Below are 115343 nucleotides of genomic sequence, written 5' to 3' on the forward strand. Positions count from 1 at the left end.
CCAAAGCCCACCGATTTGACACCAACGGGTGAAGTCGCCTTGGGCTTCAGGTCCCCACAGTAACAGTAGGGAATGACCGAAGGTATCGGCGGGGGTGGAAACCGCCACAGTCAGGAAGTTACAGCCTTCCAAGTAGGAAGACGCTAAACCGTGGGTATACCAAGATGTCACAAAAGTTGTACCCGTCAGCCAAGCTCCAACCGCCAAGTAGGCGCAAGGGAGCAGGAGTAGACCTGACCAACCGATGAATACAAAGCGATCGCGCTTTAGCCAGTCATCGAGTGCGTCAAACCATCCTCTTTGGCTGGGAGCGCGTCCGACAGCTATTGTCATAACGTGTAGATCTCCAAGAATTTATAAGTACGAAAGAAAAGCCATCTTACTCGGTCAACCGACTCAGGCTGTGCCTAAGCAGATAATTGACCCGATTGTGAGTAAAGTTTACTTTTCTTTACGGTCTTGAACTTATCTTAAAAGAAATTTTCAAATTTTGCCACTGTTATTCGTCATTCGTCATTTGTCATTCGTCATTCGTCCTTCCCCAGCTCCCCCAGCTTCCCCAGCTCCCCCAGCTCCCCCAGCTCCCCCAGCTCCCTCTGCTCCCCCAGCTCCCCCAGCTCCCCCAGCTCCTCCACCCCTCCGCACCCCAGCTCCCTCATCTGTGCCAACTCCCGTCTAAGATAAGAGGGAGAGTATCGCGCTTGAGAGTAGCATGTTCACGATTGACTTGACTTTGAAAAACACGCCCTTCCCCTTATCCGTGCAACGGAAGTCAGCAGAAGCGGCGGAAGAAACTTACCAGGAAATTATGAAAGCAATGAGTTCGGGTAAACCTGAGTTCATGGAACTGACGTGTGAACACCAGTCCGATAAGAAAATTGGCGTTCTCACCAATGAGATCAGTGCGGTGATGATTTCTCAGAAATCTGGTGCTGTGGGGGCAGGGCGTACACCCGGTTTCTTTGCCTTAGCAGAAGAACAACAGTAATCACCAACGTCATGGTTCAAACCGCAATTACGGTACAGGATCTATGCTTCAGTTGGTCTAGTGGAGCATCGGTTTTAGACGCTTGCTCTCTAGAAGTTCCCAAGGGTGAGTTTTGGATGCTCTTGGGGACAAATGGCAGTGGTAAATCAACATTGTTGCGGTTGCTGGCTGGATTATTGTCACCTGATTCGGGTGAGATACAGATTTCGGGACTCATTGGATTTGTCTTCCAAAATCCTGACCATCAGCTGGTTATGCCGACAGTCGGTGCAGATGTGGCGTTTGGATTGGTGGAGGAGAAACTTTCGATCGCCCAAGTTCGCGCCCGCGTCACCGAAGCCTTAGCCGCTGTCAATTTGCTGGATTTACAACGACGCCCGATTTACGCTCTGAGTGGGGGACAAAAGCAGCGTATTGCTATTGCGGGTGCGATCGCGCGTCAGTCTGAGATCCTTTTATTGGATGAGCCAACAGCTTTGCTAGATCCCGATACTCAATTAGATCTGGTGGCTCAAGTCCAGCGCTTGGTCAAAAGTCGTGGGTTAACCGCCCTTTGGGTGACTCATCGGTTGGAAGAGTTGAATTACTGTGACGGCGCATTTTTGCTGGAAAATGGTCGGGTGGTAGCACAGGGAGAACCGGAGCGACTCAAGCAAAGGCTTCTGGGTGAGACAAAACTGTCATCATAAATTAATATAAAGAGGAGATTGAGAAAAATTAACAAAAAATATTAAATTAACCTTGAAAAATGCCCTCTCCCCCACCCCAGGTTACTTTACTGGTTGATGGTTATAACATCATCGGCACCGAGTCGAGTTTGACCAAGATGCGCGATCGCCATGGACTATTGGCAGCGCGGCAGGAATTAGTTGAGGTTTTAATTAACTATAGTGCCTTTCGCGGTTATAAAACTAAAGTCGTCTTTGACGCTCACTATCAACCGACTGGAACGCGCCACGAAGATATAACCCCCCATGTATCCATCTGCTATACAGATTTTGGTCAGACCGCCGATAGCTACATCGAAAAATTTTGTGCGGCTGTTCGCAGTAAACCGAAGCTGTTCAAGCAACGATTAATCGTCGCAACTTCAGATCGGGCGCAGCAGCTAACCGTTACTGGGTATGGGGCAGAATGGATGTCCTCGCAACAGTTAATTAGCGATGTTCATTGCACAAGTCGTCGAGTCCGCCACCGACAACGATCGCCCAAACAATCTCGCGGTCGTTTTTTAATGCATTCCCTTGACAAATCGGCACAACAACGGTTATCTGAATGGCGTCAAGGTATTCGCTGATACAGGGAAACGTCGCTCCCTCTTGAATTATTAACAAATCAATGTAGCTATTCAGAGGCTGTCTCGAAAAAAAAAGGTTGTTTGGGACGCCGATAGAATCCATTGGCACAAACAATGAGGCAATGAATATTACTCAGTATAATTGGGTAGAACCCCAGCCGCAAAAAAGACATCAGCTAATCTCAGATATTCTCAATTCCCTAGACGAGATCGTTTGGTCAGCGTCAGCCCACACGTATAAGCTACTGTATATTAATCAAGCTGCCGAGACTATTTTTGGCAGAACCCTTTGTGAACTGTATGATCAGCCAACTCTATGGGAGTTGATGATTCATCCCGATGATCGCCAGCGAGTGCAGCAGCAGTTTCAGAGTTTAGGAGAAAGCGGTAATCAAGCCGTAGAATACAGAATTGTCCGACCTGATGGGGAGGTGCGCTGGATACACAATCGCGTTTGTGCGATCGCGGATGAGACAGGTACTGTGATTCGGATTGATGGGATTGCTAGGGATATCACCAAACGCAAACAACTCGAAGCCCAACTCTGTCCCGAAAATGACCTACTCCAGGGCATCATGCAAACCAGTATAGCGGCGATTACCGTCGTTGATACTCAAGGTAACATCATCTTTGCCAACGCGCGATCGCAGCAAGTCCTCGGTTTGACTCAATCCGAATTAGTAGAACGTCGATACAACTGTCCTACTTGGCAGATTACTGATTTTCAAGGCGGACCCTTTCCAGAGGAACAACTACCATTCAAACAGGTGATGGTAACAGGTCAACCCGTTTTCGATGTCCAGCACGCGATTGAATGGGCGGATGGAACCCGTAAATACCTTTCGGTTAATGGCGCTCCCTTAAAAGATGCCGACGGAGTTATCACCCATATTGTTTTCTCGGTTACTGATATTAGTCACCACAAACACGTCGAAGAACAGTTATGCCACGATGCTTTACATGATAACTTAACCAGGTTACCGAATCGGACTCTATTTATGGAGCGGGTTAACCATGCAATTAAATTAGCCAAACGGAATCAGGATTATTTATTTGCGGTTCTGTTCCTGGATTTGGATCGCTTTAAAGTAGTGAATGATAGCTTGGGGCATGATGTCGGGGATCAACTCCTAACTGCCACCGCCCGTCAGCTAGAAAAGTGTGTACGAACCACTGACACCGTTGCCCATTTAAGTGGCGATGAATTTACGATTCTCCTAGAAGATATCAAAGATATAAAAGATGCTACTCGTGTAGCTGAGCGGATTCAGGCAACCTTAAAAGCCCCCTTTAACCTGAATAATCATGAAGTGTTTACGAGTGCTAGTATTGGCATTGCTCTCAGTTCCACAGGATATGAGCGCAGCGAAGATATCTTGCGGGATGCTGATATTGCCATGTATCGGGCGAAAGAACTCGGCAAAGCCCGTCATGAAATCTTTGATAAAATTATGCATGCTCGCGCCTTAGAATTGTTGAGATTGGAAAATGATTTGCGACGAGCATTGGAACGGCAGGAATTTGAAGTTTATTATCAACCGATCACGTCATTAGTAACAGGGATGCTAACCGGATTTGAAGCACTGGTGCGTTGGCGACATCCAGAACTTGGTTTAGTCTCTCCAGCAGAGTTTATCCCAGTTGCTGAAGATACTGGACTGATTATTCCTCTGGGAGAGTGGGTACTTCATGAAGCTTGTCGTCAACTGCGGATGTGGCACACCCAATTCCCTACACCAGAGCCATTGAAAATGAGTGTCAATTTATCGGGCAAACAGATTAAGGAGCCGGATCTAATTGAGCAAATTGATCATATTTTAGCAGAAACAGGTTTAGATGGCAGTTTTTTAAAGCTAGAAATTACTGAAAGTATCTTAATGGAAAATGCCGAAACAGTCACCAAGATGCTGCTACAATTGAGAGCCAGAAATATCCAGTTGTCAGTGGATGACTTTGGCACAGGATATTCATCCTTAAGTTACTTACATCGCTTTCCCGTGAACACTCTCAAGATTGATCGTTCTTTTGTTAGCAAGATGAATCCGAAAAATCGCAATACTGAGATTATCCGAACGATTATTACTCTCGCTCATAGTTTAAGAATGGATGTGATTGCTGAAGGGGTAGAAACTCTCGAACAATTGACTGAATTAAAACTATTAAACTGTGAACAAGGACAAGGGTATTTATTTTCCAAACCGTTAACTAAGTGTGCCGCCGGACTTTTATTAGGCGGAATTCCTCAGTGGTAAGTTGTGGAATAGATTTTACAATTAAAAACATTGACAGACCCCTGCTTTTGTCTTCGTGTAAGGGTGACCCACTTGCAAAAATCAACAACTATAGCAACCGCCATAGCGGTTAGGACACATCATTTATGTAGAGACGCGCCATGGCGCGTCTCTACAATGGTGCCGAAAGTCCTAATCGATGTGTCTACTGCTATACTTATTCAGCCAGCCCTATTCTCTTAATCTAAATAGCGGTTGAATCTCCTGTCCTGATTCCACAGTAATTGAGACAAAATTCGCCCAATATTCACCGCATCATCAACGCCGCGATGGTGTGTACCTTGCAACGACAGCTTGAGCAAAAACAGGGCTTTTAACATACCAACTTCCTTCTGTAACGAATGAGCCAGCGCAAACCATGTCTTCACATTGATATGTCGCGAGTCAAACGGATACTCAACGCCAAAGGATTGACATTGTTTTTGAAATTGATTTTTATCATACTCCCCATAACTTGCCCAAACTCGTTGATGGGATAAATACCGTTTTTGGAGACGTTCACAGGCTTGAGCAAAGGACATGCCTTGATCCACTTGTTCCTGAGTCAATGTAGTTAGCTCAGTACAGAATTCACTCACCGTTGAGCGTGCTGGTTTAACCAACATACTCTCTGTCTTAACAGCGGAATGGGAATGGCAATCCAGCAGACAAACGCCAATTTCGATAATTTCGCTTTCTTGTCCCGGTGGAGGTTTGCCTTGCCAACACGTCGCTTCGACATCAATAACCAGAATTTGGTCAATTTTTCTAGACATGGTTCTGCTGCTTCTCAGATTCTCTCACTAGGGCGGGTTGTGAAGTTAGAGGTTGTCTCCAAAGCGTTATCAGTCAAACCCGCCCCTACAACCTGGCTTACTTTGCTTTATTATGTATGGTTTAAGCAAATTTCATCATAAACGCCCTCAGACGCTAAGATGGGACTAATTTAACTTAACCGACATTTGAGATTTTAGAGAAATTGCTATCTGAGCCACTGATTTCTACCAAATTTCCGGGTGATATATTCAAACTCGCCAATGGGTTAACCGTCATTCACCAGCATTTACCCGCAACGCCTGTCGTTGTGGTTGATGTCTGGGTGAGGGCTGGGGCAATTGTCGAACCCGATGAATGGTGCGGGATGGCTCATTTTTTGGAACACATGATTTTCAAAGGGACACAGCGACTGGTTCCCGGTGCATTTGATCAGGTGATTGAACGTCATGGAGGGCTGACAAATGCGGCGACTAGCCACGATTATGCCCATTTCTTCATTACCACCGCCGCTCAATACCTTGACGAAACCTTACCCCCATTAGCGGACTTACTGTTATCGCCAGCGATTCCTGACATCGAATTTGATCGCGAACGAGATGTGGTTCTAGAAGAAATTCGCTCCTGTTACGACAATCCTGACTGGTTAGGTTTTCAGGCACTCTCAGAAATAATATACCAATATCACCCCTATAGGCGCTCGGTTTTGGGTAGCGAAGAACAATTAAGGGCGCACACGTCTGAGCAGATGCGCCGTTTCCACGGGAGTCACTACCAACCGGAGAATATGACAGTGGTGATTATTGGTGGGGTAGAACAAGAATCAGCGCTAAATTTAGTCAATCAGTCTTTTACCTCGTTTGCCACTCCTGGTGATTGTCCCCACTTAACCGCCGAAGCCGAACCCCCGATGACTGAGATTCGGCGTCAGGAACTGTATTTACCCCGAATTGAACAAGCCCGTCTATTTATGGCTTGGGTGGGACCCGGTGTGGATCAGTTAAAAGATGCTTATGGTTTAGATTTACTTTCGGTATTATTAGCCGATGGACGCTCATCCCGCTTAGTGAGACAATTGCGGGAAGAAGAACGACTGGTTCAAAATATTGGCAGTGGTTTTTCACTCCAGCGGGATTCGAGCTTGTTTACCATCAGCGCCTATCTTGATCCTGAGCATTTAGAACAAGTCGAAGCCTTGATTTGTCAGCATCTATTAGACCTACAGCAGACACCGATATCCTCTGAAGAAATCCGTCGCTGTCAGCGATTATTGTGTAATGACTATGTTTTCTCTACCGAAGCCGCTGGTCAAATTGCTGGATTGTATGGATATTACAACACGATCGCATCCGCAGAATTAGCCGTAACGTATCCCGCTCAAATTCAACGACTGACTCCCGTAGACTTGATGCACTTAGCGCAGCGTTATCTTTCTCCTTATCATTATGCCGTAACTGTTCTAAAACCCGTGAGTGAAGATTTGCTGATGGGAGAATTATTTTGAGAGACGCGCCATGGCGCGTCTCTACATGGTGCGTCTGTAGGGGCGGGTTTGACGACTATCGTTTCTTATCCTTACCCGGATGCAACTAAACCCACCCCGACCAAATTTTGAACTTTAAATTATCAATTATGCCTTCTAGTCTAACTGCCTCACCCCAACAGTCCATTATCCATCGCACGGTTTTAGATAATGGTATTGTCGTTATCGCTATCGAGAATTCAGCCGCTGATATTATTGCCTCTCGCCTATTTTTTCGCACGGGTAGCCAACGAGAACCACGAGATAAGGCAGGATTAACCCATCTCCTAGCGGCTGTTTTGACCAAAGGAACCCAAGACCTGACCTCAATTGAAATCGCCGAACGAGTCGAATCAGTCGGCGCTCAACTGAATACAGATGCCGCCACGGATTACTTTTTATTATCGCTGAAAACGGTATCCTCCGACTGGCTAGATATGTTAAAGCTAGCGGGGCAGATTTTGCGATCGCCTAGTTTCCCGGAAACTGAGGTAGAATTGGAACGCTATCTAACGATTCAGGATATTCGTTCCCAAAAAGAACAACCCTTTAGCGTTGCTTTTGAGCAGTTGCGACAGGCATTATATCAGGATCACCCCTATGCTGTCTCTGTATTGGGTACAGAAGCCACGGTTTCTGAATTGTTACCGACAGATTTAAAAGAGTATCATCAAACCTATTTCCGCCCGGATAACCTAGTTATTAGTGTCGCTGGGCGAATTTCACCGGAAGCCGCCGTACAGCAGATTGAACAAGTCTTTGGAGATTGGCAACCCCCCTCAACTCCCTTACCAACACTGACGTTACCCTTAATTACTCCTCAGCCGTGCCACGTTGTCACCCCTCAGGAAACCCAACAATCGGTGGTAATGCTGGGGTATTTAGCCTCATCAGTTACTGATCCAGATTATGGGGCGCTAAAACTGCTGAATACCTATCTAGGGAATGGGCTTTCGAGTCGCTTATTTGTGGAATTGCGGGAAAAACGAGGGTTAGCGTATGATGTTTCGGCGTTTTACCCCACGCGCCAGTGTGATTCCCTATTTGTGACGTATATGGGAACCGCCCCAGAAAATACAGTAATCGCGATGGAGGGATTGCGGACAGAAGTAGAACGCCTTTGCAGTTTAAGATTGAGTGAAGCGGAATTGCAAGCGGCTAAAAATAAACTTCTGGGTCAATATGCTTTAGGGAAACAAACTAATGCTCAACTTGCCCAGATTTATGGTTGGTATGAGACCCTAGGATTGGGAATTGAGTTTGATCTGAAGTTTCAGCAGCAGATTGCCCGAGTGACGCCAGAGATGGCACAAGCGGCGGCACAGCGTTTCTTTGGGGAACCTTATATTTCTTTAGTCGGTCCGACTGAAGCGATTAACCAGATTGTTTGAGATCTGATATTGAGATCCCCGACTTCGTAGGAGTTGTCGGGGATCGGTACTATTAATTCGATACATGTTTGAGGATAGTCAGAGGACCGACGTCTTTGAGACTCTGCATTTGCTGGGAATTGCGAACCAGCAGCGCCCCCGCAAAGCCAAGTGAATTGACGGAGATGGATTCAAACTCTTCTTGCGATCGCGGCACAAGCAGCATCCATTCTCGTGTGGCTAGCAGGTTGTAGGGGGCGGATTGTTTGATGCCCTCGTATGGCTTACCCACTGCTTCTAGAAGTCTGTGATAAGCGTCCAGAGTAGCTTTTGCGGCAACGTCTGGGGAGTCTATCCAACTGGGATCGAATCGGGTTAGGGCATGAACAAAGGGAAAACTGGGTATTGTACCTATTGAACCCTGGAAACTAGCCGATGCGATCGCGGGTTCGATGGGTAGCTTGGGTTTCTCTGGGGTGAGGGGTAAAGGAACAAGCTGTAAATGTTTGTGTCGCTGACTTGCACCCGCTATTTTGCCGCCGTTATAGAAGGCTAAGCCATCAATTTCCGCTAAACTTGTCCACATTGCCTGAAAATCAGATAAGGTGAGCCAATTATCTTGATCTTCATACTCTCGTGTGACGATCAGGAGGTGATAATCAACCACATTGAACTTATTTAACAGACACAGGTGAGTATCGGAAATATCAGCCACGAATAAATCTTCCTCGTAAGGGAGAAAGGGGTTAAAGTCAGCTTTTTTCTTCTGCTGCTGCTTCTTGGCTTTGGCTTTGCGATCCAGGTTAGAGACAATCCGCACCAGAAAGCGAATCCCATCCTGTTCGACAAACTCATACTCAGTTGCGATGGGTTGCAGTGCGCCGCATTGGAGGGCGTGTTCGGTTGTCTTTTGAACCGTTGACCATAATGTACCCGGTTTTAGGGTGAGTGTTTTCGGTTCAGTGGGTTTTTCTTCGGGCATAGTCAATTGTTATATCAGTCGTATGCGAATCCAATCTAGACGATCTGATGAATTTTGCCCAGAAATCGAGCGTTTCACCATCAAAAACCGTAATCAGTAATCAGCCATACTTTAGAGAGAGATCCCCGACTTGTTGAAGAAGTCGGGGATCTAAAAGTCGGAGATCTAGAAATCGGGGATCTGGTACATTAACTAATCGCCATAGGAGATTTGAGAATTGAGATTTCGGATTTGCTTACGAAAGGCTCGTAGGGCAGGACTTCTACCAATCGTGCTACTTTGGGTGAGAACGTCTGCTACGAGGTCTAAAATCGGTAGTCCTGGGAATGTGGGACTGGTAGAAACTGACTGATATTGTCCTGATTGTAAGGTATAAATCTTCAGTTCGCCGCGATCGCACAGCCAAAGTTCTGGCACTGCTAAGCTAATGTAACTCTCCATCTGAGTTTTCGAGGTGACATCCACTTCAATAGCCAGATCGGGCGGTGGATCAACTGATAAATCGATGCGCTCTTTACCCACCATGACTTGATGATTTTGGATGTAGAAGCATTCATCTGGTTCAATGCCGTAACCCATCTCTTGACGTTTGAAGGTGGTTGAACCAAAGCATTCACAGTCTATTTCTAATTCTTCTAATATAATTTTGACTAGATCACCAATAATCGATTTTTCTCGCTCATGTTTGGGTAGTGGCATCCGGATTTCTAATGTTTTCTGGCTGTAGGCAATTCGAGCGGTGCGTTTTTCACCCAACTCGTTCAAGATTTGTTCAAATTCTGACCAATCGACATCATGGATCAGCAATCGTTGACCGGGGGGTACGTCGAGTTGTCGGAGTTGAAGCGTGACCATGATGCAAAATCTAAACCTCTATCTTCTAGTTTAAGTAGTCGGGGTCGATTATTTGAACAGCCGTCAAGAAAATACCCAAGTATTTCTGCCGTACTGTTTAGGGAGCGATCGCGCTTATAATTCAGATCATGGGGAAGCAGTATCAGACCAATGAGCAACCATCCAGATTTTGACCAATACGACTATCACGTTCTTCAAGAGCTAAGACGCAACCGCGAAACCGGACGCATTACTTACTTGGCACAAGCCCTCAATTTCAACCAAAATCCTATCGTTTTATTTATAATTATGCAACCTACTACTAATAACTTAATGGGAAAAGTTAAAACGACCCTAGTTATCACTAATCGTATTGATCAAGCTAATGCCGAAGATGGTCTAATTCCTGCTGATCGAGTGCGCTCTATCACCTTAACTAAGGTTTTAGTCGATACGGGAGCCACAACCTTGTGTCTGCCTAAATCTATCATTAATCAGTTAGGATTAAAACTCCTTAAAGAAGTCGATGTCGCCACAGCTACGGGAATTGGCAAAGCGAGAATCTTTCAAGATGCCAAAATCTCTCTGTGTGGACGGGAGGGAACATTTGAATGTTTGGAACTTCCAGGAGGAAGTGATCCCTTACTAGGCGTTATCTCACTAGAAGCATTGGGAATTGAACTGGATTTGAAAAATCAAACCTTAAAACTCTTACCCATTAGCCCCACTGAAACGTATTTTACTATCCTTTAAGTCGGGCTGGCTGTACAACTCCAATATTTTCTGCTTTTTATCTCAACATAAAACCTAATTGCCACAAAATGCTTGCTAATGATTAATAATTGTTCTGCTCTATCATTCGAGCTTTTACTCATCACTGACAAAGCCGCTTGTCATCGGGCGGGTCGAACTGTAGAGCAAACTCTAACAAGTATCCTCAACGACATTAATTCTCGGTGTGTTGCTATACTTGTCCGTGATAAAAAAGCGACAATTTCAGAGATTGCTACTCTAATTAGTAACTTGAAGCCGTTAACTGACTCGACGGGTGTATTGTTGCTTGTACACAGTTATCCTCAATTAGCATTAGAATACAATCTGGCGGGAGTTCATCTATCATCAACGACAGCTATTGCACCTGTACGTCAACAACTTCCACCTGAGATGCTTATAGGAGTCTCGCGTCATGGAACCGACGCACTGGATCAGGATGATATTGGTTTGGCTAACTATGCTACGATTAGTCCAGTATACTCACCCTTGTCAAAACCAGAGGATCAGCGCAACACATTGGGCTTACAGGGGTTGAGAGATAGCGTTAAGCGCAGTTATCGCCCATTAGTCGCCCTCGGTGGAATTGAACCAGGGCGAGTGAGTGACGCGATCGCACAAGGGGCAAAAGCCGTTGCTGTCATTGGTGCGGTGATGGGGGCAGAAAATCCTGCTAGTGTGGTTCAATTATTACTCGATAAGGATACTCATCGGGCGGCAAAATAAAGAGTTAGAGGATTGAATTTTTACAGACATTCCGCCGCAACGTATCTACGGATTTGAACCACTAACGGCTAGTTCCGAATCTTATTCAGATGATATATCCTAACTAAGTAACTCACCCTAACGGCTATGAAACCTCTACTCACCTCGCTGATCGTCGCTCCACTATTTACTCTCTTGAGTTCAGCCATTGCTCTAGCTGAAGTCCGCACTCAAGTGATTGAATACCAACAGGGTGATACTATACTCCAAGGCTTTCTGGCTTACGATGACGAGATTCAGGGAAAGCGCCCTGGCGTGATGGTGGTTCACGCTTGGAAAGGATTGGGAGATTACGAGAAGCAACGGGCAAAACAGCTTGCTGAATTAGGGTATGTGGCATTTGCCGCTGATATTTATGGTAAGGGAATTCGACCCAAAACTAATGAAGAAGCCAGAGAACAAGCGACGATTTATCGATCCAATCGCCAATTAATGCGCGATCGCGCTCAGGCTGGATTACAAGTGTTGCAACAATATCCGTTGACGGATGGAAATCAAGTTGCCGCGATCGGCTATTGTTTTGGGGGCGGTACAGTATTAGAATTAGCCCGCAGTGGTGCGCCAGTGGCTGGGGTTGTTAGCTTCCATGGTAATTTAGATACACCCAATCCCGCAGATGCTCAAGCGATTAAAGGTAGAGTGCTGGTGTTGCATGGTGCAGCCGATCCTTTAGTTCCTGATGAGCAAGTTGACGCTTTTAAACGGGAAATGAATTATGCCAATGTAGACTGGCAAATGGTTATGTATGGTAATGCTGTTCACAGCTTTAGTGATCCGAATGCGGGGAATGATCCTTCAACGGGAGTGGCTTACAATGAGAAGGCAGATAAGCGCTCTTGGGCGGCAATGAATCGGTTTTTTGCTGAATTATTTCGCTAGATTTGTCTTATGTCTTATGTCATTTGAACCGCCGGATATGATATCGCTGATCAAGATAACCTGACTGGATGAGAACATCCGCGATCGGTGCGTTTGTAGTAAGCGCTTTAGCGCTTATGGTACACTTCATGCAACTACGAACTTAGTGTAAGGAGGATGCAGCGAATTAATCTGGTTGAAACTCGCTCGTTGCTGGTAACGTCAATGCTTCTGGAAAACATTGGCGTTGATCAAAGGATTGGTACTTTACACTATGCGTCGCATTTTTGGCATCCTACCTCTGGTATTTTTACTGCAAAGTCTTCCCGTTGTTGCCCAAGAGTCAACAACCCTTGACCCCGTTGAACAGGTAATCGTGGCTGGATGGATGACTCGCGATCGCGAGGGGGATTTTCAGGCACAACGAATCCTCAATCGGGCTGAATTAGCATCGATTTTAGTCAAAACCTTTGACTTAGAAAAACGAGTCTCCCAACCCGATGAACCTATTGCTGTTCTCGATGTGCCTACCTCTCACTGGGCATATCGCGATATTCAATTAGTCTTGCAAAATAATGTGATGACGGGTTACCGTCAGGGACGATTTTTTCCCAATCAACGGGTTACTCGCGCTGAAGCATTCTCTATTTTAGCTCAAGCCTATGGGGTGTTTCAGTTTCCAGAGGATACGGTGGCTGAACTGCTTTCCCGCTATCCCGATGCTGATAAAATACCAACTTGGGCAAGAAAGTCAATTGCCACGGCTCTGTATGAGGGGTTTGTTAATATCGATCCCCTGACTAATTCTATTGCTCCTCTCGCCCCGATGACTCGTGGAGATATGGCTTATGCGTTGAGTAAATATCTGGAACGACAAGAAACCACTGCGCCGATTCCTTGGACGATTGAGGAACCTGCGCCTATGTAACAAAACGTCGCGGAAACACCTTTTGACCCAATGATTTGAGTATAGGGCGATCCGAGCCGATTGAACAGAGTCCAGTTGTTCATTTTGGCAAACGGATCGCCCTCCATTCCTCTATGATGGGAAAGATCCGGTTTGGTTGCAGGAATACTCTGAACCATGAACCATGAACAATGTACAATCTTTGTTATTGCTCAGCTATTTTTGAACCTAATTTAGGAGAAAGAGTTATCCCATGGATTCTCAACCCTCTAATGATAATATACACACTCATTTAGTTTCAGCCGTGGTTGAGGCTACACTCAACCAAGATCAACCCCGTCTTAATAAACTCCTGAAAACCGCGCTATATGACATTCCTAGCGAACAACCGGAATCATTGCGAGCGCAAGTTGCCAGAAATTTCTTGATTCAAGTCGCTCAACGGTTAGAGGAATCCCTAGGAGCAAAGCATCATATTCTGGCTTGGTTTATGGTATATGTTGGGTTGGGAAACATACTACCAGAAGCAATTCAAGCGACGCAAATGGTTCTCAACGAAGGATTAAAACCGTTTGCCGATTTCTTTGTAGATCGTCAGGGGATTCATTTCTATAATCATGGCGATAAGGCGGACAATATTAATAAAATTCCGCCTCGCCTCTCTGAGTTTACCCAGATGACGGTGCGGATTTCTCAGGACGAAGTTCAGCAGGTTATGGGGAAATTCAGTCTATCGGAAGAGAAAGCCCGACAAGTGGTCTTAAATTTGAAAATATTGGAGCAAAAAATGAATGTACAGTTTCAACAATTATTGACGGTTTTAGATTCTAATCAAGCTTTGCTGAATCAGGTGATGACATTGGATTTAAGTAAACCAGATAATCCCAATAGTTTTGGCATGTAACAATGATGCAGAAGGCATAAGAGTGTAAGCGTTCGGATATCTGCTCAATAAATACTGAATCAGGGGTTTAATCATGGGATGGAAGAGGCTTGGATGCACTACCTTGGTAAGTATTTTTGTTGGTGTCTCAGTTCCGTTGCGATTAAATTCAACTGAATTATTCTCCAAAACACCTCTGTTGGCGTTCTCAACTAATGCCCGTAAAGCCGAGGCGGAGCGATGGTTAAACCAAGGGATTGAACAGTTGCGCCAGCAGGAATTGGATGCGGCGATACAGTCGAGCCAGCAAGCATTAACTCTCTATCAGGATAGTCGCGATCGCGTGGGTATAGCCGAGTCTTTAAATTATCTGGGATGGGGATTATATCAAAACGGTCAATATCAAGCCGCTGAGCAAATGTTACGCCAAGGAATTCAGAGTTTGGCATCGGTATCACCGCATCCTAAAAGCCAGGATATCCAATCCCAACGATTAGAAACACAGGCAGCAATTTATCAGCTATTGCAAAAAGTATTAATTGCTCAGGGTAAAATTAAGGAAGCACTTTTAGTGTCTGAGCAGAGTCGGGTGAGGTGGGTGAGCGAATTAGTAAACAGGGGTGATCCTAACGGGTCAACAATTACGGCGGCTATGGCAGAACCAACCATTGAGCAGATTCAACAGATTGCCCAAGAGCGAAACGCCACTCTGATCGAATACTCGATTATTGATAATCCCTTGGCTGAGGCGAATCAATCTGAAGAACTCTTTATATGGGTGATTGAACCAACCGGAAAAATCACCTTTCGCCAGAGCAATCTTACTCAACTTGGGCAGAAAGAAAAAACTACCCTAACAGACTATGTAAGCAATATCCGTCAATCCCTCGCCGCTTCCCAGTGGGGTGTTGGTTTATCTCGGCGTAAAATACCACCGTTTAGGCAATTGTATCAGGTTTTAATTGAACCGATCGCGGATAAATTGCCCACTGATCCTAACGCTCATGTTATCTTCATTCCCCAACAATCTCTGTTGATGATTCCCTTTTCCCCTCTACAAGATGAGTTGGGTAATTATTTGCTGGAAAAACACACAATTTTAACCGCTCCAGCGATAATGGTATTGGATATTACCCGGCGAACTCGGGGGAATATTCCCGACTCTGTGCAACAATGGTTAGTCGTGGGAAATCCTCACCCCATGCCTGGAGAGTTCTCGCCCTTACCTGCTGCTGAACAAGAAGCTCAGGCAATTGCATCTTTAGTGAATACCCAAGCGATTACGGGAGAGGTAGCCACTAAAGCAGAGATTGTGCCGCAGATGCCCGCGTCACGAGTGATTCATCTCGCCACTCATGGTATATTTGATGAACAGCAAGGATGGGAAAGTGCGATCGCGTTAGCACCAACGCAGACGGATAATGGCTGGCTAACGGCAAGAGAAATCCTGGATTTAAACCTAAATGCTGAGTTAGTGGTTCTCAGCGCTTGTAATACGGGGCGAGGGAGTATTAGTGGGGATGGCTTGGCTAGCTTATCTAGTGCTTTGATTGCATCGGGGGCGTCTAGTGTGATTGTCTCTTTATGGTCAATTCCTGACTCACCAACCGCCTTCTTAATGCAGGAATTTTATGCCAATTTACAGCAAAATTCCGACAAAGCCCAAGCTTTACGAAAAGCGATGTTAACCACGATGGAAAAACATCCCGATCTCCGGGATTGGGCAGCATTTACGTTAATTGGTGAAAGCATTCCGTAGTAGCCAATCGCCCACAGACTAGAAGTCTGGGGCTATACAAACTAAGTCCGCCAGGTAAGGACTCAATTTAGCCTGCGGAGGCAGGCTTTGTTTGTGTAGCAGCGATTTCAATCGCCTCCTCTTGCTCCCAGCCGCCGCCTAATTCCGGTTCTCTACAAAGATTGCGAAAAGCCATTTTTTCTCCAATCTTTTCTCCACGTTAGTATTAATGACGATAACTATGAGCAGGGATTTCAACAACTGATCCGAGGGATGCGGGGGGAGTCGGGAAAGCCGCCGCTTAAGGGTGAGACGACGCCTCCGCCTGTTCCGGCTTCAACTCTAGCCCAGGTGTCATCCGGTGTTGCATCGAGAATTCTGGCGTTTAAGCTGCTCAAATGCCTGCTTCCAGCTCAGTTTGATTCTGTCAGGGTTCGCGAAAGGAACTCTAGCGCAGCATTTGTCCAGATTCTTCGCTTCGCTCAGAATGACAAGATAGAACACTCAGCATGACAGAATAAGCTGCTCGGCATTTAAACCTTAATATTAGTCATAGCGAAATCCCTGTAGTGCGAGCATCTTGCTCGCTACCCATTCCCAATTTAAATGCATGACAGGATAGAACACTCAGCATGACAGGATAGAACGCCCAGAATGACAAGATAGAACACTCAGCATGACATGATAGAAGGTAAGTTGGTATCAGGTGGATAGGGTTGAATGGATGGTCGAGGCGAACTACTACAGCGTCTGAAAAGGCTGAATCAGGCTCAATTTGAAGAAGTGCTGTTCCGGTTGGGAATTGACCCGGCGATTATTCCCAGCCAGTTTGCTGAGCAATCGCTGCGAGCTATCCGAGTTATTCAACGGCTGGAGCAAGAGACAGAGGGATTTGAACGCCTCAATCAAACCCTGGCTGAATCGGCTATTTCCATCATTGGTGAGCAGTATATCGGCTACGAGATATAGCAACCGCCATAGCGGTTAGGACACATCATTTATGTAGAGACGCGCCATGGCGCGTCTCTACAATGGTGCCTTTGTCCTAATCAATGTGTCTACTGCTATAGAAGCTCAAGTTAAGGGAATTGTTCATGAGTATCTCCAGCAGCCCTTTGAAGGGCGAGAGGAGGAGCAGCGTCAGCTTGATGAGTTTGTGCAGAATAATTCCAAGGGGGTGCTGTTAGTAAGTAACCAGTGCGGCGGGTTGCTGAGGCGTTGGCGGCGATTGTGGGAGTGGAGGGATGAGAGATGGGGTTGTAGAGGTTTCTAGATATTTTCCCCCTCATCCCCTAACCCCTTCTCCCACCGTGGGGAGAAGGGGAATTGGAACAATTAATGATAAAAAATGTAGGTGACTACGCCTGCAATATAACACCTTTCTTGCTCCCCTCTATAGGCGCACGTCAGTTTAGGGCGCACGTCTGTGCGCCCCTACGGTTAACGCCTGACTAACTTCTTCGTCACCTTCCGCAACCGCACCGACTCGGGCGTGACTTCCACCAATTCTTCGGGTCCGATATATTCCAACGCCCGTTCCAAACTCATCTCGGCTGGCGCTTGCAATTGCACCAATTCATCCCCTGTGGCGGAACGATGGTTGGTTAACTGCTTAGTCTTACAAACATTCAAATCCAAATCTTGAGGACGGTTGTGTTCGCCAACAATCATCCCCTTGTAAACCCGCGTCCCCGGTGTAATAAAGAATACACCTCGGTCTTCGCCATTTTTCAAGGAATAGAATGTCGCTACCCCTTCCTCAAAAGCAATAATCACCCCATTGCGGCGGGTTTCCACATCACCGGAAATCGGACGATAATCCAAGAAACTGTGATTCATGATCCCGTCTCCACGAGTCAGGCGCATAAACTCACCCCGGAAGCCAATTAAACCCCGTGCGGGAATCACAAATTCCAATTGAGTGCGACCATTACCACTAACGTGCATATTCTGCATTTCGCCCTTGCGCTGACCCAAGCGTTCAATACAGCCACCTACGGCTTCTTCGGGAATGTCTAGCGCCAAGACTTCGTAAGGTTCGCAGGGTTGACCTTTGACTTCCCGATAAATCACTTGTGGCTGAGACACCTGAAACTCGTACCCTTCCCGGCGCATGGTTTCAATCAGGATACCTAGGTGTAATTCCCCCCGCCCAGAAACTAAAAATTTATCTGGAGAATCGGTTTCATCCACACGCAGAGCCACATTCGTCTCTAATTCTCGCATTAAGCGATCGCGCAATTGTCGGGAAGTCACGTAATCCCCTTCCTGACCCGCAAACGGCGAATCGTTCACCGAGAATGTCATCTGCAATGTCGGTTCATCTACCTTAATTAACGGTAAGGCTTGGGGTTCATTGGGACAGGTAATCGTCTCGCCGATATTGGCATTAGCAAACCCCGCCACCGCGACAATATTTCCGGCGAAGGCTTCCTCTAAATCAACCCGCTGGAGTCCTTCAAACCCCATGAGTTTGCTAATTTTAGTCTTGACAATTTCCCCGCTTTCTGTAACTAAAACCGCTTGCTGACCCGCTTTAATTACGCCATTATGGATTTTGCCAATTACAATTCGACCCAGATAATCCGAATAATCCAGCGTCGTGACTTGCAATTGCAGAGGCTTGCTCACATCACCCACAGGCGGCGGAACATGGCGCAGGATGGATTCAAACAAGGGTTGCACATCCACGCCTTCGTCCTTTAAATCGGCTTTAGCGTACCCTTGTAACCCAGACGCAAACAGATAGGGAAACTCACACTGATCATCATCCGCCCCCAATTCAATAAACAAATCCAGGACTTTATCCACAGCACCGTAGGGATCAGCTTGAGGACGGTCAATTTTATTCACCACCACAATCGGGCGCAGTCCTTTTTCCAAGGCTTTTTTCAGGACGAACCGGGTTTGGGGCATCGGTCCTTCATTGGCATCCACAATCAGGATACAACCATCCACCATACCCAATACCCGTTCCACTTCCCCACCAAAATCGGCGTGACCAGGAGTATCAACGATATTGATTAAGATTTCTTTATAGTGAACGGCTGTATTTTTAGACAGAATCGTAATTCCCCGCTCTCGCTCCAAATCATTGGAGTCCATAACGCAATCAGGAACCTCTTCCCCTTCACGGAAGATACCGGATTGTTTGAGCAGGGCGTCAACCAAGGTGGTTTTGCCGTGATCGACGTGGGCAATAATGGCAACGTTGCGAATCGGAAGAGTCATAAAGGCGTTAGGGAGTGATTTGAGAGAGATTGATTCTACTATAAGTTTCTTAATAATTGTAGCTTACTGAGAGGGGGAGCTAGGGGGCTAAGGTACAGGGTGGTAGGGGCGGGTTTTACGACTATCTTTTCGGTTGCACCCAGATGCGACTAAACCCGCCCCGATTCAGCCCAAGAGATTGTACTGTTCTGGGCGCACGTCTGTCATTGGTGTCAACTTAAGCTAAACCCCTCTCCCCCAGCCCCTCTCCCACGCCGGGGAGAGGGGAGCAAGAAGGAAGAGATGTTCTAGATGTGATGCTAGAAGCTTCTTTATACCCCTTCTCCATCAAACAAAAGCGAAGCATCTTTTGTCATCCCCCCTCCTCGTAGGCTCACAAGGGTAGGTTTTTTAAGATTGCGGTTCAGGTAAGACAAGGTAGACAGGTAGACCATCACTTCGACTTCGCTCAGCGACCGTAGACAAGGAAGAGTGAGAACGAAAAATAGGGCGTTTCGGCTTTTAGAAGTTAGCTTGACCGAACCAAATGCTGTACGGTTTTCCCCCCTTGTCTTCTTTCCATCCTTGTCCTCCTTGTCTTGTCCCCACCTAAGAGTAAAAAACCTACACCTGTCAGTAGGGGGGAACGAGGGGAGTCCGGAGAAGGGGTTAGGGGATGAGGGTGAAAAGCTTGCCAGTCGTGCTTTTGGCGCTTAAGTTGATACCAATGCACGTCGGTGCGCCCCTACGGTGTGGCTGATTGACAATCGTGCAATAGATGAGATATATCCGGCTTGATTTCAGAAGTCGAATGATTCTCTCTCCTTTATATAAATGCTTCGCAGCCACTCTAGGGTTGCGCCAGATAGTCCAAATTGAATCCGGTTCACTAATTCTCCCCATTGATACAGTTCTGACAGAGAAAGGGATTGCTGAAACTTCTGCTGATAAAATTTCGCCCAAAAGTCCGGTGCTTTGTACCGATTCTTGCGCCAGCGCCTGCGCCAACAGAGGGTATCTTTCAGCGTGGGCGAGTCTACGCCTACAATTGGCGGGATATCGGCGTAACTGATAAACGTGCTGACTCCCTTGCCAACTAAATGTCGGCAGGGGTCGCCCGTTATACCCGTAGGGTTAACGGGTGGGGAATGCCGACCAGTATAAAACTGAGCGACAGCGAATCCTTATAATTCTGGAGTTGCTTGCTGTTCGACATATTTCTTGATCTGTTCAATCGTCACCCCTCCGCAACTGGCAACAAAATATGAGCCAGTCCACAAAACTGGTTTTCGGTAGACTTGGCTGAAATGATCACCGAATTCTTTGCGAATTAAGCGGCTAGAGACTGTTTTGAGGTTGGCAATAAACTTACTCAGTTCTACTTGAGGATGATAGCGAACCAGCAAATGTACATGGTCGTCCTCTCCGTTGAATTCTAGTAGCGTTGTCTCCCACTTTGAGCAGGTTTTATCAAAGATGGTAGCTAGTCGCTCATGTATAGCTTTATTGATAACTTTCTTGCGGTACTTGGTCACAAGTACAATATGAGCGGTAAGCAAGTACACAGACCTGAAACCTTTATCGTAAACAATTGCCATATTTAGCAGTAAGCTGTAGAATGATACTCATGATTCTAACTTACTGCTACCGAATTAAGCCCAGTGCCGCTCAAGTTGCTACCATGCTCTATACATTAGAGTTACTTCGTCGTCACTGGAATTACTGTCTGGGGCAGAGGTTGGATTGGCTACGACGGACTCGCTGTCAGATTGACCGTTGTAGTATTGTTTCCGAGCCAATAGGTGAGATACCCGCGACTGTTAATTACTACACCCAGCAGTCTGACCTAAAGCAAACTAAGGTACTGTTTCCTGATTACAAAAATATTTGGGCAGAATCACAGCAAGTTAATTTGCAACGGTTAAATAAGGCTTGGGAGCGTTGGTTATTCCCTGACAAATCGGGTAAACGTGGCGGCAGACCAAAGTTTAAAAAGGTTGGTGAATTGCGCTCGTTTGTCTATCCGCGAGTCAACTGTCCTAAAGCCGGAGCGCATCTTAATCATGGTATGTTGAAGCTGTCAAAGATAGGGAAGATGCCAGTTATCATGCATCGTCCTATTCCAGGTGGCTTTACCCTAAAAACTTGCACAATTGTCCACAAAGCTGACGGTTGGTACTGTTCCATTTCCATTCAGGATGAGACGGTACCCGAACCTATGTTATTAGAGGAAGTGAAAACGGCTGTTGGCATTGATGTGGGACTTAAAGAGTTCCTCACCACATCAGAGGGTGAAGCCGTTCCTATTCAGCAAGCCTACCGTAAAACGCAGCCTCACTTAGCTCGTCAACAGCGCAAGTTGGCAAGAAAGGAGAAGGGGTCAAACCGTGCTAACAAACAGAAAAACAAGATAGCCAGAATTCATCAACGTATTGGTAGAATTAGAGAAAACTTTCACTACAACACCGCTCATAATCTTGTCAAAAAGTATGACTTGATTGCGGTGGAAGACTTAAATATCAAAGGACTTACTCGTACAAGATTGAGCAAATCAATTTTGGATGCAGCCTGGGGAAGGTTCATTACCATCTTGGACGCAGTGGCAGTTAAATGCGGTGTCCGAGTGATAAAAGTAAGTCCTCATGGAACATCTCAAAATTGCTCAAATTGTGGAGTTAAAGTCCCGAAAACTCTATCTATTCGTCTACATGAATGCCATAAGTGCGGATGCAGCATGGATAGAGATGAGAATGCAGCTCGGAATATATTAGACCGAGCCTTAAACGAGGTGGGACTCATCTTGTCTGCACACAGAGGCTTAGGGAAAGCCCAGCCAGTGAAGTGTGAAGCTCTATCAGGTAGAAAAAGCGTACAGCTATCTCTATTTTGATCGAGAAGCTCCCGTTATAGCGCAAGCTTAACGGGAGAGAACGTCACTCTACGTATTATCCTTTTCCTTTACCTTCCTGTTGGGCGACTTGCTGCTTCACCTGACTCACACTATCCGGATTGTTTTCTTAAGCGCCAGATTGCGTTCGTCAAATAGATGGGACAGATCCCCAGAATCACGATCCACCCCCAACACTAACTGGGTGAGGTCATTACTACCAATGGAGAAGCCATCAAAGCGTTCAGAGAACTCTTCCGCTAACTCCACATTAGAGGGAATTTCGCACATCACATAGACTTCTAATCCATTTTTCCCCCGCTTGAGTCCATTTTCTGCCAAGACGTGGAGAACCTTATCCGCCTCATCCAAGGTGCGACAGAAGGGAATCATGATAATCACATTATTAAAGCCAATTTCTTCCCGTACCCGTTTCAGGGCACGACATTCCAAGGCAAACCCTTCCCGGTAGCGATCGCTATAATACCGAGATGCGCCCAGGATTTCTTTCCCCGATCGCACCATCTTCTGCACCCCCACCGAAAGCGCCACCTTCAGATGGTCAAAGCCTTGCGCCTGTCGATAACTAATCGCGCGATCGGTAAATAATGAGGCATAACATTTACGACAGGCTTCTAGTAATTCTTCATAGCCAGTAACATTGAGAAACGTTTCCTGTTGACCGGCAAAACTTGCTTCCGGTAAATCCTCAGCCGTCGCGCTACTTCTCGCCGCGATATCTACATCTTGAGTATCATAGCGTTGACTAAGTTGGTCGTAAGCTTCGCGAATTTCCCTGGCAATATCTTCGGGAAATTCGGCGGAATGAAATAGCTTACGGATTGATTTCCCAACTTTGTTACCGTCAACCGAAAATAAAACTATAAAATAGGACTAATCTTCCCTTTTTCTCCCCTCTCCCAAGCTTGGGAGAGGGGCTGGGGGTGAGGGCTGACTTGTGTAATGGCAGTGCTACAAAGCGAAACCCAACCCAACCGTGAAAGACTGAGATTAACTAGCCGTTTGTTTTGATTCCTTGATCATGCGAACCGCTTCTTTAACCATCTGGGAAGCATATCCCCATTCATTGTCATACCAACTCATGACTTTAACTAGATCACCATCAACGACTTGCGTCATGGTTAAATCAACAATTGAAGCATGAGGATCTTGAACGATATCCGATGAAACAATCTGGTCTTCGGAAACCACTAAAACGCCTTGATAACGTTCGCTTCCGGCTTCTTCTTTGAAGATATTGTTAATTTCGTCAACGCTAGTTGACTTGTCAGTGACGAAAATAATATCAGAAATGGAACCAACAGGAATTGGTGCCCGTACTGCTACCCCATCAAACTTGTTTTGATATTGGGGAAGAACTTGGGTTGTCGCCACAGCCGCCCCGGTTGTGGTGGGAACTAAATTAGCCGCAGCTGTTCTACCGCGTCGAAATTTCTTGCTTGGTCTATCCACAATCGCTTGGGTAGATGTATAAGCATGAATAGTTGTCATCATGGCTTTTTACGCTCCATGCTCCCGACAAGCGCTAGCAAGTTGTCACCCTTAACTTTAGATATGTAAAAAGCTGGTTATCGTCTGTCTGTGGGAAGAAATGACCAAGCTATACCGCTCAGACTTTTACCAGATGACACTCTCCGGAAAATTCCACACGTAGCAGAAGGCTTCAGGGCAGAAGGCTTTAAGGAAAAAGTACCCTAGGGCTAAAGGGGATTCCTGTCATCGGATTTGGTATCATTCCCTATTTTGTGAGATGAAGGAAGTGATAATCTAGATAGTGGCTACAATCTCACTTTCTTACCCCAGCGATCTCTCACGCTTGGGTTTTCCTGATTGACATCCTCCCCAGCGTAAACGCAGGGAGATTCCTACCAGAGGGGTTTGGTGATCAAATCCCTGCTCTCGGCAGGCTTCGGCAGCGATACTGCTCTTGGTGGCGTTGATGTTCCCGTCGCCCTTCAGCATTGGCGATCGCACTCCGCATCGCTAAACTTTTGTAACGGTATCTTTCCGATTTACCGATAAATCAGGACAGTTACAGCAGATTTGGTGGTTGATGAGGTACAGTCTCTAAGCAAGATCCCGGACTTCTTCAAGAAGTCCGGGATCTGTCTGTGTACCTCACTGACTTGAAAAGCGCTGTATAAGCTAAAACACATTTAAATTGTGTAAGCTGTTGTGCATTTAAACTTCATATTATTCAGTTTATTTACAATTATTGACACAAATGTAAAGTTTTAATTACATCTATTGAGCATTATGAAAGGATAGTAACCAAATGTATATAAAAAAGATCTGGCAACAATCTCAATCTGAGATTTTTCCGAGAAACCTGTGACATTAATCACAGCTAAATGCTTAAGAAATCACAATTTTTTTACGGGATTATCACACTAAATAGTGCTAATAATCACTATATTTTATGGATTAAATTACAATAATTTCCTGAAAAATGGGAGATAATTTAGATGTAATTTGGTTGATTAGTCAAATTGAGTTGAGAGCAAACGGGGAACTAACAATGAGAGTATTTAGCAATTATACAGTCAGCGAAGGAGATATAGAACTTCTGTTAAAAGACACAGATAACAATGAGGACGTATCTTTCGAGGAATGGGATGCAGATGTCTTATCCCAAGACGGGGATGCGGATGCTTTTATCGACGAATGGGATGCAGATTATCCAGTAAGTGATAACAATAGGGAGATCTGGTTTAATGACTGGAAGGAGTTTGAAACAAACTTAGACGACATACTAATTCACTGCCGCGAATGGGAGCTATAAGCTATCCCTAATATTCAACAGCCTTCCATTTATTTTTGTCTCTGACTTAATGAATCAACTTGCCTAAGTTATTACGGGCATACTCCTGAATTCAATACCTAAGAAGTGACAGCTTTTTGCCGTTAATTTTTCTCATTTCCATTAATCTCAATACCCTAATCTCGAAAAGAAACCTACCTTCATTTTACTTACAGGTTAGGAGAGGGCGGGTTGGGCAAAAATCTTAGTTTTATGTGACACCTTTGATTAAGCGCTTCTTACCCGCCCCAAAAAGCTCCTAAATACTTGTCTTAGATGGAGGAGAGCCAGGTAGAGATAAGGACTCGCGTCTGAAAGCCGGGGAGTTACCTCACCATTTTTTAAATAAACGGATATTGCTAGGGAAATCTCCACTCAGACATGGCTAGAGTTGAGTCCCAACCTTATAGGTTTCTCCTTGTACGCTTACCAAATCTCCTTCAACTAATTTACGCCCACGTCGAGTTTCGATGATGCCATTAACGGTCACATCACCGTCTTGAATCATCAGTTTAGCTTCGCCACCTGTGGACGCTACACCTACCCACTTGAGGAACTGATCTAACTTAATGCTTTGGATGGGGTTGGTCATGCCAAAATAGATAAATCACTGATCTGGAGGGTTAGGTGGTTGGAGATTTATCGGTTTCCGCCTCAGATTCTGATTCAACCTGATCGGACTTGACAAAGTTTAGCGCGGCAGAATTTAGACAGTAACGCTGACCCGTTGGTTCTGGTCCATCATCAAATACATGACCTAAGTGAGCATCACAAGCTGCACAGAGCACCTCAGTGCGACGCATCCACAACGTATTATCGGCTTCATATTTGATGCTTTCTTCATCAATCGGTGTCCAAAAACTGGGCCAACCCGTGCCAGAATCATATTTGGTTTTGGATGTGAACAAGTCATTGCCACAACAGACACATTTGTAGATTCCCGGCTGCTTGTTGTCGTGATACTCCCCGGTGAAGGCGCGTTCGGTTCCCTTCTGTCGGGCTACTTTGTATTGTTCCGGGGTAAGCTGTTGTCTCCACTCCGCGTCACTCTTTTGTACTTTCTGAATCATGGTTTCAGCTTCCTTAACTATGCAAACATCAGGTTAGGCTATCTCTACACCCAACATGATAAGGTGATTCGTTGGCTTAGAGAAAAATTAGCGAGATTTGAGTTCATAACCCACAACTCAAATCTCTACTTTTACTTTCCTACCGTCACCATCGTCCTTAACCGCAAATGCGGCTAAAAGCGTTGATCAAACAGGGAGGCGGTTAGGAAGGCAAATTATTGCTCGCATAAGCATCCATCTTGTAAGCTGGTGTGCGATCGCTGTAATTTGTTTGAGTCCCTGTGATCGACTCGGCTAGCTGCTCAAAGGACTCAGAACGCCAGTTGCGATCGTGGATTGGCTTTCTCTGTTCGCCTCGGAAGTAAGCCTGAGTCCCTAATACAGCAACGGCGACCCAACCGACGACAAACAATGAAACTAAGATAACCATCGCTTTACCTCGTGGGACTCCGGCTTGGTGCGATCGAAAAGCGTGCGCGTAGCGCGTAAGCAACCCGGAGGGGGATAGAGGTCAAACCACGCTACTCGATGTAGTAAGGTTTGACAATCCAACTGTTGACACCAATCCGGTATTTCGCTGCAACAATTGAACTTTGGAGGTGGTGAACCTTCCTATCCGTTTCCAATTAGCGTCACTAACCGAAACTTGGGTTTTGGTGTCACCGGAAACGTAACCGTAGTAAGCGATATCTGCTTTAACCGCTTTGACATAATCGCCCTTCCTGAACCCGTGGCGGGTAACTGTGCCACCGTAACCGCGCCGCTTCCCTCCCTTGCCGGGAATCATTAGGTGTAGTTGGCGGCGACACACTGGAGGGCGACTAATCACCGCAAACTGGCACGGTGTAACTTCGATAGACCCTAAGAAGGTGCCACTTATGCCCTGGATCTGGCGATACCGCATAAACTGAGACGCGGCTGTGCAGATACCATCAACGGCATGGGCGGCAGGTGAGGACTCAGCCTTATTCTTGGATTTGGGTAAACCGAGGTACTGTCTCAGGTTGGATGTGTGCCATCCCTCCTGCGTGTGGACGGTATAGCCGTTAGCTTCTAACTGCTCAATCTGCCAGTATTGACCAACCATAGCGGGGCTAAACCCTTTGTCGCCTTTGGCTTTAATCGTCTCAACCACCACATCTGTGAATGGGTAGACCTTTGATAACTCTTGTACTACCCTCAACGCCAACTGTTTATTAGCCCGGATGCTGGGGGGTATCTTATGACCTTTGCGGTTATCGAATCGGTGCTGGCGGTGATTGCGTTGATCAAAGGAAACCTTACGGTTAATCCGTCGCCCTCGTCTCCCGCGCCGCATCATTACCCGTTGGGTCATCCGCTTGGTCACGTTTTTAAAGGGCAAATTTAGGTGGGCTAAAAACAGAGTAGCTTTGGCTGATTGAATCGCAATCCCCGTGAATAGCTTTCCCGGATCAATTCCAGCCACAATATCTTGGGTTTCCTCCCCCGATGGCGGGTTAACTAACTGGACTTGAAAGATGCCTAAGTCGTTATGGGTGACTTTAGCTTTACCAGCTTTTAGCCACCGCCGAACGCGGCTAGCTTTAGCTGGCATTAATGGTTTACCGTCTGGCGATAAAACTGGTACACGAATCATGGATATAAGCCTCTCGTGTAAGTTGTACGTCCCCTCGACCACCGTTAACAAAATGTCCTCTCTTAAAGCGCCTAAACAAGTAGGCTTGCAGTTGATCCGAACTGGGGAAGTATTCGGAAGTGCGTATCAGTTAACGGCGAGCGTGGTCTATTCAACGCTTGCGTTGCCAGTCCTGTCTCTGGCAATCCCTAATCTCAAGCGATAGCTAGATTAGGGTTGTTGAATGGGCTAATCATAATCGTTCTCCTTTGTTGAGCTATTTTGTAAATTTATGTTATCCACAACATAACGAATTATTACAAAAAGTATCTGTGACTTGACTCTGATCCAGGAGTGATGATAATCACTATCCCCAACCCATTTTTTGATCGCGGTGAATGAATTAACAACAGAAGTCTTAGTTGTCGGCGGTGGTACAGGTGGCACAAGTGCAGCCATCCAAGCGGCACGTCGAGGCGTCAAAACCATTCTAGTCAGCGAGTTTTCCTGGCTAGGAGGAATGCTAACGACAGCCGGTGTCTGTGCGCCCGATGGCAATGAATTAGGCGCGTGGCAAACCGGGTTATGGGGCGCGTTTTTGCGAGAACTCCAACAGCGACAGCCCGGAGGACTGGATAATGGGTGGGTGAGTTTGTTTACCTACCACCCTAGAATTGGCGCTCAAATCTTTACAGATTGGGTGCAAGCATTACCCAACCTCAAGTGGATTGCAGGACAAACGCCGTTAGCGGTATTAAAAGCAGGGGATTGTGTCACCGGGGTGCAATTTTCTGATGTTGTAATTCACGCCAAAGTCATCCTAGACGCCACGGAATTGGGAGATGTACTGGAATTAGCTGAGATTCCCTATCACTGGGGTTGGGAGTTGCGATCGCGCTTTGGTGAACCGAGTGCGCCTATTTCTGGCAATGACTTGACTCAACGCTATCCCGTTCAAGCACCAACCTGGGTGGTTATCCTCAAAGATTTTGACACCGATACCGCACCAGAAATTCCGCCCCCGCCTGAATACAAGCCAGAACAGTTTTTTGGGGCGTGGGAGGGTTATGGGGTGGAATCCTTTCTCAATTACGGACGCTTACCAGGGGGACTGTTTATGCTGAACTGGCCCCAATGTGGCAATGATTATGGTGAGGGGGTGGGGCGCTTAGTGGAATCGGATGCATCCCGACAGCAGTTTCTCCAAGAAGCCCGTTGGCATAGTCAAGGCTTTGCCTGTTTTATTCAATCTCAACTAGGACGGCGTTATGGTTTAGCCCATGATATGTTTCCAGAGGCGTCTGTTGGGGGTGGGGCTTACGCCCTACATCCTTATTATCGAGAAAGTCGGCGTCTGGTAGGGATGGTGACGTTGCGGGAACAAGAGATTTTACCGATAACGGGAGGTCAAGTTGCGCCTTTGCCTGTCAATGAGTCAGGCAATTTCACCGGAATTGCTGTGGGCAATTATGCCAATGACCATCATTATCCCGGTTTTACCTTTCCCTTAGCCCCAAAATCCATCCGTTGGGGAGGGCGTTGGACAGGAACACCGTTTACGATTCCTTATGGTTGCCTTGTACCTATGTCAATGGATGGTTTGTTGGTATGTGATAAAAATATTTCGGTCTCTCACATTGCCAATGGTTCGACGCGGTTGCAGCCTGTCGTGATGAATCTGGGTCAAGCCGCAGGAATGGCGGCGGCGTTGTGTGTGGAACTTGGCTGTCAACCGAGGGAGTTAGTTGTCCGGCGTATTCAAGAGGCATTGTTGGGCGATACTATTGCCCCGGCTGCTGTGATGCCCTTATTTGACAAATCTCTTGATGATCCCGATTGGCGGTATTGGCAACGTTATTACTTGGATCATCCAGAAGAGTATCCCAGTTCGGGCATGGTTGAGGAGCTGGGGGAGCTGGGGGAGCAGGGGGAGATGGTAGAGAATTTCCCCAATCACCAATCCCCAATCGCTAATCACCAATCACTAATCACCAATCGCCAATCATGTACCTTAATCTATTTCACTGGCATATTCCAACGTCGTGCTGACCAGGATTACATGATTACCCTGAGCGAACCTGAAAATCTTATGGGTCAAATTTGGATATTGATTACGATACAACCGGATGTTAATCAGCAACTCCAGCATTATCCTCATCAGCAACAGCTACAAGGGTGGGGATGTTGTAATCCAGGGGGAAACTGGTTGCTGGTGAACCGTTTGCACTGATCAGGAACTACTCTGCTCCTGTTGCGCTAAAAAGGGCGGGTTTAGTGAGGTTAGGGGTTGTCTCCAAAATGTTATTGGTAAAACCCGCCCCTACAACCTTTCTCTTGCTCCCAGACGTGCCATGGCATCTGTGTACCTCTGCACCCCAATTTCCCTCACCCAAATTGGGAACAAACGAAAGATAAACAGGCTAGTTTACCATTAATCTTCACACAATCCACATTAACTCTGACGGGAATTTTTCCTGAACCATGAGTAAAGAGTCCGTAACAGGGACTAGAAACCCTGACACGGACATCTGCTATGCGCTTTTACACTTCTGTTACGTTAGTGAGCCTGCTTACGCTCTCATTGGCTGTCAATGCTCATGATATTCGCGATCGCTCGGTCTCACGTTTTCAGTCTACTCCTGCCCACTCGCTATTGTCTTTAGTGAAAACTGGAGACGCCGGTCCTCAAGCTCCTGAGACCAATCGCGGTGGACAACGGCGTTTCTTCACCTCCCAAGACACCCTCGCGCCCCAGATTTGTCACCGGGGTAGTGGACGGCGCGAATTTACTTGGGCATAGGTAGTTAGTGCCATTTGATATAATATATACTTTCCTGGAAGAATTATCCCCCCTAGTTGTGACCCATCCAGGGGGTCTTCCAGTTAATGGTATCTCCTGGGTTGTTTATCTTCCGTCGTCTATAATCTAAGGAGAATTTAGACTTTAATATTAGGGTGCTTTAAATTGTTAAGCGCATGTTTTGCTGTTTAAGTTGGACTCGCTGGTTTAGGTGAAGCCGTGGGTTCGTCATTACCTTTTATTCTGTTGTACCCATGCGATGTGACCGCTCCCTAAAATGACTAATCATCTCGATCTGATCAAGAGCCTTAGCCCCAGCGCCATGGATCAGATTATGATATATCTGGCTTTCAGCGCAATGAGAACCAGTGGACACCGACATGGGGCATTTCTAGATGCGGCGGCAACGGCTGCTAAATGTGCGATTTACACGACCTTTTTGGAACAGAGTGAAAATATCCGGATGACCGGACATTTACACCATATTGAGCCAAAGCGGGTCAAGGTTATTGTTGAGGAAGTTCGACAAGCGTTAACCGAAGGAAAATTGCTGAAGATGTTGGGGTCTCAAGAACCTCGGTATTTGATTCAGTTTCCTTACGTGTGGATGGATCAGTATCCCTGGCAACCTGGGCGATCGCGGATTTCTGGCACTAGCCTGCACAAGGAAGAAAAACGAATTCTCGAAGAAAAACTGCCGGATCATCTCCCAGATGCCCAGGTGGTGAGTTCCTTACAGTTCATGGAATTGATTGAGTTCCTGCACAGTCGTTCCCAGGAAGATTTACCCCCAGAACGGCGGGCATCTCTTTCAGAAGCCATGGCGGAGCATATCAAAAGGCGTTTGCTGTACTCCGGAACCGTGACGCGCATTGATTGTCCTTGGGGTTTACCTTATTATGCTCTGACCAGTGCGTCGTATTCGCCCGTAGATGGCAAAGAACGTACCTACACGATGGTGGAGGATACAGCGCAGTACTTCCGGTTGATGAAAGAGTGGGCAGAACGTCAGGACGGTGTGATGCGGGTGTTGGAGGAATTGGATATTCCACCGGAAAATGTTGATCAAGCCATGGCAGAACTGGATGAGATTATTCGCGCTTGGGCGGATAAATATCATCGCGATGATGGTAAAGCGATGGTTTTACAAATGGTGTTTGGTCGGCAAATAGAATAGTTATTTGTCATTGGTTATTCGTCGTTGGTTATTTGTCCTTGGTTATTTCTCCGAGGACTTTTTTTGCCTTTTCAGTCAACTCAGGCGAACTCGAAACACTAGCCGAGTGCGATACTGTGCCAGATGACGATAAATAAGATAGCCGCGATCGCACCAATTAAGGTATTGATAAAATTCACGACTTCGTTGGTCATCCATTCGACCTGAGATTGCCAGGTGGCACCAATCACACTTTCTAGGTTAGTGGCAACAAAGGCAGCTAATACACAAAAATAAACACCTGTCAAGTCGATAAAACCAACGCCCCAACCCAGAACCGCGATCGCAGCCGAGGCGACAGCCCCCGCCAGAGTTCCTTCTAAGCTAACTGCACCTTCGGTTCCGGGGGATACAGGTTGTAAGGTGGTGATTAAAAACGTGCGCTTACCGTAAGTTTTACCCACCTCACTGGCGGTCGTATCAGAAAGCTTAGTGGCAAAACTAGCGACGAACCCCAGTAGGAGAAAACTGCGATAGGGTTCATCCAGGAAAAGAACGCCCACCGCGCAAAGCGTACCTGTTAGGGCGGAACCCCATACATTTTCGGGTCCTCTAGCGCCGGAACGCTTTTCCGCGATCCCCGCTGCTTCTTTTTGTGCCATACCGATACGGGTAACGGCTGAACCGACGAGGAAATAAACCATAACAATCAGATACCCTTGCCAGCCCAACGTCCCCCAAATCACAATTCCCAACGCCCAAGCGTGGAGAACTCCAGCGCGGGTGAGGAGTTGTTTGGGGCTCACCCAGGCGATCGCTAATAATACTGTATTTAAGAGGACGGCAATAAGCCAAGGGTTAAGAGAATTGAAGGTTGCAAGCATTTACTAAGTGTTGAGTTTTGAGTGTGTAGGGGCGGGTTTAGGGACTTGGCGCAAGCTATTAATGATAACGTTTGTTCAAAACCCGCCCTGACCGAGTTTTGATTGTGTAGGGGCGGGTTTAGGGACTTAGCGCAAGCTATTGATGATAACGTTTGTTCAAAACCCGCCCTGACCGAGTTTTGAGTGTGTAGGGGCGGGTTTTACTATCGTTTCTCACCTTACAACAGAGGTGACTAAACCTGCCCTGACCCTACCATGGCGTATCTTAAGGGTTAAGAGGACGTTGCCGGGTGTATCGTAGGCGACAGTTTCGGGTATGCGATCGATGGATAACTGTTTAGGGTGATTATTAGGATTAGGCAAAACTTCAAGTAGTAGCGATGAATCCCATTCTCTTCCATTTGGCATTTCCCGTTAGCGATATTGAGCAAACCAAAGACTATTATGGCAGAGGACTCGGCTGTGACATTGGGCGAGAAACCCGTCACGCGGTTATTTTAAACCTCTACGGACATCAACTGGTAGCCCATCTCACTGATGAACCCTTAACGCCACAACGGGGAATTTATCCGCGTCACTTTGGTTTGATTTTTACTGCTGAAGCTGACTGGCAAGCCTTATGCGATCGCGCCCAACAGCAGCAGCTTCAATTCTATCAGCAACCGAAGCGACGCTTTCCGGGTGATGTGACCGAACATCGCACCTTTTTCTTACAAGACCCCTTTTATAATTTAATGGAGTTTAAATTTTATGCTCATCCAGAGGCAATTTTCGGCAGTCACGAGTTAGCGGCGATTGGCGATCGGTAACGTTTTGAGGTGACACCTATCATTAAAATAGGGCTAAAGCCCTGACTACGAACTGTTTTGAGGTAACACCTATCATTAAAATAGGGCTAAAGCCCTGACTACGAACTACAAACCTAATTTGCCTGAATTTGATAAAAGGGTTCGGATAAAGCCGTAGCTACTGCTTGCATACTGTGAGGATTAATCACCATACAAGCATGGGCTAAAACGGGAACTTTAACATCTTGACCTACGGGCATTCGTGAACTATTACCCGGAATAATAATAAAATCCCATGGTGTCCAAATTGATGTGAAATTGAGGCGTTCTAACATCTGGACATCTCGGTTTAAATCCTCTAGTAAAGGATTTCCTGGGCGCATTTGCAGGCAGGCGCGACGGTTCAATAGGTAGGCTAACCAGGTGCCGTGATGGGGGGCGGAAATGGTAATGTAACGCTGCACTCGGTCAATTCCACCTAATCGCTGCACATAATAGCGGGTGACGAGTCCTCCCATACTTAAACCGACTAAATCAATGGGTTGCTTGAGAGGGAATGTTTGGTTGATAAAATTAGCTAATTGGGCTGCCATTTGGTCTAAACCCAATGTGGCGTTATTTGGTTTGAGGTCAAGGGAATAAACGGAAAAACCTTGTTTTTTGAGGTAGGGAGAGAGTTTGCGGAAAACTGATGAGGTGCGAAAAATACCGTGAACGAGAATAACTGGGTTTGTCATTGGTCATTGGTCATTAGTCATTAGTCATTAGTCATTTGATGTAGGGTGGGCAATGCCCACCTACGATAAGTAAGCTGTCATGCATTTAAATTGGATATTACACCAAATTCGGATTAGCTACCCCCGTTATAACCCAGTCCGCGCAGGCGGACTTTGTTTGTGTAGCTGCGATTTCAATCGCCTTGACTGAGATGTTGGGTTGACGTAGGAAACCCAACTGCTTCTGGGATAGCGATACACTAAACGATAGTGGAAAAAGCAGGAGGGAAAACGTGGACGTTAAAGCAGCCGTCGCCTACGAAGCTGGGAAACCGTTAACCATTGAAACCGTTCAGCTAGAAGGACCAAAAGCTGGGGAAGTACTGGTTGAAATTAAAGCAACAGGGATTTGTCATACCGACGCCTATACCCTCTCTGGCAAAGACCCAGAAGGACTCTTTCCCGCTATCTTAGGACATGAAGGTGCTGGTGTAGTCGTCGAGGTTGGAGACGGGGTAAAAAGCCTTAAACCGGGCGATCATGTGATTCCGCTCTACACACCCGAATGTCGGAACTGTGAGTATTGCTTAAGTTTCAAAACCAATCTCTGTCAGGCGATTCGGGCAACTCAGGGACGAGGTGTCATGCCCGATGGCACAAGTCGGTTCTCAAGTAATGGCAAAATGCTGCATCACTACATGGGAACCTCTACCTTTGCCAACTATACCGTGTTACCAGAAATTGCCGTGGCGAAAATTCGCGAAGATGCGCCCTTTGAGAAGGTTTGTTATATTGGCTGCGGCGTAACTACGGGAATTGGTGCGGTGATTAATACCGCCAAAGTTGAACCCGGTTCCAGAGTTGTGGTATTTGGACTCGGTGGGATTGGCTTAAATGTGATCCAAGGGGCGCGAATGGTAGGCGCGAGTCAAATTGTTGGCGTTGATATTAATCCAGATAAACGGGAATTGGCAGAAAAATTTGGCATGACAGATTTTGTTAATCCCCGTGAAGTCGAGGGAGATTTAGTTCCTTATTTGGTGGAGTTAACTAAAGGTGGAGCCGATTATAGTTTTGAGTGCATTGGTAATGTTAATGTGATGCGCCAAGCCTTGGAATGTTGTCATAAAGGATGGGGCGTGAGTGTGATTATTGGAGTAGCTGCCGCAGGACAAGAAATTAGTACTCGTCCCTTTCAATTGGTAACTGGACGGGTTTGGAAAGGAACAGCTTTTGGGGGCGCAAAGGGACGCACTGATGTTCCGAAAATTGTGGATTGGTATATGGAAGGTAAGATTAATATTGATGATTTAATTACCCATGTCATGCCCTTGGAAAAAATAAATGAGGGGTTTGATTTAATGCACCAAGGGGAATCCATCCGCAGCGTGGTTACATTTTAAGGCAGAGCGTAAAAACCTTGTAGGGGCTGCTGAATAAGTGGTGAGGTGAGGGGGAGATGGGGAAGCTGGGGGAGCTGGGGAAGCAAGGGTACATTGTCCCTGAGCAAAATGATGCCATACTTATGAACGATGCTACATTCGTCTGCATCAACTCACCACTTCCGTCGCCAGTTAAAAAAGCTTTCCAGTAGATTTTGTAACATCTTATTACTCTCTAACCGTTGACGTTGCCACTCCTGCGCCGTTTTATAAAGAATCTCTGACATTGTAGGCGAAGCTTGCGACATTTTAGCCAGTGAACCCACTTTAATTTTATGGCGAATTAGTAGCGCGATCGCACCAATTAATTCATCAGCATTTGCTCCCACGATTAATCCACCTAAAATTGTCCCATTCCGACGCAGCACCAGTTTGCAAAATCCCGTCGTTTCCCCTAGAATATGCGCCTTATCCAAGGTTTTGAAATACTGTCGCACCACCCAAACCTCTTTCCCATACCGATGTCTGGCTTGCGCTTCCGTTAACCCCACCCGTGCTAAGATTGGATCAGTAAAAATTGCCCAAGGAATCCCCTGATAATCCACAGTCCATCGCGGAAAAAATAAAGCATTTTTGATTGCAATACTGGCTTCATATTCGGCAATATGCTCAAATTGATAACCGCCAATCACATCACCACAAGCATAGATGCGAGGATTAGTAGTTTGCAGTTTTGGATTTAGTTTCAACCCCTTTCGGGAAAACTTGACCCCAACTCCTGCTAAATTTAACGATTCAATATTAGGAGTTTGACCCGTCGCCAACAAAATTTCATCGGTTTCAATTGCCCGATTTCCCACTTGCACCCATTTTTTTCCCTCAATCCACCTTACCTGAGTCACCGAACTTTGAGTCAAAACACGAATTCCTTCGGCTTCTAATTGCGCTTGCACCAGACGCGACGCCTCTGCGTCTTCTTGGGGAAAAATAAGAGCCTCACTCACCGCCAGTGTCACCTGGCAATCCAGCCGCGCTAATGTTTGAGCGAGTTCGATAGCATTGGGAGTGCTACCCACAACGAGCCAATTTTTCTGTAACTGAAATGGAATGGTTTCTTCTACGTTCTCCGGTTTTCCTAGAGGCGTCGGTTTCGTTACCTTATCGGTTTCTTGAGGAACGGTATCAGTAAAATCTGTCCTGATAACTTTGCTTCTATACTTGTCTACCTGTTTCCAGATATCTCTTGGGGTAAAGTAACGGGTTGTCTCTAACCCATCGATATCAGGAATTTCTGGACAAGAACCCGTTGCAATTAAATATGCCCTTGCCCGTAAGCGTCGATTATTGACAACAAAGCCCAAGTGAGGTAAAAGGCAAAATTCTCCGCCCCCAGAAATGACATGTACACCAAAGGATGCCAAAATTGCTGGAGAAGTGGCTTCAGAACAAGTAGAAACCAACATATCCGCCCATTCCATTGCTTCAGTAATGTGTACAGTAGCAAAATGGGGGAATGACTCCAAGACGAACCCTGGCATGTCTCTACCTTCTTCCCCGGCTTCCTCTGATTTTTTTATCAACTGTTTTTGTAATCCAGGATTATCAGCAATCGAGGGATTTATAGCAGAATTAACCCCAAAGTGAGGCGCTTTCCGTACTTGCTGAAGAACTCGCCCTACCTGCATCAATGCCTTATTGTACAGCACATCTTGACCCAACCCGTTGCTCTGGAGGTTCTCAGGTTCAATCAAGGCAACACGAGCCTTTAATTGAGTCGCAGCCAAGGCAGCATAAGCGCCAGCCCTGCTATTACCAATTACAATAAGGTCATAATCATTTGTCATTTGTCATTTGTCATATTATTTCCGCTTGTCTCTCCAATTCTATAAACTTTTCACGCCAATACTCCCAATTCCTCTGCGTTCCTCTGCGTTAACCTCTGCGTTCCTCTGCGTTAAAAAAAATAATTCTGATTCAGAATTTCTAACTTATAACATCTTTCAAAGCATCTAATAAACATTGATTATCTGCTTGAGTCCGAATAGCGACTCGAAAATAGCGATCGCCTAATTCCGGAAAACTCAAGCAATCCCGAATTAAAATACAATGGTGCTTGAGTAGGTGTTCCTGTAGTTGGGAACAGGAGTGTTCTGAGTGTACCAGCAAAAAGTTAGCCGCGCTGGGATAGGGATGTAACCCTGGTAACGATGATAATCCTTGAAACAGATGCGATCGCGCGGCGGGAAGCCAGTCCCAAGTCTGGCGTTGAAATGCCTGATCTTGCACCACAGCGATCGCAGCAGCGACAGCCAAGACGTTTACAGACCAGGGGTCACGCCATTTTTGCCAGCGTTGTAGCCGTTCAGGATGAGCGATCGCATAACCTAAACGGAGTCCAGGCAGACTGTAGAATTTAGTTAGCGATCGCAAAATGACCAGATTTGGATAATCCTGCACCCACCGAATCAAGCTTTGCTGCTGATCCGGTGGCAAAAAGTCCATAAAGGCTTCATCCACAACCACCAAAGCAAATTGTTCCAAGTAAGGCAACAGGCTGGCTTGGTCGAATAATTGACCCGTGGGATTATGCGGGTTATTCAGCAGCAAACCCTGACGTTTGCCAGGAACAAGCGGTAATGTAGGGGCGGGTTTAGGAATTTGCTTGTGGCTATTGATGATAACCTTTGGGCAAAACCCGCCCTGACTGAGTGTTGAGACAAGTCCCTCATCTTCCCCATCTTCCCCGAATAAAAGACACGCCCTGATTCTGCCATTAAACGCCCTCAGCGCTCGTTGGTAGTCGCTAAAGGCTGGAGTCAAAATAATCGTTTCCTCCAGTTCTGAGAGTTCCCTGGCTGCCCAGGTTAACAACTCAGCCGAGCCATTCCCCGGTAGAATCCAGTCAGGGTTAAGCGTGGGATGGAGTTGACTCAGAGCTACTCGTAACGGGTAGTAATCCGGTGCCGGGTAAGCCACCAAGTCATCTAGATGAGACTCAATCGCCGCGATCGCACATTTTGGCGGTCCCAAAGGATTGATACTCGCCGAAAAATCCAGAATCAGGGAAGGGGAACAACCTACCCGCGCCGCTGCCCAGGCTAGATTTCCTCCGTGAATAGGTCGTTTCAAGGATCACGTCTCCTCAAAATCAGCCGATTGCAGAGACGCGCCATGGCGCGTCTCTACATTCTCTCTTATCTTCACCAATCAGGCTTGACTCACACCCTTACTTGGGAGGGGCAACTTGTTCCTTGAACAGCTTGCCCGCAGAAAACGCCGGAACCTTCGTCGCCGGAATTTCCATCTTATCGCCAGTTTTGGGGTTGCGTCCCTCACGGGCTTTGCGTTCCCGCGATTCAAAGGAACCGAAGCCAACTAAGGTGACTTTATCACCCTCAGAGACAGCTTCCATAATTGATTCCAATGCCGCAGTTAACACCGCATCCGCTTGTTTTTTGGTCACAGCAGCTTTTTCCGCCACTTTATCTACTAATTCGCCCTTGTTCATCATAAATCTCCTTATTTCTGCGTGAATCAAAGGTCAACGCTTACTCTAACCCATTAGTCTAGAGTTCAGTATTTGACCCCCAAAACCAGGGGTTTCAGGGAAAAATGCCTGAAACACCCACCGGCTCGAAGTTTCACTGCATTATTCTAATGGCTGATTGCCAGATATGGAACGTTGAAACCTTTAAATTATGTAGATTTCGGGATTTTTGAGTATAAATACCGACTATATTTTTTAACATTCTGCCAAACTTGCCCAACAAACGCGCATTAGCTCCCCGATTTCTGTCGTTTAGCACCGACCTGCATCCGTGTCAACTTAAGACTTTGTATGACTAGCGCCCAAAGTTTAGATCCCCCTAAATCCCCCTTCAAAAGGGGGACTTTGATTAATTTCTGGTTCCCCCCTTTTTAAGGGGGGCTAGGGGGGATCTCTTATTAAGTAAGGGTTTCAGCCTTAAGTTGACACGGATAGGCACTGCCGTACCCCTACGGCTGAACCGATGGTCTAAAAACCACCCTGCGTGGGAAACCCTCGGCGCTGTAACACTTCCTGAGCCTCTCGCCCTGGTGTGTAGTTGTAGCCAAACGCGCCACGTTCTGAGTCATCAATAATCTGAGGGGTTAGCAGCACAATCACCTCTTGTCGCGAATTGTTCCGGCTTGTGCTTCTAAACAGAGCGCCCAACAGCGGAATATCACCTAAAATGGGTACTTTGCTTACAGTTGTCCGGTCACTTTCTTGGATAATGCCAGCTAAAATAAGCGTTTGACCATCTCGCAAACGAATCGCTCCAGATTGCAACGTTCGTTCTTGGGTCAGAGTGATTTCACCAACAGGAGTGTCTCGCGACCCAGAAATCGAAGAAACTGTCGGATCAATCCCCAATGTGACAAAGCCATTGTCGTCAATCCGATCCACCCTGACATCCAGGATTAAACCAGCATCCCGAATAATCGGTTGTTCTACCGCAACAGAATCCTCACCAACCGCCCGTGTTACTAACTCGGTTCCGGCAAATACCTCCTGAGTCAGTTGTACTCTGGCACTCTGCCCTTCTTGGACGACGAGTGTTGGGTCAGTTAATATCTTGGCATTTCCACTGGTAATCTGAGCTTCTAACGACGCTAGGAATCTGGTCGGAAATTGGAATAGAGAGGGTAAACCAAACGTAACTTCACCGGGTTCACCTGGCTCTACGCTAACATTTCCTTCCTCATCTATAGTGACGGTCGTGTCCGTGGGAAGTGTAATATTTGTGATTCCTGCTGAGAGTGGATCATCAAGATTGACTATCGGTCCGAAAACGGTTGTGGGCTCTCCTTGTGTTCTGCGAACACGATCTGCCAAAGGTACACCAGGACGTTGATCGACAGTGACAGTATCTGGACCGGGAAGAGTAAATTGATTATCAGGATCGAGAAAAACATCTGCTCCAGCAAAGGGATTCGTTATTACGGGCGGAGAGACAGTACTCGTCCCCACTTGGGCTGCACTCGGTGGTCTGAATTCACCATAATTAAAGACGGCTGCTCCTTGGTCAACCGCGAAAAAGCCCTCATCAATGCCAAAAGAGAAGCTGGAATTGAAGGCGTCGGTTCCCAAGAGGTTGACATCAACAATCTTGACATTGATTGCCACCTGACGGCGACGCAAATCTAATTGAGTCAATAAAGCGGAGGCGAGTTCAATTTGGCGCGGTTCGCCAACTAAGGTTACAGCATTCAGTCGCTCATCTGTGATTACCGATAACCCTTTCAGGAGTAATGGTCCTTCTCCTTCGGTAGCGGATAAGGGTTGAATATTAGTTTGTCGGGTTTCGACGGTTCTGGCAGCACCTCCCTCACCGATCGTCTGAATTTGAACATTTTCTACGATTCGTTGAGTTTCGGCTCCTTGGGCACTCAGGAAAGCTGATGCTGAAGCCGCACTAACTTGATTGAGCCGTAAGGTGCGGCTAATTAAATTACGAGCGGCTTGGGGTAGTCGAGCACCAACAAATATAGTACGTCCCCGGCGATTTGCCTGAAGTCCAGAGAGTTGGAGAACGTAGTTAAACACATCTTGGACGGGTTCGTTTTCCAAATCCAGGGAAATTGTTTCCTGAGCCGCTTCTCCCTCACCACCTGCTCCAGTAAAGGCCAGGTTCAATCCAGCCGATCGCGCCAAGAGTGCCAAAACTTCTCGGACAGGGGCTTCTCGTAAGGAGAGGCGGGGGACTACTGCTGCTGTTCCCAAGTCAATCTCGCTGGCGGCAGCATTCAGATTAGACACCGCAATATCTCCCACAGGTGGCGCAACGGCTCTCGGTAAGAATGGCGGTGCTGGAGCAACGGGTTGGACTGTTCCGGCGGGTGCAGCCGGAACCCCATCAATGGTAATTTGAGGATCGGGAACTAAAACATCGGGTGAAGGTGCTGGAACTACGGGAGTGGGTTGAGCTTGAGTAGGTTCAGGAGAATCCTGTGTCGGGCTTTGAGCCACAACTGGGGGTGAATTAGAACGCTGAGATTGGGATCGGCGAGTGGCGGGAGATGAGAAGTCTGAAGTGGAGCGAGTTGTCCCTGGATTGGCTAGAGTGGGAACGCTTGAGACTGATTCCCTCGGTGGCGGAGCAACCGGAATGGAAATGTTCTGTTGATTTTTTGGTACTGAATTAAGATTGAAATTCGCTGGAGTGGTAATCTCAGATTGAGCGGCAATATTACTCGAAGCGGCGTTAATTGTTTCTGTTCCCTGCATCCCTGCACTTCTGCTTCCTAGCTGGGGAATACTGACATTTTCTCTACTCCTAGCGCTATTCGGTTTAGTGGATGAGGAGGGTAGTTTTGGTGGAGTAATTGACGCTGACTCCCCAGAGGGCGAGGAAATCGGAATCGAAACGGCGGCTTGATTGCTGGGAGCAGGACTAATTCCTAGAGTAATTGCCTGAGACGCTTGCTGAAGAATTTGACCTTCCGGTGGATTTTCTGCCCCACTCACAGTTACCCGAATGCTGTTGGGTTCGATTTGACTCACCGTAACAGAGGTAATACCGGGCATGGGGTTGTCTTGACGAAAGCTATTGCCTTCCCGTAAATTCAACCGAACATTGACAATATCCGCCACCCAATCCTTACCCCGGTTCACCGGGAAAACTTGGGGGCGCTGATCTCCAGCTTGGGTTTCCAGAATCAGCTCTAAACCACTCCCTCTGGGATTGAGCCGGACTGCGGTAACTTGAGCCGTCGCCGCCCAGACGGGTTCGCTTATCGATAGGGAGACGGCAGTCGCGATCGCGATTCCACTGAACAGTTGCTCCTGTCTCACAATTCACTCCTCACTTATGACCTCTAAACCACCTTAATCCTAATGATGTTGGGGATAAATTAATTAATCTGGGTTCAGAATTTCTTCACCCAGTTCCCAGACGCGCCATGGCGCGTCTCTACTCCCCAACTCCCTACTGAGCTTCTCCTTCAGCGGCGGCTGCCGCTGCCTGCTCTTGCTTTTGTTCCTCACTCAAGGGCATCAACACATCCAGTCTATAGCTTGTTGTCAGAGTCGGTGGAGCACCGGCAATGATTTCTTCATCTTTCTCTACAATGGGTGTCACCGTACCTTTGTCATCGACCAACAGCCCTTGCGGTGTGCTGATATCTGTCCTCAACTCTTTCACCACAACTAGGGTTTGTAGTCGCTCAATACTCCGTAAAATTGACTGGATTTGGTTAAAGCTGCCATCCGTCTCTAACTTAAAGCTTTGGCGTTTCAGTTTGCCGTTAACGGCTGCTCCCAGGGAACCATCGGTAACGATATTGCTTTCTTCATTGACTTGAACAGGTTCATAACTCGTCAATGTTCCGTCTGCGTCTTTGATAAACCGATTCACATCTAGTAGCAAGGTATTTACCGATTGTTCATCAGCAAATAAACCTGTCACTGTTTGGTTTTGCTGCTTTACCTGAGCTAATTCCTGTTGTTTCTGTTGAATCTGCTGCTGAATTACTGCGCGATCTTGGAGTTGACCCTCTTTTTCTTGACGCTGCGTTTTCAACCCCTGATATTCTTGCCATACGGGCTGCACCACGTTCATCGCCAGATAAGCGGCTCCCAAAACGCCTAAGACAGCGAAGATAATTCCGGACACTTTTGGCGTGAAGGTAATCCCAAACGCCACCGGATAACTGGGTTCTTCCTCCTGCTCTTCAACGGGGATAAAATCTGGATCAGCATAAGTCATAGTTACATCACTCCGTAGTTGTCTCGGTTGGGCTGGGGCTGGGGCTTGGAGCTGCGCTAGGTGTCTCCGTTGCCTGATTTTGATCGATTTGCTGTAAGGCTTTGATCCGAGCCACTAATCCCACTGCTCCTTTGCGGTCAATTTCGCGCAATAGTTCAGAAGCGGGGACATTTGTCAAGCTCGTTTCAACGGTATAGCCTACCACTTTGGGCAACTCGTAGGTTATCTCAGCCACCGTCTCGCCGCCTTCCTTTTCCGGTACTTCTAACTTAGCGGGGTTCTCCTCCAGTTGAGCGCTAACGATATGAGTTTCTTCCTCTTGAAAGAAGGGAGATTGCTGTAGCGTCAGCAGAAAGTTGTTTACATCATCAAATGAACGCGCTAAACCAGAAATCTCCACGTTAATTGTGGGTAAGGGGGCACTACCCTCAGTCCCTTCAGCCGCTTTGGTTTCGGTTTCCGTTTGTTCAATCGCTTGAATTTGGACTCCGGTGGGGACGCGATCGCGAATATCCTGTAGAATAGCTGACCAAGGCTTAATTTGATTAAAGACCGTTGCCAAGGCTTCGGTTTCTTGTCTCACCGCTTGGATTTGAGTATTCAGGTTATTAATTTTATTTTTTTCCGCTTGCAAGCTTTGCAGTTCGGCGTCGATTTCAGCAATTTCCTGGTTTAACTTGGCATTTTGCTGAGGTAACCACAAAAAACCGACTCCGGCGACTAACGCCAGCGGCAGTAACCCGACAATCACGCCTATAATCAGCGGCGTCATTTCCCCCATTTGAATCTGTTTTTTGGCTTTGGGGGACTCAGACCCTTTATCGGGTTGGCGATAATCGGGTCTATCTTTAAGAAAATTAATATCGAGACTATACATTAGGGTTAAACCTCCCGCAATCCTAATCCTAGTACCGTTCCCAATCCGGGTCGTTGTACTGGGGGAACATCTTGCTCCATCTCTAAGGATAGTGCCGCAATCGGATCAACCTGAGTGGTAGGCAAGCTTAATCGTTGGGTGAAAAATTCATCCAGTTGTCCAATTCCGCCACCAGGTCCAGCGAGGAGGAGTTGAGCCACTTCTAGATTTTCACTCTGATTTAAATAAAAGTCGATGGAACGACGCAATTCATCGGCGAGTTCACCTAAAACTCTCAGCAGTGCTGCCATTCCCGGATTAATCCCCGTGGCGCCTGTGCGAATGCCATCCACCGGAGTGTTGGGTATAGTCATTCCTTGCAAGAGTTCCGTATTTCGGGATGTCGGTAAATTCATCGCTCGCGACAAGGCACTCTGGAGTTGGAATGTGCCAATGGGAACGGTGCGGGAAAACTGGGGGACACCATCGACAATAATCGCAATTTCGGTACTATCAAATTCTATATCCACCAATACCGCCGCTTCTTGGGGCGCAAATTGTCGCAGTTGCTCGCGGATGGTGCGAATCAGGGCAAAACTATTGATTTCCAGGACATCCACCTTTAACCCCACCAGTTGGAAGGTATCCAGATAGGTGTCTGTCACCTCGCGGCGTGTTGCCACCAACAAGACTTGTACTTTTTCAATCCCATCTTCGTCCATGAAGAAGCCCAGTTTTTGGTAATCTAAATCCACTTCTTCGCGCGGATAGGGTAAGTATAGACCGGCTTCATGGTTTAGAACCATATCTCGCAGTTCAGTGTCATCGAGTTCAGCGGGAATCGGAATAATCCGAATCACCGCTTCCCGCATGGGGACAGCCGTGGCGACTTGCTCGACTTTGAGTTTATGTTCATCGAGAATTTCAGTCACAAGTTCAGCTAAACTGGCGGCATCGATAATCTTCCCTCCGTCAAACAAACCTTCGGGGACTTCATGGGTGTGAAGGCTCACCAGCTTGTAGCCCTGACCTTGCTTACGCAGTTGGGCGATACTAATACGTTCTGGTGCTAATTCTATCCCGATACCCTTTTTACCCTTAGAAAATAGATCTTGGAAACGGTTCAACATAGCTCAGGTGGGGACTGGTTTGACAATCCCCGCACGTATAGGGCGGGGATTCTTGGGCTGACCTTGCCTCCGGTTATCCGCTTCAACAAGTGAATTGGTTTACCTTTGGTCTTATCGAGCATACTTGAGTCTTTCAACTCACTCCTCAAGCTTATATTTCCGTGTGTCCCACGGTATTTTGATGTATCGAGATTTATCGAATTCTCGCTTTAACGTCTCTCAGTTTGCAAGATTTAGGCTTTATTCTTTGCTGCCAGGGCTCCGGATACAAGAGATAATAATCCGCTTTACCAACTTCGCTTTTTATGTGCGCTTTACCGCTATTATTAGTATACATGAATTCATCGATATATTAGGACATTTTTAAAGCCGTCCGACAAGGACGGGAAATCTAAACCCAAATCTCCAGTCAAAATTATAAGTCTAAACTGGCTTGAGTGTGGATTGTTTCTCCTGATTTGGCAACGGATACCCCATCTTAGCGTTGGCAAGGGAGTCACGCCGAATCATGGTTGACAGGTAACTTGTTGATGGTGAATAACCCAGGAGCTTGTCCGGTTTTAGCTGTAGGACACGGGACAAAGCCTATCGCCAAACTGTAAGACGTAGTAATAAGTAGGTAGGGACAGTTAAAGGCGGGCGGTGGTGATCGTCATTCGTCATTCGTCCTTTGTAAGAGTTTGAGGCGAGTTTTACATAACTTAATATAGTTGAGCTTATTTCCACCAACCTACTTAGAGGACGAAAGCAATCTACTACTACGCTGGTTTCTGGGTAGGAAGCCCGCGCTTCGGCTGCCCTCAGCGTCGGGTAGTTCACTAAGGATGATTAGGCGAGATCCTTCATCATTCCAGTGAAGGTATCCCAAAACTTCGGCGTCGGGATCTTCATAGAAGAAATCAATGTTGTTTCCATAGAGCGCAGAATTCTATTTCCGTAGTCGAATTAAGCCTTTATATAGCTTTTTTAAATGAAATCTGCATTTATTTTGAGGCAGGGAGGTGTCATCCTGCTGTCAGGTATAGGTATCAACAATCAAACATCAAGTCAGCGCGATCGCAGGCAGGTTCGATGCTCCACGGCAAGCACTGGTGATTCCCTCTGGCTGTAATCCTGCTCAAGTTCAAGGATTTAACTGTATCAATTTTTACAATGTTAGAGTTTGTGATTTTTGTTTAGATTTAAGATTGTGAGCAATCGCTAACATCTTAGATAATTATTCAGTGATTTTACTGAGGTAATCCACCAGCAGGATAAGCATCAAATTTAGATGACATACTCAATAGCGCCATACATCCCCTTGATCGGTTTGGGAGTCGGTATAGATACTTAGGAATAAAGACTGAGCCGATAGCTTAACAAATTTTAGTATTTTAGAGCAAACCTTCAGCGCTAAATGCCAGGTTTCTGGCAGCAAATCACTGGATTTTCGTATAGTAGATAACAAAAAGCCGACAATTTGCTCACGGCTAGTAAAGAATTGAAAAGCAAGGCGGCTGAAACCTTACGAACTAAGCCAATAAAGCGTAGTATGCGTTAGTAGTAGAGCAAATTATCCTGCGTAGCGTTCAATTCAAAAATTATGTCGATTACCAGTTCCTTATCCGACTTTTCAATACCAGAAATTTTCCAGTTTCTAGAGAAAGGACAGAAAACTGGAGTGTTGACGCTAGGAGCATTGCCAGAAGACCCCACACCACTCAACACAATTTATTACATTTGGGTTTACCAGGGACGTATTGTGGCGGCAGCAGATCAATTAGATCATCAAGGGTTAGTGAAATTGATTGCTGAACAGATGGGAGTGAGCCAGCGCGTAGTAACAAAACTTGTACAGCTATGTCCGACTGATAAACCCTTGGGGTTGAGCCTCAAACATCATGGAATCTTGTCAATCGAACATTTAAAGCAGCTTTTTCAGAATCAGGTATTGCAGCGAGTGTGTACGTTATTTGAACTCAAGGAAGGTCAGTTTAAATTTATTCCAAACGCTCCCATACCCACCAAAGAAATGACGGGATTGAGCATCTCAGCGACAGAAGCCACATTGAGAGGGTTGCGATTACTGAAAAATTGGGATAATCTCCATGATAAACTACCTGCTCCAAATTCAGGATTAGCTAGTATCATGGCGGGTAGTCCTGCTTATCGCTTGTATCCTTTAGAGGAGCAAGTATGGGAACGATCGCAAGGGACAGTTTCGTTGTCTGCGATCGCAAAAGAACTAAATGTTCCCGTTGAACAAGTGCAGCATGTCGCATTTACCCTGATGACTGTAGGTTTAGTTGAGGAAGTACCTCTGTTGGCTGGTATTTTGCCCACTCAAGAAATTGAGCCTTTACCAGCTCAGTTGTCTAAAGCGTCAGAGAAACAAGGGATTACGCCATCACTTTTGCAAAACTTAGTGGGTTTCTTGCGGAGTAAAGGAGGTAATCGTCAAGAGCGAAATTGGAATTATGTTTCCACGCATTCCTCCCCCACTTCATTACCATTCCTGAAACGAGAGAAAGAAACGATTCAATGCTAATCGCTTACTTGTCCGATTGAACATCAACGGCGGCAACGATTTGAGCGAAATAGTTGGAATACCACAGCCAGTAGTGATGCTCAATCATGGTTAATTGCTCCAATACAGTGTCTTTTCCATATTCTTTTGCCATATTTTCTTGCAGACAGAGCGGTAAGTGATATATTCTCTCCATGATCGACCATTTTCCAAATTTAATGAAATACGGTAACTGGACAAATTTTAACTCTCGCCAACCGATGATATTCTTCCATTGATGGGGGTTTAAATTTCCATTGAAATCCTTTAGACGGTGTTTCCACATTCAGAACAATTCCTTCCTGTCGATACAACCCATCTGAATCACCCCGATAGGTAGTAAACTTTTTTCTTCACTATTGCATATTCCACACCGAGCGAAGCCGAGGTGTTGCCTATTGCCTATTGCCTATTGCCTATTGCCTAGCGCTATAATTCATAATTCCGACTTCAGACGATACAATTGTTTACTAAGTAATCCCCATTAACGATTAAGACTCTTGCCTAGCTCCTCTGCTTATCTACTTATTGCTCACGGAAGCCGAGATCCACGTCCTCAGCGAGGACTAGAGGAATTGGCACAGTTACTCCAGAAGCAGTTAGCGAGTCAAGGTGAGGCAAGTCAAGCCTTGAGGATTCGCATCGGAACTGCCACGTTAGAACTAGCACCTCTATCCTTACATGAACAAATTTGTCAGTTTGCGACTCAAGCGATAAGAACTGGCTACCCGCAGATCCAAGCTTTGCCCTTATTTCTCTTACCGGGGGTACATGTGATGGAGGATATCCCGGAAGAAGTAGCGATCGCACAACAACGGTTAGGGGAAAAATTAACCATCAACCTGCAACCTCATATCGGAGTACATCCCCATTTAGGACAACTGCTGGTGAATCAACAGCCACCCCTAAATGCTCCGATTAAAATTCTAATCTCTCATGGCACACGTCGTCCTGGTGGTAACCAGCCAGTCGCCACCTTAGCCCAACAATTAGGCGCAATCGACGCTTATTGGTCAATCGAACCAACGCTCAGTCAACGAGTCGCTACTTTAGCGGAGGCTGGATATCAGCATATCGCCATTGTGCCTTATTTTTTGTTTGCTGGCGGAATTACAGACGCGATCGCACAATCTGTCCTTGATCTACAACAGCAATACCCTCAACTCCAACTTGAGTTCGGTGAACCCCTTGGCGCAACTCCCCAGTTAGCGGAGTTAATCCTAGATTTAACCAGACAGAGGGTGTAGTCCAATTATATCTAGGGCTACGCAGATACGTGAGGGTGAATGCCACTGACTGGTATGCTGGTGGGCAGTACCAACCCTACGGTATATCAAGAATTTCGGCGATCGCAAAATGCTGACTGGAGCGTGTCATTGAGGTTAGGACATTCTTTACTGTTCCCTGTTCCCCGTTCCCTTTTGGGATCAGACTACACTTAAAATGACCCCAAACGGATGCTTTAGGGCGATAAGCCAGGTGCTAGGCTGCCATGATCGATCAGGTTTTCAATAATCGTTATCGTGTTGTCAGGATTTTAGGCTCAGGTGTCTCAGGATTAATTTACCTAGCCGCCGATACTCGCCATCCCGATTGCCCGGTTTGCGTGATTCGACAACTCAAGTTGCCCACAAAAAATCCTCAGGCACTTCGTCGGCTGCAATTTCTCTTGACTCATAAATCTGAAACCCTGGAACGGTTGGCACAAACTAACCAAAATCCAGAAATTGTCAACTATTTTGTCGAAAATAAAAAATTTTATCTAGTCGAAGAATTTGTTCCCGATCATCCCTTAAATACATTGAAGAAAAAATCCGGTCAACAGCCCAAGGATGATCAAGGGTTGATCCGGTTTCAAGAAATGCTAACCTTGGCAGCTAAACCCCCTGAACCCGAAGTAGAATCCCCCTTGATATCCACCTCGACCCAAACATCCATTGCTAATTCTGGCAATTGGGAAATATTTCCCGAAAAACCATTGCCGAAATCGGCTAATCAATCCAGACTGAAGCGATGGCGTTTGCCCATTTTGGTAGGCGGAATAAGTTTAGCTATTGGGCTGGGATTAATGGGGCTGCTAAGCCAAAATCCAGACCGGATAAAAGCGCAAGAGTTTTTTGAACAGGGAGTGGAACACCTAAAAAGTGGTAATGTGCAGGGCGCGATTGAGGCGTTTGATGAATCAATTCAGCTTAATCCTAACAACCCATTAGCCTATGGGAATCGGGGACTAGCTTACGATGATTTGGGAGCGCATCAAGCCGCTGTAGAAGACTACACTAAACTTATCGAGCTTGCTCCAAGTAATACAGATGCTTACTATCAGCGAGGACTAGCCCGTTACGATTTGGAAGATTGGCAAGGTGCTGTAGAAGACTTTACCGAATTAATTCAACGAAAGTCCAATGATGATCAAGCGTACTACCATCGAGGAATCGCCAACTACCAACTGAACCAGTATAAAGCCGCGATCGCCGATCTCGATCAAGCAATTCAGCTCAATCCCCAAAATGCCCAAGCTTACGCGGCACGAGGATTAGTGCTGAGTGCGATGGGTAATCAACAAGAAGCCATGGCAGATTATACGCAAGCCATTGAGTATAATCCCAATGATGCCAAGGCTTATTACAATCGAGGTAGAACCCGATTTCATTTGGCAGACTATAGGGGGGCTGTAGATGATTATACCCAAGCGATCGCGATTGACCCTACAGATAGTATGGCTTACACAAATCGCTGTCAGGCAAAGTTTAACCTAGGAAACTATCGAGACGCGATCGCAGATTGTACGGAGGCAATTACTCAGAATCCAAATAACCACATCGCTTACAACAATCGCTGTATTGCCCACTTAAATCTTAAAGACTATCAAAAAGCACTCAAAGATTGCAGCCAATCGATTCGCATTGAACCCAGTTATGAGAATGCTTACATTAATCGCGGGGAAATTCGGCGTAAGTTAGGCGATAACCAAGGAGCGCTCGAAGATTATACCCAAGCCATTCGACTCAATCCCAACAACAGCGTCGCCTACACCAATCGCGCTCGTGTCCGCCGAAAGTTTGGCGATAACTCTGGCGCTCTAGACGATTATACCAAAGCCATTCAACTTAATCCCAATAATGCCTTTGCTTACTCTGGTCGAGGATTAACCCATGCTGAACTAGGGAATACAATGGAAGCGATTAACGACTTCGAGCAAGCCTCTAAGCTGCATCTCGACAACGGCAGAATTGATCAATATAATGAAGCGCAGCTCCAACTTAAGACCTTGCGCTGAATAAGTTGTCATTTGTCATTTGTCATACTAGCTTTTCGAGAAACAAGCTACGTCATTCGCTGGACTCACATATAGGAGCTAGCTCACTTTCCTTGGTGTAGATCTCTGTTACATGTAACCAAAGTCTTCAAGGCAGAAAGGTCTAAGGAAAAAAACCTAAGTGAGAATAACACGTTGCATTCAAAGATATAACTTTCTCTCCCAGCTTCCCCAGCTTCCCCAGCTTCCCCAGCTTCCCCAGCTTCCCCAGCTTCCCCAGCTTCCCCAGCTCCCCCAGCTTCCCCAGCTCCCTCTGCTTCCTCTGCTTCCCCATGCTTTTCCTACGGTGTATCCCCAAAAAATTGTCACATAATTACTGATCAATGACTTGAGCATAAGCCACCATAAAACTAGACCTTGAGGTTTAATGACCATCAACCATGAGTACCAAACGCTTGCCTATTGCTATATCGGGAATCCTTGCTACTGTGACTGCGATTGGTGCTACGACTCTCCACGCGATCGCACCAATTGACTGGCTGAATCTCTGGCTAGGCTCAACAGTGGCAGTGGCTCAAGATATTGATGAACAAATTAATATTCAGGTTTATCAACAAGCTAGTCCGGCAGTAGTTTCCATTGATACAGTAGAAGGTACAGGCAGTGGCAGTATTATTAGCGCCGATGGATTAGTCCTCACCAATGCTCATGTTGTCGCAGGTTCCCCGACGGTTACGGTAACGCTAGCGGATGGCAGACGCCTGAGCGCGGATGTGGTAGCGTTTGGGGATAATGGTCTAGACTTAGCGGTTCTCAAAATTCGCACTCCTAGCAATTTACCGACGATTTCTCTGGCTCCTCGTCCCGTCCAAGTTGGACAACGGGCATTTGCCATTGGCAATCCCTTTGGCAGGTTTCAAGGCACGTTTACCGTAGGAATTGTTAGCCGCATTGACCAACAACGGGGCTTAATTCAAACCGATGCTACGATTAATCCGGGAAATTCTGGTGGACCCCTACTGAACTCTCAAGGTGAATTAATTGGGGTAAATACAGCGATTTTGGGCAGTCCTAGCGGCGGGAATCTAGGAATTGGCTTTGCGATTAGCATTGATAGAATTCGCCCATTTCTGGCGGCTGTACGCAATGGACGTGCGCCCCAGACGGTGCAGCAGCCCAGCCCCTCTCCGACTCATCACCCTCCTCAACCCTTAGCCCTCAATGGTACAGTGATTCCCGGTCGGCTGGGTCAAGGAAGTCATGTTTTAGCGGACGATAACAGCTTTTTTGACATCTATGCCTTTGAAGGCAGAGCGGGTCAGCGGGTGCAAATTGATATGACCAGTGGGGAAATCGATTCTTATTTAATTTTGCTTGATCCCAATGGTAATGATTTAGCCCAAGATGATGATAGTGGTGGTGGCACCAATGCCCGATTATCTGTCACTTTACCCAGGGATGGAATCTATTTATTAATGGCAAACGCTTATGAAGCCGGACAAACCGGATCATACAATTTACGGGCGGTGGCGATTGGGGGGAATTCAGTGACGCACGATTCTCGTTGGTAGTCAGGGTGTTGGGTGTCGGGTTTCGGGTTTCGGGTTTCGGGTGTGGGGAGATGGGGGTGTAGAGACGTAGCATGCTACGTCTCTACACTATCCTGTTCCCTGTTCCCTGTTCCCTAACAAAGGACAAATGACCAATGACAAATAACTAAATCAAACCCAACCAGCCGAATAAACCTTTACCTGTAATCAACTCGATCAGCAATAAAGCCACAAATGCGATCATGGCAAACCGTCCGTTGATTTGTTCGGCGTAAGGTGTCCACCCAAAAGCGGGTTCGGGTTGGTTGGGGGTTTCTGTTGTCGATTCTTCTGGGGTGGGTGTTTGAGATGTCATGATTTTGGTAAAATTTCTTCCTCTGGTGTCTCAGATTTCAAGGTTTGGACGGATTCAATCAGCGATCGCACTTGGGCGGTGTCTTCGGAGGCGTCAAATCCTAGGGGGAATTTACCACGGGCGAGCATCCGTAATCCGAGGGGACTTAAACTGAGCATTCCTTTAATATCTCGGAAGAAGTTCGCCACCACTTGGATACCAAATTTGCGCTCATCAACCCAACCTCCTTGTTTGACCAAATCAATTAAGACTTTGCGATGGCGGATTGAGCGGCTGGCTTGCTTGTCTTTGCGAGTCAGAATTTCTTGTTTAATTTTACCGATTTGATCCATGGGGGCGACATCCATTGGGCAAACGGCGTTACACATTAAACAGCGGGTACATCCCCACACCCCCTTAGTGCCTTGATTGTAGTTTTCCAGGCGACTTTCTATGGCGGTATCGCGAGAATCGGCGACTAGACGTTGGGCTTTGGCGAGGGCGTGAGGACCAACAAATGTGGGATCAACCTCGCGAGCATTACATTCTGAATAACAAGCGCCACACATGATACAATTACCATTCTGATCCAGGCGCGATCGCTCTTGGGGACTTTGTAAAAATTCCCGTTCTGGAATGGTTCGTCCGGCTGTGCTAACGTAGGGTTCAACCGCTTCTAAGTTGTCCCAAAAGCTCCGCATATCCACGACTAAATCCTTAATCACGGGCAAATTACCTAGGGGGGCAATTGTGATTTCCGGAATCTCTGGACGATGATGCTCAGGAATCTGCGCCAATTCATTGCCCACATTTTCTTTACAAGCCAGTGCGGAGCGACCATTGATCCGCATCGCACAGCTACCACAGATTGTGTTGCGACAATTCTTGCGAAACGCTAAGGTTCCATCCTGCTCCCACTTAATCCGATTCAGGCACTCCAGAATCGTGTTTCCTTCCTCCACATCTAACTTGTAAGTCTCGATAGTGGGGGAGGTATTTTGAGTCTGTCGAATGATTTTAAAGGCAACTTGCATAGTGATATGCTCTCTTTGTATCTCAACACCTATATGAAAATTACCACCTTCTCAGGAGTCACAACCTACCCATTGACCATCACCCCCTCATTTCCTGATCGCCCATAAATATAGATGAGAAATATTGCCAGAAGGCACTCGCTCAACTTGCCCGTGAGCATTTAGCCACGATATTTAGCAAACTGACTACAGTCTAAGACAATCGGCGGTCACTCAGCATTCATTCTTGGGAGTGTTGATTTTCTGCTGATAGATGCTCTCTCCCTTGTGTCTGGTCAAATTTTTCCCAGATGACCTGCCAAATCTCCAGATGGATCACTGATCTGAACATACTTCAGGTTCGATCTTTTGCCACAGAGTCCTATCTTGGTTAAAATTTTAACCTAAGAAGCGGCTTTGGCGTCTCCGAAAAATCCTTATGGCTCAAATTCCTAGAAATTTTAATAAATGATCAAAAAAATCTTGACCAAAACCAGAGATTTAACGATATATTTTTTATATAGCCAAATACACTTGGCAGCATACGACGTTTACCATCCTGAAAAATAAAGGATAGTCTGTGAAATTATGGCAGAGACCCAAGCTAATACATTAACGGGGAAAGCCTTACTTCAAAAAGTAAAAGAGCTTTCTCACTTGCCTCGGCGAGAAACAGCAAAACGCTGTGGCTATTACTCCGAAAGTAAAACAGGTCAGACCCGCGTCAACTTAACTGATTTTTATGATGCGGTGTTAGCGGCGAAAGGTGTTCCCTTAGATCCAGAGGGAGCAAAAGATGGTCGTGGTCGGGAACCGACATATCGCGTCAGCGTCCATAAAAATGGTCAGATTGTGATTGGCTCAACCTACACTCAGGAAATGGGATTAAAGCCCGGTGATGAGTTTGAAATTAAACTGGGCTACAAGCATATCCATCTCAAGCAGGTGGATCTGGATACATCTGAGGAGTCTGAAGAGGAATTAGAAGCCGCAGAGGTTTGAGGCAGTTCATGCTAAAAAGGATGGGTTATGCAAAGTATCCATCCTTGGCAGCATGAAAGTAGCCGCGTAAAAACTATAGCTCCTCACCGTTTGCCGATCTCGCTTATGGCTATTTTTGATCAGGCAGATAATCCGTGTATTATTTGGCTAATAAGCGCATCGGCGCTGGTAAAAGTCGCGGTTTTTTTTCTGGCTTGGTCTGCGTTGTGGTTGCCTTTAGCCATCGCGATCGCCACCCGACTGAAATGGCATCCTCCTAAGCCTTTGGCAGCACAGCAAAAGTTGCCATTCCTTGCTGTTCTTTACCTCATTGCCCCCCTGATTATCTGGGGGGCGACACAGATAGAAGATACATCGTTTCCCGACTATGGCTGGGACTGGACGACGCGGATTTTGATATCCTTAGTCGGGGGATTGGGCGTGGCAATTTTGAGTTTAGGAATCAGCTTTACGGGACAATGGCTAGTAGGCTGGGTGGATTGGCATGGAGAAAATTGGCAGCAATTGACCCGGATTGGATTGCCAATATGTGGAATAGGACTAGGGATTGGATTAATCGAGGAATTGGTGTTTCGCGGGTTCCTTGTGACGGAACTCCAACAGGACTATTCTCTGGCAATAGCGGCGGTAATATCCAGTCTGATTTTTGCTCTATTACATCTGATTTGGGAACAGCAACAGACGCTCCCTCAAATTCCTGGATTGTGGCTAATGGGTATGGTATTAGTTTTAGCCCGGTGTGTAAATGGGGGGAGTTTAGGCTTAGCCTGGGGACTCCACGCGGGTTGGATTTGGGGATTAACCTGTCTTCAGGAAGCCAAACTGATTTCTTATACCAGAAAAGGACCAATATGGATAACGGGAATAGGAGATAATCCCTTAGCTGGGATATCTGGTATCTTGTGTTTACTCGGTGTTGCTGCGTTCCTGTGGGGAATTAGTCATTAGTCATTAGTCATTAGTCATTGGTCATTAGTCATTTGTCCTTTGTCATTCGTCATTTGTGATAATTGAACGGTGAGGTCGGGGCGGGTTTAGTTATATCAGGGTCAAAACGAAACGTTAGTGGTAAAACCCGCCCCTACAAAAGATGTTCCACCGGAGAAGTCTCTACAATTCTTCCCCATCTCCCCCATCTCCCCCATCTCCCTCTGCTTCCCCAGCTTCCCCAGCTCCCCCAGCTTCCCCCGCTCCCCCTGCTCCCCCTGCTTCCCCCTGCTCCCCCAGCTTCCCCAGCTCCCTCTGCTCCCCCAGCTCCCTCATCCCTCTTTTGCTGACCAACGTTTTTGCCAGTGGGAGGTGGGTTCGAGAGTAGAGGCTTGCTGCTCAATTTGCCGTCGTTGCAGGATAATCTCAGCCTGATCCCTCAGTTGAGGATCACGATAGGGGATAGCTGCACGGGTTTGTAAATGTTGACGCGATCGCTCGGAGAGAGGGGGTAGAGTGGAAGCGTCAAAACTTGCCACGGTTCCCGGTTGTCGTCCTCCCACAGGCGGTGTCGCACCAATCTGAAATCCAGCCGTTATTAAGCCGCTACGGACAGCAGCCGCACAGGAATAGGTTGCTAGTCTACCTGTTTTGGTGCAGCATTTAGCTAATTGGTGGAAAAATTCCACCGTCCATAATTGGGGACAGCGACGAGGAGAAAAGGGATCGAGAAAAATAGCATCAACTTGGAGGTTCGACTGAGACAATTGCTGGATGCTATTTCTGGCGTCGCCGAAATAAAGTTGCGCCTGAAGCTGATCCGTTTTAACTTCTGAGGTTGCCACCAGACACTCTAGGAGTTCGGGAATTGGGTGATTCCAGCCACTGAGAAAATGATGTGCGATCGCGCTTCGCGGTACAGTCGGGTCTAATTCCAGAGCGACTAATTCAACTCGACATCTGGGGTTAATTATCCAAATCGTTTCTAAAGCCGCCGCCGTATTGTAGCCTAAGCCATAGCATACATCCAGCAGACGCACAACCTGCTGTTGGGCTTTTTGTTTCAAGTGACAAGGTTCCACAAATTTTAATAACGCTTCCGTTTTTGCCCCTTGAGTGCTGTGGAAATATTCACCAAACGCTTCAGAAAAGAAGGTGAATGAGCCATCCGCTGTGGGTTGAGGGGTAAAGCTGGGGATCTTTGCCATGGTTCGTCTGAATAATATTCAAAATTCTACCTTCCCCATCGGGCAGGAGGCAGACGTGTTCTCAGTCCTAACCATTGTGGCGGTTGCTTTATCTCTCACATTCCTCACATTCCTCACATTCCTCCCCATTTCCATGACTTTTTGTTCCGCTTCAAATGACTACAACTCTTGTCATAGCGTCATTATAGGACTTGAGATTTTAGCATTGCGTTGAAACATAAGACAGTTTAAGGCTTGTACTTGCCCCTTGACAAACCTCATTCAAAGGGGGTATAACAGAAATAGCTCACAAGAATGAGCAAAACGAACAAACCGATCTATGGTCAGGGTGTCAGAAAACAACACCAATGAAATTTGAGGAAGAATTCGATGAGAGTCCAAATTTTGACCCTAAATAACGTTCAAATCTTGGGTGATATGGCAGTTTCCGCTCTTCCTAACAGCTATCGTTCTAGACTCTCCGATATGCTCAATAATTCTCGACATTTCATTGTGTTGACGGATGTAGAAATCCACCAACCGGGACAGCCGCTCACGCAAATGTCCTCTCTGTGCATTAACAAGCCTGCGATCGCTTTTTTATGTGAGGCAGAGATGTCACCCACTTCATCTCATACTGGGAAAACTGATTCTGTCTCAGCAGGTGCAGCCTGACGACTATGGCGAACTTACTCCAACGTTTAGAGGAAATACATTATGAAAACGATAACCACTAAAATCAAACAGGCAATTTGGGCAGTTCCCTTCTGTCTCACTGTCCTCTCACCGCTTTCCGCCCACGCCTTAACCGTTGAAGAGGTTCCTAATCCGCAACAAAGGAATGGCACTTGGGTAACAGATATGGCAGATATTCTCAGTCAGGATACGGAACGCCAACTCAATCAAATGATTTCCGAGTTGGAAATTGAAAATGGCACAGAAATTGCAGTGGTGACTGTACCTGAAACCTCTCCCGCCGCCTCACCCAAAGCGTTTACCACCGAGTTGTTCAATCACTGGGGGATTGGCAAAGCGGATGAAGACAACGGTGTACTGTTTTTGATTTCCATAGGCGATCGCCGCGTCGAGATTGAAACCGGATATGGTATCGAACCAATTTTACCTGATGCCCAGGTAGGTCAGATTATCGAAACTAAAATTACTCCACCCTTTAAGCAAGGTGACTTTGATACGGGTACATTAGCCGGAACCAAAGCATTAGTTGTTCACTTAGGGGATGAAGCCACTACAAGCGATGCTACCCAAACGTTACCAGCACATATAGAAACGACCAACAGCACGATGGCTGTATCTTCCTCTCAACTATCTAGTGAAGAAACCTTTTCTAGAGGGACGTTGCAATCATTACTTCTATTTATAGGAGTACCTGTGGGCATCATTGTCCTACTCGCTGCTAATCGCAAGAGTAACTCTTCTTCCAAGCGTCGTTCTTCTAGTGGAGGTGTCAGTGTTGGTTCCAGTAGTGGCGGTAGTTGCAGTGGCGGTTCTAGTAGTGGCGGTTCTAGTAGTGGCGGTGGTTCCAGTGGTGGTGGCGGTGCTGGCGGTGGTTTCTAATCTTATGTTCGCTTGGATCATTACAGGTTTTGACTACCTCATCATTACAGGTTTTGACTGCCTCATCATTACAGGTTTTGACTGCCTCAAGTAGATAGCAGATGCTTGCTAAATGTGTGAAACATTATTTCTCAAATTGACCTTTTGCAGAGAACTAAGGAGTTAACAGTGAATAACAGACAAATAACTCAGCTTCAAAAAATTACAGCTTTCCCCCATAACCTCATCAACATCAACAGTTTATCGGAGATTAAAACCATGAAACCTTTGGCACGTCAACTCAAACAGATGATTTGGACAGTTCCAGTTTGTCTAACCCTTTTCTCGCCTTTGGCTGCTCAAGCCCTAACCGTTGAAAAAGGCACATTCGACGAAACACAAGCAGTCGTTACTGAAACGAGTTCTGTAGTCGCGAGTAATACCACATCTCCTGAAGACAGTATTTATAAGTCGTCTAACGAAGCTGTGCTAGCAATACTCATACTATTGGGTATACCTGTTGGAGTGCTGATTCTAGCCCTAAATAGCGATAGCAGTTCTAGCAGTTCTAGCAGTTCTAGCAGTTATCGTTCTGGTAGTAGTCGTTCTTCGAGTAGTGGCTACAGTGGTTACAGTGGTGGCGGCTTTGGCGGCGGTTCTACTGGTGGCGGCGGTTGCAGTGGCGGTGGTTCCAGTGGTGGCGGCTTTGGCGGCGGTTCTAGTGGTGGTGGCGGTTGCGGTGGTGGTTTCTAAACGGAATCAATATTGGTTCGTAGTTGCCCCAAGCGTGCCATAAGTCAAGCGCTGACTACAAATTCTTGAGTCTAAGACACACTCCCTTAGCTGGGTTTGTAGTGGCGCTGTCTTTACCATCAGCGATCGCATCACGTTCTACCAACTCTTAAGTTAGTTAATCGACACTATCACGTTGTAAAGAGATATTACAACAATCAACCTCTCGCATAAAAGCCAAGACTCAATAGCGAGTAAGAGACAGACGACGCAGATTCAAGAATTTACAGCGTCCTCACATAACCCAATCAACATCAAGTTTTTTCGGAGATTGAAATCATGAAATCTTTTGCCCCTAAACTCAAACAGATACTTTGGACAGTTCCATTTTGCCTCACAATTTTCTCACCCCTAGCGGCACAAGGCTTAACAGTTAAAAACGTTACCAGTTCGCAACCAGTCAATAGCGGTTTGGCGACAGAAATAGCAGCGATTGTTAGTGAAGACACCGAAAAACAAAGCAATCCGATTAATTCCGATTTGCCGACGGCTAAAATGAATACTGGAGTCGCTAGTCATACTACGTCTTTAGAGTCCCAATCTAAGATCTATAAATCCTCTGGAGAAGCTTTACTGGCATTACTCGTACTATTAGGTGTGCCAACAGTCGTGATTTTTCTAGTCGCCAATAGTAATGGCAGTTCTTCGAGTCGTCGTTCTTCAAGGCGTCGTTCTTCGAGTAATAGTCACACGGGAGGTGTTTACACGGGCGGTGATTACGGTGGCGGTGGCTACAGTGGTGGCGGCGATTCCGGTGGTGGTAGTTTTGGTGGCGGAGACAGTGGCGGTGGTGGCGCTGGCGGTGATTTCTAAGCAGCCTATTTTGATCAATATTCCCCCTTGGTTAATAACCCAAAATACCTGTAGTCCAGAGTGTAGGGGCGACCCGCTTGCACTACTTAAATACTCTATTCCATTCAATTAAGTTGGGTCGCCCTCTGCTCAAATTTGTTGTCATTACGACCTGAACAAAACGACATCGACATTTGAATCAACATCCGGACTCGATACCTCTCCAGTTTTTAACTAATAGCCAGCACATCATAATTAATTTTTTCAAATTTTGGATACAAATGCTTATGAAAGTTATAAAAGTTAAACGTCTAATTTTAGCAAATCTGTTTTGTCTAGCGCTTCTCCTATTCCCTTGTGTGAGTCATGCGTTAAATATACATGATGTTCCCAATCCGCAACAATCCAATGGCACTTGGGTGACGGATATGGCAAATATTCTCAGTGATTCGACAGAAACTAAACTTAATCAAATGATTAATGACTTAGAATCAAAAAACGGTACAGAAATTGCTGTAGTTACTGTGCCAGAAACAGCCCCATCAGCTTCACCCAAAGCGTTTACAACAGAGTTATTTAATCATTGGGGAATTGGCAAAGCCAATGAAGATAATGGTGTACTATTTTTGGTTTCAGTCGGCGATCGTCGCGTTGAAATTGAAACCGGTTATGGGATTGAACCAATTTTACCGGATGCTAAAGTTGGTAACATCATTGAGAATCAGATTACACCCCGATTCAAACAAGGCGATTTTGATGGTGGTGTGTTGGCAGGAACAAACGCGCTGGTGAGTGTTTTGCACAGTGGCAGTACTCATGCTATGTACCCAGTTGATACTATAACTCTGCCTCAGCGAGGTGCTATTTTACTAATTAGTATATGTGCTATCTTGTTGTCATGGTTTGAATACTACCAGTTCAAGAAAGTTAGTGAGCCAATCTTGCTCAAACCCACAGGGCGATCGCGCCTCCATGGCGTCAATACTCCTAAGCAGAGAGCTTATCTAATCGCCTATATTGGTATAGTTTTGGCTACGTTGTCTTTGGGACTATTACTGGTCGTCATTTCTCCTAAAGTCTTTAGTATGAAGGTTGCAATTGGCTGGTTAATTTTTAGTGTAATTATTGGCTTTCCAATTGCTATCTTATTAACAAAAAAATATTACGTTCCGCCATCTTGGCGTTGTAGCGATTGCGGTTTACCATTGAAAAGAGTGCGACCAAGCTTGGTTCCCTCTTTCCTCACCAAACCCGAAAAAGTAGCTCGAAATTTAGGCAGCGTGAAATTTGAAGGTTGGGAATGTCGTCCCTGTAGCCAGAAGATGCGGTTGCGGTTAATACATATCCGGGCTTATGTGGTTAATTCTAGCTCTTACAGGCAATGTCCAATTTGTCAAGAATTAACGGTAAAGCACAGTGAAACAACAATTAAATCTCCGACTGAATATAGCACGGGTGAATGTCGAATTATCGATAACTGCAAATGTTGTGATTATTACACAGAGAAGACAGAAACCATCCCACGTTTGACTTCTACTTCAGACAGCAGTTCAAGTGACAGCAGCTCAAGTGACAGCAGTTCTAGCAGTAGTAGCGATTTTGGTGGCGGTGATAGTGGCGGCGGTGGTGCGGGTGATAGCTGGTAATTTTATGAAATTGTTTATTTAAATGGGAGCAAGTCATGAATAAATTAAACAGGGGAATACCTGAAAAAATTGTTCCAGAGGTTATGGAATTAGCCTCGCGACATTATGCCAATCATAGCCAAAGTTATTCCGCTTCCGAACTCATGCAAGCGGGTTCAGAAGCTCAGATTCCAGTGGAGTTTATTCAACAAGCAATTCAAGAGGTGCAATTGCGGCAAAAACGCCAACAAAAACAGCGAAGAGTTTTGGCGATAGTTGGTGCAAGTGTTTTGGCGATTAGTGCAATTTGGAGTATCTGGACATATAACTCATTTTCCCGCCATGCTTCTGTGGTTCAGGCTAAATGGGCGCAAGTGGAAAATCAACTTCAACGGCGGGCTGATTTGATTCCCAATTTAGTGCGAGTCACCCAAGCTTATACCAAACACGAAAAAGAAATGGTGTCTCTGTTGCAGCAATCTCGTCAGGCTTATTTACAGGCGGATACGCCAGAGAAAAAAGCGGTTGCTGTCGAACAAGTGAATGACGCGATTAACCGTTTCCAAGACTATGCCGCTAATAATTCTCAGTTACAATCGAGTCAATTATTTACGAACCTTCAGTATGAAATAGCCGGAACCGAAAATCGCATTGCTGTAGAACGGATGCGTTATAATCAGGCGGTACAACGGTACAATCAAACGATTCAGCAATTTCCTAACTCAGTTTTGGCACAGGGGTTAGGGTTTGAGGCGCAATCCTTTTTCCAGACGGCAACCACTGAACCTTAACAAGGACGATTCTCACGCCTAATCTGATTCGTCTGATAAGGGATAGGAAGGGCGGGTTTTGCCTGTTTAATTATCACACGCTAGAAAGATTAATCACTAAACCCGCCCCTACAGGGATGGGAATTTTGTGTCTGGTATCAATAACGTCTCTTGCTTTAAATGTTGAATTATTTATTATTGCCGATATAGAACGAGTATGTTATGGTGTTGGTTGATTTGAGCTGAATAGCACTGACGTAAGCGTTTTATAAATTGATGTAATACATCCATAGATTTATAGTCAGCGCTGAAGTGTTGATGGCGCTAAAGCGCAACTACAAGCGCAACTACAAGCGCAACTACGAATGAAGCTAGCTTAGGTCAGTAGTATTCGCCTTTATTGCGTGAGTTTATCGCCTTCATGCCATCCTCAAATTACGACCACTTATTTAATACTATTGAAGAGTTAGTGCTGCATCATTCTCCTAGTGGTGCAGAACGAGAAATTGATCAACTTCTGATCAGTCGATTGCAAGGCTTAGGTGTCGAATCGTGGCAGGATCGAGCCGGGAATATTATTGCTAAGATATCGGGTCAAACCTCTGAGCGATCCATTGCGATTACTGCTCATAAAGATGAAATCGGCGGTATTGTTAAATCGATGGACGAACAGGGACAAGTGCAAGTCCGCAAACTCGGCGGCTCATTTCCCTGGGTTTATGGGGAAGGCGTTGTCGATTTATTAGGGGATAATCAAACCTTGAGTGGGATTCTTTCCTTTGGATCACGTCATGTTTCCCATGAATCTCCCCAAAAAGCGCAACAGGAAACCGCCCCCCTGCGTTGGGAAGAGGCTTGGGTGGAAACGAAATGTACTCTGGCTGAACTTGTCGCCGCTGGGGTGCGCCCTGGAACGCGCATGGTTGTGGGTAAACACCGTAAGCGACCCATACGCCTCAAGGATTACATTGCCAGTTATACCTTGGATAACAAAGCCTCTGTTGCCATTCTGTTGAGTCTTGCTGAACAGGTGAAAACTCCGGTTGTGGATACCTATTTAGTGGCGTCGGCGAAGGAAGAAGTTGGCGCAATTGGCGCGTTGTATTTTAGCCAAAATCACTCGCTTGATGCTTTAATCGCCCTAGAAATCTGCCCTCTCTCCTCAGAATACCCAATTGAAGATGGGGAAGCACCTGTGCTGTTGTCTCAGGATGGCTACGGGATTTACGATGAGGGACTCAACTGGGAACTGCGACAGGCGGCGAATGGGATTGGTGTTCCTTTACAGCTTGCCACGATTAGTGGGTTTGGCAGCGATGCGTCTATTGCCATGAAGCTTGGTCATGTTGCCCGCGCCGCCTGCTTGAGTTTCCCGACACAAAACACCCATGGCTATGAGGTGGCTCATTTGGGTGCGATCGCCAACTGCATTTCTTTGCTTGACACGTACTGCCAGACTCAGTTCACCTGAGTATCACAAAACGGCGACGGATAACAACTCCCTTTATTAAGATACAGTTAAGGAAAAAATGCGACAGTGAAGATTGTGTAAATATAGGTAGTATAGGCTTTTTAGAAGCAAATCGTTCAGTATACTAGATAAAAAGCGAAGGACTTAACCAGCCGTTAGCGCTGAAAAAACAATTCTTTAAGGTAGGTTTATCATGTTGCATATCATGCTAGTTAGCTCAGTTAGTCTTTACTTAGTCGTAGCGGTGCGCTTGTTAAACAAGTGGTTTACCTGTTTACAAGAAGATAATACGTTATCGGAAGACGATAGACTGAGCTGTGGAGTTTGTTTCGTTGTGGCTACAATTACTTGGCCCCTATCTGTACCCTATTCCTATCTAAGATTATTGGAAGGTCAAAATACTATTCCCCAAGACTCCTGATTAAGTTGAATCGGCTTAAAGAAAAGAGACGTGGCAAATAGGAAGTCGTAGAAAATAACTATCAACTAAACCGAAAGGAATCGAATCAAGCCGCCACGTAGCAACTTGTCAATAATCTAACTCTGTACCTTCTTTTTCTGTCCATTCTAAAAGAGTGAAGTCACACTATTGTCGGGGCGGATTGACGCGCTCCAGAGAGTTTATAACCGATAACCAATCCACAAAACCTGTCCTTAATCGAATGTCACCCAACCGAATATGAGTAGTGACGCTTCTCTGGGCTAAGGGAGCTGCGTAAAAATAAAGTACCAGTGAAGAAAGCTGTATTCATCAACTCAGCCAAGCTTGATTGGTATATTATTAAGCCGCAAGTCCCTAAGTAGAAATAAAGCGATTAATGATAACAGAGAGGGGCAAGGGGCAATACCCTCCCTCGACTTTACCTATGACAAACGTGCCATGGCACATCTCTACTATTCTAGTGTAGAAATCTCATCGACCACCTTCATCCGTCCTCGGCGAAATGCGCGGAGTAATCGTTCTAGGGAGTCTCTTTCTTCATCAGTTAGTGATTCTTCTAGCAATGCTGCCATTAATCCGTATCGGTCAGCGAGCGTAATTTTACCAGAACTGCTAGCTTGAGCGAATAAATCAGATAGCGCACCAGGTATAAGTCTCACTGAAATTTTCATCGAAAATCTGGGTTGGTAAGGGGACGAATGGAATACTCTGTCATTTATGTATGGGGAGGAAACAAGTCCCCTTACATAGACAGCAGTCCGACAGGACTTCCGATTGACGCTTTGACTTCGCGGCAATTGAGCGTTCGACTGAGACGTTCGGCGAGCACTTTTATCCAATATGAACTATCCTAACCATTTGAGGGATATGGGTCAGACCCCACACCCCAGCGGAGGCGCGGGGGAGTTGGGGGAGATGGGGAGATGGGGGAGTCAACAAATGACAAATGACAAATGACAAATGACAAATGACAAATGACAAATGACAAATGACAAATGACAAATGACGAACGACAAATGACAAATGACGAATGACAACAATGATTGCGATACCATCCAAGTGTAGTCATCATCACACCTATCACTCACTATGGAGCCAGATTCTCTTCCCGCAGAGCTAATCCTGACGCAATCGCGTCAGAGTCTGGGTAATATCCGATTAGATTGGACTCCCCAACCGGGTAATTATCTTGACTATAACGGTCAAACCTACGCTGTTTTAGAGCGTCGCCATCGCTATCTTCTAAAATCTGGGCGTTATCGTTTACATAAAATTGCCCTATACGTCCAATCGGCTCCGCGCCCGACGGAGAAAAGTTTGGTTGATGGGCGCTGGGTGCTGGGCGATGCGAGTTGTGAATATAATGCGAATTCTGAACTTGTGCGTTGTGCGGTTAATCCAGAGGGTCCTTGTCAGTCTTGCCGTTACTACGAACCTATCCAATCCAACCTGACTGACTCTGAAATTCCCTATCGAAAAAGTCGCCAAAGCTAGATTGTATAGCGCTACGCGCTAGGCAACAGGCAATGGGCAATAGTGAATAAAAACGCTTACTCATCAAGGGATTGAAGGATTTGAATTTTTCTTCATTTGTCCTAACTAGAGTGCGTAGTGCTATACAAATCCCGCCGCGATCTTCACGTCTGCGAAGTGTGGCGGGAGAAGGTAGAGACGTTTCGGCGAAACGTCTATCAATTGATTGTAGGAACTGATTTTCCGGCTATTTTAAGCTTGATTGCTTGAATCGATAAAAAATGGGGGAGTGGGTAGATCATTGGCGATCGCTAGTACCTGAAGCGCAACTTTTACCTTGACCATGTTAGCGTCGTTTTCTGCGCTTCCTTCTGGTGGATTCTTGAGAAACTCTTTCAGTACCTTAGCCGCCTCTACGCCAGCTTCATGTAGAGCATCATCAAATTCTCGCTCTGCTGCCATGACTTTCTCCTCGAATTTGGTCTGATGCTTTCATTGTAGAAGGCGATCGCTTGAGTGAATAGGTTTGATGCAGAACCTGAGTAGGGGCGCAAGCTAATCAAGCCGCAGGTAAGAGCGATCGCGACAACACCACGCCCTGATAATACTGTTGTAACTGACGGGTTGCGGCTGACCAACTCCAGCGTTCCGCTTCCGCCCTGGCGTTTTCTCGTAAGGTTTCCCGTTCGGTTTGTTCCTGGAACAGACGTTGAGTCGCGGCGATCGCGCCTTGTTCATCTTTTGGATCAAACAGGTAGCCGTTCACCCCATCGGTGACGATATCGGGAATTCCCCCGGAACGCGCCGCGACAACGGGACACCCCGCCGCCATCGCTTCGAGTAAAACTAACCCCAAGGTTTCGGTACGGGAGGGGAAAATAAACGCATCCGATGACGCAAAGGCAGAACCTAAGGCTTCACCTGTCAGATACCCGACAAAATGGGTGGGGGTTCCGGCAAAATGTTTTTCTAGGGCGCTGCGATGGGGTCCATCGCCCACTAACGCCAAACGCGCACCGGGAATCGATTCGAGAACGGGTTTAATCCGGTCAATTTCCTTTTCCGCCGACAACCGCCCCACATAAAGCAGCAATGGGCTTTCCGGGTGTCCTTGAGACAAGTGCGATCGCATGTCCTCAGACGCCAAACTGGGACGAAATGTCTCTGTATCTACCCCCCGTTGCCACAAATCTAAGTGTTGAATCCCTCGCCCTCTCAATTCCTCCACCATCGCCGTCGAGGTACATAAATTAAGCTGGGCTTGGTTGTGATTTGCCTTAATTAATTCCCACATCACCGGTTCTAACATCCCTAACCCATAATGCTGAAGATACTGGGGTAAATGAGTATGATAGGATGCGATTAAAGGAATTTGCATCGCTTTAGCATAATAGAGTCCCCCTAACCCTAATACCGCCGGATTCACCACATGAATTACATCCGGCTTAAATTTGGCTAACGCTATGCCAATCGCGGGTCGAGGTAATGCCAGTTTCAGTTCGGGATATAAAGGTAATGGAAAAGCCGAAACGCCATAAATTTTGGCACCTTTGTGTTCTGTGAGTCCACCATCTGGACAGATTACCAGAACCTGGTCACCATTGCGTTGTAAATGATCAACCGTGTGCCGCAGTCGCGTGACAATCCCATCAACTTTAGGCAAAAAGGTTTCAGTGAATAAGGCAATTCGCATAATCGTGTGACTGTGTGCGGAGTGGTATTGCAAACGGTAGGAGGCAGGAGGCAGAAGGTAGGAGGGTTGTTACTGGTATAGGGTCTCAGCCATTATATCTGTCCTAACCTCAATGGCACTAAAATCAACCTTTTTGGATCGCCGAAATCCTTATATACCGTAGGGTGGGTTGAGCGAAGTCGAAACCCACCAGCCAAAATTTTAGTACCATGTATCTTCACCTTGATGGCGACAGTTAGAACAACTAAGGATCTTCAGCGTTTTTGGGCGGTAAGGTACAGAGTCCATGAATACCAATGGCGGCGATAATTCCCCCTAATAAAACGCCCACACCTTCAGCAAAACAGTTAATTCGATGTCTATTTTCTGCGGCTTGGGCAATGGATAAATCCCGCATTGTCGAAGATGGAGATTGAGACAACTGTTGATAATACCTTTGGTGACGCTCTAATGCTACCCATTCTGGGAAAAGATAATAGGCACTGAGAACCGATGCAGCGAAACCGGGTAAGACGACAAATACGAGAAGAATTGCCGATTTTATCATCATGACAAGCTATGAAAATCTGGCTATTCCCAGGGAAAGATGAGATAGGGTAAGAGGAAACCAAGAGTTTCTAGTTCCTCTTACCGAAACCATTAGTTCAGTGATTATCCTGGGCTGTTCTAGACCGAATTGGGTTGAAAAAACGGGAATATCAATCACCGCAACCCCTATTTTTTTCCGTTGATGTTTTATGTCTTCCCTACCATAGTCCTGAATCCTGAACCGATAGTCAAGAGCTTTAGCGCCGCCAAGACACCTTGGGTAAGATTTGCTTTTCATCTACACGGTGCTTGTACTTGCTGGCAAAGTTAAGTAAGGAATCGATCAGGGAATCAGAGAGGTAATGGGGTTGGAGTCCTAAACTTAACAAGCAAGTATTTTTGGCGTAGAAATAATGCTGTTCTAACTCAACTCGTGGGTTATCGAGGTGCTTAATGTCCACATCGATATCCAAATGGGTTCCAGCATTTTTCACCATCACGGCTAAGTCACCCACGCTGAACATTTCCGTGAACTGGTTAAATACGCGGAATTGACCGGGATCAGCCGGATTCGCGATCGCGAGTTCGACACAACGCACGGTATCCCGAATATCTAAGAAGCCCCGGGTTTGTCCCCCTTTACCATAGACCGTTAAGGGATGACCCACCGCCGCCTGGATACAGAAACGGTTTAAGGCTGTACCGAAAACGCCATCGTAGTCGAGGCGGTTAATCAGCATCTCATCCATTCCGGTTTCTTCGGTTAAGACTCCATAGACGACACCCTGATTCAGATCTGTTGCCCGGAGTCCCCAAATCTTGCAAGCAAAGTGGATATTATGGCTATCGTGGACTTTGCTCAGGTGGTAGAAGCTACCAGGCTGTTTGGGATAGGGTAAGGTATCTTTGCGCCCATTATGCTCGATGGTGATGTAGCCTTCTTCGATATCGATGTTCGGCGTGCCGTATTCACCCATCGTCCCCAGTTTGACCAAATGGCAATCGGGGAAGTCTTGTCGCATGGCGTAGAGAATATTTAATGTCCCTACGACATTATTCACCTGAGTCAGTACCGCATGTTCGCGGTCAATCATCGAGAATGGGGCAGACCGTTGTTCGCCAAAGTGAACAATTGCCTCCGGTTCAAACTGATGCAGGGATTTAATCAGGAAATCGTAGTCGGTGATATCACCCACGAACAAGTCAATGGATTTACCCGTCAGATCCTGCCAACGTTGGATACGGTGTTGAATCGGTGCAATTGGCGTCAGGGTTTCTACACCCAGTTTCATATCCCAGTGACGACGCACCAGGTTATCCATAATCCCGACGTCGTATCCTTTTTTGGATAGATGCAGGGCAGTTGCCCACCCACAATAACCATCGCCACCAATAACCAAGACTTTCATAGTCAATCCATAAAATTGAAGAGCCGATACTCGGTAAATGTATCAGGTTTCGGGTACTCTCGAACCATTAAAATCAGCGATCGCACCTTAAATCATCCTACATGCATACAAGTCAGCCGTCTCTACCCGCCAACTGTACCCTCCGACGCGCCTCTTCTGGGGATCGGGGCGCGATTTTCCGATTGGTACTGGGGGCAAAACTTGATCCAACTCAGTTACGATGGCAGCAATTCTGGGTGATTGAATGCGAAGGACAGGTGGTAGCATGTGGACAGTTACGCCAGTTTGCTGACGCCCAGGAGTTAGGGAGTTTGGTTGTCGCCCCAGAGTGGCGCGATCGCGGTTTGGGAACGTTGCTGACGCAGCATCTGATTCACCAAGCCAGCCACCCCCTCTATCTGGAATGTTTAGGGACGCGCCTAGCCCAATTCTACAGGCGCTTTGGCTTTGTGCCAGTTTCCTGGCAAGAATTGCCGCGATCGCTTAAATTTAAGTTCGGCTTATCTCACTTTGCTAAGATTATCTTGCGAATTCCCGTAGAAATTATGACTTTATCCTCTCAATGAGATTGACTTGACAAAGATAAATAAGTATAGTTTTATAAATACTTCTACAGATAGAGGAAACATTCCTTTATTTAGTCATTTAATTGTCACAGTTGTTTCACTTACTACAGGGTTTCCAATTTATGAAATTTAGCTACTCACCGTGGCTGTCTGCCTTAACGGTTGCTACCACTGCCGCTACCGTAACGATGGTCAATGTATCCCCGGCTACAGCCGCTTCAATGAAATATGATCTACGAATCAATGGTATAGACGTTGTATCACCAGCACTGGGGGGTTCAACAACAATAAACAACGTAGATATAGGTTCCTTCACCACGAACGATTCAATGGATGCAATTGAGTCGGTTGCTCTAAAATTGGGGAATATCCAATTTGTTCAAGGGGAATTTGTTACCAATGGTTCCCAAACCGATATGCTGTTCAGCACGTCTTCTCAGAGTCTTACTCTGTTTGACATACTCTCACTTCCGCAAGAAATTGGTGGAATGGTAACTGGAGGAGCAACTTTGATCAATGGAAACTTCAGTGATTCTGTTTCCTACAAAATAACTAAACTTCCCTCTGTTCCTGAACCCCTGACACTCCTTGGTTCTGCCGCCGCATTAGGCTTTGGAGTCGTACTCAAGCAAGAGCATTCGAGAAAGAAGAATAAAGTTAACGAATAATCCTATATCTACAGAAAACTAACGTCCATGTTTAATGGGGTGCATCCCAAAGGGCGCAAACCTTGCGCCCCTACAATCTATCCCGCAATGCCTCTAATTCTTCTTTCAAGGGTAAAGGATTATATCCTAACGCAAATGCTTTGGAACTATCCAAGGAAACATCTGGAGGTCGTGGCGCTGCCATTTTTACATCAGCTTGGCGACAAGATTTTAATCCAGCTTTGGGTAATCGTAACACATCAACCAGCAGACACCCAAATTCGTAACGTGATATCCGCTCTTTTCCTCCCAGATGCAGGTAGCCTTGAACGTTATCGAGGGCTAACAATAACCCTTTAGCTGCAGTGGTTCCACTCACAGGTGTGCGAAATTCATCAATAAATAGCTTTAACTCGTTTCCTACTTGTAACGTTTCAATAAATGGCTGAATAAAGCTAGTCGCCGTTGGTGTCGCCTGACCAAACATTAACGGCATTCGGCAAATTGCTGTCTGAGGATAGCGAGTTAACATCAGAGTCTCAGCCCTAACTTTTTGCTCTCCATAATAACTAATTGGCGAAACCGGATCAGTTTCCCGACAGGGTGGGTTTAAACCATTGAATACCAGATCAGTGGATGTAAATACACAAGGAATATTATGATCTGCACACAGTCCCGCGATATTTCCAGATGCTGTAACATTTATTGCTTCCGTTTCCTGGGGGTGCATTTGGCAAAAATTGGGGCTAGATTGAGCAGCTGTATGAATAACCGCGTCGGGTTTAATAGTTTGGAAAATCTGCTTAACTTCCTGAAAATGGGTTAAATCAACTTTTAGTATGTTTATGTCTGGACTATTGGCAGATTTAGAAAGGCAAGTTCCATAGACATTCCATTCTCGTTTTGACAACTGGCAAATATGCCAACCCAAAAATCCACTAACACCTGTAATCAATAACCTTTTCATGTGATTAGATTGACTTATTTATACATCTTAGTCTTGTCAATAAGAGCAGATTTTGTTGTTCAGCTATTGGTAACAAGCAAGGGCGGGTTTTGTTGTTCAGCTATTGGTAACAAGCAAGGGCGGGTTTTGTTGTTCAGCTATTGGTAACAAGCTAGCTTTAGTGGCTAAACCCGCCCCTACAGTGGCTAAACCCGCCCCTACAGTGGTTAAACCCGCCCCTACAATTGACCCTTCGACTACGCTCATTTTTCCTTTAGATATTCAAATATAACCTCCCATCACTTTGACTCACAGGTTAGTACTTCATTAACAGGGGCAAATCCTTCGGGGTCATCATACCCAACTAACTCAGAATAGTAATTTTTGTTTTGCAGGAGAATAACCCGCGCTGTGTCCAAGGGAGTATCATGAAACGTGAGTTCCCGTTTCGTTGTCAGCGTAACATTTTCATCAACATTTGAGGGAAACTGTTCATAAGTAACAATCGTACTCCCCTCATCTTCTGTAATGGTAATATATGATCTCATTCCCAAAGGATTAGGTTTTCCAGAGTCAGGATTATACTGGCAAATTCTACCACTACTAGAAGCAGCACAACTTAGCGGGAAAATGATGAAAGCTAAAGCAACAATCAACTTTGACGAATGATTTTTCATAAGACCTTACCTGAGCAACAATATTTTCATAGGATCGGGATATTTCTATCCTATTGAGTATTCATTGAACTGTTTTTTCCCTCCAGCCAACCTCTCACTTTATAATTCATCCTCTTCTATTTCCTTCATTTCTTGTAAAGATTGCCAACCTGGTTTCCACAAAGAACGGTCTTTAAGCTGTTTAGCATTCAACCAAAAGCGAACAGTCGAGTCACAGGATGCCACCATTTCGGCAAAAACCCATTGACCCTGATTTTTGCGGTTAACTACTTGAAAATGTCGCCAACCCCAGGTTTGTTGTGTCGCTGTCCATTTGGAACCAACCAGATAAGGGAATTTTTGTTTTGCCATTAAAATTGGGAAAATATTGACCCTTCACGACTTTCGGCGGCGGTGTGTAGGGGCGGGTTTCACTATTATCGTTTCTTACTTAACCCAAAGGTAACTAAACCCGCCCCGATCAAGTGTTGAATTAATTCCCCCATCTCCCTCATCTCCCTCATCTCCCCCATCTTCCCCATCTTCCCCATTCCTCATCCCTTAGGCTGAGATAACAAGCGTGCAGCCACAATTCCACCAATAAAGCCAAATAAATGCCCTTCCCAGGATACACCAGGAACCGTTGGTAAAACACCCCAAATTGCGCCTCCATAGAGAAATCCCACGATAAGGGAAAGCAAAATAGAGGGAATATTGCGTTGAAAATAACCACGCAAGAGTAGAAAACCGAGATAGCCAAAAACTAGACCGCTAGCGCCAATGTGAACACCGGGAGAACCAATCAGCCATACCCCTAAACCACTGACAACCATGGTAATGGCAGTGACAATAAAAAAGTCGCTGGTTTTTTGTAACATGACGAACCAGCCGAGGGTGAGAAAGGGAACCGTATTAGCAATTAGGTGAGGTAAACCACCATGGAGAAATGGGGCAAATAGGATACCCCTTAACCCAATAATTGTCCGGGGTAAAATACCATAGCTGTCGAGTGCACCTTGGAAGATAATTAAATCAATGAGTTCTAAACCCCACATCACCGCGACGAGTCCGCCTAAAATGGTAGCCTGGGTTTTGACTTCACGGGCAAGGGCTTGGGTTTCCTGACGGACAAGTTTTCGGGTTTCCCGGTTATTCATGGCTTGACCTTCTGGGATAGATTGTTGAGTATTAATGGTTCTAGGTTAGCAATTTTCTGTGACATCCTCTGATAGCCATCCTAGGGAAGGGCGAGTTTTGTTGTTCCGTTATTGGTGAGAAGGGCGGGTTTTGTTGTTCCGTTATTGGTGAGAAGGGCGGGTTTTGTTGTTCCGTTATTGGTGAGAAGGGCGGGTTTTGTTGTTCCGTTATTGGTGGATATCTGAATTGAGTCCCTAAACCCGCCCCTACAATTGTCCCTAAACCCGCCCCTACAATTGTCCCTAAACCCGCCCCTACAATTGTCCCTAAACCCGCCCCTACAATTGTCCCTAAACCCGCCCCTACAGTTTAATTTCCTGATAAATTATGGGTTAAAAATTGTCGATCGCGACGGGTTCAATGGGTTCGGCTAACTCAAACCCGAATATCCGTGAATAAAAGTATAACTCGGCTTCCAAGGTGCGCTTGATGTTTTCCGCCCGTCGGAATCCATGCTGTTCTTCGGGGTAGGTGATGTATGCTACGGGTAATCCCTTTGCTTTTAACGCCTCCACCATCGTCTCGGCTTGATTGGGGGGAACCACTTTATCCTCTAACCCTTGGAAGAAAATCACCGGACAGGACAATTTGTCAGTAAAATGAATGGGCGATCGCGCTTTGTACAAGTCTTGGCGTTCTGGATAAGCACCAATTAATCCATCCAGGTAACGGGATTCAAATTTATGGGTATCGGTGGCTAAGGTTTCCAAGTCACTGACGCCGTAATAACTCGCCCCAGCTTTAAATACATCTCGGAAGGTAAGGGCGGCTAATGTAGTATACCCCCCAGCGCTACCGCCTGCGATCGCTAACCGTTCTCCATCAACGAATCCTTGTTCAGCCAGGTACTTTGCACCATTGGCGCAGTCATCGACATCGACAATTCCCCATTGATTCTGGAGGCGTTGGCGATACTCGCGTCCATATCCTGTACTTCCGCCATAGTTAACATCTAAGAAGGCAAAGCCGCGACTTGTCCAATATTGAATCTTTAGATTAAAGGTACTGGATGTGGATGCAGTTGGTCCACCGTGACTTTTGACAATCAGAGGGGGTTTCTCGGTTTCGGGCGCTTGATAGTCTTTATTTTGCGGGGGATAGAAGAAGCCGTAAGCCGTTTGACCGTTTTCGGTGGGAAATGCGATCGCCTCGGGTATGGAGAGATATCCTTTATCTATCTCTAATGTTGTCGATTGACGCAAAACCTCTATCTGTTGGCTGGCTACATCCATCTGTACCACAGCGGTGGGTTCGGTGGCGGAACCACCAATAAAGACGACGCGATCCTCTGTCACTTGCACCGATGAAATACTGGTATAAGGGGTTTCAATCGGGTTGAATTGTTTCGTCTGGAGATCGATACTCCCTAAGCGCCATCGACCTTGGACAGTATAAGCACAGATTAGGCGATCGCGCGATGAGATGCCATAAGTAGACATACCAAACACCCATTGAGGAAGACCAAACTCCGCCTCCATTTCACACAGAGGTTCTATCCCTTGCTGATTCCAGCGATACAGATTCCACCACCCTGTCTGATCCCAAACAAAGTATAATGTGCCATCTGGAGACCATTCAGGTTTAAAGATTGACTCCTCCACTCCACCGGCAATACATTTCGCTTCACCTAATAATCCATTCCCTTGAATCGACGCCACCCACAGTTGTGTCCCATCCCATGGCATATTAGGATGATTCCACGTCAACCAGGTTAACTGAGAACCATCCGGACTTAATCGGGGTGAGGCGTAGAAGTCATTTCCTGTAGCGATAATTTGGATATCGTTACGATTATTTAACGGAATACTGACTAAGGTGTTAATTGGTTCCTTTCCCTCATCACTGTGATCTTCGCGCACACAAATCAGCCGTTGTCGCTGGGAGTCAATTACCAGATCAGCATAGCGGAGAGTTCCCCCTGACTCTGGGGTGATGGGTTGAGGTTCTGCATCACCCGTCTGCTGGTAAAGGCGCTGATCCTGATAATTGGCAAAATAAATAATCCCATCTTTGACCGTGTAAGCACCACCACCATATTCGTGAACGCGAGTACGCACATTAAAGGGAGAAGGTGTAATATCTGCGATCGCGCCATTCTCCTGACGGCGTACAATTACATTACGTCCCGCTTCCATCGGTCGTGCTTCGATCCAGTAGGTATCCGTACCATCAAGGGTAATACTCCCTAAGCCAATCGTACCCGCCACGATGAGTTCGGCGGCGATGGGAGAGTTCCAGGAACCGTAGGGAGAGATTTGCGGTTGAGTCATCGTTAATTCGATTATGCTGTCGTTCGTTAATTTTACCGACTTCACTTGGAATGTATGAAGATTGGGTAAAATCTCAACTCTTACGCAGATTGATGTAAGGCGGGTTTTTGGGGAATTAGCGACGTTTCCGTTAACTCTCCTCAATTCAAGGATTTTAAGTACCATCCCTAAATTAGGTAAATATACCTAGCATAACACTCGATTTATGAAGCTTTGATGAAGCCAAGGGCTTTTTATATAAAGATTCAGTAAAGATACACAAAATCTCTTTTCAGAAAAATAAATTAGCGATAAAGTTACAGACAAGAAAGGAGTTAGTAGCTATCTCAAGAGAAAGAAGGCGAGCGTTGATCCGATATTTCTCTCAGATCATATAGAAGCCATTGATGCCAAGATACAAGAGCATCAAGGTATTCAGAAACCCTCTTTAGCCGCCTGCTTTGTTAATATCCTGTAATTTTATCTAGGGTCATACTAACTCACTTTGTTAACTTGTGTCAACTTTATCCAAATTTGGAGATATATAGTATGAACCGTCAAAGTGCATTCGCCGTTGCCTGTGCCGTTAGCGCTACCGCCGCTTTGGGAGTTGTGGCGAGTCCAGTTGGAGCGTTTACGCTGGCTCCTGGAGCAACAATATTCACCGCACCAGTTAGTTTAGATAATTTCTTGGATCAGGTGGTTAATCCAGATGGTTCAATAGGTTGGGTGGCGAATGACAATGCTTTCCAGGTTGACGATAAAATCTTTCATGAATTCGTCTTTCAGACGGCTTGTCAGGCTCCTGGTACGCCTGGTTCCCTAACCTGTGATGATATTAAAGATTTACCTGCGGTTGCTCGCCCAATTGGTCCAACCAATCCTGCTGATATTACGGTAGGAGGAAGCTCCAATCAACTTTCTTTAGATAGTGGACATGGACTGTTATTTAATGACTTTTGGAAAGCTGATGCGGGTTGGGGGTATGATCTCGCATTGGGATTCGACGTACATATTGTAGAGGGTTCAAACAAATACATTAAAGATGCCCACTTAGGGTTTGTGCCTGAGCCAGTACTGGATCAAGGAGTCATAACGATTTCGGAAAAGATCACCGATCCTGTTACTGGTGTATCCCTACTTGACGATAATTTATTCGTTGATAACCTCACATCAACTGTTGATGGAACAGAAGACTGGGTAGATTTGATATATCCAGTTAAGAAGCTGCGAGTATTAAAAAATATTCGGCTTAGCGGCGTAGACGATTTGAATCCCCTACTCTTGGAAGATGCAGAAGCTTCCGTAATTATTCAAGAGTTCTCTCAAACTGTACCTGAACCCGGCGCAGTAACTGGTTTACTGGCAATTGGCTCCTTAAGCGTCGGTGCAATGCTGAAGCGGCACTTTGGCAAGAAAGCCTAAACTGAATATCTAGGCTACACACATCGAATTGAACAATTCAGTAGCTGAAATTTGACCGCCGTTAACCACCCAGTTGGTAGGGCGGATTTTTCTTGGTTATTAATGTTTTGCCAGCATCTGTAGGGGCGACCTGCTGTATTAAAATAGGAAAACTAACCTATCAATTTGATCGGGTCGCTCTCCGCATGATATCGTCAATTCAAGATTAATAATATTGGGGTTGCCTGGGAAAAAATAGCTGTTCGGCATTTAAACCTTAATATCAATAATGGCGCAATCCTTGCCGTAGTGCGAGCATCTTGCTCGCTACATCAAGCATCTTGTTCGCTACGAATACCCAATTTAAATGCATGACAGCTTACCCTCTACAGTTAGACTGGGGCGAGTCGAGATAGGTTAATTGTCACATTTCAATATTTGTGCAGCGACTCGCCCCTACAACCCCTACAACCCCTACAACCGCGAACCTGATAATTCCCACAACCGCGATCGCGTCTTGGATCGGGTTATGGTTGAAAAGGTGGACTTCGCCTACTTCTCCCAACCCGATCGCCAATCACTCTTGATGGATATTAATCAGTTACTCCTCTGGATTGTCTGCACCTCTTGCGTTCTGAACATTATCGTCGGCATTCGCCGTGCCAGTATTTCGGATTCAGCCGTGTACATCCGTAGCTGGATGCTTGTTTCTGGTTTAGTATTAGCCACAACAGGTGTCTTATATGTCCTCACTCCAGAGAATGCAGGCTGGATTGGTGGGGGGTTATGGGGGTTGTTGATTTTAATGCCGATTCTGGGGTTTAGACTCATGAATCAACTGGCATATCAGGAACGCTTTGGTGCAGCTAGCCGACTGGGTAAACTCCTGTGTTGGCTACACCCCGCCCAAAATTGGCGTCAATTTGCTGAATTGTTGGACACCCTGGAACAATTGAAGCAAGGTTCAACCACTGAAGCCACGGCAATTATTAACCGCGACAAAACCACCAATCGTCCTCTGGTGCGACATACCATCGCCACTCTCTATAAAATGGAGGCGCGTTGGCAAGAGTTGCGGGAGTGGATTGAAACCAGCGTATCACAGACCGCTCTGGAAAATGATCCCCGTCTAATCCTGTACTACCTGCGAGCATTAGGAGAGATGGGGGACTTAAATCGTGTGCTTGCTCAACTTGATCAATTTGAACGTATCTTAGAACATAGCGATCGCGGTATCAATCAGAGTCAAGCCTATTTATTTGCCTTTGCTTTTTGCGGTCAAAAAGCCCAGGTTGTCCAATTGCTCACAGGACCTTTAGCATTTTATCCCAATTATATTCGCCAATTTTGGCTAGCTACAGCAGATTGGGCGGCGGGAGACGTAGAGGAAGCACGTCAGCAACTGTTGGCTATTTCTAACCGCCATACTGGACTCTACCGCCATGCGATCGAAGCTCGTTTATCTCAGTCACCTGTCAACCCTGATGCTGTTTTGACTCAATATTCTCAGCAGATTTTAGCACGGCTTACACTCAATCTCCAACATCAGGTGCGATACGGTTCCAGAGAACGGTTTCTGGGTTCTAGAGCCTATACAACTTGGGGAATTATTGGATTAAACCTGATTGTATTTGGATTAGAAATTCACTTTGGCGGAAGTGAAAATCCGCAAGTTTTATACAAACTCGGCGCATTAGTACCAGAGGAAGTTCTCGACGGGGCTTGGTGGCGGTTATTAACCTCAACATTTTTGCACTTTGGCTTTCTGCATCTATTAATGAATATGCTGGGTCTGTATATCCTTGGACCCTTTGTCGAATATGCGCTCTCTGGGTGGCGATATTTGCTACTTTACCTCAGTAGTGGTGTTGGTTCGATGTTGGTGGTATCTCTAGCCACTCATTTCGGATACTCTGAGGCGCAATTTGTAGTTGGGGCATCCGGTTCCGTGATGGGGATTGTGGGCGCAACGGCAGCTATTTTACTTCAAGGATGGCGGCGTGAAAAATCGCGTTTAGCGTCTCGTCGTTTACGGTTTATTTTATTTATTATTGCCTTTCAAGTTATCTTTGACTTATCAATTCCTCAAGTAAGTTTCACGGGTCACACGTCAGGCTTAATCATCGGTTTTTTTGTGGGGCTTCTGCTGTACCATAAGTAATATCATGTCCGGGTTAACTACCCCCATTTGAGTAGGGACAAGGCAGAGAGTAGATGGTAGAAGGGATAGAAGGAAAAAGTACCCAAGCACAAACGCCACGTATAGTAGGGGCACGGCATTGCCGTGCCCCTACAGGTAGCTCTATACTGTGTGCAGAATAAAGGAAAAATTTAGCTGTTCTTGGGAAGAATTGCTGGAAGTACAAGGGGATAGTTCATTCGATGACTAAGTAGTCAGGAGTCACACGGAATTTGATGAAATTGCTGATCAGCAACGATGATGGAATTTTTGCCTTGGGGATTCGCACCTTGGCTGATACACTGGCACAAGCGGGTCATGATGTTACTGTTGTTTGTCCAGATCGAGAGCGATCGGCAACAGGTCACGGTTTAACCCTCCATGATCCCATTCGCGCCGAAGCGGTTGATACGATTTTTCACCCAGCGGTTAAAGCTTGGTCTTGTTCCGGAACTCCCTCCGATTGTGTAAAGTTAGCATTGGGAGCTTTAATTGATCATCCACCCGATTTAGTTCTATCTGGGATTAATCACGGTTCTAACTTGGGTACCGATATCCTTTACTCTGGCACTGTTTCCGCCGCCATGGAAGGGGTTCTGGAAGGAATTCCCAGTATTGCCTTTAGTCTAACTAGCTATACGTCCAAGGAGTTCCACGTCGCCGCCACATTCGCCAAAAGCCTGATTGAGCGACTCTCTGAGCAACCCCTAGCCAAAGTCATGTTACTTAATGTCAATGTACCGCCCGTGAGTCAGGCGGAAATTGCTGGGGTTAAGGTTACCCGCCAAGGAATTCGTCGCTATTTCGATACCTTTGAGAAACGAGTTGATCCACGGGGTAAAACCTATTATTGGTTAGCGGGTGAAGTGATTGAAGATATAGAACAACCGCCTCATTCTCATCTTCCTCCCGATTTAGCTACCGATGTTCAAGCCGTTAAGGAAAACTATATTGCGATTACGCCCCTGCAATACAATCTGACGGATATTGCTGGCGTCTCTAGTTTGCAGAGTATAGAGTTTTAAGTCATTTAGACAGGGCGGGTTTAGTGACATTAGAGTGGGCAAAAAACGATAGTAGTAAAACCCGCCCCTACATATAAAACTCTTTTCTAGTTAGGGCTTGCTGCACAACTCCAAAACCCTTAGCTATCAAGGCTTTGAGTGGTATTGATATTTGCTCCTGTTCAAGGAAAAAGGGTTAAACCCTTTTATACCCTTGCACCGCTATCAGGGAAAATGTACTATGGCTCCCCCAGCTTCCCCAGCTCCCCCAGCTCCCCCAGCTTCCCCTGCTCCCTACCCCCACCACAATTTATTCAGCAAGCCCTAATTTATTGGGGCGTTTTCTGCAACTCCGGTCGCTCTTCCGGAACGATCGCGCCTTCTACAGGACATACCTGTAAGCATATACCACAATCGATACAGGTATCGAAATCAATCCAGTACCAGTCTGTCCCCTTGACATTTTTGCCGGGACCAGGGTGAATGCAAGCAACGGGACAAGCTTCGACGCAATCTGCAACCCCTTCGCAGGTTTCCGTAACAATAGTGTGAGACACGCTATTCCCTCTCGTAGTTACATGACATGGGCAAACGTCATTTCGGTAACGGGTAATTCCCCATGGCTTTTATGTTACTGCATGAGATACCGTTCCTACCCTCGTGCAGGCATAAATTACGCTGACATTTCTCCCTTGCGTCTGATCAAAAGTCTAATTGGGCGGATTTGATAGGAATGAGACTCGCCTCTGGTGTATCTTTGACTTCTCGACGAGTTTTGATCAGGAAGCCACCAATGACATAAGCCGCCAATAATAGTGCGATCGCGATGACAACCTGAAGCAAGATATTACTTGGGGGTTTTTTCATAGCCAGTCAAGTTTAAACCTCTTTTGCCGCGTTTTTCGGTTAGGAATGGTAGAGCTGTATTGCTCGATCTATTGGCGTCTGGCTGTAACTGGGTGCAGAATGATTTAAGGGCAATCCTCAACTCAGCCAGCAGAAGTCCCTCTGGTCATGGGGTGAGGAGGGCAGAAGGATGAGACAATGGAGGTAATAGTGCATGATAAAGCATATAAAACAAATAACAACTCAGACAGATAAATGTATCTAAAATTGAGATTGGTCTAAACTAACTGAAAACGGAAGCGTTTTTCAACGTTCACCGATATCGCTGCGCTTATTTGTTTTAAATCTCCCGACTGAAACAGTCAACCAGACGTGCATGAGAGTGCGTCTGACAGCCAGAGCAAAAAGTAGCTGTTCAACAGCGAATACTATGACACTGTCTAATGCCGGTAGCGTTCTTGCTACATTGACCCAGTTAACCCAACTCAATCGCACGAGCGTTTTAACTCATCGAGTTAAAGACCTATCCCTTCCCGAATTTATCTGCTTACTGGACTTCATCACCGCTGAATTTCAGCAATTTCTGCGGGCGCTGGAAATGATTAACCATGAAGCGCTGGAAACCATGCTGGAGCAGGTGATGGAGGCGTTTACCCTAAAAATCGGTCAACTCCTACAAGCTGAGCGTACTACTATCTTCCTCGTTGATGGTGACAAAGATCAGCTTTGGGCAAAAATTCCCTCAGGTGAGGACAATGCCGCCAAGGAGGTTCGCATTCCCCTAAATGTGGGTTTAGCGGGTCATGTGGCGACGACGGGCGAATCACTCAATATCACCGAAGCCTATAACCATCCTCTGTTTAATCCTGAAGTTGACGAATCTCCGGGCTATCATACCAATTCCCTCTTGTGTATGCCCATTGTCAGTAGCAATAAAAAGATTGTCGCTGTCGTGCAGTTGTTGAATAAAGCAGGGGGTGTACCCTTTGACGAAGAAGATGAACAGCGCTTCCGTGACTTTGCCGCCTCGATTGGCATTATCCTGGAAACCTGCCAATCGTTCTACATGGCAGCCCGTAACCAACGCGGTGCAGCTGCTCTCCTGAAGGCAACCCAGTACCTGGGTCAAAGTTTAGACCTAGAAGCCACACTGCGTCTAGTCATGGATCAAGCGCGGGAGTTAATGCAAGCAGACCGCTCCACGTTATTTATGCTAAGTAAAGATGATGGGGAACTGTGGAGTAAGGTCACGACGGCTGATGGCAAAGAGATTGTAGAAATCAGGATCTCAGCCAATCGGGGAATTGCCGGTTATGTGGCGTCTACGGGTCAACCGTTGAATATTGCCGATGCCTATAAAGATCCTCGCTTTGATCCAACGACGGACAAAAAAACAGGCTATGTCACCCGCAATATTCTCTGTATGCCTGTCTTTAACTCGGGTGGCGAATTAATTGGTGTGACTCAATTGATTAATAAGAATCAAGGCAGCTTCACTACCTCCGATGAAGAGTTTATGCGGGCATTTAATATTCAAGCTGGAATTGCCCTAGAGAATGCCAAACTTTTTGAAAATGTTCTGATCGAGAAGCAATATCAAAAAGATATCCTGCAAAGCCTTTCTGATGCGGTTATTTCTACCGATATGCAGGGACGAATTGTGACAATTAATGATGCGGCGCTAGGATTACTGGGATGTCCCTTACAACAACTCGACAATCGCAACCGTCAGTTGTGGGAGGAAAAACTCACCAATCGCTACGTCTGGGATGTTGTACCCATTGAACCTCTCCAATTTCGGTTACAAGACAGCCTAACTACGGGGGCGAAGCATTACCTTCCTGAGCAAAATTTAATGGTCGGTCTGTTTCAATGTCCCCTGGAAGATATAGAAATACCGAATACTCCCCCCTATTGCCAATCCCATGATGATACTCATCTTTATCTCCTAGCTATTCCCAAAAGCAATGACCCAAAAACCTATAGTTTGTGGAATGAAGCTCATGATAATTCTGGGTCTTTAGGTTACCTGTCTAAACAGCAAGTACAACCTATTGAACGGAGTATTAATTTAACAGTTAATCCGCTAACCAATCCCCAAGGAATGGTGCGAGGGGGTCTGGTTGTATTAGAAGATATTAGTCGAGAAAAGCGGCTAAAAACAACCATGTATCGCTACATGACTCCAGAGGTGGCGGATGAAGTCTTAGCCTTAGGTGAAGATGCGCTGATGCAGGGGAGTAAAAAGGATGTCACTATTTTATTTTCAGATATTCGGGGGTATACGACTTTAACCGAAAATTTGGGAGCGTCGGAAGTTGTATCGCTCCTGAATAAATACTTTGAAACAATGGTCGAATCGGTATTTGAGCATAAAGGAACCTTGGATAAATTTATTGGTGATGCACTGATGGCAGTTTTTGGCGCTCCCTTGGCGTTAAAAGAAAATCATGGCTGGATGGCGGTTCAATCCGCTTTAGATATGCGTTGGCGTTTAGCCAAGTTTAATGAACCTCGGATGCGAAATCGCCAACCTTTAATTCATATTGGGATTGGAATTAGTTCGGGAGAAGTGGTGTCGGGTAATATTGGTTCCCACAAACGCATGGACTACACGGTGATCGGCGATGGCGTGAACCTCAGCGCCCGCCTGGAAAGTATTACGAAAGAGTACGGTTGCGATATTATCATTAGTGAATATACCTATAACCTCTGTCGCCATAATGTTTGGGTGCGGGAACTTGATAAAATCCGCGTGAAGGGGAAAAACCAAGCGGTCAGCATTTATCATTTGATTCAAGATATCGATACCCCTCTTAATGATAAAACCCACAAATTTTTAGATCTGTATGCTAAAGGGCGTCAGGCATACATAAGTCGCGACTTCTCGAAGGCAATTATTTATTTTGAACAAGCCTATCAACTTGAACCTAATGATAAGCCGGTTTTGATTCATATTGAACGGGCTAAACATTATCAGAATAATCCTCCTCCCGATTATTGGGATGGCGTTCATACGATGACTAGAAAATAGGGGACATTAGGTTTGATATCGATTTTTCTAGATGACGTGAAAAGTCAGGGGGATCTGTCTCGATTTCTGTGATCAATAATTGCCACTCGATAACTAGAGATTTGGGAATAGTTAAGGAGAGGGGTTGTCCATGATTGAGGGATATGGAAAGGATCAGAGATTCATCAGCTTGTAATTTGGCAAAGACATCGGTAACATCATATTGACCAACATTAGGCGCAGGCGCGGCTTGAGCAAATACATCAGGGGCGGTGAGCAGTTTACCCCCTGCTGTGGCAATTTCCAGGAATTGGGGATGGGTAAACTCAGCCATACCCGGAAAGCCGACTAACCGCAGATTCAGGCGCGTTGGTTGACCTGGTATTATTTTTTTGAATAGAACTACCTGCCAAGTTCGTCCTGATTTATCTTTCAACGACTCCTGGGAGTGATAGCGCATGATTCCCGGTGCGTCTTGGTGTTGTCGCAGTACAGCGATGGCTGGCGGAGTCAGGAAGGTGGCTTGGAATAGGAGTAATATCATGAGGAATCTACCAAGCGTTAGAAGCCAAGAAAAGTATCGCTGAATAGGATTAACCATAAGTAATCGATATCAAGTTAACTCAAAGATGTTTGCATATTTCCCCAGAAGACTTCGCCCATTCGTTACCCCCGCCAGAAACAAATATCAATAATACCAAGGATAGATGTGTCGGGGTGACCTGCTCACCTAAATTAACAATTCAAATTCATTAAATTTTATCGGGTCGCCCTTTATTCTCGCTAATATAGGATATCTTATTTAAATTGTGCCATAGGAGAAATTCATCATGACCAGTCAAATTCCCAGCCAATCATCGTTTTCATTGCAACTGCGCGATCGCATAGAATATCCTGAAGGAGGTGTGGTGAGTAAAGTTATTCATAAAGATGACCAGTGTGACCACACGTTGTTCTGTCTAGCGGCGGACACGAGTATTTCTGAACATACGTCACCTCGTAACGCCACAATTAATGTGATTGAAGGAAAGGGGCTCTTTACTTTGGAGGGTAAGGAGATTCAATTAGAACCGGGCGTTTTTATTTCAATGGAGGCGAATGCGCCCCATGCTTTAAAGGCGGAACAAAATCTGGCGTTTCTGTTAACGCTATGGAAAAAAGAATGAGGTTTAAAATCAGAGGAGAAGTCAAGAGCCAGAATCAGCCTTGAACAAAGCTGCGTTACGCTTCACTCTCCTCACGATGGCGGCGTTACACAGCTAAAATTGTGGAATAGATTTTACCATTGAATCGGGCGCAAAGCTTTGCGCCCCTACAGATTAAAATGGCACGTCTCTACATGTCCCCAATCCCCAATTCACCCAGATATGATACATCCCCTCGGCGAAACGGGAATACTTTAGTATAGCCGTCACGCTAATCCCGCTTTTGCCTAAGGATGTTCATGAGTCAACCATTACCCACCCCCGAATCCCTTCCGCTTAACGCCCTCAAGGAACAACGCGAGTTAACCGCAGCGATGTTGGATTTAATCGGTGCGTTAATTGTTATCCTCGATGCTCAAGGACGAATTGTTTATTTCAATCACGCCTGTGAACAGTTAACGGGTTATTTGCGCCAGGAAGTCCAAGGTAAATATGCTTGGGATTTATTAATCTTACCGGAAGATGTAGCCTCAATTCAAGCCATTTTTGATAACTTAATCCCCGATAATTTCCCTCAACCCTGTGAAAGCTGCTGGGTGACACGGGATGGAGACTGGCGCTGGATTGCGTGGATGGATACGGTTTGTTTGAATGAACAGGGGACTGTAGAATATGTAATTGCTAGAGGTCAGGATATTACAGAGCGTAAACAGGCAGAAAAGGCGCTGCTAGAATTGGCGACGTTGAATCAAGCGATTTTAGATAGTGCCAATTATACGATTATCTCTACTACTGTTGATGGTACAATTTCTACCTTTAATCGAGCGGCTGAGAAATGGCTCGGTTATTCGGCGTCAGACGTTGTGGGTAAAACCACACCTGCTCTATTTCATGACCCTGAAGAAATTGTAGAGCGATCGCACGAACTTTGCCAAGAACTTAATACTCCGATTCAACCGGGATTTGAGGCGTTTGTCGCAAAGGCTCGTCGGGGAGAGATTGATGAACGAGAATGGACTTATATTCGCCACGATGGGAGTCGCTTTCCTGTTTTACTTTCGATTACCGCTTTATATAACTCCAATAACCAAATTGTCGGATTTTTGGGGATTGGTAGTGATATTAGTATCCGGAAACAAGCCGAACAATCCTTGCGCGACAGTCAGCACTTTAGTCAACGCATCGCGGATACAGTACCCGGTATCTTGTACCTCTATGATGTGATAGAACAACGCAATGTTTATGCCAATCGTTCTACGGTTGAACTGTTAGGGTATACACCCCAAGATATTCAAGATATCGGTACAGATTTTATGTCTCATCTGGTACATCCAGAGGATATTCCTCACATTCTAGAACATCAAAAGCACTTGACGACGCTTACCGAGGATGATCATCTCACGCTTGAGTATCGGATGAAACATGCCAATGGAGAATGGCGCTGGCTGCGGAGTCGAGAGACGGTTTTTTCTCGAACGGTTGCAGGATTACCAAAACTGCTTCTCGGTATCGCTGAAGATATTACTGACTATAAACGGGTTGAGGATGTCCTGCGTCAAACCAATGAAGACTTAGAACAGCGGGTAGAACAGCGAACGGCTGACTTAGAAAATGCCCATAAACAATTACGATTTCATGTCGAAAATTCACCCCTGGGAGTGATAGAGTGGGATAGTCAGTTTCGTGTCCAGGGTTGGTCAAAACAAGCCGAGCGTATTTTGGGCTGGAAGGCGGAGGAGGTTCTGGGCAAACAGTTTAATGATTGGCAATTTGTTTATCCGGATGACTTTGAATTTGTCCATCAAAAAGCTTTAAACCTATTGAATCCAGAATCGCCACCTGAGATTATTGAGAACCGTAATCTAACTAAGGATGGCAATGTATTATATTGCCAGTGGTATAACTCTGTGTTGTTTGATGAATTAAACGCTGTTGTTTCTATTCTGTCTCTGGTGCAGGATCAGACAGAACGTAAGCACGATGAGGAACAACTCCAGCAACTTAATCAACAGCTTCAGCGTTCTAACCAAGAATTAGAACAATTTGCCTACGTCGCCTCCCACGATTTGCGAGAACCCCTGCGGAAAATTAGGAGTTATAGTGATTTATTGGTGAAACGCTATCAGGGTCAGTTGGATGAACGGGCGGATAAATATATCGGCTATATTACCGATAGTGTCATCCGGATGCAGGCGTTAATTACGGATTTATTGACCTATTCACGAGTCAGCCGCAATGAACTGGTTTTAGAACCCACTGATTTAGGTGAAATTCTTCAGCAGACATTAACGGATTTAAGTCCAGCGATTGAAGAAAATCAGGCAATTATTAATACTACACACCTTCCCATTGTGCAAGCTAATTCCTTACAAATTAGGCAAGTCTTGCAGAATTTAATTGCTAACGCGATTAAATTTAGCCGCGAACAGCCGCCACAAATTGATATTAAGGCTGACTGTCAGGATAATTTTTGGCAGATTTCCATTCAAGATAATGGGATTGGCATTGATCCCAGCTATAGTGATCGCATTTTTGCCATTTTTCAACGCCTACATTACCGGGAAGAGTATCCAGGGACAGGAATTGGATTAGCCATTTGTCAAAAAATAGTCGAACGTCACGGCGGAAAAATTTGGGTCGAGTCAGAATTAGGTCAGGGTAGTACATTTTACTTTACTCTACCTGTTGTGTAGAGGAGATGAGGAAGATGGGGGAGATGGGAAAAATTATGACAGTTGTAGGGGCGGGTTTTACCACTAACGGGAAGGTTTTCACCCTGATATCTCTAAACCCGCCCCTATAGAGTAAGAGTCATCTGCAACAAATGACAAATGACAAATGACAAATGACAAATGACCATTATGTATATTCCCCACGGACATTGTTATCTCTGGCAAACGAATTTAGTCGGACTGCATGTTATTGCCGATGGCTTGATTGCCTTAGCCTACTATTCGATTCCGGTTACGCTGCTGTACTTTATCCAAAAGCGGCAAGATGTACCCTTTAAAGGAGTCTTTGGGTTATTTAGTGCCTTTATCATTAGCTGTGGTACGACTCATTTAATCGGAATTGTGACCCTTTGGTATCCTATCTATTGGGTATCGGGATTTATTAAAGCCATAACCGCGATTATTTCTATTTACACAGCTTTGGTAATAATCCCGATGCTCCCGCAAGCATTAAGCTTACCCAGTCCCACCAAAATGAAGCAAATAAACGATGATTTAGCTGCCCAAATTGTCCAGCGAAAGGACATAGAAACATCATTACGAGAAACGCAAGAGCGATTTATTTTAGCGGTTCGGGGGTCAGGCGATGGATTATGGGATTGGAATATTAGTACGGGAGAGGTTTATTTTTCACCCCGGTTTAAACAGATTTTAGGCTATGAAGAACAAGAAGGCGAAAATCATTATAATTTCTGGGAATCTAAAGTTCACCCAGAAGATCGCGATCGCGTCATGGCGGCGATGCAAGATCACTTAGAGAATCATGTTCCTTATGCCATAGAATATCGCCTTTGCCAAAAATATGGGGACTACTGCTGGATTTATGCGAGGGCGCAAGCAATTTGGGATGAAACGGGTAAACCAACGCGAATGGCGGGTTCAATTAGTGATATCACGGATCGCAAACGCGCTGAAGAAGCTTTACAGCAAAGTGAGGCAAAATATCGGGCGTTAATTGATACCACGCAGACGGGTTATGTGGTACTGGATCAGCAGGGTATAGTGTTAGATGCCAATCAAGAATATAGTCGCGTTACCGGACATTGTAATGTATCGGATATTCTAGGTAAAACAGTTTTAGATTGGACAGCATATTATGATTTAGAACGCAATGCGGCGGAAGTACAAAAGGCGTTAGCGGAACGTTCTGTACAAAATTTAGAGATTGATTATTGTCATGCTAATGGTAAAATTATTCCGATTGAGGTTAATGCTAGAGTTATCGACACCGACGAAGGTTGTCGCATCTTAGCCTTATGTCGAGATATTACCGAACGCAAACAAGCCAGACAAGAACTCAAAGCCGCGATCGCAGATTTAGCCCGTTCTAATCAAGACTTAGAACAGTTTGCTTATGTTGCTTCCCATGATTTACGAGAACCGCTGCGAAAAATTAGGAGTTACAGTGATTTGTTAGTGAAACGTTACCGAGGTAAACTTGACGAACGCGCCGATAAATATATCGCCTATATTACCGATGCAACACAGAGAATGCAAAGCCTGATTAGCGACTTGTTAACCTATTCACGGGTAAGTAAACCGGAACTGATTCCCGAACCCACGGATTTGGGACACATTCTTAAGAAAACCTTGGCAGATTTAAGTCCTCTGATTAAAGAAAATAAGGCAATAATTACCACTGACTCGTTACCCCAAGTGAACGCCAATCCCACCCAAATGGCGCAACTGCTGCAAAACCTGATTACCAATGGGATTAAATTCCGTACCCAACAGCCGCCTCGCATCCACATCACCGCGACGCGAGAGGGTCAATTTTGGCAGATTGCGGTTCAGGATAATGGTATCGGAATGGAATCCCAGTATCGCGATCGCATCTTTGTCATTTTCCAGCGCCTACATTACCGGGAAGAGTATCCAGGGACAGGGATTGGACTCGCCGTCTGCAAAAAAATAGTCGAACGTCACGGCGGACAAATCTGGGTAGAATCAGAGTTAGGACAAGGTAGCACGTTTTACTTTACACTACCCGCCGTGTAGGAGAGATGGGGGAGCTGGGGAAGCTGGGGAAGCTGGGGAAGTTAACTACAAAACTCTACCTTACTTATTCTATTGCCTATAGCCTGACCAATGACCAATGACCAATGACCAATGACAAATAACGTTAGTTTTCTCCAGATTTTGGGAACTCTGTCATAAATTGGGAATAGTGCGAAAATTATCCACAAACACTGTATGTTATGACCTGCTTGATGAACCCAGTAACTAAAGCGATTGAAATTCTCCTAGTTGAAGATGATCCGGGGGATATTGACTTAATTGAAGAAGCCCTAGAAGATGCCAAATTACAGATTAACCTCAATAGTGTCAGGGATGGAGTTGAGGCGCTGGCTTACTTACGACAAGAAGGTAAATATACTCAGGCTATCTCGCCAGACTTAATTCTCCTGGATCTCAATCTACCCCGTCGAGATGGGCGTGAGGTACTCCAAGATATTAAAGGTGACAACTACTTTAAACGCATCCCTGTGGTGGTTTTAACCACGTCTGATGCTGAGGACGATATTCTTAAGTCCTATAACTTGGGTGCGAACTGCTATGTATCAAAACCTCTGGGTATGCAGGACTTTATCAAAATTGTCGAATCCATCGAAAACTTCTGGTTTACCGTTGTCAAACTTCCACCCAAATAATTACCATGTACACCGATCCTATCCGAGTCTTACTCATTGAAGATGACCTCGGTGATGCTGATTTAATCACAGAATTTCTTGATTTTATCAAGTCAACTCCGTTCCAAATTACTCACCATCGCTGTTTGCAAGAGGTACTACAGCCGAGGGATCAAGATGCTTATGATGTCATCTTATTGGATTTGTCATTACCCGACAGTTTCGGCTTGGAAACCGTTGAGCAGGTGTACAATCAATTTCCCACTATTCCCATTGTTATTCTCAGCGGATTAGAAGATGAATCGCTAGCCACAATTGCGGTTCAGAAAGGAGCGCAAGATTATTTAGTCAAGGGTGATTTTGACAGTAATTTATTAGTGCGTTCTATCCGCTATGGGATTGAACGGGCTAAAACAATCCAATTACTCAATCAAAAAGAGCAACAATTACAACAGGCAAATGAACAACTCGAACATCGCGTCGCTGAACGAACCAGTGAACTCCAACAAGCTAATGATCAATTACGAACCTTAGAATCTCAGTTGCGTCTGGCGCTGGCTCAAGAACAAGAACTCAGCCATTTCAAATCCCGAATTATTTCCACCGTTTCCCATGAATACCGCACACCTTTGACAACAATTAACTCATCTGCCGAAATTCTGGAACGGTATCTCCATAAATTGGATGCAGAGAAGCAGCGCAAACATTTTCAGCGGATTCAGCTTTCCGTTAAACATCTAACCGCTTTAGTGGAAGATGTGTTATTTATTAACAAGGCAGAACTTGAGAAAGTCGAGTTCAACCCAGAACCGATCTACTTAGTTAGCTTTTTTGAGGAAATCGTTGAAGGATTACAAATTACTGTAGATGAGAAACATCAGTTGTTTTTTACGCATCACGGGAGTTGTGAGTGCGCTAATTTCGATCCTAAGTTACTACGACAAATGATTACTAACTTGCTCTCGAATGCGATTAAGTATTCACCGCAGGGGGGTAAAATAACGCTGAATTTAAGCTGTGAAGAAAACCAGGTTGTGTTTCAGGTTCAGGATAAAGGAATTGGCATTCCCCAAGCCGATCAAGCGAAATTATTTGAATCCTTTAGTCGTGCCGGGAATGTGGGAACGATTGCTGGAACCGGGTTAGGATTATCAATTGTTAAAAAATGTGTTGATTTACATGGGGGTAAGATTACAGTCAAAAGTGAGGTTGGTTTTGGTACAACGTTTACAGTGACGTTACCTTTAATTAAGTAATAAATAATAAGTCATATTGTAGGGGCGGGTTTAGGTACTCAGGTAAGCTTCTCACCGATAAGTGAAGAGCAAAACCCGCCCTTCACTTATCGGGGCTTTTGGATTTCTGCATTCTTAAGCTGTCATTCATTTAAATTGGGTATTAGTAGCGAGCAATGTGCTCAATCTAGCGAGCAAGATGCTCAATCTAGCGAGCAAGATGCAAAGCCTGCGGCATGGCTTCGCTAAACGCACTACGGCAAGGATTGCGCCATTATTGATATTAAGGTTTAAATGCCGAACAGCTTATAACCATCCTCGTAGCCAATAAACGGCTGTACCAATATATTCCTTAATCGCCCGGGTCGTCATATCTAAATTTTGAACATCTGGCAAACCATTCAATAAAATAGCCGCTAGACTACTATTCGGTTCATTCAGTTCTTGTTGAGTGACCAAAAAATCAGTCGGTGCTGGAATCGCCTCAATCCCCTGACGTTGAAAAACCCGCAGGGCGCGGGGTGTATGCATGGCAGAGGTAACTAATAATACCTTTTTTATCCCTTCCTGCTGTAAAATTCTTCGCACATTGACGGCATTTTGGTGAGTGTTCAGAGACGCCGGATCTTGCAAAATTGCTGAGGGAGGAACGCCAATCATTTCTAAGATTTGAGCCATATCCGCTGATTCCGGAGAACCCCCACCCCGCCACTCAATCCGCCCCCCAGAGGCAATAATCACAGGGGCTTTCCCTTGCTGATAAAGCTGCGCCCCATAGAAAACGCGATCGCCTGCTTCATTTAAATCCGGTGCAGGGCGCGGCGGAATGGCGGATCGAGTCGCCCCACCCAAAATCACGATCGCTTCCGCCTGGGGTAACTCTGTGGGTGGAATATGCTGCCACTCTAGGGATTGAACCATGCTATTGGCAACCCAACCATTGCTAGCGACTAACAAGATGATCAATCCTAAGGCGATAGGGATAGGAACCAAGCGGGGGCGTTTCCAGGACAAGACTAACGCCACAACCATCAGTACGCAAGCAAGTCCTAATGGATACACAAATAAGGGGAGTAACTTGGAGAGAAATAAAAACATACGAAAATTAAATACAGAATTCTGATTGTATCCAGCCTTATGGTAAGGTTAAAGATGCACTAATAGACTCCTCTAATGTATAAAGCGCTATACAGTCCTCCTCCTAACCCAACTGACTGGTCTGTATCTAAAAGCGTTAATTGAGGTGGGGATCACTAACCTCAACAAAAATGCAACAATAAAAGTAACCTAAACTCATTCTGAAGTGGAATGCTTCGCCCCGGCGACGCCGATATCTTAAATTTTCTTGAACAAATCCAGCTGGCTCGAAACGTCACGGCTGGTTTACGCTGCTATCGTCTGCGAACAATGTGCTTACATTTTGGGCGCTGGCTGAAATTGGACAAAACTCAACTACGCCAACTTGTTTTCCTGAGTTACTGTCATGGCTTAGGCAAACTCAGCATTCCCGACTCGATTTTACTCAATCCCGGTTCCTTAAGCGAACAGGATTGGGTAAAAATTCGCGAGTATCCGGAAGTGTCGGCTTTGATCTGCAAGCAGCTTCCGGGATTGAAAGAATTTGTCCCCCTAGTCTTGTCTCATCAAGAACGACTCAATGGCACTGGCTATCCTAAGGGACTCAAGGGTGATGAAATTCCATTTATTGTCCAAGTTTTCCAGCTTGTCAACATCGCCGATGCCATTATCAGTAAGCGACTCCATCGCACCCGGAATGAACCCTCAAGCGATCGCCCTTACTGGATGCAAGCTATAGAGGAGATTACCAAGGAGATGGAAGCAGGCGCACGCGATCCCAACTTATGTGAGAAATTTTTCCGATTTCTGGAGCTGTTCTACCAAGGTGGCGGGTGACGGGAAGATTGGGGAGCAGGGGGAGCGGGGGAAGCAGGGGAAGCAGGGGAAGCAGGGGAAGCAGGGGGGAGCAGGGGAAGCAGGGGAAGCAGGGGAAGATGGGAGACAAAATTTCTATAGCCCATTACCCTATTGCCTATTCCCTATTGCCTATTCCCTATTGCCCATTCCCTATTGCCCATTCCCTATTGCCCATTCCCTATTGCCCATTCCCTATTGCCCATTCCCTATTGCCCATTCCCTATTGCCCATTCCCTATTGCCCATTCCCTATTGCCCATTCCCTATTCCCTGACAAATGATGAATGACCAATGACAAATAACAAATAAGCTATCGTAGAGGTTAAACTGGCACGATAGTGGATGAGTTGCCAATGAAAAAGTTTTTGTTACTGTGTTTGTTTGTGATTGGGCTAGGTTTTGCCCTGTTCAACTTTAAAGGGTTGGCAAATCAGGGGGAATTTGGCTCAATTGTACTGGATTTCCGGGAAGATATTCCCGCTACAGAGATTAGTGCTGAGGTGGACGCGATCGCGCAAAAATACGGCGTGACCCCGCGACTCAATAGCGAATTCTCTGATGTTGACAATATTTACATTTTGGAGGGAGATAAACAAGTCCTGCGTCAGCTTAAACGATCAGAACTGGCGAAGGACACGGAATATATTGAACCCAACTATATCTACAGCACGTTTTTTGTTCCCAATGACCCCAGCTATAGCCAGCAATGGAATCTCCGCAGCATTAATGTGGAAGCCGCATGGGATGAGACGCGGGGAAGTGGGATTACGGTAGCGGTGATTGACACTGGGGTTAGTCCGGTTCCTGATCTCAAAGATACCAAACTGGTCGAAGGGTACGACTTCGTAAACGATAGAGTTGACGCCTTCGATGATAATGGTCACGGGACTCACGTTGCTGGAACCATTGCCCAATCCACCAATAATAGTTACGGGGTGGCTGGCGTCGCCTACGAAGCCAGTCTCATGCCCTTAAAAGTATTGAGTGCGGGTGGCGGTGGTACGATTTCCGATATCGCTGAAGCGATTAAATTTGCCGCCGATAATGGCGCGGATGTGATCAATATGAGCTTGGGCGGTGGCGGTGAAAGTAAACTCATGCAAGAGGCGATCGACTATGCCTATAACAAAGGTGTGGCGATTATTGCAGCAGCAGGGAATGCTAACCAAAATTCCGCTTCCTATCCCGCCCGTTATCCCCATGTTCTGGGTGTTTCTGCGGTGGATTCCGCTGGCGTAAAAGCCCCCTATTCTAACTACGGTGCTGGGGTTGACATTTCTGCCCCTGGTGGTAGTGAAGCGGGTAAGATTGTCCAAGAAACCATTAATCCCAAAACCAAAACTGCCATGTTTTCTGGCTTTCAGGGCACCAGTATGGCAGCCCCCCACGTTGCTGGGGTAGCAGCTTTGGTGAAAGCGAGTGGGATTAATGATCCCGATGAAATTTTCACCGTTCTCCAACAATCCAGTCGCCAGGTTGAAGATGATCCCCTCAACCACTTTGGCGCAGGACAACTAGATGCTGGGGGTGCAGTGCAATTGGCGACGAAGGGACAAATTACCTTCCGCGATTTCTTCCGGTGGTTGCGCGATAGCGGTTATCTGAATCTCCGGTTCTGGATTGATGGCGGTGCGGTGGCGCTGTTGCCGAAAGTTCTCATGGTTCTGGGTTCCTACCTCTTGGCGTGGTTCTTACGCAACTATCTGCCCTTTGGCTGGAGTTTGACCAGTGGATTAGTAGCGGGAAGTTCGGGATTATTCTTCCTGCGCGGCTTCTATATCTTTGACTTACCCCAGTGGCCCCTACGAGTCATGGGTAGTTCTATTCCGGAACTGGGTACAGCGATTCAAGGCAGTAGTTTATTAAATCCCATTTTTGCCAGTGTGCTGATTCCTTTTATCCTAGTGGCATTGTTCCTGGGACATCCCCAATGGAAATGGGTGGCGATTGGTTCAGCCTTGGGTGTTGCCAGTTGTTTGGCGGTAAGTGCGGTAATGTCTCCTAGTGTTCTGTGGTTAGGAAGTGGGATTGGGGCGCGTCTATTTTTAATGGCGAATGCCTTCCTCTGCTTCGGACTTGCCTATTTTGCCTCTAAAGAAGAGGGAAGATTTGCATGAGCATTAATGTCACGGGCAAAATCGAACACAAGGATATTGGCATGGGGGCTTGGGCTTTAGTTGCCGATTCTGGAGAAACCTATGAACTTCAGGATGCCCCCGATGAGTTACAGCAACCTAACCTGAACGTGAAGGTGCAAGGAGAGGTGCGAGAGGATGTGATGACCACAGCAATGATTGGTCCAGTCCTACAAGTGCAGTCCTTTGAAGTGATGGATTGAACTGAACATTTTGCTGACTACCAGATCCCCGACTTCTTCAAGAAGTCGGGGATCTAATTTAGGAGTAATCAATCTATTAAGCTGTCATGCATTTAAATTGGGTATTAGTAGCGAGCAAGATGCAAAGCCTGCGGCATGGCTTCGCTAAAGCCTGCGGCATGGCTTCGCTAAACGCACTACAAGGCTTTCGCAATTATTGACATTAAGGTTTAAATGCCGAACAGCTTATTGAGCAGAGGGATAGATGGATTTAGCGATGAATACAGGCTTATTCTCGTATTCGGCTTCCAGTTGGCGTTTGACATCCAAATCCCAGGTTAACTCATAATCCCGCTCAAATTCAGCCGCGATAAAGGGACGTACCTCACCCGTTACGACAACATCTTCACCTTCGACCATAGTTCTCTCCGGTGCGACTAAGGTGAAGACTAACAAATCACCGCCACCCGCTAACTGATCTTCATCGAGGGTAAAGGTATTGTTACTCATAATTTCTTCCACTTCACCCTCTACAGCCACGGTTTGATTGTAGAATTGGCTAGGATCTTCGGTAATTTCTCCGGGTTTGGGTGCAAGTGCCAGTGATTCAGCGACAATCGCAGGCTGTTGTTCGTAGTCGGTATCGAATTGGAAGTCTAAGTCGAATTCTTCCTCAAACTCTACCATATTAAACTGACGCACTTCACCAGTGACTTGGACTTCAACATCGTCATCTTCTGGCAGCATAAAGGGTTCACCGGAGGTATTGACCACGATAATTTCATCACCGCCGAAAAACTCATCCTCTGAGATGGTAAAGGTGACATTATCCAGAACATCTCTCACTTCGCCTCTGATGCTCACGCTTTGACCGATAAGTTGTTCGGTGTTCTCCTCGACTTCCTCAGCCGTTACGTTTTCTTCCTCTTGTCCTGCGGTAACAACGTCTTGGGTGGTGTCGGCGCAGGAGGGAAGCAGTACAGCCATCAGCGCTAAGGCGATCGCACTGGCAGGTAAGCTTTTACGATAGTGTTTAATCAACATGTATGAATGTCCTCTCTCAATAGTTAGCAAATCTTAGAAGTTCGCGCTTCCACCCTTTATTCAAAGGCAATCTAGCCGCGATCGCATCCTTCTGGTGGAGTAGCAATCAACTCTATCCCATGGAGGATTTTGGCGAATAGGGAAATGGGTAAGCAGGGGGAGCAATGTAGAGACGTGCCATGGCACGTCTGGAAGCAGGGGGAGATTTTTGATAAAGAAATGATCTAAACTGCTTGGGATATCTTATTGGTCTTCCAGTTCCTGTCGATGGTACAAGAAAACGATCACGATTTAATCCGGGAAGCCGAAGCAACCCGTGTGCAGATACTCAGTGAAGCCCTACCTTACATCCAGCAGTTTGCTGGGAGAACGGTTGTGGTTAAATATGGGGGGGCGGCGATGAAGGATAGCAACCTCAAAGATAAAGTGATTCGGGATGTTGTCTTCTTATCCTGTGTCGGCTTTCGTCCCGTCGTGGTTCACGGCGGTGGTCCAGAAATTAATAGCTGGTTGGATAAGCTGGGGATTGAACCACAATTTAAGGATGGGTTGCGGGTAACGGATGCGCCGACGATGGATGTTGTGGAAATGGTTCTCGTGGGTCGAGTTAATAAAGAGTTAGTCTCGCTAATTAACCAGGCTGGGGGTTTAGCCGTGGGACTTTGCGGAAAAGACGGGAATTTAATCAAAGCCCGTCCAGAAGGGCGCAAGGGGATTGGCTTTGTTGGAGAAGTCAGCAGTGTGGATATTAAACTGGTGGACTCCTTGGTCAAAAGTGGCTACATTCCAGTTGTGTCAAGTGTTTCTGCTGATGAGGCGGGTCAAGCCTATAATATCAACGCCGATACCGTTGCTGGCGAAATTGCTGCCGCTTTGGGGGCGGAAAAGTTAATTCTACTCACTGATACTCCGGGGATTTTACAGGATTACAAAGATCCTTCCACTCTCATGGCTAAGCTAGATATTCAACAAGCACGAGAGTTAATGACATCGGGCGTTGTGGCTGGCGGTATGATACCTAAGGTTAACTGTTGTGTGCGATCGCTGGCTCAGGGGGTACGGGCGGCTCATATTATTGATGGTCGCATTCCCCACGCCCTACTTTTAGAAATTTTTACCAATAAAGGAATTGGTTCTATGATTGTGGCATCTGAATTTACGACGTAGTGGCTTGACCCACTTAAAATAGGGCTTTGTTTGTAGTGAGAACTTTAGTTCTCCGAGCTGGAGAGGGCTGAAGTTCCCTCACTACTTACTTCGGTTGAATAATCCCGTCAATGGAACGGAGCTTTTCTGGGAACGCTTCCTCGCTCTAGCATCTCGACGCTGTTTCGCCAAGGCTAATCCACTTAACTTGACGGGGGCTTCCTCTGGCTCATCTTGGGGTTCAGAAGGTGCTTCCTTGGGTTTATCTTTACTATTCCACCAAGCCACAACCCAGCCGCCAGCAATTCCCCCAACAGCACCCACCACGATACTGAAGGGAACTGAGTATCCGAGTAAAACCAGACATAGCAAAAACACTAACCATACTCTTAGCGCTACAGGGAACCCTTCGGAGAAACCTGGCAACAGTTTATTCATTCCTTTGTCCTTTGTCCGTCCTTTGTCATTTGTCCTTTGTCATTTGCCCTTTGTCAAGGGGCAATTCTTAAATATTGTGTGAAGATAAAATCCATGGGTTTTGATAAGTTTATCTTATAAATATGATGGTTTATTTGGTTAAGATAGTTAAGTTTATTTAAACAATATAAACTTTTTTTACAAATATTGGAATAGTTTCATCAATGTAGATGAAGTGACAGGTGTCATCTCTCATCTATGTAAATTTGTGCTTAATACTCATTTAAATCAATAATGACTTCATTCATTGCTCTATATAAAGTGTTTGTGAATATGACCAAAAACTAGAGAGTTAAACTCTAAATTTATGTATCCTGAACATTAAGAAGTTAATCATACCATTACTGCTATGAATAAACTATTAATAACAATAACTTTATCAATATCTATTTTGATAGAAGCTTTAGGAGGAAATGCAGCAGGTGCATTAACCCTAAGAAGTTGGAACAGCGCTAATCAGCGTGGTGGTGACTTATTTAATGACGGAAAGGGTGCATTGCTATACAGTGAATTTAGAGCAAGTCTTCTGGAGCGTTCACATACTATTCTTCCAGGAGTATCAACCCTAACCGAGGCAAATCTTGCTGACGTTGATATATTCTTTCACGGAACATCCTCAACAATTCTGACACCCACTGAAAGTACTGTGCTGAGAAATTTTGTCAAAACGGGTGGTTTTGTGATTGTTGAATCTGATTCAAATCGTTCTGAACAGAATTCGGCTAATTCGGTACTGGAATCACTAGGGCTCGGTTCACGGTATACAGGTGTTGTCGGTGGTGTCAATTCTCCTACAGGTGGCATGTTTAAAAATACAGTTTCTCCAACTACTGTCGGCGCATTAGGCGACCTAAGAGGTCAAACATTTGGTACATCCTTAGCCACTGATATTGAGTCAATGGTAACCGATATTACTCCCACTGGGGGGATGCTGATTGGTACAAATGGATCAATCAGGTCGATGGTGGAATTTCAGCCTTTTGCCAACGGTGGTCAAGTCTTGGCTGTTGGTGACGCCTACGGTTTTAATCTTTTCCAGAGTTCAAATAATTCTTTTTTTAACCCTAACAATCAAAAAGCTTATATGAATTTTATTGAGTCTAAAAAATTTAAAGCTCCTGTTCCTGAAGCATCAACGCTATTGGGTTTATTGACATTAGGTACTTGTGCTATCGGAACTAAACTAAGTAAAAAATAATTAAACCCCAGACTATTAAACAAGTTTTGTTTTTTATGTCCAGCAACCTGGAAACAACTTGACATAATAAATAGAGATTTAGGTTGATCAAAATCTTACTTTTATCTATTTCTGGTTAAGATTTGCCGGATTCTCATTCTTTGAGTCCTCCGATTAATCAACCAAGCCAGACGAATACGATTCTCTAAGGAGGTGGGTGGAAATAAACTCAACCGGATGAAGTTATGTTAACAAGCCTCAAACCCTTACAAAGGACTTAGCTTGCTTTTCAAGGATAGCGAGTATGACAAATGACGAATGACAAATGACAAATGACAAATGACAAATGACAAATGACGATCTCCACCGCTAACTTTAATTGTGTCCACCTACTTATCACTCAGCGAAAGTAACTCCACCACAAAATCAGGGTAAAAAGAAATTTCTTTTGTTTCTCAGTAGTTAAAGCATTCCAGCGTTCCAGTTTTACCCAGGAACCCTCAGCGTTACCAGCATCCTGGAATCGGCTTTGAGGTTTCAAATTGCTCTACATCGGGTTCGAGACATTCGCTCACCTGGACATTTCCCCGGAGTCTAGAGAGGAATTTTCTCGGATTCGCTAGGTGGAAGTTACCTTCTTTTTTGTACGATAGGTTGATAGGACAAGTTATCAACTTTAGATGACCCACAGCGGTTCTTTGCCGAATCGCGTTGCTGAATGGCATCCCCTATACCTGCCGATTGCTCTCGATCAATCGGGGATTATGGCAATAAAAATCATAAAAAAAGGGATTTGTCAAGGGTTTGTTGCCAAGCTCAAGCTAAAAACTGCTTATCGCTTATTTGAATGATCATCAAAACTTCGGTGCTGGCTCACTTACTCCAAGCCATGCCCCACCTGAGGCAACAAGTATATTTCAAAGCGTCGTTGACCGCACTCTCCCATGCGATGGAAGATCAGGTCTTAGCTGGTTCGGAGCAACCGTTGGTGATTGCCTGTTTTCAGCGAGAACGCTTCTATCGTCAGGAAGCCCATCGCTATCGGCGCATTGCCCAACGGACACCTCATGTCTATGTCTTAGCCGCACCAGAAACGGATTTCAAGAATAGCTCAGATCACCACGAAACCGTGGCATTTGATCCGGGCGATGCCCTAAGTCACGAGTGGCATTTAGTGGTAATTGGTTCTCACTATGCGAACTGTCTGATCTGTCGAGAAAAACGTTCGTCTGTGTCCAGTAGCGCCAATGGGGAGATGGATACGTCTCGACGTTTTGAGGGAATTTGGACATTTGACCGGACGGTTAGTGCCAAAGCCGCCGAGTTGCTTCTGGATCGCATTGCTACCTATCGACCTGAGTTAGCGGATAAAATCGAGCAAGCAAAAGCTGAGTATATCAGTTCTGGCTCAACTCAACCCTCAGACCGGAATCGGCAAGACTCACCCAATCCCGATCCGTTTGTGCAACGGCTAGTGACTTACTTACAAGCGGGTCAGTATAAACTCCTGAAAGCCTATAGCTCGATCGCGGCTCAAGAACAACGCGAGCGTTTGGTGAATTCGATTAGCACAGCGATTCGGCGATCGCTCGATCCCCATGAAGTTATGGAAATCGCGGTGCAAGAGTTAGGGCGAGCCATGGGTTCTTGTCGTTGTCTGATTTACCGCTGTAAAGCCACGGATACTCAAGCCACGATTACCCATGAGTACCTAGAAACCCGAGGGCGCGATCGCACGCTCCTTTGCTCCACCCTAGGTAGCCCTTGGCCCCTAAAAGACAATACTCTGTTTCAAGCCATTGTCGAACATCAAGAGTCTATTTCCGTAGAAGATACCCAACATGATCCTCGGCTGAACCAGACACCCAGCAAAAGCGCTAATTCCCCGTCCTCTAAGTTAAAGGAATTGGTGCAAACCTTTGGCATGCGATCGTGGCTCATGGTTCCTGTACTATATCAGGGTCGGTTATTGGGGATGGTTGAGTTACACCATTGCGACGAAACCCCTTATCGGTGGAAGGATGAAGAACTCGCCCTTGTCGAAGCGATCGCAACTCAAGTGGGTGTCGCCTTAATCCAAGCTGAAGCTTATGCCAATTTGCAAGATTTGAACCAACAACTCGCCGCCCTTGACCGGACTCGTAGTAACTTAGTCGCTATCACGGGTCATGAACTCCGCACCCCCCTGTCCACGATTCAGGTTTGCCTAGAAAGTCTCGCCAGCGAACCGGATATGTCACCAGAATTGCGTCAGGTGATGCTGAATACCGCCCTTGACGACGCCGAACGCCTGCGGAAACTGGTGCAAGACTTTCTCACCCTCTCGCGCCTGGAAAGTGGGCGCGTGGAATGGAATGTAGAAGCCATTTCTCTACAAGAGTGCATTGAGTTAGCCCTCAGCCGGATTAATGTCCATTGGTCAGAGGATCGACGACCGAACATTATTACTCACGTTCCCACAGATCTGCCCTTCGTCCAAGCCGATGGTGAGTGGCTGGTAGAAACCCTGGCTAAATTGTTAGACAACGCCTGCAAATTTACCTCCTCCCAAGGAGAAATCACCATTGGGATTCAAACCAATGGTAATTCGATGTTAAAAGTGACTGTCGCCGATACCGGGCGAGGGATTGAACCGAATCGCCTAGAGGATGTCTTTGATCGCTTTTATCAAGAAGAAGGGGCGCTGCGACGGACTACGGGCGGCACAGGCTTAGGTTTAGCAATTTGTCGTCAAATTGTCAAGGGATGGGGCGGTAAAATTTGGGCAGACTCGGCGGGTAAAGACCAGGGTTCTCAGTTTCACTTTACGGTGCCAATGATTGCGCCAACATCAGAATCAAAGCAATCTAAAGGGAAGGGAAAAGGTAGTCGTAAGGGGTCAAGAGTTAAGCGAAATTGATGAAGAAGTAGGTGGGCAAAGTTAAAGTTAATGGTGGTGATCGCCATACTCGCTTCCCTTGAGAAGCAAGCTACGTCTTATGTCTTATGTCATTTCTTTATGTAAGGGTTTGAGGGCTATTTACAGAACTTCATAGTGTTGAGTTTATTTCCACCCACCTACTTAGGAGGAAAGATGCAAAAGAGAATCATCGTAGTGCGAGCGTCTCGCTCGCTATTGAGTAGGGTTTTTGTTTGACCATTAAATTTGATAGCAGGGATTATTTTTGACGATAGGTATTTGTACCTCGTTCATCCAGGAATAATCCCAATCAGGTTCGGATTGTTCAGTTAGGGACACCATATCGCCCTGATAGTTTTGATTAATTTGAATGGCTTTAGCCTGCAAATGTTCAGGGACATAACACAAATCAACGGGCAATCCATGTGCCACCATAAATTCGCCTAATTGCTGAGAATTAATGTATATGCCTTCTCGATGCAGGCGTTGTAATATTTCCGTGAATGTGTGCCAGCGCTGATCCATTCTTGATTGAGAGGGTAAGGGTGTGGGTAACATACTATGCTAGAGCGTCAGTTCAATCTTGAAGAATCCTCCCAGAAATAAGCCATAAGGTAGACAGTTCCAGAGGAACATCTATGGGAAGGTTAGGTAGCTAATGGTATCATTTATCGGCTGAGTCTACTGAGTCTTGGTTTTCTACAGAGCCTAACATAGACGCGATCGCGCCTATTACAACAACACCAAAACTGTTCCCCTACTGCTGAGCTTACCTATCGGTGATCTGTGCTGAACCCAAGGAAACAGAATTATTTCTCAGGAAGATAATATTCATGATAACAGGCAAAATAAATGTCATTGAAGGCGATATCACTCAGTTAAGCGTTGATGCGATTGTCAATGCGGCAAACACCTCTCTGCTAGGTGGTGGTGGTGTGGATGGGGCGATTCATCGTGCGGCTGGACCCGGTTTGTTGGCAGAATGTCGAGGGTTGAATGGCTGTGAAACGGGTGATGCTAAAATTACCCAGGGTTACAATCTTCCGGCTGATTGGGTGATTCATACCGTCGGACCTGTCTGGCGGGATGGTAATCATGGCGAGGATGCTTTGTTAGCCAGTTGTTATTATCGGAGTTTGGAACTGGCAAAGCAAAATAATATTCGTAATATTGCCTTTCCTGCAATTAGTACGGGCGCTTATGGATTTCCGCCAGAACGAGCTGCCAGAATAGCCGTAGGTACAGTTAAGCAGGTTTTGGCAGAAAAGACAACTATCGAACAAGTGATTTTTGTGTGTTTTTCAAAGCAATCCTATAACCACCATCAGCAAGCCGTGCAGGAAATTATCACAAATAAGGAATAACGAGTGATTTCAATAGCTCTAATTCAACTCAGTTTAACTGCCATTCTTGCCTTCTATGTTGCTTGGAATCTAGGCGCTAATGATGTTGCTAATTCCATGGGAACCTCTGTTGGCTCAAAAGCGGTTACGCTACGCCAAGCGCTAATTATAGCAGGGATTTTAGAGTTTACGGGCGCGGTTTTATTTGGTCAAGGGGTGGCGACAACGTTAGCAACGAGAGTGATTGATCCAAGTTTATTTGCCCAAACGCCACAGGTATTATTACTGGGGATGACTTCGGTGTTACTCGCTTGTGGTTTATGGTTACAAATTGCCACCAGTTTTGGATTACCTGTGGCATCATCCCATGCGGTGGTTGGCGCGATCGCAGGATTTTGTTGGGTGGCGATTGGGGTGCAGGCAGTAGATTGGGGAACCTTAGGTCGTATTTCGTTAACTTGGATTATTACACCTGTTGTTAGTGGTATTTTAGCCGCCGGATTTTACAGTATTATCAATACCTCAATTTTAAGGCAAAGGAATCCGATGGTTCAGTTACGGGAATGGATTCCTTGGCTAAGTGCTATTCTTTTGAGTATCTTTGGCGCGATTGTCATGCCAAGTTTATTTAATCGTCCTTTCTTTTATGCCTTGCCAATTCCTACCCATGATTTACCGATTATTACGGTTTCTGTTGCAGCTATTGTCCTGAGTCTGATTAGTTGGCGTCAGTTGGAACGTAGCCCCTTAATTCTACCTGTTAATCCTGAAGAATCGAAAGTTCAAGACATTCACATCCTGGAAACTGGGGAAGCGGAAATTGAAGCTAATATTGCCCCACCCCCTAATGCTGTGTCTCCCTTTCCCTCAGCGATTGAGCAACAACTGGCGCGGTTTCAAGTTCTCAGCGCTTGCTTTGTCGCATTTGCTCACGGTTCCAACGATGTCGGGAATGCGATCGCTCCCTTAGCTGCGATCGCGTATATTATTGCTACGGGTACGGTTCCCCTCACGGCGTTTGATATTCCGTTGTGGATTCTGATTATTGGTGGTGCTGGTATCGTTGCAGGGTTAGCTGTTTGGGGCAAAAAGGTGATTACTACCGTTGGGGAAAATATTATCCCTTTACAACCGAGTAGTGGATTTTGTGCCGAAATTGCCACAGCGACAACTGTTTTACTCGCCTCCCGCTTTGGTTTTCCGGTTTCAACGTCTCACGCTTTAGTGGGGGGTATTGTGGGTATTGGATTGATTCAAAATTGGCGCACGGTTCGCTTTCAAACCCTTAAATCGATTGCTCTGGCTTGGTTAATTACGCTACCTGCTGCCGCTAGTTTAGGGGCGATTATTTTTATCAGTTTACGTGGGATTTTTCTTTAGGCTCTTAAACAAGGGCGGGTTTTGTTGCTCATTTATCGGTTCTTAATTAGCGTTAGTCCCTAAACCCGCCCCTACAATTGACCATTTGATTGGCTTGGTTCGAGGGAATGCTTATTTCTTAAACTTTTCGGCGATATAACCAATCCGGTCAACAATGTCGGCAACATCGCTAATGTAATAATTATTTCCATTAACCGAGAGTGTCAACGACTGAAATAATCGGCGAAATAAAATCAATCTCATCAAGACTTAAAGCGCAATCGTATTTACCATTTAATGGGTGAGGTAAACCCGGTGTTTCCTCTGGATTAATATCAACGGGTGGTTCAAAAAAGATACCGAGATTATAAGTGTCGCTAGCTTCCCACAAAATGTGAGATACTAAGAGGCTGCCTCGGGTTGCTTCGTTATCCGATTTGGACAGGCTAATGCGAGACTTCATCTTTTTGACGGCTACCTGTAAATCAGAATAAGACTGATTGGTGGGATTAAAGTTGCTAAATAAATTAGCGTCTTTCAATAGTGTGATATTAAAGATAGCTTTTAATTCAGCGGCTGAGTATTTTCTATAGTCACCAAAAGACATAATGGTTTGTTCGATAAAGGGTTTAGCCCATAACGATTAAGGACGGGTTTTGTTGAACAGTTATCGGCGGGGTAAGCACATTTTAGTCCCTAAACCCGCCCCTACAATTGATAAACGTGCCAAGATATGTCTCTACACTATTGCTGTCCAACTTTACTTTTAAGTGCGGGAGGTGGAATACAACTGTGCTACATATTCTCCATACCCGTTATAGGGAAGCGTTTCCCGTCTTTCCCAGGAAAAATTGGGTCCTTTCCCAACAAACTTTTCCGTCGCTTGAGACCAACGTGGGTGGGGCACATCCGGATTGACATTTGCCTCAAACTTATACTCATAAGGAATTAACGTATTCCAAAATGTCGCGGGTTGAGTCTCAACAAATTCAATCTTGACAATAGACTTAGCCCCCTTAAACCCATATTTCCACGGCACAACCTCTCGAATCGGTGCCCCATGCTGTTTCGGCAGAAAATGACCATAAATCCCCACGGCAAAAAATGCCAAGTCATTCGCCATTTCCTCTACCGTTAATCCTTCGGTATAGGGCCACGGTAGTTTACCACTGAATGACCATGCTGGACCGATTCTAATTTGAGGATCGTCGAAAGACGTAAACCGGACAAATTTGGCTTTAGAGGTGGGTTCCACCTCTTCCATTAATAATCGCATCGGAAATCCTAACCATGGCAATACCATCGACCAGGCTTCCACACAACGGAAGCGATAGATGCGTTCTTCGAGGGGGAATTTTTTGCGTAAATCGTCTAAATCGTAGGTGCGGGGATTTTTCACCAATCCGGTGACTTCAACCTTCCACTCATCTGTCGGTAAGGCTTGCGCGGCTTGCCATATCGATTTGCCACTGCCAAATTCATAGAAGTTATTATATTGTCCCGCTAGTAACTCATTGGTGATGGGACGGTCAACATTCGCAAATGCGGGATTGGTGTTAAGGGATTTGACCGTTGGTTGATTGAGGGTAGCGGCTAGTTCCTTATTGGTTTCCGAGTCAGAGGAGGCTTGACATCCCAAGATGGGGAGAATACTCGCACCGACTAGGGTTTTGAGAAAGCGACGCCGATTGAAGTAAACGGCTTCAGGCGTGATTTGGTTTTCGGGGATTTCCCAGGATTTGGGAACGCGGATAAGGGTCATTGGGAAACAAGGTTGACGGCTGATGCGGCGGCGTGGATTGAAAGAACGCCTGTATACAAATCTTAACCTGTTTCCAGTCAAACGCTAAATAAGTGTTGGGGTGAGGAGAGGGAACGGGGAACGGGGAACGGGGAACAGGAAATAGAGAACGGGAACGGTTGTCGTAGTGTGAGCGTCTCGCTCGCTACTTTGTATGGATTTTTATCTATTGAGGCAAATTGGCTTGCACTAAATGAACCTTATAATTGCCTTTAAAACCTTTATTTTCAAGGGGTTCCAGTTTTTGCAGCAAACCCTAATTAATCTTTTACGCTTCTACTTTTCTATACATAACAACAACACCCAACCTGCTCTCTGAGTGACTTCCTCTGTGTAATTAATCCTAAATAGAGTTGCTCTAAATTCGATAATTCAGATGCATTGCTCCCTACATTTCTAGTTAGAGGATGTATCAGTCTTCGCGTTGAGTGTTGCTGTTAGAATTTTGGTCTCGGATAAGACAGATATTAGATTTAACAGAGTTTTAGCTTTACCTCCTTTCTGGATTTTCAAGTGACATTAATATCTGTCATTGAAGCTTTCTCTTTCGCTTCAATTACTAATTTACTACTCTCTCAGAAAAGTACAACCCTTTGCAATGTTTTTTAATGTTTCTTTTCTTTCCCTAACTTAGAGACACATAACTTTAAATTGGTGAGAGTAGCGACTCTAGTCTGGATTCACCAATATGACTAATTCTCAAACGGCTGCAAAGAAAAGCTTTGCACTAACGTGGTTTTGACGACATCCTCGTGAGTCGGTTGCAGCATATCTAGCAGAACTACGATATTACTACGGTTAGGAGATAGCCGCACCTCTCGAATCCGATAGCCTTTCACGGCATCTCGATAGTTGTTCAGAGTACCCAGAGTCAAGCGCTGATTCTGATAGTTTATGATTAAGCGCATAGACGCCCGTTTGACTGGAGACGTGCCTCCAGATAAGACGGAGGGGATACGCCTTTGCTCTAGACGCAGTTGTAACGGCTGGTTGTTTAAGCGAAATGTAACAGTTTCGCTGTCATCTGGCTGACGAGTGCTATCGATGACAGGGAGTTTAATGCCAACTTTCAGCCGATTTAGTCCTAAATCTTGTCGGAGGGTTACTGTGTCTTGCAGCAAGTCGTTTTCAGCCGCTTGATTGCTGAGACTGTAAGCATCGCGATCATAGTTGGTTCGCAGACAACCATTTCTGACACAGGAATTATTGGGGATATTGATAATTTGCAGATGAGCCGTGGGAACTTCTGTGACTGAATCCCGGTAACTTTCTAGATGAATATAATGACGATTATCCGGGGAGAATCCGGCTAAGCGAACCGAGGTGTTGAGTATGGCTGCATATCCGGGGTTGAGGTACAGGATCACACTGGCTGCGATCGCGGGAGACACGAATGATGCTATTTTCATAACCAGAAGTCAGTAAGTAGGTGGGGACAATTGAAGTTAACGGCGGGGTTTGTCATTTGTCATTTGTCATACTCGTGAAGCGCCAAGCCAGCTAGGTTTATATAAGGGTTTTTAAGTGAACTGAGACTGGAGGGCGACGGCGGCTTCAGCTAGGGCTTCTCGACCTTGATCTAGAACGTGTGCCATACCAACAAAGCCGTGAATTGTACCATCATAGCGAGTCATTCTCACCGATACTCCGGCTTTTTGCAAGCGCATCCCATAGGCTTCTCCTTCATCTCGCAGGGGATCATATTCAGCGGTGATAATCAAAGCTGGGGGTAAATTACTCAAATCGCCCGCCAGTAAGGGTGAAGCTTGGGGATTTTGCCCGTCGGCGGCTGATGAGAGATAATGATGCCAAAACCAAACTAATAACTCTGTGGTTAACAGGTAATCTTTGCCATTTTGCCGATGGGAGTCGGTGTCAAAGCCATACTGAGTTGCAGGATAGAATAGCACTTGATAACTTAGGGAGGGGAAATTGCGATCGCGTGACAGTAAGGCGACAACGGCGGCTAAGTTTCCTCCGGCGCTATCTCCACCAACAGCAATCCGTTTCGGATCACCCTGAAATGATGCAGCATTTTTAGCCACCCATTCTATGGCGGTATACGCATCCTCTACAGCAGCAGGAAATTTGTGTTCGGGTGCGAGACGGTAATCCACGGAAACGACAATACACCCCGCTTGATTTGCCAAGGTGCGACAGATACTATCCACTGCATCCAGGCTACCAATAACCCAACCACCACCGTGGAAAAATACCAGAATCGGAAAGGGTGGGTTTCCGGCTGGTGTATAAATTCGGATCGGAATATCTACCGTAGAACCCGGAATGAGACGATTCTCTACTCTGGCGACAGGTTCAGGTTTATGGGAAAATTGATCCGCTTGCGCTGCTTGTTCTCTCGCCTGGATGGGTTCAAGTTCATTTAGGGGAGGTAGTCCTAATGTTTTGATTTGGTTTAATATTAGTTGGGTTTGGTCATTCAATGGCATAATTAATTGGCTGTTAAATTGGATAGACTGATAATTAAAGGCAGGTTTTGTTGTTCAGTTATTGGCGATAATCAGGACGGGTTTTGTTGTTTGGTTATTATCCGGAAAAGTTTTTGATGATAATCAGGACGGTTTTTGGGTTTGGTTATTATCCGAACAAGTTATTAACGATAATCCGTGCGGGTTTCGTTGTTCAGTTATCACTTTACGAGTTACCTTTGTCCCTAAACCCGTCCCGACAACCCGACTATAGGATGTATGATGAATGACACAGTATCCTCACAATTTCAACAATAATACTCAATTGTTGCATTGGCTGTTTAGAACGGGAAAGATTGACTTAAATGAAGGACGTTTATTTGAACATAAACCGATTCCTTTACCGCCAGCAATGAACTGGAATCGGATTGAAGGCATGATCTTAGGACTAGCCATTGGTGATGCTTTAGGGAATACTACAGAAAGTTTAACACCGCAACGACGCCAAATCCAATACGGAGAAATTCGCGACTATTTACCCAATCGCTATGCCAATTACCGTCCGGTTGGTTTACCTTCGGATGATACCCAATTAGCTATCTGGACACTAGAGGAATTGAATGGGAATCACGGACTTAATCCAGACTGTCTGGCGCAGCGCTTTACTCAGGGACGTATTTTCGGCATCGGCTCAACGATGAAGGGGTTTTTACGCCATTATAAAAGTGGATTACCGTGGTTTGAATCGGGTCAAAAGTCGGCGGGAAATGGTGCATTGATGCGAATTGCGCCCATCGTAATTCCCCATCTGCGTTCTCAAACCAAAGCACTCTGGGTTGATACAGCGCTTGCTGCTATGTTAACTCATAATGACTCGGCATCTAATGCGGCGTGTTTAGGATTTGTGGCAATGCTGTGGCAACTTTTCAGCCGATCAACTGTACCTGAAGCAAACTGGTGGCTGGAAACTTATATCCAGTTCACTCAGGATTTGGAGAGTGATTCATCCTATCGTCCGCGTGGTGGTGCTTTTACTGAGGATAGAGGATATCTGTGGCAATTTGTGGAACGACGAGTGAGTCAAGCCTATCAACAAGGATTGTCGGTTCGGGAGGCGTGCGATCGCTGGTATTCTGGTGCGTATCTTTTAGAGACGATACCCAGTGTTCTTTATATCTTAATGCGATATGGCGATAATCCGGAAGCAGCAATTGTGCGAGCTGTTAATGATACCAAGGACAATGATACCATTGCCGCTATTGTCGGAGCGGCGGTGGGAGCGTTACATGGGAAAGACGCGCTACCTCAACGCTGGCAAGTCGGACTATTGGGTCGAACGGCTGAACGCGATGATGGTACACTCTGGAGAGTTCTAGAAACAGCTAATCAGATTTGGTGGCATTATTAGGAATCATAAATTATGGAATTGTTTTCTCATGAACAAGCATAAATTATCTCAGAATCAGGGCGGGTTTTGTTGAGGCGTTATTGGTAAGAGAGGGCGGGTTTTGCTGATACGTTATTGGTGACAAGTTAATCGAGTTCCTAAACCCGCCCCTACAAGTGACTGACTGATGATTTATGAATTATGTATAAACCAACAATCTGTATTACGTTAGGTACTCGCCCAGAGGCGATTAAACTTGCACCTGTGATCCAACAATTTCAAGCCTGCGATCAGTTTAAGACTCAGGTGATTTTGACGGGTCAACATCGGGAAATGGTGGATCAGGTGATGCGGCTATTTCAACTTAAAGCTGATCGCGATTTAGAAATAATGCAAGCCAAGCAAACGCTGACGGATATTACCTGTCGAAGTTTGCGGGGATTGGAGGAGTTATTTGCTGAGATTAAGCCACAGTTGGTGATTGTACAAGGGGATACGACGACAGCATTTGCGGCGACTTTAGCGGCATTTTATCAAAAAATTCCTGTGGGTCATGTAGAAGCAGGGTTACGAACGGATGATTTGTTTAATCCCTATCCCGAAGAAGCAAATCGACGGTTGATTTCTCAGTTAGCCCAACTGAATTTTGCGCCTACAGCTAAGGCGGTGGAGAATCTGAAAACGTCGGGGATTGTGGGGGAGATTCACCAGACGGGAAATACAGTGATTGATGCGTTACTGACGGTAGCCAAGCAGGAACCTGAATGTCCGGTTCCGGGGTTAGAGTGGGACAAGTATCGGGTGTTGTTAGCTACGGTTCATCGGCGAGAAAATTGGGGTAAACCTTTAGCAGATATTGCTCAAGCGTTTATTCAACTGTTGGATCAGTTTCCGGATACGGCGTTATTGTTACCGTTACATCGAAATCCTACGGTTAGAGAACCCCTGAAACAAATCTTGGGTAATCATCCGCGAGTCTTTTTGACCGAACCTTTAGATTATGGCGAATTAGTGGGCGCGATCGCACGCTGTTATCTGTTGCTGACGGATTCGGGGGGATTGCAGGAGGAAGCGCCGAGTTTGGGGAAACCGGTGTTAGTGTTGCGGGAAACTACGGAACGCCCAGAGGCGATAGAGGCGGGAACCGCGAAGTTGGTAGGAACGAATCCGAGTCAAGTTGTCGCTGTAGCGAGTGAATTACTCGGAGAGGCTAAGGCGTATCAGGTGATGGCTACCGCCGTTAATCCTTTTGGGGATGGGTACGCCGCCGAACGGATTTTGCAAATTGTTAAAGGGTATTTGCTGAAGGGATGACAATCGGGGATGGCGTTTTCAGCGGTTTTTGTGTATATTGATTAGAGTTAGAACCTTGACAATTATATAAGGTCGGAATTCTGTCAATCTGACGAATCGACACCAGTCAGCAAATCGCTGAAACTCTATAGTTTCCGTTAAGTGGTGTCGATGCCTGACTGGGAGAGGGTTTGAGCGATTGGTTTTGCTCGATTTTTGGCAGGATCAGGTGGGATTTTATGGGTGGTGTCGATTTGGCGGACTTCGGCGTGAGCGCTCAGTCGAACGCTGAAACCCAGTCCCTGTATGGTTTCCTGAGCGAACTCTTTCCAAACACACTTCCCCGCAAGGGGATGGAAACAGACAGCGAACTGGTCATTGACTGTCCCTATGAATGCTTTCCAAACACACTTCCCCGCAAGGGGATGGAAACTCTCGGAGTGGCATTGTGACTGCCAAAGTCCGCTTTCCAAACACACTTCCCCGCAAGGGGATGGAAACTTGGACACCCAAAGTAAAGGCTGTCGAACCCAACACCTTTCCAAACACACTTCCCCGCAAGGGGATGGAAACTTTTGCTTTCTACAGACAACAAATCCTAAAGTTGCAGCTTTCCAAACATACTTCCCCGGAAGGGGGGACGGAAATAAGAGAAAAATTAATATGCCATAGTAGCGTGGCACAGCTTATTTGATGAATTAACCATTAGCCGCGAAACCGTAGGGGCGCAAAGACTTGCGCCCAATTCAATGGTAAAATCTATTCCACAATTTTAGTAGCAAAGGTGCGTTACGCTACTGGCGTGGCACAGCTAAAATGGTGCAATAGATTTGCTTCGTAGTGAGGGAACTTTAGCCCTCTCCAGCTATGCGTTAAAGCACGCTTCGTGCTTACTACAAACAAAGCCCTATTTTAAGTGGGTCAAGCCACTACGAATAGAGGCTTTGCGTAAGTCCTGTCACAGTAACCAGGTTTTATTCGCAAAATCAGCAGGTCTTTCACTTTCCTTTTGAATCGGGCGTCCGATAGGGCGGGTGGGAGTTCTAGCGGGAGGACGTTTGGTTTCCACGGGTGGCGCGGGTTCTATCGGTCGCTTTTGAGTGGCTTTAAGCGATTCATTCTCTTGTTTAAGACTCTCCGCTTCTTGCATCAACTTCTCATTGGCTTGGGCGAGTTGAACAGCCGCTTTTTTGGCGTCCTCAAACTCACTTTTTAAATGGTTGAGTTTTTTTAACTCACTTTGCAAATTTTCAACGGATTCGTGTTGCTGCTGTAATTTGGTTTCTAAGTCCGTAACTTGTTCCTTTAACTGCTGTTCTCGTTGCTCAGCTTGGGCTAAACTATCCTTTAAATTAACGATAGTGGTTTCTTGTTGTTGGGCTTCTTCGAGTGCCTGTCTCAATTCCGCAACCGTAGCTTCAAGGTCAGCTTTGGTGGGAGTTGAAGATTTACTGGTACTGGTTCTTCGGCGGGTTGCCATGGTTGATTCGTCCTCTGTTTCTGTATTCGGTTCGTTAGTATCTTCAATAGGTTGCTGATTGGAAGATGGCGATTTTTCCACCTCTTCCCGCAGCAAATCAGTTAACTTTTTTTTTGTCATTAGCACCCCCAATGATGGTGTAGTTCATCCGCCACCCGGCGATAATCAGCTTGGGCTTCACGGGCATTTTCTCCGCCCAATTGAGTAATCGGTATCCCCTGCAATGCGGCGCGTTCGTGGGCTTTGTATGTCCGAATAAAGGTTCCGAATGCGGGAACACCGAGTTCTCGGAGTGTGGTTTGCGCCTCTAACGCTTCCCGGCGACTGCGAGAGTCTACCCGAGTTAACAATACCCGATGGGCGGTTCCCACAGGCGCGATCGCCCGCCGTACTGTTTCCATTAAAACCGCTAAGTCCATCGGTGCGGGAGGTGTGGGTAAAATAATATAATCTGCGATCGCGACTACAGCAGTCAAGGCGTCTGAACGCAGGGCGGGGGGTGTATCCACAACAGCTATGTCGTAGTCTTTCAGGGTTTGTAGACGACTTAAGAGTTGAGGATTGGTTTCTTGGGCGATATCAAACCCGATTTCTCCCTCACTTCGTTCTACCCACCAACTGGCTGAACCTTGAGGATCAGTATCTACTAACAAAACCTGTTTTTTTTCCGCGAGTACGGCGGCTAAGTTGACTGAGGTTGTGGTTTTGCCAACACCTCCCTTTCCATTAATAATAGCGATTATATTGATCATTCGTTATTTGTCATTCGTCTTATTTCTTATGTCTTATTTCATTCGTCTTATGTCATACTCGAAGAGTCTTATGTCTTATGGTCAGGGCGGGTTTTGTACAAAGGTTATCATCAATAGCGAAACGTGATTTCCTAAACCCGCCCCTACACATTGACCATTTATACCGCTTCGGGTAAGGCTCCTTTCATCTTGCTTAACCAATCGATTAAATTCTCTAACTGTTTATTGGCTTTGAGAACCCCTAATCCTCGTACTGTTACTTTACCAGGAGAATAGACAAAGCGCGATCGCAAATGTTCGGGGAGGTTCTCTTTCAATAGCTTCCAGGCGGGTTCCTCCATTGGCGTTTCTAGGGCGATGTGCTGTTTCCCCTCTGGTTTAATCCGACTAAATCCGAGAGATTTTGCCACCTGCTTGAGTTCCACAATCCGCAATAATTGTTCAATGGGTGCGGGTAAGGGACCATAGCGATCATGCCAATCGGCGGCTATTTGGACTAATTCCGAATGAGAATTCGCCGCCGCAACTGTCCGATACGCACTCATCTTTTGATCTAAATCAGGAATATAATCCGCCGGGATAAAGGCGGTAAGATTTAAGTCAATTTGGGTATCATCCACTTGGGGAATTTCTTGTCCCTGAATCTCGCGAATGGCTTCTTGTAGCATTTCCATATATAAATCAAAGCCAATCACATCCATTTG

At 45.9% G+C, this 115343-nt stretch carries 112 protein-coding genes and 4 pseudogenes (1 of these 116 running past the window's edge); 61 read left to right on the forward strand and 55 right to left on the reverse strand.

Annotated features, from left to right (window positions below):
• Together RH949_RS09820 and RH949_RS09825 are read right to left on the reverse strand one after the other, a co-directional pair.
• A pseudogene (locus RH949_RS09820) lies at nt 1-333 on the reverse strand (photosystem II D2 protein (photosystem q(a) protein)); the annotation flags it as partial.
• A 180-nt stretch (nt 334-513) separates the two neighbouring features.
• Nucleotides 514-645, reverse strand: a complete 132-nt coding sequence (locus RH949_RS09825; protein ID WP_006106531.1) for a hypothetical protein — start codon at nt 643-645, stop codon at nt 514-516.
• Nucleotides 646-712: 67 nt separating this feature from the next.
• On the opposite strand from RH949_RS09825, the gene RH949_RS09830 reads away from it, so the two are divergent.
• The 4 genes from RH949_RS09830 to RH949_RS09845 all read left to right on the forward strand — a co-directional run bounded on the left by RH949_RS09830 (nt 713) and on the right by RH949_RS09845 (nt 4537).
• Nucleotides 713-988: a hypothetical protein gene (locus tag RH949_RS09830; RefSeq protein WP_006106524.1), complete on the forward strand. Its 276-nt coding sequence runs from the start codon at nt 713-715 to the stop codon at nt 986-988.
• Between the two features lie 11 nt (nt 989-999).
• On the forward strand, nt 1000-1677 hold the full coding sequence (locus RH949_RS09835) for an energy-coupling factor ABC transporter ATP-binding protein (RefSeq protein ID WP_006106537.1): 678 nt from the start codon (nt 1000-1002) through the stop codon (nt 1675-1677).
• A 59-nt stretch (nt 1678-1736) separates the two neighbouring features.
• Nucleotides 1737-2285, forward strand: a complete 549-nt coding sequence (locus tag RH949_RS09840; RefSeq protein ID WP_446352761.1) for an NYN domain-containing protein — start codon at nt 1737-1739, stop codon at nt 2283-2285.
• 122 nt (nt 2286-2407) lie between these two features.
• Nucleotides 2408-4537: a putative bifunctional diguanylate cyclase/phosphodiesterase gene (locus RH949_RS09845; protein WP_446352763.1), complete on the forward strand. Its 2130-nt coding sequence runs from the start codon at nt 2408-2410 to the stop codon at nt 4535-4537.
• A 218-nt stretch (nt 4538-4755) separates the two neighbouring features.
• On the opposite strand, the gene RH949_RS09850 is transcribed toward RH949_RS09845, so the two are convergent.
• A complete protein-coding gene (locus RH949_RS09850; protein WP_446352765.1) occupies nt 4756-5331 on the reverse strand; it encodes an exonuclease domain-containing protein in 576 nt (191 codons plus the stop codon).
• A gap of 203 nt (nt 5332-5534) precedes the next feature.
• Between RH949_RS09850 and RH949_RS09855 the strand changes: the two genes are divergently transcribed.
• Together RH949_RS09855 and RH949_RS09860 are read left to right on the forward strand one after the other, a co-directional pair.
• Entirely contained in the window at nt 5535-6833 is a 1299-nt protein-coding gene (locus RH949_RS09855; protein ID WP_446352767.1) for a M16 family metallopeptidase, read from the forward strand.
• 128 nt (nt 6834-6961) lie between these two features.
• Complete coding sequence (locus tag RH949_RS09860; RefSeq protein ID WP_006106512.1) at nt 6962-8242, forward strand: M16 family metallopeptidase; 1281 nt, start codon at nt 6962-6964, stop codon at nt 8240-8242.
• A 52-nt stretch (nt 8243-8294) separates the two neighbouring features.
• Here RH949_RS09860 and RH949_RS09865 read toward each other — a convergent pair whose 3' ends face one another.
• Together RH949_RS09865 and RH949_RS09870 are read right to left on the reverse strand one after the other, a co-directional pair.
• Complete coding sequence (locus tag RH949_RS09865; RefSeq protein ID WP_446352770.1) at nt 8295-9203, reverse strand: ATP adenylyltransferase family protein; 909 nt, start codon at nt 9201-9203, stop codon at nt 8295-8297.
• Nucleotides 9204-9395: 192 nt separating this feature from the next.
• Nucleotides 9396-10058, reverse strand: coding sequence for a Uma2 family endonuclease (locus RH949_RS09870; protein WP_006106530.1), 663 nt, complete (start codon nt 10056-10058; stop codon nt 9396-9398).
• Between the two features lie 288 nt (nt 10059-10346).
• Between RH949_RS09870 and RH949_RS09875 the strand changes: the two genes are divergently transcribed.
• The 6 genes from RH949_RS09875 to RH949_RS09900 all read left to right on the forward strand — a co-directional run bounded on the left by RH949_RS09875 (nt 10347) and on the right by RH949_RS09900 (nt 15980).
• Nucleotides 10347-10790 (forward strand): retroviral-like aspartic protease family protein, encoded by a 444-nt coding sequence (locus tag RH949_RS09875; protein ID WP_446352905.1) that lies wholly within the window; start codon nt 10347-10349, stop codon nt 10788-10790.
• 78 nt (nt 10791-10868) lie between these two features.
• A complete protein-coding gene (locus tag RH949_RS09880; protein WP_446352772.1) occupies nt 10869-11534 on the forward strand; it encodes a thiamine phosphate synthase in 666 nt (221 codons plus the stop codon).
• A gap of 126 nt (nt 11535-11660) precedes the next feature.
• On the forward strand, nt 11661-12452 hold the full coding sequence (locus RH949_RS09885; protein ID WP_006106539.1) for a dienelactone hydrolase family protein: 792 nt from the start codon (nt 11661-11663) through the stop codon (nt 12450-12452).
• Between the two features lie 253 nt (nt 12453-12705).
• On the forward strand, nt 12706-13359 hold the full coding sequence (locus RH949_RS09890) for an S-layer homology domain-containing protein (RefSeq protein WP_446352774.1): 654 nt from the start codon (nt 12706-12708) through the stop codon (nt 13357-13359).
• Between the two features lie 232 nt (nt 13360-13591).
• On the forward strand, nt 13592-14242 hold the full coding sequence (locus RH949_RS09895; protein WP_006106515.1) for a hypothetical protein: 651 nt from the start codon (nt 13592-13594) through the stop codon (nt 14240-14242).
• 103 nt (nt 14243-14345) lie between these two features.
• Entirely contained in the window at nt 14346-15980 is a 1635-nt protein-coding gene (locus RH949_RS09900; protein ID WP_446352777.1) for a CHAT domain-containing protein, read from the forward strand.
• A 233-nt stretch (nt 15981-16213) separates the two neighbouring features.
• Here the strand turns inward: RH949_RS09900 and RH949_RS09905 are convergent, their stop codons facing one another.
• Complete coding sequence (locus RH949_RS09905) at nt 16214-16357, reverse strand: hypothetical protein (protein ID WP_446352779.1); 144 nt, start codon at nt 16355-16357, stop codon at nt 16214-16216.
• A 322-nt stretch (nt 16358-16679) separates the two neighbouring features.
• On the opposite strand from RH949_RS09905, the gene RH949_RS09910 reads away from it, so the two are divergent.
• The gene (locus RH949_RS09910) at nt 16680-16928 is read left to right on the forward strand and encodes a hypothetical protein (RefSeq protein WP_006106525.1); all 249 of its coding nucleotides are present in this window, start codon (nt 16680-16682) and stop codon (nt 16926-16928) included.
• 46 nt (nt 16929-16974) lie between these two features.
• Complete coding sequence (locus tag RH949_RS09915; protein WP_446352781.1) at nt 16975-17232, forward strand: hypothetical protein; 258 nt, start codon at nt 16975-16977, stop codon at nt 17230-17232.
• 167 nt (nt 17233-17399) lie between these two features.
• Here the strand turns inward: RH949_RS09915 and typA are convergent, their stop codons facing one another.
• Nucleotides 17400-19190 (reverse strand): translational GTPase TypA, encoded by a 1791-nt coding sequence (gene typA / locus RH949_RS09920; RefSeq protein WP_446352783.1) that lies wholly within the window; start codon nt 19188-19190, stop codon nt 17400-17402.
• Nucleotides 19191-19980: 790 nt separating this feature from the next.
• Between typA and RH949_RS09925 the strand changes: the two genes are divergently transcribed.
• Nucleotides 19981-20241: a hypothetical protein gene (locus RH949_RS09925; RefSeq protein WP_446352785.1), complete on the forward strand. Its 261-nt coding sequence runs from the start codon at nt 19981-19983 to the stop codon at nt 20239-20241.
• A gap of 112 nt (nt 20242-20353) precedes the next feature.
• Here the strand turns inward: RH949_RS09925 and tnpA are convergent, their stop codons facing one another.
• Nucleotides 20354-20767, reverse strand: a complete 414-nt coding sequence (gene tnpA, locus RH949_RS09930) for an IS200/IS605 family transposase (protein WP_083799001.1) — start codon at nt 20765-20767, stop codon at nt 20354-20356.
• A gap of 29 nt (nt 20768-20796) precedes the next feature.
• Here tnpA and RH949_RS09935 point away from each other — a divergent pair, with 29 nt between their 5' ends.
• Nucleotides 20797-22059 (forward strand): RNA-guided endonuclease InsQ/TnpB family protein, encoded by a 1263-nt coding sequence (locus tag RH949_RS09935; RefSeq protein WP_446352787.1) that lies wholly within the window; start codon nt 20797-20799, stop codon nt 22057-22059.
• A gap of 108 nt (nt 22060-22167) precedes the next feature.
• On the opposite strand, the pseudogene RH949_RS09940 reads toward RH949_RS09935, so the two are convergent.
• The 3 genes and pseudogenes from RH949_RS09940 to RH949_RS09950 all read right to left on the reverse strand — a co-directional run.
• Nucleotides 22168-22554, reverse strand: a pseudogene (locus RH949_RS09940) (putative PEP-binding protein); the annotation flags it as partial.
• 24 nt (nt 22555-22578) lie between these two features.
• Nucleotides 22579-22941: pseudogene (locus RH949_RS09945) on the reverse strand (PEP/pyruvate-binding domain-containing protein); the annotation flags it as partial.
• Nucleotides 22942-23067: 126 nt separating this feature from the next.
• The gene (locus RH949_RS09950) at nt 23068-23571 is read right to left on the reverse strand and encodes a Glyceraldehyde 3-phosphate dehydrogenase, C-terminal domain (RefSeq protein ID WP_006101110.1); all 504 of its coding nucleotides are present in this window, start codon (nt 23569-23571) and stop codon (nt 23068-23070) included.
• A 955-nt stretch (nt 23572-24526) separates the two neighbouring features.
• On the opposite strand from RH949_RS09950, the gene RH949_RS09955 reads away from it, so the two are divergent.
• A complete protein-coding gene (locus RH949_RS09955) occupies nt 24527-24859 on the forward strand; it encodes a hypothetical protein (protein WP_006101192.1) in 333 nt (110 codons plus the stop codon).
• A 403-nt stretch (nt 24860-25262) separates the two neighbouring features.
• On the opposite strand, the gene RH949_RS09960 is transcribed toward RH949_RS09955, so the two are convergent.
• The 4 genes from RH949_RS09960 to RH949_RS09975 form a co-directional block, all read right to left on the reverse strand.
• The gene (locus RH949_RS09960) at nt 25263-25469 is read right to left on the reverse strand and encodes an RNA-binding S4 domain-containing protein (RefSeq protein WP_006101133.1); all 207 of its coding nucleotides are present in this window, start codon (nt 25467-25469) and stop codon (nt 25263-25265) included.
• A gap of 31 nt (nt 25470-25500) precedes the next feature.
• Complete coding sequence (gene msrB / locus RH949_RS09965) at nt 25501-25947, reverse strand: peptide-methionine (R)-S-oxide reductase MsrB (RefSeq protein WP_006101300.1); 447 nt, start codon at nt 25945-25947, stop codon at nt 25501-25503.
• 202 nt (nt 25948-26149) lie between these two features.
• Nucleotides 26150-26377 carry a photosystem II protein, Psb35-related gene (locus RH949_RS09970; protein WP_446348214.1) on the reverse strand — a complete coding sequence of 76 codons (228 nt, stop codon included), beginning with the start codon at nt 26375-26377 and terminating at the stop codon, nt 26150-26152.
• Nucleotides 26378-26458: 81 nt separating this feature from the next.
• Nucleotides 26459-27565, reverse strand: a complete 1107-nt coding sequence (locus RH949_RS09975) for an RRXRR domain-containing protein (RefSeq protein ID WP_006101055.1) — start codon at nt 27563-27565, stop codon at nt 26459-26461.
• A 364-nt stretch (nt 27566-27929) separates the two neighbouring features.
• Here RH949_RS09975 and RH949_RS09980 point away from each other — a divergent pair, with 364 nt between their 5' ends.
• The 3 genes from RH949_RS09980 (at nt 27930) to hetR (ending at nt 31521) form a co-directional block, all read left to right on the forward strand.
• The gene (locus RH949_RS09980; RefSeq protein ID WP_446352791.1) at nt 27930-29774 is read left to right on the forward strand and encodes an FAD-dependent oxidoreductase; all 1845 of its coding nucleotides are present in this window, start codon (nt 27930-27932) and stop codon (nt 29772-29774) included.
• A 303-nt stretch (nt 29775-30077) separates the two neighbouring features.
• Nucleotides 30078-30344 carry a heterocyst-inhibiting protein PatX gene (gene patX, locus RH949_RS09985; protein WP_044207159.1) on the forward strand — a complete coding sequence of 89 codons (267 nt, stop codon included), beginning with the start codon at nt 30078-30080 and terminating at the stop codon, nt 30342-30344.
• Between the two features lie 277 nt (nt 30345-30621).
• The gene (gene hetR / locus RH949_RS09990; RefSeq protein ID WP_044207163.1) at nt 30622-31521 is read left to right on the forward strand and encodes a heterocyst differentiation master regulator HetR; all 900 of its coding nucleotides are present in this window, start codon (nt 30622-30624) and stop codon (nt 31519-31521) included.
• Between the two features lie 98 nt (nt 31522-31619).
• Here hetR and RH949_RS09995 read toward each other — a convergent pair whose 3' ends face one another.
• Nucleotides 31620-32384: a TIGR00297 family protein gene (locus RH949_RS09995; RefSeq protein WP_446352794.1), complete on the reverse strand. Its 765-nt coding sequence runs from the start codon at nt 32382-32384 to the stop codon at nt 31620-31622.
• Between the two features lie 380 nt (nt 32385-32764).
• On the opposite strand from RH949_RS09995, the gene RH949_RS10000 reads away from it, so the two are divergent.
• A complete protein-coding gene (locus RH949_RS10000) occupies nt 32765-33193 on the forward strand; it encodes a VOC family protein (protein ID WP_006101141.1) in 429 nt (142 codons plus the stop codon).
• A gap of 113 nt (nt 33194-33306) precedes the next feature.
• On the opposite strand, the gene RH949_RS10005 is transcribed toward RH949_RS10000, so the two are convergent.
• Nucleotides 33307-33909, reverse strand: a complete 603-nt coding sequence (locus RH949_RS10005; protein ID WP_446352796.1) for an esterase/lipase family protein — start codon at nt 33907-33909, stop codon at nt 33307-33309.
• A 272-nt stretch (nt 33910-34181) separates the two neighbouring features.
• On the opposite strand from RH949_RS10005, the gene RH949_RS10010 reads away from it, so the two are divergent.
• Entirely contained in the window at nt 34182-35291 is a 1110-nt protein-coding gene (locus RH949_RS10010) for an S-(hydroxymethyl)glutathione dehydrogenase/class III alcohol dehydrogenase (RefSeq protein WP_446352798.1), read from the forward strand.
• A 152-nt stretch (nt 35292-35443) separates the two neighbouring features.
• Here the strand turns inward: RH949_RS10010 and RH949_RS10015 are convergent, their stop codons facing one another.
• The 7 genes from RH949_RS10015 to pilM form a co-directional block, all read right to left on the reverse strand.
• A complete protein-coding gene (locus RH949_RS10015) occupies nt 35444-37114 on the reverse strand; it encodes a dihydrolipoyl dehydrogenase family protein (RefSeq protein ID WP_446352800.1) in 1671 nt (556 codons plus the stop codon).
• 139 nt (nt 37115-37253) lie between these two features.
• Complete coding sequence (gene cobD, locus RH949_RS10020; protein ID WP_446352802.1) at nt 37254-38399, reverse strand: threonine-phosphate decarboxylase CobD; 1146 nt, start codon at nt 38397-38399, stop codon at nt 37254-37256.
• Between the two features lie 97 nt (nt 38400-38496).
• Nucleotides 38497-38778 (reverse strand): HU family DNA-binding protein, encoded by a 282-nt coding sequence (locus tag RH949_RS10025; protein ID WP_044207165.1) that lies wholly within the window; start codon nt 38776-38778, stop codon nt 38497-38499.
• A 507-nt stretch (nt 38779-39285) separates the two neighbouring features.
• Complete coding sequence (locus RH949_RS10030; protein WP_446352804.1) at nt 39286-42087, reverse strand: AMIN domain-containing protein; 2802 nt, start codon at nt 42085-42087, stop codon at nt 39286-39288.
• Nucleotides 42088-42220: 133 nt separating this feature from the next.
• Nucleotides 42221-43000, reverse strand: a complete 780-nt coding sequence (locus tag RH949_RS10035) for a hypothetical protein (RefSeq protein ID WP_446352806.1) — start codon at nt 42998-43000, stop codon at nt 42221-42223.
• A 7-nt stretch (nt 43001-43007) separates the two neighbouring features.
• Nucleotides 43008-43877: a PilN domain-containing protein gene (locus tag RH949_RS10040; protein ID WP_006101168.1), complete on the reverse strand. Its 870-nt coding sequence runs from the start codon at nt 43875-43877 to the stop codon at nt 43008-43010.
• Nucleotides 43878-43882: 5 nt separating this feature from the next.
• A complete protein-coding gene (pilM, locus tag RH949_RS10045) occupies nt 43883-44986 on the reverse strand; it encodes a type IV pilus assembly protein PilM (protein WP_006101109.1) in 1104 nt (367 codons plus the stop codon).
• A 1582-nt stretch (nt 44987-46568) separates the two neighbouring features.
• On the opposite strand from pilM, the gene RH949_RS10050 reads away from it, so the two are divergent.
• Nucleotides 46569-47513 carry a DUF4388 domain-containing protein gene (locus RH949_RS10050; RefSeq protein WP_006101150.1) on the forward strand — a complete coding sequence of 315 codons (945 nt, stop codon included), beginning with the start codon at nt 46569-46571 and terminating at the stop codon, nt 47511-47513.
• 4 nt (nt 47514-47517) lie between these two features.
• On the opposite strand, the gene RH949_RS10055 is transcribed toward RH949_RS10050, so the two are convergent.
• Entirely contained in the window at nt 47518-47646 is a 129-nt protein-coding gene (locus tag RH949_RS10055; protein WP_446352809.1) for a hypothetical protein, read from the reverse strand.
• A 385-nt stretch (nt 47647-48031) separates the two neighbouring features.
• Here RH949_RS10055 and RH949_RS10060 point away from each other — a divergent pair, with 385 nt between their 5' ends.
• The 3 genes from RH949_RS10060 to RH949_RS10070 all read left to right on the forward strand — a co-directional run bounded on the left by RH949_RS10060 (nt 48032) and on the right by RH949_RS10070 (nt 52361).
• Entirely contained in the window at nt 48032-48778 is a 747-nt protein-coding gene (locus RH949_RS10060; RefSeq protein ID WP_006101144.1) for a sirohydrochlorin chelatase, read from the forward strand.
• A 245-nt stretch (nt 48779-49023) separates the two neighbouring features.
• Nucleotides 49024-50811 (forward strand): tetratricopeptide repeat protein, encoded by a 1788-nt coding sequence (locus tag RH949_RS10065; RefSeq protein WP_446352811.1) that lies wholly within the window; start codon nt 49024-49026, stop codon nt 50809-50811.
• A 419-nt stretch (nt 50812-51230) separates the two neighbouring features.
• A complete protein-coding gene (locus RH949_RS10070) occupies nt 51231-52361 on the forward strand; it encodes a trypsin-like peptidase domain-containing protein (protein ID WP_446352813.1) in 1131 nt (376 codons plus the stop codon).
• A gap of 145 nt (nt 52362-52506) precedes the next feature.
• On the opposite strand, the gene RH949_RS10075 is transcribed toward RH949_RS10070, so the two are convergent.
• Nucleotides 52507-52695 (reverse strand): chlorophyll a/b-binding protein, encoded by a 189-nt coding sequence (locus RH949_RS10075; protein WP_006101126.1) that lies wholly within the window; start codon nt 52693-52695, stop codon nt 52507-52509.
• The gene (locus tag RH949_RS10080; RefSeq protein WP_044207168.1) at nt 52692-53708 is read right to left on the reverse strand and encodes a succinate dehydrogenase/fumarate reductase iron-sulfur subunit; all 1017 of its coding nucleotides are present in this window, start codon (nt 53706-53708) and stop codon (nt 52692-52694) included. Before RH949_RS10080 ends, RH949_RS10075 begins: the two co-directional genes overlap by 4 nt.
• Before the next feature lie 567 nt (nt 53709-54275).
• Here RH949_RS10080 and RH949_RS10085 point away from each other — a divergent pair.
• Entirely contained in the window at nt 54276-54689 is a 414-nt protein-coding gene (locus tag RH949_RS10085; protein ID WP_006101064.1) for an AbrB family transcriptional regulator, read from the forward strand.
• Nucleotides 54690-54794: 105 nt separating this feature from the next.
• Nucleotides 54795-55637, forward strand: a complete 843-nt coding sequence (locus tag RH949_RS10090; protein WP_446352816.1) for a CPBP family intramembrane glutamic endopeptidase — start codon at nt 54795-54797, stop codon at nt 55635-55637.
• Between the two features lie 162 nt (nt 55638-55799).
• On the opposite strand, the gene RH949_RS10095 is transcribed toward RH949_RS10090, so the two are convergent.
• Both RH949_RS10095 and RH949_RS10100 read right to left on the reverse strand, forming a co-directional pair.
• A complete protein-coding gene (locus RH949_RS10095; RefSeq protein ID WP_446352818.1) occupies nt 55800-55952 on the reverse strand; it encodes a hypothetical protein in 153 nt (50 codons plus the stop codon).
• Nucleotides 55949-56824 (reverse strand): tRNA (5-methylaminomethyl-2-thiouridine)(34)-methyltransferase MnmD, encoded by an 876-nt coding sequence (locus RH949_RS10100; protein WP_446352820.1) that lies wholly within the window; start codon nt 56822-56824, stop codon nt 55949-55951. Before RH949_RS10100 ends, RH949_RS10095 begins: the two co-directional genes overlap by 4 nt.
• A gap of 369 nt (nt 56825-57193) precedes the next feature.
• Here RH949_RS10100 and RH949_RS10105 point away from each other — a divergent pair, with 369 nt between their 5' ends.
• The 8 genes from RH949_RS10105 (at nt 57194) to RH949_RS10140 (ending at nt 64228) form a co-directional block, all read left to right on the forward strand.
• Nucleotides 57194-57478: a DUF6812 domain-containing protein gene (locus RH949_RS10105; protein ID WP_446352822.1), complete on the forward strand. Its 285-nt coding sequence runs from the start codon at nt 57194-57196 to the stop codon at nt 57476-57478.
• A gap of 42 nt (nt 57479-57520) precedes the next feature.
• On the forward strand, nt 57521-58378 hold the full coding sequence (locus tag RH949_RS10110; protein WP_446352824.1) for a TPM domain-containing protein: 858 nt from the start codon (nt 57521-57523) through the stop codon (nt 58376-58378).
• A gap of 168 nt (nt 58379-58546) precedes the next feature.
• Nucleotides 58547-59110, forward strand: a complete 564-nt coding sequence (locus RH949_RS10115) for a hypothetical protein (RefSeq protein WP_446352826.1) — start codon at nt 58547-58549, stop codon at nt 59108-59110.
• A gap of 318 nt (nt 59111-59428) precedes the next feature.
• Nucleotides 59429-59962 (forward strand): hypothetical protein, encoded by a 534-nt coding sequence (locus RH949_RS10120; RefSeq protein ID WP_446352828.1) that lies wholly within the window; start codon nt 59429-59431, stop codon nt 59960-59962.
• Between the two features lie 266 nt (nt 59963-60228).
• Nucleotides 60229-61587 carry a TPM domain-containing protein gene (locus RH949_RS10125; protein ID WP_446352830.1) on the forward strand — a complete coding sequence of 453 codons (1359 nt, stop codon included), beginning with the start codon at nt 60229-60231 and terminating at the stop codon, nt 61585-61587.
• Nucleotides 61588-61622: 35 nt separating this feature from the next.
• Nucleotides 61623-62357 carry a LemA family protein gene (locus RH949_RS10130; protein ID WP_446352832.1) on the forward strand — a complete coding sequence of 245 codons (735 nt, stop codon included), beginning with the start codon at nt 61623-61625 and terminating at the stop codon, nt 62355-62357.
• A 400-nt stretch (nt 62358-62757) separates the two neighbouring features.
• The gene (locus tag RH949_RS10135; RefSeq protein ID WP_006101117.1) at nt 62758-63807 is read left to right on the forward strand and encodes a M42 family metallopeptidase; all 1050 of its coding nucleotides are present in this window, start codon (nt 62758-62760) and stop codon (nt 63805-63807) included.
• Between the two features lie 205 nt (nt 63808-64012).
• Entirely contained in the window at nt 64013-64228 is a 216-nt protein-coding gene (locus tag RH949_RS10140) for a hypothetical protein (RefSeq protein ID WP_446352835.1), read from the forward strand.
• A 473-nt stretch (nt 64229-64701) separates the two neighbouring features.
• Here the strand turns inward: RH949_RS10140 and RH949_RS10145 are convergent, their stop codons facing one another.
• On the reverse strand, nt 64702-64920 hold the full coding sequence (locus RH949_RS10145) for a hypothetical protein (RefSeq protein WP_044207174.1): 219 nt from the start codon (nt 64918-64920) through the stop codon (nt 64702-64704).
• 418 nt (nt 64921-65338) lie between these two features.
• Between RH949_RS10145 and RH949_RS10150 the strand changes: the two genes are divergently transcribed.
• Nucleotides 65339-65743 carry a DUF6464 family protein gene (locus RH949_RS10150; protein ID WP_006101178.1) on the forward strand — a complete coding sequence of 135 codons (405 nt, stop codon included), beginning with the start codon at nt 65339-65341 and terminating at the stop codon, nt 65741-65743.
• A 231-nt stretch (nt 65744-65974) separates the two neighbouring features.
• Here RH949_RS10150 and RH949_RS10155 read toward each other — a convergent pair whose 3' ends face one another.
• The 4 genes from RH949_RS10155 to RH949_RS10170 all read right to left on the reverse strand — a co-directional run bounded on the left by RH949_RS10155 (nt 65975) and on the right by RH949_RS10170 (nt 69352).
• Nucleotides 65975-66184 (reverse strand): hypothetical protein, encoded by a 210-nt coding sequence (locus RH949_RS10155; RefSeq protein ID WP_006101125.1) that lies wholly within the window; start codon nt 66182-66184, stop codon nt 65975-65977.
• A 97-nt stretch (nt 66185-66281) separates the two neighbouring features.
• Nucleotides 66282-67415, reverse strand: a complete 1134-nt coding sequence (locus RH949_RS10160; protein WP_446352838.1) for a glycosyltransferase family 4 protein — start codon at nt 67413-67415, stop codon at nt 66282-66284.
• Between the two features lie 244 nt (nt 67416-67659).
• Entirely contained in the window at nt 67660-67965 is a 306-nt protein-coding gene (locus RH949_RS10165; protein WP_006101059.1) for a hypothetical protein, read from the reverse strand.
• Between the two features lie 235 nt (nt 67966-68200).
• Nucleotides 68201-69352, reverse strand: coding sequence for a UDP-sulfoquinovose synthase (locus RH949_RS10170; protein ID WP_006101158.1), 1152 nt, complete (start codon nt 69350-69352; stop codon nt 68201-68203).
• A 101-nt stretch (nt 69353-69453) separates the two neighbouring features.
• On the opposite strand from RH949_RS10170, the gene RH949_RS10175 reads away from it, so the two are divergent.
• Both RH949_RS10175 and RH949_RS10180 read left to right on the forward strand, forming a co-directional pair.
• Nucleotides 69454-69918: a GNAT family N-acetyltransferase gene (locus RH949_RS10175; protein ID WP_006101149.1), complete on the forward strand. Its 465-nt coding sequence runs from the start codon at nt 69454-69456 to the stop codon at nt 69916-69918.
• A 122-nt stretch (nt 69919-70040) separates the two neighbouring features.
• Nucleotides 70041-70586 (forward strand): PEP-CTERM sorting domain-containing protein, encoded by a 546-nt coding sequence (locus RH949_RS10180; RefSeq protein ID WP_446352840.1) that lies wholly within the window; start codon nt 70041-70043, stop codon nt 70584-70586.
• Between the two features lie 70 nt (nt 70587-70656).
• Here RH949_RS10180 and RH949_RS10185 read toward each other — a convergent pair whose 3' ends face one another.
• The 6 genes from RH949_RS10185 to RH949_RS10210 form a co-directional block, all read right to left on the reverse strand.
• Nucleotides 70657-71532: an SDR family oxidoreductase gene (locus RH949_RS10185; RefSeq protein WP_446352842.1), complete on the reverse strand. Its 876-nt coding sequence runs from the start codon at nt 71530-71532 to the stop codon at nt 70657-70659.
• Between the two features lie 96 nt (nt 71533-71628).
• Nucleotides 71629-71778 carry a glycine zipper family protein gene (locus RH949_RS10190; protein ID WP_446352844.1) on the reverse strand — a complete coding sequence of 50 codons (150 nt, stop codon included), beginning with the start codon at nt 71776-71778 and terminating at the stop codon, nt 71629-71631.
• A gap of 32 nt (nt 71779-71810) precedes the next feature.
• Nucleotides 71811-72188: a hypothetical protein gene (locus RH949_RS10195; protein ID WP_044207175.1), complete on the reverse strand. Its 378-nt coding sequence runs from the start codon at nt 72186-72188 to the stop codon at nt 71811-71813.
• Nucleotides 72189-72287: 99 nt separating this feature from the next.
• On the reverse strand, nt 72288-72539 hold the full coding sequence (locus RH949_RS10200; RefSeq protein WP_006101082.1) for a TIGR02450 family Trp-rich protein: 252 nt from the start codon (nt 72537-72539) through the stop codon (nt 72288-72290).
• A gap of 182 nt (nt 72540-72721) precedes the next feature.
• Nucleotides 72722-73324, reverse strand: coding sequence for a rhomboid family intramembrane serine protease (locus RH949_RS10205; protein ID WP_446352847.1), 603 nt, complete (start codon nt 73322-73324; stop codon nt 72722-72724).
• Nucleotides 73325-73696: 372 nt separating this feature from the next.
• Nucleotides 73697-75634, reverse strand: a complete 1938-nt coding sequence (locus RH949_RS10210; protein WP_446352849.1) for a S9 family peptidase — start codon at nt 75632-75634, stop codon at nt 73697-73699.
• A gap of 528 nt (nt 75635-76162) precedes the next feature.
• On the opposite strand from RH949_RS10210, the gene RH949_RS10215 reads away from it, so the two are divergent.
• The 3 genes from RH949_RS10215 (at nt 76163) to surE (ending at nt 80221) form a co-directional block, all read left to right on the forward strand.
• Nucleotides 76163-77038: a hypothetical protein gene (locus tag RH949_RS10215; RefSeq protein WP_006101287.1), complete on the forward strand. Its 876-nt coding sequence runs from the start codon at nt 76163-76165 to the stop codon at nt 77036-77038.
• A gap of 400 nt (nt 77039-77438) precedes the next feature.
• On the forward strand, nt 77439-79178 hold the full coding sequence (locus RH949_RS10220) for a rhomboid family intramembrane serine protease (protein ID WP_446352851.1): 1740 nt from the start codon (nt 77439-77441) through the stop codon (nt 79176-79178).
• 254 nt (nt 79179-79432) lie between these two features.
• Nucleotides 79433-80221: a 5'/3'-nucleotidase SurE gene (surE, locus tag RH949_RS10225; protein ID WP_446352853.1), complete on the forward strand. Its 789-nt coding sequence runs from the start codon at nt 79433-79435 to the stop codon at nt 80219-80221.
• Nucleotides 80222-80529: 308 nt separating this feature from the next.
• Here the strand turns inward: surE and RH949_RS10230 are convergent, their stop codons facing one another.
• A complete protein-coding gene (locus tag RH949_RS10230) occupies nt 80530-80757 on the reverse strand; it encodes an indolepyruvate ferredoxin oxidoreductase subunit alpha (RefSeq protein ID WP_446342090.1) in 228 nt (75 codons plus the stop codon).
• A gap of 145 nt (nt 80758-80902) precedes the next feature.
• Nucleotides 80903-81067, reverse strand: coding sequence for a hypothetical protein (locus RH949_RS10235; RefSeq protein ID WP_446352855.1), 165 nt, complete (start codon nt 81065-81067; stop codon nt 80903-80905).
• Between the two features lie 409 nt (nt 81068-81476).
• Here RH949_RS10235 and RH949_RS10240 point away from each other — a divergent pair, with 409 nt between their 5' ends.
• Nucleotides 81477-84080, forward strand: a complete 2604-nt coding sequence (locus RH949_RS10240) for a GAF domain-containing protein (RefSeq protein WP_044207179.1) — start codon at nt 81477-81479, stop codon at nt 84078-84080.
• Here RH949_RS10240 and RH949_RS10245 read toward each other — a convergent pair.
• On the reverse strand, nt 84070-84603 hold the full coding sequence (locus RH949_RS10245) for a DUF3122 domain-containing protein (protein WP_446352858.1): 534 nt from the start codon (nt 84601-84603) through the stop codon (nt 84070-84072). The two genes, RH949_RS10240 and RH949_RS10245, sit on opposite strands and share 11 nt — an antisense overlap.
• Nucleotides 84604-84889: 286 nt before the next feature.
• Here RH949_RS10245 and RH949_RS10250 point away from each other — a divergent pair, with 286 nt between their 5' ends.
• From RH949_RS10250 to RH949_RS10270, 5 genes are all read left to right on the forward strand, one after another.
• Complete coding sequence (locus RH949_RS10250; protein WP_006101240.1) at nt 84890-85225, forward strand: cupin domain-containing protein; 336 nt, start codon at nt 84890-84892, stop codon at nt 85223-85225.
• Nucleotides 85226-85503: 278 nt separating this feature from the next.
• Nucleotides 85504-87897, forward strand: a complete 2394-nt coding sequence (locus RH949_RS10255) for a PAS domain S-box protein (RefSeq protein WP_446352860.1) — start codon at nt 85504-85506, stop codon at nt 87895-87897.
• Between the two features lie 159 nt (nt 87898-88056).
• A complete protein-coding gene (locus RH949_RS10260) occupies nt 88057-89934 on the forward strand; it encodes a sensor histidine kinase (protein WP_446352862.1) in 1878 nt (625 codons plus the stop codon).
• Between the two features lie 212 nt (nt 89935-90146).
• Entirely contained in the window at nt 90147-90587 is a 441-nt protein-coding gene (locus RH949_RS10265) for a response regulator (RefSeq protein ID WP_006101218.1), read from the forward strand.
• A gap of 5 nt (nt 90588-90592) precedes the next feature.
• The gene (locus tag RH949_RS10270; protein WP_446352865.1) at nt 90593-91822 is read left to right on the forward strand and encodes an ATP-binding protein; all 1230 of its coding nucleotides are present in this window, start codon (nt 90593-90595) and stop codon (nt 91820-91822) included.
• Nucleotides 91823-92107: 285 nt separating this feature from the next.
• Here RH949_RS10270 and RH949_RS10275 read toward each other — a convergent pair whose 3' ends face one another.
• Nucleotides 92108-92899 (reverse strand): YdcF family protein, encoded by a 792-nt coding sequence (locus RH949_RS10275; RefSeq protein ID WP_446352867.1) that lies wholly within the window; start codon nt 92897-92899, stop codon nt 92108-92110.
• 210 nt (nt 92900-93109) lie between these two features.
• Between RH949_RS10275 and RH949_RS10280 the strand changes: the two genes are divergently transcribed.
• The 4 genes from RH949_RS10280 to RH949_RS10295 all read left to right on the forward strand — a co-directional run bounded on the left by RH949_RS10280 (nt 93110) and on the right by RH949_RS10295 (nt 96073).
• Nucleotides 93110-93715: an HD-GYP domain-containing protein gene (locus RH949_RS10280; protein ID WP_446352869.1), complete on the forward strand. Its 606-nt coding sequence runs from the start codon at nt 93110-93112 to the stop codon at nt 93713-93715.
• Nucleotides 93716-93813: 98 nt separating this feature from the next.
• Complete coding sequence (locus tag RH949_RS10285) at nt 93814-94023, forward strand: hypothetical protein (RefSeq protein WP_446352871.1); 210 nt, start codon at nt 93814-93816, stop codon at nt 94021-94023.
• 65 nt (nt 94024-94088) lie between these two features.
• Nucleotides 94089-95852 carry a S8 family peptidase gene (locus RH949_RS10290; protein ID WP_446352873.1) on the forward strand — a complete coding sequence of 588 codons (1764 nt, stop codon included), beginning with the start codon at nt 94089-94091 and terminating at the stop codon, nt 95850-95852.
• Nucleotides 95849-96073, forward strand: coding sequence for a hypothetical protein (locus RH949_RS10295; protein ID WP_044207180.1), 225 nt, complete (start codon nt 95849-95851; stop codon nt 96071-96073). Before RH949_RS10290 ends, RH949_RS10295 begins: the two co-directional genes overlap by 4 nt.
• 225 nt (nt 96074-96298) lie before the next feature.
• On the opposite strand, the gene RH949_RS10300 is transcribed toward RH949_RS10295, so the two are convergent.
• Nucleotides 96299-97096: a hypothetical protein gene (locus RH949_RS10300; protein ID WP_006101296.1), complete on the reverse strand. Its 798-nt coding sequence runs from the start codon at nt 97094-97096 to the stop codon at nt 96299-96301.
• Nucleotides 97097-97363: 267 nt separating this feature from the next.
• Here RH949_RS10300 and argB point away from each other — a divergent pair, with 267 nt between their 5' ends.
• Nucleotides 97364-98263 carry an acetylglutamate kinase gene (argB, locus tag RH949_RS10305; RefSeq protein WP_006101293.1) on the forward strand — a complete coding sequence of 300 codons (900 nt, stop codon included), beginning with the start codon at nt 97364-97366 and terminating at the stop codon, nt 98261-98263.
• A gap of 81 nt (nt 98264-98344) precedes the next feature.
• Here the strand turns inward: argB and RH949_RS10310 are convergent, their stop codons facing one another.
• Nucleotides 98345-98680, reverse strand: a complete 336-nt coding sequence (locus RH949_RS10310; protein ID WP_006101068.1) for a hypothetical protein — start codon at nt 98678-98680, stop codon at nt 98345-98347.
• A 388-nt stretch (nt 98681-99068) separates the two neighbouring features.
• Here RH949_RS10310 and RH949_RS10315 point away from each other — a divergent pair, with 388 nt between their 5' ends.
• The gene (locus RH949_RS10315; RefSeq protein WP_006101208.1) at nt 99069-99917 is read left to right on the forward strand and encodes a hypothetical protein; all 849 of its coding nucleotides are present in this window, start codon (nt 99069-99071) and stop codon (nt 99915-99917) included.
• A 374-nt stretch (nt 99918-100291) separates the two neighbouring features.
• Here the strand turns inward: RH949_RS10315 and RH949_RS10320 are convergent.
• Nucleotides 100292-100398 (reverse strand): annotated as a pseudogene (locus RH949_RS10320) (Uma2 family endonuclease); the annotation flags it as partial.
• A gap of 178 nt (nt 100399-100576) precedes the next feature.
• On the opposite strand from RH949_RS10320, the gene RH949_RS10325 reads away from it, so the two are divergent.
• Nucleotides 100577-100747, forward strand: coding sequence for a hypothetical protein (locus tag RH949_RS10325; RefSeq protein ID WP_006101289.1), 171 nt, complete (start codon nt 100577-100579; stop codon nt 100745-100747).
• Complete coding sequence (locus tag RH949_RS10330) at nt 100744-102795, forward strand: DICT sensory domain-containing protein (protein WP_446352877.1); 2052 nt, start codon at nt 100744-100746, stop codon at nt 102793-102795. Before RH949_RS10325 ends, RH949_RS10330 begins: the two co-directional genes overlap by 4 nt.
• Nucleotides 102796-103035: 240 nt before the next feature.
• Here the strand turns inward: RH949_RS10330 and RH949_RS10335 are convergent, their stop codons facing one another.
• A complete protein-coding gene (locus RH949_RS10335; protein WP_446352879.1) occupies nt 103036-103353 on the reverse strand; it encodes a hypothetical protein in 318 nt (105 codons plus the stop codon).
• Nucleotides 103354-103628: 275 nt separating this feature from the next.
• Here RH949_RS10335 and RH949_RS10340 point away from each other — a divergent pair, with 275 nt between their 5' ends.
• Both RH949_RS10340 and RH949_RS10345 read left to right on the forward strand, forming a co-directional pair.
• The gene (locus RH949_RS10340; protein ID WP_446352881.1) at nt 103629-104159 is read left to right on the forward strand and encodes an O-acetyl-ADP-ribose deacetylase; all 531 of its coding nucleotides are present in this window, start codon (nt 103629-103631) and stop codon (nt 104157-104159) included.
• A 3-nt stretch (nt 104160-104162) separates the two neighbouring features.
• Entirely contained in the window at nt 104163-105518 is a 1356-nt protein-coding gene (locus tag RH949_RS10345; protein WP_446352883.1) for an inorganic phosphate transporter, read from the forward strand.
• A gap of 190 nt (nt 105519-105708) precedes the next feature.
• On the opposite strand, the gene RH949_RS10350 is transcribed toward RH949_RS10345, so the two are convergent.
• From RH949_RS10350 to RH949_RS10365, 4 genes are all read right to left on the reverse strand, one after another.
• Nucleotides 105709-106104, reverse strand: coding sequence for a hypothetical protein (locus RH949_RS10350; RefSeq protein WP_446352885.1), 396 nt, complete (start codon nt 106102-106104; stop codon nt 105709-105711).
• A gap of 159 nt (nt 106105-106263) precedes the next feature.
• Nucleotides 106264-107259 (reverse strand): protein-methionine-sulfoxide reductase catalytic subunit MsrP, encoded by a 996-nt coding sequence (msrP, locus tag RH949_RS10355; RefSeq protein ID WP_446352887.1) that lies wholly within the window; start codon nt 107257-107259, stop codon nt 106264-106266.
• Between the two features lie 731 nt (nt 107260-107990).
• Nucleotides 107991-108707 carry a DUF2259 domain-containing protein gene (locus RH949_RS10360; RefSeq protein ID WP_446352889.1) on the reverse strand — a complete coding sequence of 239 codons (717 nt, stop codon included), beginning with the start codon at nt 108705-108707 and terminating at the stop codon, nt 107991-107993.
• Nucleotides 108708-108818: 111 nt separating this feature from the next.
• Nucleotides 108819-109748, reverse strand: coding sequence for an alpha/beta hydrolase (locus tag RH949_RS10365; RefSeq protein WP_446352891.1), 930 nt, complete (start codon nt 109746-109748; stop codon nt 108819-108821).
• 265 nt (nt 109749-110013) lie between these two features.
• Between RH949_RS10365 and RH949_RS10370 the strand changes: the two genes are divergently transcribed.
• From RH949_RS10370 to RH949_RS10380, 3 genes are all read left to right on the forward strand, one after another.
• Nucleotides 110014-111135, forward strand: a complete 1122-nt coding sequence (locus tag RH949_RS10370; RefSeq protein ID WP_446352893.1) for an ADP-ribosylglycohydrolase family protein — start codon at nt 110014-110016, stop codon at nt 111133-111135.
• Between the two features lie 180 nt (nt 111136-111315).
• Nucleotides 111316-112428 carry a non-hydrolyzing UDP-N-acetylglucosamine 2-epimerase gene (gene wecB / locus RH949_RS10375; protein WP_446352895.1) on the forward strand — a complete coding sequence of 371 codons (1113 nt, stop codon included), beginning with the start codon at nt 111316-111318 and terminating at the stop codon, nt 112426-112428.
• Between the two features lie 170 nt (nt 112429-112598).
• Nucleotides 112599-112859, forward strand: coding sequence for a hypothetical protein (locus tag RH949_RS10380; RefSeq protein WP_446352897.1), 261 nt, complete (start codon nt 112599-112601; stop codon nt 112857-112859).
• A 506-nt stretch (nt 112860-113365) separates the two neighbouring features.
• Here RH949_RS10380 and RH949_RS10385 read toward each other — a convergent pair.
• The 3 genes from RH949_RS10385 to mfd all read right to left on the reverse strand — a co-directional run.
• Complete coding sequence (locus RH949_RS10385; RefSeq protein ID WP_446352899.1) at nt 113366-114007, reverse strand: hypothetical protein; 642 nt, start codon at nt 114005-114007, stop codon at nt 113366-113368.
• Entirely contained in the window at nt 114007-114639 is a 633-nt protein-coding gene (locus RH949_RS10390) for an AAA family ATPase (protein WP_446352901.1), read from the reverse strand. Before RH949_RS10390 ends, RH949_RS10385 begins: the two co-directional genes overlap by 1 nt.
• A gap of 158 nt (nt 114640-114797) precedes the next feature.
• Nucleotides 114798-115343: the end of a transcription-repair coupling factor gene (gene mfd, locus RH949_RS10395; protein ID WP_446352903.1), read on the reverse strand. 3033 nt of this gene lie beyond the right edge of the window; only the last 546 of its 3579 coding nucleotides appear in the window; its start codon lies beyond the right edge, outside the window — the gene reads right to left on this strand; its stop codon occupies nt 114798-114800.

Source organism: Coleofasciculus sp. A1-SPW-01 (assembly GCF_040217205.1).
Taxonomy (GTDB): domain Bacteria; phylum Cyanobacteriota; class Cyanobacteriia; order Cyanobacteriales; family Coleofasciculaceae; genus Coleofasciculus; species Coleofasciculus chthonoplastes_A.

Coding starts and splice junctions, on each gene's coding strand:
- RH949_RS09830 (WP_006106524.1), top strand. CDS start 713: ATGTTCACGATTGACTTGACTTTGAAAAACACGCCCTTCCCCTTATCC.
- RH949_RS09835 (WP_006106537.1), top strand. CDS start 1,000: ATGGTTCAAACCGCAATTACGGTACAGGATCTATGCTTCAGTTGGTCT.
- RH949_RS09840 (WP_446352761.1), top strand. CDS start 1,737: ATGCCCTCTCCCCCACCCCAGGTTACTTTACTGGTTGATGGTTATAAC.
- RH949_RS09845 (WP_446352763.1), top strand. CDS start 2,408: ATGAATATTACTCAGTATAATTGGGTAGAACCCCAGCCGCAAAAAAGA.
- RH949_RS09850 (WP_446352765.1), bottom strand. CDS start 5,331: ATGTCTAGAAAAATTGACCAAATTCTGGTTATTGATGTCGAAGCGACG.
- RH949_RS09860 (WP_006106512.1), top strand. CDS start 6,962: ATGCCTTCTAGTCTAACTGCCTCACCCCAACAGTCCATTATCCATCGC.
- RH949_RS09865 (WP_446352770.1), bottom strand. CDS start 9,203: ATGCCCGAAGAAAAACCCACTGAACCGAAAACACTCACCCTAAAACCG.
- RH949_RS09870 (WP_006106530.1), bottom strand. CDS start 10,058: ATGGTCACGCTTCAACTCCGACAACTCGACGTACCCCCCGGTCAACGA.
- RH949_RS09875 (WP_446352905.1), top strand. CDS start 10,347: ATGCAACCTACTACTAATAACTTAATGGGAAAAGTTAAAACGACCCTA.
- RH949_RS09880 (WP_446352772.1), top strand. CDS start 10,869: ATGATTAATAATTGTTCTGCTCTATCATTCGAGCTTTTACTCATCACT.
- RH949_RS09885 (WP_006106539.1), top strand. CDS start 11,661: ATGAAACCTCTACTCACCTCGCTGATCGTCGCTCCACTATTTACTCTC.
- RH949_RS09890 (WP_446352774.1), top strand. CDS start 12,706: ATGCGTCGCATTTTTGGCATCCTACCTCTGGTATTTTTACTGCAAAGT.
- RH949_RS09895 (WP_006106515.1), top strand. CDS start 13,592: ATGGATTCTCAACCCTCTAATGATAATATACACACTCATTTAGTTTCA.
- RH949_RS09910 (WP_006106525.1), top strand. CDS start 16,680: ATGGATGGTCGAGGCGAACTACTACAGCGTCTGAAAAGGCTGAATCAG.
- RH949_RS09915 (WP_446352781.1), top strand. CDS start 16,975: ATGGCGCGTCTCTACAATGGTGCCTTTGTCCTAATCAATGTGTCTACT.
- typA (WP_446352783.1), bottom strand. CDS start 19,190: ATGACTCTTCCGATTCGCAACGTTGCCATTATTGCCCACGTCGATCAC.
- RH949_RS09925 (WP_446352785.1), top strand. CDS start 19,981: ATGATTCTCTCTCCTTTATATAAATGCTTCGCAGCCACTCTAGGGTTG.
- tnpA (WP_083799001.1), bottom strand. CDS start 20,767: ATGGCAATTGTTTACGATAAAGGTTTCAGGTCTGTGTACTTGCTTACC.
- RH949_RS09935 (WP_446352787.1), top strand. CDS start 20,797: ATGATTCTAACTTACTGCTACCGAATTAAGCCCAGTGCCGCTCAAGTT.
- RH949_RS09950 (WP_006101110.1), bottom strand. CDS start 23,571: ATGATGACAACTATTCATGCTTATACATCTACCCAAGCGATTGTGGAT.
- RH949_RS09955 (WP_006101192.1), top strand. CDS start 24,527: ATGGGAGATAATTTAGATGTAATTTGGTTGATTAGTCAAATTGAGTTG.
- RH949_RS09960 (WP_006101133.1), bottom strand. CDS start 25,469: ATGACCAACCCCATCCAAAGCATTAAGTTAGATCAGTTCCTCAAGTGG.
- msrB (WP_006101300.1), bottom strand. CDS start 25,947: ATGATTCAGAAAGTACAAAAGAGTGACGCGGAGTGGAGACAACAGCTT.
- RH949_RS09970 (WP_446348214.1), bottom strand. CDS start 26,377: ATGGTTATCTTAGTTTCATTGTTTGTCGTCGGTTGGGTCGCCGTTGCT.
- RH949_RS09975 (WP_006101055.1), bottom strand. CDS start 27,565: ATGATTCGTGTACCAGTTTTATCGCCAGACGGTAAACCATTAATGCCA.
- patX (WP_044207159.1), top strand. CDS start 30,078: ATGCGCTTTTACACTTCTGTTACGTTAGTGAGCCTGCTTACGCTCTCA.
- hetR (WP_044207163.1), top strand. CDS start 30,622: ATGACTAATCATCTCGATCTGATCAAGAGCCTTAGCCCCAGCGCCATG.
- RH949_RS09995 (WP_446352794.1), bottom strand. CDS start 32,384: ATGCTTGCAACCTTCAATTCTCTTAACCCTTGGCTTATTGCCGTCCTC.
- RH949_RS10000 (WP_006101141.1), top strand. CDS start 32,765: ATGAATCCCATTCTCTTCCATTTGGCATTTCCCGTTAGCGATATTGAG.
- RH949_RS10005 (WP_446352796.1), bottom strand. CDS start 33,909: ATGACAAACCCAGTTATTCTCGTTCACGGTATTTTTCGCACCTCATCA.
- RH949_RS10015 (WP_446352800.1), bottom strand. CDS start 37,114: ATGACAAATGATTATGACCTTATTGTAATTGGTAATAGCAGGGCTGGC.
- RH949_RS10025 (WP_044207165.1), bottom strand. CDS start 38,778: ATGAACAAGGGCGAATTAGTAGATAAAGTGGCGGAAAAAGCTGCTGTG.
- RH949_RS10035 (WP_446352806.1), bottom strand. CDS start 43,000: ATGACTTATGCTGATCCAGATTTTATCCCCGTTGAAGAGCAGGAGGAA.
- RH949_RS10040 (WP_006101168.1), bottom strand. CDS start 43,877: ATGTATAGTCTCGATATTAATTTTCTTAAAGATAGACCCGATTATCGC.
- pilM (WP_006101109.1), bottom strand. CDS start 44,986: ATGTTGAACCGTTTCCAAGATCTATTTTCTAAGGGTAAAAAGGGTATC.
- RH949_RS10050 (WP_006101150.1), top strand. CDS start 46,569: ATGTCGATTACCAGTTCCTTATCCGACTTTTCAATACCAGAAATTTTC.
- RH949_RS10055 (WP_446352809.1), bottom strand. CDS start 47,646: ATGGCAAAAGAATATGGAAAAGACACTGTATTGGAGCAATTAACCATG.
- RH949_RS10065 (WP_446352811.1), top strand. CDS start 49,024: ATGATCGATCAGGTTTTCAATAATCGTTATCGTGTTGTCAGGATTTTA.
- RH949_RS10070 (WP_446352813.1), top strand. CDS start 51,231: ATGAGTACCAAACGCTTGCCTATTGCTATATCGGGAATCCTTGCTACT.
- RH949_RS10075 (WP_006101126.1), bottom strand. CDS start 52,695: ATGACATCTCAAACACCCACCCCAGAAGAATCGACAACAGAAACCCCC.
- RH949_RS10080 (WP_044207168.1), bottom strand. CDS start 53,708: ATGCAAGTTGCCTTTAAAATCATTCGACAGACTCAAAATACCTCCCCC.
- RH949_RS10085 (WP_006101064.1), top strand. CDS start 54,276: ATGGCAGAGACCCAAGCTAATACATTAACGGGGAAAGCCTTACTTCAA.
- RH949_RS10090 (WP_446352816.1), top strand. CDS start 54,795: ATGGCTATTTTTGATCAGGCAGATAATCCGTGTATTATTTGGCTAATA.
- RH949_RS10095 (WP_446352818.1), bottom strand. CDS start 55,952: ATGAGGGAGCTGGGGGAGCAGAGGGAGCTGGGGAAGCTGGGGGAGCAG.
- RH949_RS10100 (WP_446352820.1), bottom strand. CDS start 56,824: ATGGCAAAGATCCCCAGCTTTACCCCTCAACCCACAGCGGATGGCTCA.
- RH949_RS10105 (WP_446352822.1), top strand. CDS start 57,194: ATGAGAGTCCAAATTTTGACCCTAAATAACGTTCAAATCTTGGGTGAT.
- RH949_RS10110 (WP_446352824.1), top strand. CDS start 57,521: ATGAAAACGATAACCACTAAAATCAAACAGGCAATTTGGGCAGTTCCC.
- RH949_RS10120 (WP_446352828.1), top strand. CDS start 59,429: ATGAAATCTTTTGCCCCTAAACTCAAACAGATACTTTGGACAGTTCCA.
- RH949_RS10125 (WP_446352830.1), top strand. CDS start 60,229: ATGAAAGTTATAAAAGTTAAACGTCTAATTTTAGCAAATCTGTTTTGT.
- RH949_RS10130 (WP_446352832.1), top strand. CDS start 61,623: ATGAATAAATTAAACAGGGGAATACCTGAAAAAATTGTTCCAGAGGTT.
- RH949_RS10135 (WP_006101117.1), top strand. CDS start 62,758: ATGCCATCCTCAAATTACGACCACTTATTTAATACTATTGAAGAGTTA.
- RH949_RS10140 (WP_446352835.1), top strand. CDS start 64,013: ATGCTAGTTAGCTCAGTTAGTCTTTACTTAGTCGTAGCGGTGCGCTTG.
- RH949_RS10145 (WP_044207174.1), bottom strand. CDS start 64,920: ATGAAAATTTCAGTGAGACTTATACCTGGTGCGCTATCTGATTTATTC.
- RH949_RS10150 (WP_006101178.1), top strand. CDS start 65,339: ATGGAGCCAGATTCTCTTCCCGCAGAGCTAATCCTGACGCAATCGCGT.
- RH949_RS10155 (WP_006101125.1), bottom strand. CDS start 66,184: ATGGCAGCAGAGCGAGAATTTGATGATGCTCTACATGAAGCTGGCGTA.
- RH949_RS10160 (WP_446352838.1), bottom strand. CDS start 67,415: ATGCGAATTGCCTTATTCACTGAAACCTTTTTGCCTAAAGTTGATGGG.
- RH949_RS10165 (WP_006101059.1), bottom strand. CDS start 67,965: ATGATGATAAAATCGGCAATTCTTCTCGTATTTGTCGTCTTACCCGGT.
- RH949_RS10170 (WP_006101158.1), bottom strand. CDS start 69,352: ATGAAAGTCTTGGTTATTGGTGGCGATGGTTATTGTGGGTGGGCAACT.
- RH949_RS10175 (WP_006101149.1), top strand. CDS start 69,454: ATGCATACAAGTCAGCCGTCTCTACCCGCCAACTGTACCCTCCGACGC.
- RH949_RS10180 (WP_446352840.1), top strand. CDS start 70,041: ATGAAATTTAGCTACTCACCGTGGCTGTCTGCCTTAACGGTTGCTACC.
- RH949_RS10185 (WP_446352842.1), bottom strand. CDS start 71,532: ATGAAAAGGTTATTGATTACAGGTGTTAGTGGATTTTTGGGTTGGCAT.
- RH949_RS10190 (WP_446352844.1), bottom strand. CDS start 71,778: ATGAGCGTAGTCGAAGGGTCAATTGTAGGGGCGGGTTTAACCACTGTA.
- RH949_RS10195 (WP_044207175.1), bottom strand. CDS start 72,188: ATGAAAAATCATTCGTCAAAGTTGATTGTTGCTTTAGCTTTCATCATT.
- RH949_RS10200 (WP_006101082.1), bottom strand. CDS start 72,539: ATGGCAAAACAAAAATTCCCTTATCTGGTTGGTTCCAAATGGACAGCG.
- RH949_RS10205 (WP_446352847.1), bottom strand. CDS start 73,324: ATGAATAACCGGGAAACCCGAAAACTTGTCCGTCAGGAAACCCAAGCC.
- RH949_RS10210 (WP_446352849.1), bottom strand. CDS start 75,634: ATGACTCAACCGCAAATCTCTCCCTACGGTTCCTGGAACTCTCCCATC.
- RH949_RS10215 (WP_006101287.1), top strand. CDS start 76,163: ATGAACCGTCAAAGTGCATTCGCCGTTGCCTGTGCCGTTAGCGCTACC.
- surE (WP_446352853.1), top strand. CDS start 79,433: ATGAAATTGCTGATCAGCAACGATGATGGAATTTTTGCCTTGGGGATT.
- RH949_RS10235 (WP_446352855.1), bottom strand. CDS start 81,067: ATGAAAAAACCCCCAAGTAATATCTTGCTTCAGGTTGTCATCGCGATC.
- RH949_RS10240 (WP_044207179.1), top strand. CDS start 81,477: ATGACACTGTCTAATGCCGGTAGCGTTCTTGCTACATTGACCCAGTTA.
- RH949_RS10245 (WP_446352858.1), bottom strand. CDS start 84,603: ATGATATTACTCCTATTCCAAGCCACCTTCCTGACTCCGCCAGCCATC.
- RH949_RS10250 (WP_006101240.1), top strand. CDS start 84,890: ATGACCAGTCAAATTCCCAGCCAATCATCGTTTTCATTGCAACTGCGC.
- RH949_RS10255 (WP_446352860.1), top strand. CDS start 85,504: ATGAGTCAACCATTACCCACCCCCGAATCCCTTCCGCTTAACGCCCTC.
- RH949_RS10260 (WP_446352862.1), top strand. CDS start 88,057: ATGACCATTATGTATATTCCCCACGGACATTGTTATCTCTGGCAAACG.
- RH949_RS10265 (WP_006101218.1), top strand. CDS start 90,147: ATGAACCCAGTAACTAAAGCGATTGAAATTCTCCTAGTTGAAGATGAT.
- RH949_RS10270 (WP_446352865.1), top strand. CDS start 90,593: ATGTACACCGATCCTATCCGAGTCTTACTCATTGAAGATGACCTCGGT.
- RH949_RS10275 (WP_446352867.1), bottom strand. CDS start 92,899: ATGTTTTTATTTCTCTCCAAGTTACTCCCCTTATTTGTGTATCCATTA.
- RH949_RS10280 (WP_446352869.1), top strand. CDS start 93,110: ATGCTTCGCCCCGGCGACGCCGATATCTTAAATTTTCTTGAACAAATC.
- RH949_RS10285 (WP_446352871.1), top strand. CDS start 93,814: ATGGGAGACAAAATTTCTATAGCCCATTACCCTATTGCCTATTCCCTA.
- RH949_RS10290 (WP_446352873.1), top strand. CDS start 94,089: ATGAAAAAGTTTTTGTTACTGTGTTTGTTTGTGATTGGGCTAGGTTTT.
- RH949_RS10295 (WP_044207180.1), top strand. CDS start 95,849: ATGAGCATTAATGTCACGGGCAAAATCGAACACAAGGATATTGGCATG.
- RH949_RS10300 (WP_006101296.1), bottom strand. CDS start 97,096: ATGTTGATTAAACACTATCGTAAAAGCTTACCTGCCAGTGCGATCGCC.
- argB (WP_006101293.1), top strand. CDS start 97,364: ATGGTACAAGAAAACGATCACGATTTAATCCGGGAAGCCGAAGCAACC.
- RH949_RS10310 (WP_006101068.1), bottom strand. CDS start 98,680: ATGAATAAACTGTTGCCAGGTTTCTCCGAAGGGTTCCCTGTAGCGCTA.
- RH949_RS10315 (WP_006101208.1), top strand. CDS start 99,069: ATGAATAAACTATTAATAACAATAACTTTATCAATATCTATTTTGATA.
- RH949_RS10325 (WP_006101289.1), top strand. CDS start 100,577: ATGACCCACAGCGGTTCTTTGCCGAATCGCGTTGCTGAATGGCATCCC.
- RH949_RS10330 (WP_446352877.1), top strand. CDS start 100,744: ATGATCATCAAAACTTCGGTGCTGGCTCACTTACTCCAAGCCATGCCC.
- RH949_RS10335 (WP_446352879.1), bottom strand. CDS start 103,353: ATGTTACCCACACCCTTACCCTCTCAATCAAGAATGGATCAGCGCTGG.
- RH949_RS10340 (WP_446352881.1), top strand. CDS start 103,629: ATGATAACAGGCAAAATAAATGTCATTGAAGGCGATATCACTCAGTTA.
- RH949_RS10350 (WP_446352885.1), bottom strand. CDS start 106,104: ATGTCTTTTGGTGACTATAGAAAATACTCAGCCGCTGAATTAAAAGCT.
- msrP (WP_446352887.1), bottom strand. CDS start 107,259: ATGACCCTTATCCGCGTTCCCAAATCCTGGGAAATCCCCGAAAACCAA.
- RH949_RS10360 (WP_446352889.1), bottom strand. CDS start 108,707: ATGAAAATAGCATCATTCGTGTCTCCCGCGATCGCAGCCAGTGTGATC.
- RH949_RS10365 (WP_446352891.1), bottom strand. CDS start 109,748: ATGCCATTGAATGACCAAACCCAACTAATATTAAACCAAATCAAAACA.
- RH949_RS10370 (WP_446352893.1), top strand. CDS start 110,014: ATGACACAGTATCCTCACAATTTCAACAATAATACTCAATTGTTGCAT.
- wecB (WP_446352895.1), top strand. CDS start 111,316: ATGTATAAACCAACAATCTGTATTACGTTAGGTACTCGCCCAGAGGCG.
- RH949_RS10385 (WP_446352899.1), bottom strand. CDS start 114,007: ATGACAAAAAAAAAGTTAACTGATTTGCTGCGGGAAGAGGTGGAAAAA.
- RH949_RS10390 (WP_446352901.1), bottom strand. CDS start 114,639: ATGATCAATATAATCGCTATTATTAATGGAAAGGGAGGTGTTGGCAAA.